At 41.4% G+C, this 115,343-nt stretch carries 83 protein-coding genes and 4 tRNA genes (1 of these 87 running past the window's edge); 43 read left to right on the top strand and 44 right to left on the bottom strand.

Going from position 1 to position 115,343, the window contains the following annotated elements; translation table 11 throughout:
* The 10 genes from OU683_RS00435 to OU683_RS00390 all read right to left on the bottom strand — a co-directional run.
* Positions 1-840, bottom strand: partial view of a tetratricopeptide repeat protein gene (locus OU683_RS00435; RefSeq protein WP_268134057.1) — the start only. 945 nt of this gene lie to the left of the window's left edge; the window shows 840 of its 1,785 coding nt (coding positions 1-840); it begins with the start codon at positions 838-840; its stop codon lies off the left edge, out of view.
* Positions 841-976: 136 nt separating this feature from the next.
* Complete coding sequence (serS, locus tag OU683_RS00430; protein ID WP_268134055.1) at positions 977-2,248, bottom strand: serine--tRNA ligase; 1,272 nt, start codon at positions 2,246-2,248, stop codon at positions 977-979.
* 75 nt (positions 2,249-2,323) lie between these two features.
* Positions 2,324-3,643, bottom strand: a complete 1,320-nt coding sequence (locus OU683_RS00425) for an HTTM domain-containing protein (RefSeq protein WP_268134053.1) — start codon at positions 3,641-3,643, stop codon at positions 2,324-2,326.
* The gene (locus tag OU683_RS00420; RefSeq protein WP_268134051.1) at positions 3,633-4,571 is read right to left on the bottom strand and encodes a bifunctional riboflavin kinase/FAD synthetase; all 939 of its coding nucleotides are present in this window, start codon (positions 4,569-4,571) and stop codon (positions 3,633-3,635) included. Before OU683_RS00420 ends, OU683_RS00425 begins: the two co-directional genes overlap by 11 nt.
* An 8-nt stretch (positions 4,572-4,579) precedes the next feature.
* A complete protein-coding gene (gene pth, locus OU683_RS00415) occupies positions 4,580-5,215 on the bottom strand; it encodes an aminoacyl-tRNA hydrolase (RefSeq protein ID WP_268134049.1) in 636 nt (211 codons plus the stop codon).
* Between the two features lie 77 nt (positions 5,216-5,292).
* On the bottom strand, positions 5,293-5,925 hold the full coding sequence (locus OU683_RS00410; RefSeq protein ID WP_268134047.1) for a 50S ribosomal protein L25/general stress protein Ctc: 633 nt from the start codon (positions 5,923-5,925) through the stop codon (positions 5,293-5,295).
* 170 nt (positions 5,926-6,095) lie between these two features.
* Positions 6,096-7,037, bottom strand: a complete 942-nt coding sequence (locus OU683_RS00405; RefSeq protein ID WP_268134045.1) for a ribose-phosphate pyrophosphokinase — start codon at positions 7,035-7,037, stop codon at positions 6,096-6,098.
* A 178-nt stretch (positions 7,038-7,215) separates the two neighbouring features.
* On the bottom strand, positions 7,216-8,454 hold the full coding sequence (locus OU683_RS00400; protein ID WP_268134043.1) for a hypothetical protein: 1,239 nt from the start codon (positions 8,452-8,454) through the stop codon (positions 7,216-7,218).
* A 2-nt stretch (positions 8,455-8,456) separates the two neighbouring features.
* The gene (locus OU683_RS00395) at positions 8,457-8,999 is read right to left on the bottom strand and encodes an RNA polymerase sigma factor (protein ID WP_268134041.1); all 543 of its coding nucleotides are present in this window, start codon (positions 8,997-8,999) and stop codon (positions 8,457-8,459) included.
* A gap of 33 nt (positions 9,000-9,032) precedes the next feature.
* Positions 9,033-9,491 (bottom strand): putative periplasmic lipoprotein, encoded by a 459-nt coding sequence (locus OU683_RS00390; protein ID WP_268134039.1) that lies wholly within the window; start codon positions 9,489-9,491, stop codon positions 9,033-9,035.
* A gap of 170 nt (positions 9,492-9,661) precedes the next feature.
* Between OU683_RS00390 and OU683_RS00385 the strand changes: the two genes are divergently transcribed.
* Positions 9,662-10,966, top strand: a complete 1,305-nt coding sequence (locus OU683_RS00385; protein WP_268134037.1) for a DUF2254 domain-containing protein — start codon at positions 9,662-9,664, stop codon at positions 10,964-10,966.
* Positions 10,967-11,026: 60 nt separating this feature from the next.
* Here the strand turns inward: OU683_RS00385 and OU683_RS00380 are convergent, their stop codons facing one another.
* Positions 11,027-12,013: an endonuclease/exonuclease/phosphatase family protein gene (locus OU683_RS00380; RefSeq protein ID WP_268134035.1), complete on the bottom strand. Its 987-nt coding sequence runs from the start codon at positions 12,011-12,013 to the stop codon at positions 11,027-11,029.
* 286 nt (positions 12,014-12,299) lie between these two features.
* Between OU683_RS00380 and OU683_RS00375 the strand changes: the two genes are divergently transcribed.
* The 4 genes from OU683_RS00375 (at position 12,300) to OU683_RS00360 (ending at position 16,210) form a co-directional block, all read left to right on the top strand.
* Positions 12,300-13,373, top strand: a complete 1,074-nt coding sequence (locus OU683_RS00375; RefSeq protein WP_268134033.1) for a tyrosine-type recombinase/integrase — start codon at positions 12,300-12,302, stop codon at positions 13,371-13,373.
* Between the two features lie 244 nt (positions 13,374-13,617).
* Positions 13,618-13,935, top strand: a complete 318-nt coding sequence (locus tag OU683_RS00370) for a hypothetical protein (RefSeq protein WP_268134031.1) — start codon at positions 13,618-13,620, stop codon at positions 13,933-13,935.
* Positions 13,936-13,947: 12 nt separating this feature from the next.
* Positions 13,948-15,129, top strand: a complete 1,182-nt coding sequence (locus tag OU683_RS00365) for a VapE domain-containing protein (RefSeq protein WP_268134029.1) — start codon at positions 13,948-13,950, stop codon at positions 15,127-15,129.
* A gap of 220 nt (positions 15,130-15,349) precedes the next feature.
* Positions 15,350-16,210 (top strand): DUF8464 domain-containing protein, encoded by an 861-nt coding sequence (locus tag OU683_RS00360; protein ID WP_268134027.1) that lies wholly within the window; start codon positions 15,350-15,352, stop codon positions 16,208-16,210.
* Positions 16,211-16,503: 293 nt separating this feature from the next.
* On the opposite strand, the gene OU683_RS00355 is transcribed toward OU683_RS00360, so the two are convergent.
* Entirely contained in the window at positions 16,504-17,340 is an 837-nt protein-coding gene (locus tag OU683_RS00355; protein WP_268134025.1) for a hypothetical protein, read from the bottom strand.
* A gap of 480 nt (positions 17,341-17,820) precedes the next feature.
* Here OU683_RS00355 and OU683_RS00350 point away from each other — a divergent pair, with 480 nt between their 5' ends.
* The gene (locus tag OU683_RS00350) at positions 17,821-18,213 is read left to right on the top strand and encodes a peptidase associated/transthyretin-like domain-containing protein (protein WP_268134023.1); all 393 of its coding nucleotides are present in this window, start codon (positions 17,821-17,823) and stop codon (positions 18,211-18,213) included.
* Between the two features lie 445 nt (positions 18,214-18,658).
* On the opposite strand, the gene OU683_RS00345 is transcribed toward OU683_RS00350, so the two are convergent.
* A tRNA-Leu gene (locus tag OU683_RS00345) sits at positions 18,659-18,740 on the bottom strand.
* A gap of 154 nt (positions 18,741-18,894) precedes the next feature.
* Here OU683_RS00345 and OU683_RS00340 point away from each other — a divergent pair.
* The 3 genes from OU683_RS00340 to OU683_RS00330 all read left to right on the top strand — a co-directional run bounded on the left by OU683_RS00340 (position 18,895) and on the right by OU683_RS00330 (position 21,623).
* The gene (locus tag OU683_RS00340; RefSeq protein ID WP_228914015.1) at positions 18,895-19,482 is read left to right on the top strand and encodes a HupE/UreJ family protein; all 588 of its coding nucleotides are present in this window, start codon (positions 18,895-18,897) and stop codon (positions 19,480-19,482) included.
* 108 nt (positions 19,483-19,590) lie between these two features.
* Complete coding sequence (locus OU683_RS00335; protein WP_228914014.1) at positions 19,591-20,022, top strand: deoxycytidylate deaminase; 432 nt, start codon at positions 19,591-19,593, stop codon at positions 20,020-20,022.
* A complete protein-coding gene (locus tag OU683_RS00330) occupies positions 20,019-21,623 on the top strand; it encodes a S41 family peptidase (protein WP_268134019.1) in 1,605 nt (534 codons plus the stop codon). The genes OU683_RS00335 and OU683_RS00330 overlap by 4 nt, the downstream gene beginning before the upstream one ends.
* Before the next feature lies 1 nt (position 21,624).
* Here the strand turns inward: OU683_RS00330 and OU683_RS00325 are convergent, their stop codons facing one another.
* The 3 genes from OU683_RS00325 to OU683_RS00315 are packed head-to-tail and all read right to left on the bottom strand — an operon-like array spanning position 21,625 to position 23,001.
* Complete coding sequence (locus tag OU683_RS00325) at positions 21,625-22,242, bottom strand: FAD-dependent oxidoreductase (protein ID WP_268134017.1); 618 nt, start codon at positions 22,240-22,242, stop codon at positions 21,625-21,627.
* The gene (locus tag OU683_RS00320) at positions 22,232-22,429 is read right to left on the bottom strand and encodes a hypothetical protein (protein ID WP_268134016.1); all 198 of its coding nucleotides are present in this window, start codon (positions 22,427-22,429) and stop codon (positions 22,232-22,234) included. Before OU683_RS00320 ends, OU683_RS00325 begins: the two co-directional genes overlap by 11 nt.
* Entirely contained in the window at positions 22,426-23,001 is a 576-nt protein-coding gene (locus OU683_RS00315) for a MarC family protein (protein WP_268134014.1), read from the bottom strand. Before OU683_RS00315 ends, OU683_RS00320 begins: the two co-directional genes overlap by 4 nt.
* Positions 23,002-23,114: 113 nt before the next feature.
* Between OU683_RS00315 and OU683_RS00310 the strand changes: the two genes are divergently transcribed.
* The 8 genes from OU683_RS00310 (at position 23,115) to OU683_RS00275 (ending at position 35,843) form a co-directional block, all read left to right on the top strand.
* Positions 23,115-23,693, top strand: coding sequence for a DUF3109 family protein (locus OU683_RS00310; RefSeq protein WP_268134012.1), 579 nt, complete (start codon positions 23,115-23,117; stop codon positions 23,691-23,693).
* Between the two features lie 165 nt (positions 23,694-23,858).
* Positions 23,859-25,112, top strand: coding sequence for an OmpA family protein (locus OU683_RS00305; protein ID WP_268134010.1), 1,254 nt, complete (start codon positions 23,859-23,861; stop codon positions 25,110-25,112).
* 351 nt (positions 25,113-25,463) lie between these two features.
* Positions 25,464-26,297 (top strand): DUF4412 domain-containing protein, encoded by an 834-nt coding sequence (locus OU683_RS00300; RefSeq protein ID WP_268134008.1) that lies wholly within the window; start codon positions 25,464-25,466, stop codon positions 26,295-26,297.
* Positions 26,298-26,399: 102 nt separating this feature from the next.
* Positions 26,400-27,488 carry a Gfo/Idh/MocA family protein gene (locus tag OU683_RS00295; RefSeq protein WP_268134006.1) on the top strand — a complete coding sequence of 363 codons (1,089 nt, stop codon included), beginning with the start codon at positions 26,400-26,402 and terminating at the stop codon, positions 27,486-27,488.
* Positions 27,489-27,741: 253 nt separating this feature from the next.
* Positions 27,742-28,719 (top strand): ribonucleotide-diphosphate reductase subunit beta, encoded by a 978-nt coding sequence (locus OU683_RS00290; RefSeq protein ID WP_268134004.1) that lies wholly within the window; start codon positions 27,742-27,744, stop codon positions 28,717-28,719.
* 135 nt (positions 28,720-28,854) lie between these two features.
* Entirely contained in the window at positions 28,855-31,272 is a 2,418-nt protein-coding gene (locus OU683_RS00285; protein ID WP_268134002.1) for a ribonucleoside-diphosphate reductase subunit alpha, read from the top strand.
* 343 nt (positions 31,273-31,615) lie between these two features.
* Positions 31,616-32,956, top strand: coding sequence for a deoxyguanosinetriphosphate triphosphohydrolase (locus tag OU683_RS00280; protein ID WP_268135036.1), 1,341 nt, complete (start codon positions 31,616-31,618; stop codon positions 32,954-32,956).
* A gap of 52 nt (positions 32,957-33,008) precedes the next feature.
* Complete coding sequence (locus OU683_RS00275) at positions 33,009-35,843, top strand: T9SS type A sorting domain-containing protein (protein ID WP_268134001.1); 2,835 nt, start codon at positions 33,009-33,011, stop codon at positions 35,841-35,843.
* On the opposite strand, the gene OU683_RS00270 is transcribed toward OU683_RS00275, so the two are convergent.
* Positions 35,840-36,871 (bottom strand): DUF3078 domain-containing protein, encoded by a 1,032-nt coding sequence (locus OU683_RS00270; RefSeq protein WP_268133999.1) that lies wholly within the window; start codon positions 36,869-36,871, stop codon positions 35,840-35,842. The genes OU683_RS00275 and OU683_RS00270 overlap by 4 nt on opposite strands.
* 10 nt (positions 36,872-36,881) lie before the next feature.
* A complete protein-coding gene (dxs, locus tag OU683_RS00265; RefSeq protein WP_268133997.1) occupies positions 36,882-38,663 on the bottom strand; it encodes a 1-deoxy-D-xylulose-5-phosphate synthase in 1,782 nt (593 codons plus the stop codon).
* A gap of 38 nt (positions 38,664-38,701) precedes the next feature.
* On the opposite strand from dxs, the gene OU683_RS00260 reads away from it, so the two are divergent.
* Entirely contained in the window at positions 38,702-39,151 is a 450-nt protein-coding gene (locus tag OU683_RS00260) for a nucleoside deaminase (RefSeq protein ID WP_268133995.1), read from the top strand.
* A 150-nt stretch (positions 39,152-39,301) separates the two neighbouring features.
* On the opposite strand, the gene OU683_RS00255 is transcribed toward OU683_RS00260, so the two are convergent.
* From OU683_RS00255 to OU683_RS00225, 7 genes are all read right to left on the bottom strand, one after another.
* The gene (locus OU683_RS00255; RefSeq protein ID WP_268133993.1) at positions 39,302-40,168 is read right to left on the bottom strand and encodes a glycoside hydrolase family 16 protein; all 867 of its coding nucleotides are present in this window, start codon (positions 40,166-40,168) and stop codon (positions 39,302-39,304) included.
* Between the two features lie 65 nt (positions 40,169-40,233).
* On the bottom strand, positions 40,234-42,507 hold the full coding sequence (bglX, locus tag OU683_RS00250) for a beta-glucosidase BglX (RefSeq protein ID WP_268133991.1): 2,274 nt from the start codon (positions 42,505-42,507) through the stop codon (positions 40,234-40,236).
* 67 nt (positions 42,508-42,574) lie between these two features.
* Positions 42,575-44,215 carry a family 16 glycosylhydrolase gene (locus OU683_RS00245; RefSeq protein ID WP_268133989.1) on the bottom strand — a complete coding sequence of 547 codons (1,641 nt, stop codon included), beginning with the start codon at positions 44,213-44,215 and terminating at the stop codon, positions 42,575-42,577.
* Positions 44,216-44,226: 11 nt separating this feature from the next.
* Complete coding sequence (locus OU683_RS00240) at positions 44,227-46,335, bottom strand: hypothetical protein (RefSeq protein ID WP_268133988.1); 2,109 nt, start codon at positions 46,333-46,335, stop codon at positions 44,227-44,229.
* Positions 46,336-46,347: 12 nt separating this feature from the next.
* On the bottom strand, positions 46,348-47,823 hold the full coding sequence (locus tag OU683_RS00235; RefSeq protein ID WP_268133987.1) for a RagB/SusD family nutrient uptake outer membrane protein: 1,476 nt from the start codon (positions 47,821-47,823) through the stop codon (positions 46,348-46,350).
* Between the two features lie 10 nt (positions 47,824-47,833).
* Entirely contained in the window at positions 47,834-50,857 is a 3,024-nt protein-coding gene (locus OU683_RS00230) for a SusC/RagA family TonB-linked outer membrane protein (protein WP_268133986.1), read from the bottom strand.
* A gap of 244 nt (positions 50,858-51,101) precedes the next feature.
* The gene (locus OU683_RS00225; protein WP_268133985.1) at positions 51,102-53,888 is read right to left on the bottom strand and encodes a helix-turn-helix and ligand-binding sensor domain-containing protein; all 2,787 of its coding nucleotides are present in this window, start codon (positions 53,886-53,888) and stop codon (positions 51,102-51,104) included.
* A 328-nt stretch (positions 53,889-54,216) separates the two neighbouring features.
* Here OU683_RS00225 and OU683_RS00220 point away from each other — a divergent pair, with 328 nt between their 5' ends.
* Together OU683_RS00220 and OU683_RS00215 are read left to right on the top strand one after the other, a co-directional pair.
* Positions 54,217-57,816 carry a bifunctional metallophosphoesterase/BamA family protein gene (locus OU683_RS00220; RefSeq protein WP_268133983.1) on the top strand — a complete coding sequence of 1,200 codons (3,600 nt, stop codon included), beginning with the start codon at positions 54,217-54,219 and terminating at the stop codon, positions 57,814-57,816.
* Between the two features lie 100 nt (positions 57,817-57,916).
* Entirely contained in the window at positions 57,917-58,693 is a 777-nt protein-coding gene (locus OU683_RS00215; RefSeq protein WP_268133981.1) for an SDR family NAD(P)-dependent oxidoreductase, read from the top strand.
* A gap of 197 nt (positions 58,694-58,890) precedes the next feature.
* Here OU683_RS00215 and OU683_RS00210 read toward each other — a convergent pair whose 3' ends face one another.
* The 6 genes from OU683_RS00210 to OU683_RS00185 form a co-directional block, all read right to left on the bottom strand.
* On the bottom strand, positions 58,891-59,367 hold the full coding sequence (locus OU683_RS00210; RefSeq protein WP_228913987.1) for a DsrE/DsrF/DrsH-like family protein: 477 nt from the start codon (positions 59,365-59,367) through the stop codon (positions 58,891-58,893).
* A 16-nt stretch (positions 59,368-59,383) separates the two neighbouring features.
* Positions 59,384-59,692: a TusE/DsrC/DsvC family sulfur relay protein gene (locus OU683_RS00205; protein WP_268133976.1), complete on the bottom strand. Its 309-nt coding sequence runs from the start codon at positions 59,690-59,692 to the stop codon at positions 59,384-59,386.
* Positions 59,693-59,717: 25 nt separating this feature from the next.
* Positions 59,718-60,947 carry a type III sulfide quinone reductase, selenoprotein subtype gene (gene sqr / locus OU683_RS00200; protein WP_268133974.1) on the bottom strand — a complete coding sequence of 410 codons (1,230 nt, stop codon included), beginning with the start codon at positions 60,945-60,947 and terminating at the stop codon, positions 59,718-59,720.
* Between the two features lie 151 nt (positions 60,948-61,098).
* Positions 61,099-61,671: a lipid-binding SYLF domain-containing protein gene (locus OU683_RS00195; RefSeq protein ID WP_268133972.1), complete on the bottom strand. Its 573-nt coding sequence runs from the start codon at positions 61,669-61,671 to the stop codon at positions 61,099-61,101.
* Positions 61,672-61,778: 107 nt separating this feature from the next.
* Positions 61,779-62,876 (bottom strand): ion channel, encoded by a 1,098-nt coding sequence (locus OU683_RS00190; protein WP_268133970.1) that lies wholly within the window; start codon positions 62,874-62,876, stop codon positions 61,779-61,781.
* 181 nt (positions 62,877-63,057) lie between these two features.
* Positions 63,058-64,356, bottom strand: coding sequence for a ferredoxin reductase family protein (locus tag OU683_RS00185; protein WP_268133968.1), 1,299 nt, complete (start codon positions 64,354-64,356; stop codon positions 63,058-63,060).
* Between the two features lie 157 nt (positions 64,357-64,513).
* Here OU683_RS00185 and OU683_RS00180 point away from each other — a divergent pair, with 157 nt between their 5' ends.
* Positions 64,514-65,035: a DUF421 domain-containing protein gene (locus OU683_RS00180; RefSeq protein ID WP_268133966.1), complete on the top strand. Its 522-nt coding sequence runs from the start codon at positions 64,514-64,516 to the stop codon at positions 65,033-65,035.
* Between the two features lie 64 nt (positions 65,036-65,099).
* Here the strand turns inward: OU683_RS00180 and OU683_RS00175 are convergent, their stop codons facing one another.
* The 3 genes from OU683_RS00175 to OU683_RS00165 form a co-directional block, all read right to left on the bottom strand.
* Complete coding sequence (locus OU683_RS00175) at positions 65,100-66,644, bottom strand: alpha-N-arabinofuranosidase (protein ID WP_326493537.1); 1,545 nt, start codon at positions 66,642-66,644, stop codon at positions 65,100-65,102.
* Positions 66,645-66,688: 44 nt separating this feature from the next.
* Complete coding sequence (locus OU683_RS00170) at positions 66,689-68,671, bottom strand: hypothetical protein (RefSeq protein WP_268133964.1); 1,983 nt, start codon at positions 68,669-68,671, stop codon at positions 66,689-66,691.
* A gap of 69 nt (positions 68,672-68,740) precedes the next feature.
* The gene (locus tag OU683_RS00165; RefSeq protein WP_268133962.1) at positions 68,741-71,227 is read right to left on the bottom strand and encodes a glycoside hydrolase family 9 protein; all 2,487 of its coding nucleotides are present in this window, start codon (positions 71,225-71,227) and stop codon (positions 68,741-68,743) included.
* Between the two features lie 138 nt (positions 71,228-71,365).
* Here OU683_RS00165 and OU683_RS00160 point away from each other — a divergent pair, with 138 nt between their 5' ends.
* Entirely contained in the window at positions 71,366-72,721 is a 1,356-nt protein-coding gene (locus tag OU683_RS00160) for an AGE family epimerase/isomerase (protein ID WP_268133960.1), read from the top strand.
* Between the two features lie 78 nt (positions 72,722-72,799).
* Here the strand turns inward: OU683_RS00160 and OU683_RS00155 are convergent, their stop codons facing one another.
* From OU683_RS00155 to OU683_RS00125, 7 genes are all read right to left on the bottom strand, one after another.
* Positions 72,800-74,005 (bottom strand): glycoside hydrolase family 27 protein, encoded by a 1,206-nt coding sequence (locus OU683_RS00155; protein WP_268133958.1) that lies wholly within the window; start codon positions 74,003-74,005, stop codon positions 72,800-72,802.
* Between the two features lie 77 nt (positions 74,006-74,082).
* Positions 74,083-76,563 carry a glycan-binding surface protein gene (locus OU683_RS00150; protein WP_268133956.1) on the bottom strand — a complete coding sequence of 827 codons (2,481 nt, stop codon included), beginning with the start codon at positions 76,561-76,563 and terminating at the stop codon, positions 74,083-74,085.
* Positions 76,564-76,671: 108 nt separating this feature from the next.
* Positions 76,672-77,742: a hypothetical protein gene (locus OU683_RS00145; protein ID WP_268133954.1), complete on the bottom strand. Its 1,071-nt coding sequence runs from the start codon at positions 77,740-77,742 to the stop codon at positions 76,672-76,674.
* A 23-nt stretch (positions 77,743-77,765) separates the two neighbouring features.
* Entirely contained in the window at positions 77,766-79,307 is a 1,542-nt protein-coding gene (locus OU683_RS00140; protein WP_268133952.1) for a RagB/SusD family nutrient uptake outer membrane protein, read from the bottom strand.
* A 7-nt stretch (positions 79,308-79,314) separates the two neighbouring features.
* Positions 79,315-82,434 (bottom strand): SusC/RagA family TonB-linked outer membrane protein, encoded by a 3,120-nt coding sequence (locus OU683_RS00135; RefSeq protein WP_268133950.1) that lies wholly within the window; start codon positions 82,432-82,434, stop codon positions 79,315-79,317.
* Between the two features lie 290 nt (positions 82,435-82,724).
* Positions 82,725-83,720, bottom strand: a complete 996-nt coding sequence (locus OU683_RS00130) for a glycoside hydrolase family 5 protein (RefSeq protein WP_268133948.1) — start codon at positions 83,718-83,720, stop codon at positions 82,725-82,727.
* Positions 83,721-83,734: 14 nt separating this feature from the next.
* Positions 83,735-84,607, bottom strand: a complete 873-nt coding sequence (locus OU683_RS00125) for an AraC family transcriptional regulator (RefSeq protein WP_268133946.1) — start codon at positions 84,605-84,607, stop codon at positions 83,735-83,737.
* A 187-nt stretch (positions 84,608-84,794) separates the two neighbouring features.
* Between OU683_RS00125 and OU683_RS00120 the strand changes: the two genes are divergently transcribed.
* From OU683_RS00120 to bglX (OU683_RS00085), 8 genes are all read left to right on the top strand, one after another.
* Positions 84,795-85,940: a glycoside hydrolase family 26 protein gene (locus OU683_RS00120; protein WP_268133944.1), complete on the top strand. Its 1,146-nt coding sequence runs from the start codon at positions 84,795-84,797 to the stop codon at positions 85,938-85,940.
* Between the two features lie 16 nt (positions 85,941-85,956).
* Positions 85,957-87,792 carry a sodium:solute symporter family protein gene (locus OU683_RS00115; RefSeq protein ID WP_268133942.1) on the top strand — a complete coding sequence of 612 codons (1,836 nt, stop codon included), beginning with the start codon at positions 85,957-85,959 and terminating at the stop codon, positions 87,790-87,792.
* A 40-nt stretch (positions 87,793-87,832) separates the two neighbouring features.
* Positions 87,833-88,999 (top strand): glycoside hydrolase family 130 protein, encoded by a 1,167-nt coding sequence (locus OU683_RS00110; protein WP_268133940.1) that lies wholly within the window; start codon positions 87,833-87,835, stop codon positions 88,997-88,999.
* Positions 88,996-90,186, top strand: coding sequence for an AGE family epimerase/isomerase (locus OU683_RS00105; protein WP_268133938.1), 1,191 nt, complete (start codon positions 88,996-88,998; stop codon positions 90,184-90,186). Before OU683_RS00110 ends, OU683_RS00105 begins: the two co-directional genes overlap by 4 nt.
* Before the next feature lie 3 nt (positions 90,187-90,189).
* A complete protein-coding gene (locus OU683_RS00100) occupies positions 90,190-91,431 on the top strand; it encodes a glycoside hydrolase family 26 protein (protein ID WP_268133936.1) in 1,242 nt (413 codons plus the stop codon).
* Between the two features lie 15 nt (positions 91,432-91,446).
* Positions 91,447-92,763, top strand: coding sequence for a glycoside hydrolase 5 family protein (locus tag OU683_RS00095; protein ID WP_268133934.1), 1,317 nt, complete (start codon positions 91,447-91,449; stop codon positions 92,761-92,763).
* Between the two features lie 81 nt (positions 92,764-92,844).
* The gene (locus OU683_RS00090) at positions 92,845-94,197 is read left to right on the top strand and encodes a glycoside hydrolase family 140 protein (RefSeq protein WP_268133932.1); all 1,353 of its coding nucleotides are present in this window, start codon (positions 92,845-92,847) and stop codon (positions 94,195-94,197) included.
* 1 nt (position 94,198) lies between these two features.
* Positions 94,199-96,511, top strand: coding sequence for a beta-glucosidase BglX (gene bglX, locus OU683_RS00085; RefSeq protein ID WP_268133930.1), 2,313 nt, complete (start codon positions 94,199-94,201; stop codon positions 96,509-96,511).
* Positions 96,512-96,619: 108 nt separating this feature from the next.
* Here bglX (OU683_RS00085) and OU683_RS00080 read toward each other — a convergent pair whose 3' ends face one another.
* Positions 96,620-98,002 carry a sialate O-acetylesterase gene (locus OU683_RS00080; protein WP_268133928.1) on the bottom strand — a complete coding sequence of 461 codons (1,383 nt, stop codon included), beginning with the start codon at positions 98,000-98,002 and terminating at the stop codon, positions 96,620-96,622.
* A gap of 1 nt (position 98,003) precedes the next feature.
* On the bottom strand, positions 98,004-99,125 hold the full coding sequence (locus OU683_RS00075) for an SGNH/GDSL hydrolase family protein (protein WP_268133926.1): 1,122 nt from the start codon (positions 99,123-99,125) through the stop codon (positions 98,004-98,006).
* A 122-nt stretch (positions 99,126-99,247) separates the two neighbouring features.
* Here OU683_RS00075 and OU683_RS00070 point away from each other — a divergent pair.
* The 4 genes from OU683_RS00070 (at position 99,248) to OU683_RS00055 (ending at position 101,675) form a co-directional block, all read left to right on the top strand.
* Positions 99,248-99,319, top strand: a tRNA-Arg gene (locus tag OU683_RS00070).
* Between the two features lie 275 nt (positions 99,320-99,594).
* Positions 99,595-100,581: a DUF1028 domain-containing protein gene (locus tag OU683_RS00065; RefSeq protein WP_268133924.1), complete on the top strand. Its 987-nt coding sequence runs from the start codon at positions 99,595-99,597 to the stop codon at positions 100,579-100,581.
* 7 nt (positions 100,582-100,588) lie between these two features.
* The gene (locus tag OU683_RS00060) at positions 100,589-100,957 is read left to right on the top strand and encodes a hypothetical protein (RefSeq protein ID WP_268133922.1); all 369 of its coding nucleotides are present in this window, start codon (positions 100,589-100,591) and stop codon (positions 100,955-100,957) included.
* A 193-nt stretch (positions 100,958-101,150) separates the two neighbouring features.
* Positions 101,151-101,675 carry an HD domain-containing protein gene (locus OU683_RS00055; protein ID WP_268133920.1) on the top strand — a complete coding sequence of 175 codons (525 nt, stop codon included), beginning with the start codon at positions 101,151-101,153 and terminating at the stop codon, positions 101,673-101,675.
* Between the two features lie 92 nt (positions 101,676-101,767).
* On the opposite strand, the gene OU683_RS00050 is transcribed toward OU683_RS00055, so the two are convergent.
* Positions 101,768-103,324 carry a M20/M25/M40 family metallo-hydrolase gene (locus OU683_RS00050; RefSeq protein ID WP_268133918.1) on the bottom strand — a complete coding sequence of 519 codons (1,557 nt, stop codon included), beginning with the start codon at positions 103,322-103,324 and terminating at the stop codon, positions 101,768-101,770.
* Between the two features lie 255 nt (positions 103,325-103,579).
* On the opposite strand from OU683_RS00050, the gene proC reads away from it, so the two are divergent.
* The 9 genes from proC to OU683_RS00005 all read left to right on the top strand — a co-directional run bounded on the left by proC (position 103,580) and on the right by OU683_RS00005 (position 115,343).
* Entirely contained in the window at positions 103,580-104,386 is an 807-nt protein-coding gene (gene proC, locus OU683_RS00045; protein ID WP_268133916.1) for a pyrroline-5-carboxylate reductase, read from the top strand.
* A gap of 187 nt (positions 104,387-104,573) precedes the next feature.
* On the top strand, positions 104,574-106,370 hold the full coding sequence (locus OU683_RS00040) for an AMP-dependent synthetase/ligase (RefSeq protein ID WP_268133914.1): 1,797 nt from the start codon (positions 104,574-104,576) through the stop codon (positions 106,368-106,370).
* 780 nt (positions 106,371-107,150) lie between these two features.
* Positions 107,151-110,150, top strand: coding sequence for a SusC/RagA family TonB-linked outer membrane protein (locus tag OU683_RS00035; protein ID WP_268133912.1), 3,000 nt, complete (start codon positions 107,151-107,153; stop codon positions 110,148-110,150).
* 9 nt (positions 110,151-110,159) lie between these two features.
* Positions 110,160-111,509 carry a RagB/SusD family nutrient uptake outer membrane protein gene (locus OU683_RS00030; protein ID WP_268133910.1) on the top strand — a complete coding sequence of 450 codons (1,350 nt, stop codon included), beginning with the start codon at positions 110,160-110,162 and terminating at the stop codon, positions 111,507-111,509.
* 137 nt (positions 111,510-111,646) lie between these two features.
* Complete coding sequence (locus OU683_RS00025; RefSeq protein ID WP_268133908.1) at positions 111,647-112,594, top strand: isoaspartyl peptidase/L-asparaginase family protein; 948 nt, start codon at positions 111,647-111,649, stop codon at positions 112,592-112,594.
* A gap of 29 nt (positions 112,595-112,623) precedes the next feature.
* Entirely contained in the window at positions 112,624-113,511 is an 888-nt protein-coding gene (locus OU683_RS00020) for a cyanophycinase (RefSeq protein WP_268133906.1), read from the top strand.
* 4 nt (positions 113,512-113,515) lie between these two features.
* A complete protein-coding gene (locus OU683_RS00015) occupies positions 113,516-114,904 on the top strand; it encodes a YfcC family protein (protein WP_268133904.1) in 1,389 nt (462 codons plus the stop codon).
* Between the two features lie 145 nt (positions 114,905-115,049).
* Positions 115,050-115,123 (top strand) — tRNA-Asn (locus OU683_RS00010).
* A gap of 146 nt (positions 115,124-115,269) precedes the next feature.
* Positions 115,270-115,343: transfer RNA gene (locus OU683_RS00005), tRNA-Asn, on the top strand.

Raw genomic sequence — 115,343 nt, 5'->3', positions numbered from 1 at the left:
TACCTCCAGAGCCGTCTCCAGCTGTCCTTCTTCCTGTGCCATTACTGTAAGCCGAAGAATTGATCCCAATCCCTGATTTGACCTGCGGTAGATCGCCTTTTCCTGCTGAAAAGCCTTTTGATACTCCTTTTGCTGCACAAAAAGCCAGCTCAACATGTTATTATAAAGGATATTCTGGTCCTCCTGAAGCTTTTTAAGCAGCAATTTTCTAAAGATGAGATTGGCCTCATTGGCAGGATCATCGCTTATAAACTGGCTGTAAATACGGCTCACTCCCGGCAGTAAATTGGGGTTGTTACCCAGCACATCAATGTAATTACTAAACATTTTTTCAATATCTCCCTGTTCGCCGTACAGCCGCGCCAGCTGGATACTATACTCGGCATCGGGATTCATCTTCATCCCTAGTTCATAGGCCGTCACTGCCCTGTCGAGTTTACTGTATTTTTCAAAAGACCGGGCAATGGAAAAAGCATAATTTGGCCTGGACTCTATAGCCCTTAATGCTTCAGTGTAAAATTGATCTGCCTGGGTATTTTTCCCCTGCAATTCATAATTATGTCCAAGTTCCACAAGAAAATGAGGCGCATTGGCTGTATTATTCACCCGGTGTTTGAGCAGTTTTTCTGCCTCGCCATATTTTTCAAGTTGTTGATAGGTCGCAATAAGTCCGTAGAAAAAAGAGGCGTTAAAGGGCTCCTGCTCCAGGAGCTTTTCATAGATATTTTCTGCCTTCCCAAATTCGCCCCTGTCGAAATAATTCTTCGCCAGCTGCTCTGACTGTGCAAAGCCTGAAAAATGGGTGCAAAGAAGAAGGAGAAAGAAGTAGAGAAAACGCATCTGCAACTGTTTTAAGTAAATATACTTTAAATTGCCTTTTTAGAAGCTGAAAGTGAGGATCTTATTCTGCTCAAAAAAGAAAAAACCTCACAGGTTTGGAAACCTGTGAGGTTTGAAAGTTTATTTAAAATTTCAATTAATCAATTAAATCGAAACCGGTATAAGGCACGAGTACATCGGGGACTTTTATTCCTGCCGGTGTCTGGTAATTTTCAAGAATTCCTGCCAGCACGCGAGGCAAAGCAAGGGCACTACCATTCAAAGTATGAGCCAGCTGCTTCGAACCATCGGCAGATTTATACCTAAGTTTTAATCTATTGGCCTGGAAGGTCTCGAAGTTGGAACAGGAACTAATCTCAAGCCACCTATCCTGTGCTGTTGAAAATACTTCAAAATCATAAGTTAGTGACGAGGTAAACCCAAGATCACCTCCACACAACCTAAGGATCCTGTATGGCAATTTTAACTCTCTAAGGATATCCTTAATCTGCTCCACCATTTTATCCAGGGCTGCATAAGAATTTTCGGGTTTTTCAATTCTTACGATCTCCACTTTATCAAACTGGTGCAGGCGGTTAAGGCCGCGAACGTGTGCCCCGTAAGATCCCGCTTCTCTCCTAAAGCATGGGGTGTAGCCTGTACAGGCAATAGGCAAATCATTTTCAGATAACATATCATCCCTAAACATATTGGTGATAGGCACCTCGGCAGTTGGAATAAGATAAAGGTTATCTTCTGTGACATGATACATCTGCCCTTCTTTATCGGGCAGCTGACCTGTGCCATATCCTGAAGCCTCATTGACCATAAGCGGCATCTGGAACTCGGTATATCCTGCGGCAACATTTTTATCTAAAAAATAAGAAATAAGTGCTCTTTGCAAACGGGCTCCTTTTCCTTTGTAAACCGGAAAGCCGGCACCGGTGATCTTGTTTCCCAGTTCAAAATCTATGATATCATATTTCTTTGCAAGCTCCCAGTGCGGCATTGCATCTTTAGCCAGTTGCGGCACTTCCCCTTCTTTAAAGACCTCAACGTTATCTTCTTCTGAAGTTCCTGCAGGAACAAGCTCGTTTGGGATATTAGGAATGTTATACAGGACACGATTAAGAGCCATGGTTGTAGCCGCAAGCTTTTCTGAAAGTTCTTTGGTAGACTCCTTAAGTTCTGAAGTTTGTTGTTTCAGTTGATTTGCCTTTAGGTGCTCTCCTGTCTTGAAGAGCATTCCAATTTCTTTTGAAAGACGATTGGATTCGGCTAATTTTTCATCCAGCTCGGCCTGGGTAGAACGACGTGTCTCATCCAAATCAAGCACTTCAGAAAAAACTTCTTCAGCATCAAAATTTCTCTTTTTTAAGGCCTTTAAGTACGCCTCTTTATTCGCCCTGATATTGGCTACCTGTAACATAATATTGGTTTTTGAAGATTTGCCGTAATGGCATTTCAAGGGTAAAGGAACAAAAATAGCAAAAGCCTTATAACATTATTCAATCGAGGACGGTAAAATCCAGTCATGATGTCCAAAATGATTCCATTTCTTTGCTGCCAGGTCAACCTTTGGATCTATAAAAGGTTGGTAAGGCCTGCCATTAACGCTCACCTTACTGTCAACATAGATCTCTACCTCCTTCCCCGTAAGTTCAAACTCTTCTTCGAGGCGCTGGGAAAACTGCCAGATCATATCGGGTTTTGTAGATACCGCCCGCTGCTGTTTAGGGGAAAGATACTGGCTTGTTTGGACAAAAATTGTATCCTGCGGCCTTGCTTTGTCCACCACCTTAAACTGGATCCTCCCGGATTTTGACCTCAACATCATGCGCCAGCTAAGACGATGTCCCTCTTCTGTCCATAAAACATCATCTTTAAAGAACCAGTGCCGCACGGGTAAAGCCAGCTGCACAACGAACCAGATACCGAAAAAGACCAAAAGCGGCGTTTTATATTCCGGCACCTCAACTTCGTTCCCTGAATAGTGAGGTTTCTTCCGAAGAAAAATGCGGTTAATTTTTTCAGTTGGAAAAAAGAAGATGGTAAAGGCGAGGGCCAGGTAGGGAAATATCCCAATGTGGAAAATAAGACTGTTGAAGAGGTGAAAAAACACAGCTGCCAAAAATGCGAAAATTCGTGTTCTTTTCCAGAGCAGTAATGGAATGATCAAGAGGTCAAATAAAAATCCGAACCAGGCAATGGTATAATGAACCCAGGTTTGCTGAAGGAAATCCCCAATAAGCCAGTAATCCCTTCTTGCAGTCATTAATATTCCGGGCAAGCTAGCATCAAACCAGTCGGGGTAGATCTTGGCTACAGCTGCATAGGTGTACACAATGGTCATTTGCCCTACAAGCAATAGCCAGACCCAGCTTGGCATGCTCAATTTTTTTAATTCCGGTTTCTTCCACACATCAATCGATGCATACCTGTGCGCAGGAAGCAGGATCATGAGGAAACACAACAGCATTAAAAGATAATAATGATTATTGTAGGAGGATTTTTGCATAAGGTAAACCGCAGCCCACATAATGGTATACATGAAGATACTTAGCCTGTATTTGAAACCCAGCATCACAAAGATCCCAAACAGGCCCATAATTGCATAATACCACAACATCCCGTTGCCCGGAAGGGGTTGCAGAAAATCGAATCCTATAAAATTAAAAGTGAACTCCGGCTCAATAAAAGCCCGTCTTATCCAGCCGGTAAAAATGGCTCCAATAGCCTCAATAGCAAGCAACAGCCCAAAGAGAATCCTGAACACAATAAGTGCAGAATTATCAATTCGGGTGAAGAGCCATTTATTTAGCATAATTATCCCGAATATATTGAAAGCTAAAAGCCTCATCCTGCTTCATCGCCAGTTTCAATGCTTCAATTGTGTCAAATTTCTTTTCATCTCTAATGCGGGTGAGAAGTTCAATGGAGAGGTATTTCCCGTAAAGATCTTTATCTAGATTGAAAAAGTAAGTTTCAACAGTTTTCTCGGTACCCCCAACAGTAGGATTTGTTCCTATGTTCATCATCCCAAAAACTACCTGCCCATCAATAACCGACCGAACTACGTAAACCCCGTTTTTAGGAATTAATTTATAGCTTTCATTAATGTGAAGATTGGCAGTGGGATAACTAAATTTCTTCCCAAGCCCTTTGCCCTTTACAACAGTACCTGCAAGTGCAAAAGGATAACTAAGATATTGATTCGCCTTTTCTACCTTACCTTCTAAAAGTGCTTTTCTTATTTTGGTAGAGCTTACTGCCACGTCTTCCACATCCTGTTTTGAAATTTCCTCTACTTCAAAATCATATTCTCTTCCAAATTCACGCAGATCATTGATGTCTGCAGTTCTATTTCGCCCAAAGCGGTGGTCGTATCCTATTATGACTTTCCTGGCTTTTAATTTATTTACCAGGATATCCCTCACAAACTCCCGTGCAGAAAGGCGTGAAAATTGTTGAGTGAAGGGATGAATGATCAAATGATCTATACCGCTTTTCTCCAGGATCTCCTTTCGCTCCTCAATAGTGTTGATCAATTTTATATCGGCATCTTTTTGTAACACCATGCGGGGATGAGGAAAAAATGTAAGGATAGCAGATTCAAGACTTCCTGCCCTGGCAGTATTTACCAGCCTTTCAATGATCTTTTGATGCCCAATGTGCACCCCGTCAAAGGTACCAATCGTGACTACTGTATGGTGATCGCTGTAAAAAGCATGTGCTCCTTTGTGTTCTTTCAAGACTACTTTTATTTCCCGTTAAAGGTATTCATTGTGTTGTTTATGCCTGCTGTACCAAAGGACCTGATAACTTCGGCCGATTTCTCCAGTCTTTCGGGCAATTTTTTTGTTTCCTCTTCATCCCATTCCCCCAGCACGTAATCTACCTGCCGTCCCTTTGTGAACTCATCGCTTATCCCAAATCGAAAACGATTATAATTTGTAGTTCCCAACTGCGCCTGTATATCTTTTAAACCGTTATGCCCGCCATCACTGCCTTTGGTTTTTATTCTTATTGTACCAAAACCAAGATTGAGATCATCTGTAATTACCAATAGATGTTCAAGTGGCACCTTTTCTTTTTGCAGCCAGTAATTTACTGCTTTTCCACTAAGGTTCATATAGGTGGATGGTTTAAGCAAAATGAAGCTACGGCCTTTAAATTTGTAGGTTGCTATATCACCAAGTTTCTGAGATTCGAAGGTTAGGCCTTCCTTTTCTGCCAGGAAGTCCAGAACTTTAAATCCAATATTATGACGAGTATTATGATATTTTGGGCCAATATTTCCCAGCCCAACAATGAGAAATTTTTTCATAGGGGGTATTTCTTCTTTAGAATCTTCTTTAGATTTTTTAGACCAAATCCTACCAAAGAACGAGAGCATAGATTTCTTTTTTGGTAAAAATAAAAAAAGCATCCCTAATTAGGGATGCTTTATCTTTTGAATAAGATTTTATAAATCTATGCGTTTTCGTTTTCGTCAACTTCTGTTGCAGGCACTTCATCTGCAGGAACTTCTTCTTCTTCGTCTTCGGTATCGGCGATAACGTTACGAGAAGTTCTAACCTGGCAAACAACAGTGTTATCTGGGTGCATGATCTTAAATTCTTCACTTTTAAGAGCAGTAACATAAAGTTTGTTACCAATCTTAAGTGGAGTGATATCTGCTTCAATAAAATCTGGAAGATTTCCTGGAAGACCTTTCACTCTCATTCGGCGAAGGTTGAATCTCAATACCCCACCATTTTTCACCCCACGGGCAACTCCAGTAGCGTGAACCGGAATTTCCATAGAAATTTCTTTGTCTTCAAAGATCTGGTAGAAATCGATATGCAAAATTGCATCTGTCACAGGGTGGAACTGGATGTCCTGTAGTACAGCGTTAAATTTCTCACCACCTTTTAATTTAATTTCCACTGTATGCACATCTGGTGTGTATACAAGGCTTTTAAAGGCAATCTCATCTGCTGCAAAATGTAATGGCTCGTCTCCCCCGTATAATACGCAAGGAACCTGTCCAGCATTACGTAAGGCTTTTGTAGCTTTCTTGCCTACGCTTTCTCTTTTAGATCCGTTGATCGTAATTGATTTCATTGTTAAAAATTTTAGGCTGCAAAAGTAATTCTTTTTTTTAAGCTATTAAAAACCTGAAGCCTAATTATTTTATGCCGGCTGAAAATGAATTTATAAGAGACCAATATTGGGAGTCATTTGCCATTCTCCAATCCCTTTCGTAATTCTAACTTCTAAAATCTAACTTCAACTTACATGATGAATTTAGAGCTTATTGACCTGTTGTTATGTACCCTGTTCATAACATCGGCAAAAAGATCGGCACAAGTAACAACGCGAATTTTCTTACTCTTCTTTTTCAGCGGAATTGAGTCGGTAACGATTAATTCTAAAAGTTTAGAATTTTCGATACGTTCATAAGCTTCTCCCGAAAGTACAGGATGAGTACAAATTGCTCTTACACTAAGCGCACCTCGTTCCATCATCACATCTGCAGCTTTGGTAAGGGTTCCTGCGGTATCAACCATATCATCAACAAGTACCACATTACGGCCTTCAACATTCCCAATCAATTCCATATGGGAAATTACATTTGCCTTTGCCCGTTGTTTGTAACAGATCACAACATCGCTTTCCATAGTTTTGGAGTAAGCATATGCTCTTTTAGATCCTCCCATATCGGGGGAAGCAACTGTAAGGTTTTCGAGTTCCAGGCTTCTTAAATACGGCAGGAAAACAGTTGAAGCAAACAGATGATCTACGGGTTTTTCGAAAAATCCCTGGATTTGATCGGCATGGAGATCCATCGTGATGATCCTGGTAGCTCCTGCAGTCTCCAGCATTTTTGCAATAAGCTTCGCCGCAATTGGCACACGGGGCTTATCTTTTCTATCCTGCCTTGCCCATCCATAGTAGGGAATTACGGCTGTGATATGTCTTGCAGACGCTCTTTTGGCTGCATCGAGCATAAGCAGCAGTTCCATGAGGTGGTCTGATCCCGGGTGAGTTGAGCCAATGATAAAGACTCTTGATCCTCTTACAGATTCCTCAAAGGAAGGTTGGAATTCCCCATCACTATAGGTGGAGGTAATAACATTTCCCAGCTTTGAACCATAGGATTCGGCAATTTTCTCGGCCAGGTCCCGGCTTTGATTACAGGAAAAAATTTTCGCTGCGGTGTTAACTTCAGGCATTGTTTGTAGTTTGTGTTGTTGCCCTGCAAATTTAGAAATTAATTTCAGGGGAAACGCCCGGCTAAAATACTTTCTTCAGAAATAAAAAAGGAAAAACTTCTATGAATCAGGCTTCAGAATTAAGTCCGATAAAAAATGCCATTTTTGAGAGGTTTGGTTTTAAATGAATACAGAAAAATTAAAATCTATAGCTAAATCCCGAATACAACCCGAAGAAATAAGGAGTTTGTCCTTCGTTAGCCTTAAAAGTGTTCATTTGAAATTTAACCACCGGCTCCAGGCTTAACTGTAGCTGTTTTGATAAATTATAACCCATACTAAGACCAAGATTTGTAGTGTAGCTAAGGTTGTTCATGTTATTTGTTTCCCCAAGATTGGCCTTATTATCCGGGAAGTCTAGTAAAAGCTCATTTTCTTCGAGAATTAATATACTGCCACCTCCAATAATGCCGAACACGAATTTTTCATTTAAAAGAACATATTCCACCTCCAGGGGAACCTCTAAAAAGCCCATTTTTTGGCTTAAAGTTCCATTTGAAGGAGAGGAAAGAGTCGTTGTTTCTGCCATTTTTGAGGCAAAAGTGTTAGTAGCGGCTACATCATTGAACGAAACCTCACGGGTATTATACTCAAGATCCACCTTATTAAGACCGGACCTGATATTGATCTTTTCGGAAATCTTATAAGCTACATTCACACCATAAGAAAAAGTAACCTCCCCCGAAGCCTCTTTTGGCGCAAAACCATTATTCAAAGCATTACCTTTCCCCATATTATTGAAATATACAGGCGCGATCCTGGTGGTTAATTTAAATTTCTCACCAGATCTTTCATTTTTAAGAGTAACAGCATCGGGATCATCTTTTGGAACTAATGCAACTGCCGGAGATAATTCCCCTGCGGAATTTGTTTCTGCCACCAAATTTTCCTCCACCGGCTCTTCCGGATCATAAGCAATTCCGGCATCTTCTTTATGCCTGATATCTGAAAAATGGAGATTTGAAGTATTTATTTTATCTGAATTTTCCTGCCTTGCTGAAGCAAATTGATGGCGGTTTTCCTGAAGTTGTCTCTCCCGGTTCTGCAATATCACAGCCTGAAGAATTATTTCCGATTCTCTCATCACCTCATTAAAAGTTCCTGAAACTTCCAAAGGAATCATATTCCAATCTTTTATAACAGGCGTCACAACCACATCATCTTTTTTTTCCAATAAGGTGGGGCTTTGCAGGTACGCAGCAAAGATGAGGGCCAAAGCAGCAGCCACTCCCGAAATTTGGAACCACAGAGGAAAGAGATTTCTTTTTTCCCTTTTTTGAGGCAATTGTGACAGGATGTTTTCCCAGGAATCTTCTGGCGGCGCAATTTTAGCTCCTTTAAAACGGTCCCGATAAATGCTGTCGATGTCCTTACCCATTTTCATATTGATTTCAGGTAAATTGTCATTTTGTGACTTTTGATACTTTCTCTTAACTTAATGCGGGCACGGGCGAGATTGGATTTAGAAGTTCCTTCGGATATCCCTAACATTCGGGCAATTTCTTTATGAGAAAATTCTTCCATAACATAGAGGTTAAAAACAAGCCTGTACGCATCCGGCAACTCCTGAATTATTTTTATCAAAAAATCAAGGGATAGAATTTCATCATCCAGCTCTTCGTCAATCTCTTCAGAAATATCTCCGGTTATACTAAGGTGGATACCATTCTTCTTGCTTTTTTTAATAGCTGTGTTGATCACTATACGAGTCATCCAGCCTTCGAAAGTGCCTTTTTCTCTATACTGTTGAATATTCTCAAAGATCTTTATAAAACTGTCCTGCAGCAGGTCCCGGGCCTGCTCATAATTCGCCGAATATTTAAGGCACAGGACAAAAAGCTGTGCGGAATAATCCCGGTAAAGCTTTTCCTGCGCCTTTCTATCCTGTTGTTTACACAGCCGAACTAGTTCTTTAAGACCCACCTAAAAACGATGTTGGTTTCTACCTTTTCAAAATTAATTGACGGCAGGTGTAGGAGTAGCCTCCCCTACCGGAACGACTATTTTAGTATAAATACTCTCCTTGTTTGCGTCAACGCCTGTCCAAAGATAAAACGTAAAAGGCTGATCTTCATCAATTCTAAGGGTAAATGAATCCATTTTTTCAAGGTCTTCACTTTCTAAGGTACAATCCTCAAGTCCTGTGGGATATGACGCTACACCGGCAACATAGATATCTCTTCTCAATGCGCCTTCAGCCCCACCTCTAATCGCTTGTAAACCCAAAGCGGTATGGCAGGCATCTGGCAAAAGATAAGTGACTTTGATTTGATAAAGTTTTCCCTTTTCAAAAAACTCTGGGAGATCTGCATCAACCACTTCAGCTAAAACCTGTACAGAACCTGGCCCGTCATCTTCGATATCACAACCGGCCAATAACAAGGTGAACATAAATAAAAGAGCAATCTTTTTCATAATGTGTGGAAATATTAGTTGTTTACTATTATGACCCCGGTTTCATAAAAGGTTGCGTGAACCAGATAAAAAAATTGGTGCTTTAAAATAGTTGAAGCAAACAGGCATCTGAACTGCTATCTTGTTTTGGGATTTGCTTAACTTCAAACATTAATATTTGAAAGAAAAAAATGCAATCTTTTCTAACCAAAATGTCTTACCTGTACGGAAACGTCAAAGGTAAAATCGCTTTTTATCCTACCTTATTTGCTCTTACGGGCCTTATTTTCGCCTTCATTATGATGTACCTGGAGAGCCTGGGGGTTTCGGGATATCTTGTTGAAAATGCGCCGCTATTGGTAGTGAACAGTGGCGATACGGCTTTAACCATTCTAAGCGCCTGCATCACAGGGTTAATATCAATGATGGTTTTTAGTTTTTCTATGGTAATGGTGCTGCTCAACCAGGCAGCCAGTAATTATTCACCGCGATTGCTTCCAGGTTTAATATCCGATCGCCGTCACCAGATTATTCTCGGGATATATATCTCAAGTATTTTGTTCTGTATTTTCACCCTCTTCTCTATTCAGCCAACAGGAGACAAATACCAGATACCCGGTTTTTCTGTTCTGCTGGGCATTCTTTTTACTGTAATGTCCATTTATGCTTTTATTTATTTTATTCATAATATTTCTGAAACTATTCAAATCACCAATATCCTTAAAAAGATATTTACAGATGCCCAAAAAACCCTTTTCCATCTCCTGGAGGAAGAGAAAGGTAATTCCTCTTCCTTTCCCGGGACAGATGATTGGTTTGAATATAAATCCCCACAAAGTGGTTACTTTCAAAGCTTTACCAGAGAGGGACTACTTTCTTTTTGCAAAAAGAATGATACCATGCTTGAAGTTCTAGTTATAAAAGGCTCTTTTGTTTTAGAGGGGGAACCGGTGTTTCGATCAAAAAAGAAATTGGATAAAGAAGTTGCTAAAGACTTGTTGGATAAATTTCATTTGTCCAGGGAGCAACTTGTTACAAGAAATTTCATTCTTGCATTCAAACAAATTACCGAGGTTATAATAAAAGCTATGTCTCCTGGCATTAATGATCCCGGGACAGCATTAAACGCAATTGATTACCTCTCGGAATTGCTAAGGATTAGAATGTTGAAGTCCGACCGCGAATTCATTTCAGATGATGGTAAGGACTATGTCAAGTTGAGAGGAGTAACTTTTAAAGAGTTGCTTTACAATATAAATACCTCCTTGAGAAGTTATTGCAGCAAGGATGTTGTGGTGGTTCAAAAAATTGCCGGGATGTTCATTTCTTTAATGAGGCAGAATTCCAGAGACCCAAAGTATCACCTAATTTTAGGCATGGAGGCTAAAGGGCTTTTGCAGGAGTCCAGGAATTCCATAAAAAATGAGGCCGATCTTGAAACCCTTGATAGGCTCTATAAGGAAGTTGAAATGCTAATGGATAGATTTCCAAAATAAAACCTCGGCATCAACCAGAAATTTTAAGCTTAAAATAAATCAAAAAAGAGACCTTCCTGTTTACTGAAGCACTAATTCTGCGATTACAGGAAAATGATCTGAGCCAAATTTTGGAAGTCTCTCGATCTTAACAGCACCAAAGTCCTCTGTTACAAAGAAATGATCAAGCGGCCACCTCATAAAGAAAGACTGGGCACTAAAGGAATTATATAATCCTCTCCCTAACCTCACGTTCTTCAAATTCCCACTCTTTTCAAAGAACCGGGTTGATTTTGACCAGGAGACATCGTTGAAATCCCCGGCCACTATCGAGGGTAAAGTATCGGCTTCGACTAAATTACCGACCTTTGATAAGGCCACTTCTTCCAGACCTACATTATCGGGATATTTCTCACTTGGGAATGGGGCTACAGGGTGAACCCCATGAAATTTTATTTTTTCCCCAGACCTAAGTTCCACCACCGTGTGAAGAGAAGGAACATCCTGATGTCGAAAAAATTTCACCTCACTTTCCGAAAGAGGAAGCCTGGAATAAAGAACCATTCCGTAAGCATTGTCTAAAGGATGACTCATAGTAAAGGGATAATCAATTTCATCCAATTGCTCTACCCACCAGCTGTTTACTTCCATGGCTAAAACCATATCTGGTTGGTGTTCATCAATAATTTCTTTGAGTTTTGCCGCATTCTTGTTGGTCATCAGAACATTGACAATAAGAATCTCCACGCTCGATTTTGAATTTGAGTCTACAAGAGAAACTTCGGGGACAACTTTTTCTCCAAAGAAATATGGGGCTATTTTAACTGAATGAATAGAAATGGCTACGATAAGCCCTGCTGCGATAATATAGGAAGTACTATTCCATTTCCTGTTCAATATTGTAAACAACCCCAAACAAATAACAGAAAGAATTAGATACTGAGTTCGGGGAAAATCCAGGATCTTGGCGTACCAGTAAGTCAGGTCATGTATTAAGGATAAAACACTCAATACAACCACAATGACACTTATTACAACTACTGTTTTTAATAATATAGATCTAATCATTTACTTCAATTAATGTTTGATAACAGGAAAGAAAAGATAGGATTTTATTTTTTAAGGTCATCCCTCAGCGTCAATTTGACATCTAAACTATAAACAAAAAAAAAAGCTGAGACATGAATCTCAGCTTTTCTTAAGTACCTTGGGCGGGAAAATTCCAGGGCATCAAGTAATATTAAATGATGTTTAAATATATTGAAAGTCAGTTAATTACCTGAATTTCATTTTCTTTAAATCTATTTATTTCTTAATTTGCTATCACTTTTGTTACTCATTTGTTACTCAAGACATGTCCGTTAATCTTAGACAGAAGCAAATTAAAAATGGAAAAAGCTTTTATCTTGATATCTATCAAGATGGAAAGAGATCCTATAAATTTTTGAACATTAGTATCAAAACTAAGGGAGCGAATAAAGATTCTCTTACGCAAAGGAAGGAAAAGAAAAAACTGGCTGAAGAGAAAGCAGCGCAGGAACAAATAAACCTAATTAGCAAAGGAAGTTCATACATACCAGCCCACTTAAGAAAAGTGAAGTTCAATGATTTTGCAGAAACTTTCTTAAAAAAATACTCAAAGGCAGATATTAAAGTCATCTTAGGATCTGTCACAAAATTTAAAGATTTTATAAAAGATCCTAATTATAAAGTATCAGACATTAGTCCTGATACAATGGAGAACTATAAAAATTATCTCCTTTCTTGTAAATCTTTGTCTGGCGAAACTCCCCACAATTACTTTTCCAGATTTAAGAAAATTCTCCGCGACGCAAAAAATAAAGGAATAATTTCAGAGATGCCGACGGAAGGAATTATTTTTAAAAATCCGAACAAAGGAGAGAATCTTAAAAAGGAAGTGCTGGACATTGATGAACTTAGGCTATTGGCTCGAACTCATTGCGGAAATGAGGAAGTTAAAAAAGCTTTTCTTTTTTGTTGCTATACCGGTTTAGGACTTGCCGAAGTTGCAGATCTTAAATGGAAAAATATAAAGAAAGACAGATTATTCACTTTTCGTAAAAAAACGGGATCTGCTATTAACAACCAGTTAAATTCTGCAGCATCAAAAATCATAGGTGCCCCAGGGCAGAAAGATTCTTACATCTTCAAAATCCAGGGAATTAGTCAAACTGCGGTTAATAAAAATCTTAAATACTGGAGCAACAGAGCTGATATAGATAAAAAAATTACGTTTTACTGTGCTAGACACAGTTTTGCTTGCTTATTATTAATTAATGGAGCAAACCTAAAAAGTGTTGCAGATGCCATGGGACATGCTTCGACCAAGACTACTCTAAAGTATCTGAACCACGTAGAAAGATTAAAAGATGAGGCCATAAAAAACCTTCCAGATCTTAATCTATAGGATATTTCTACTATTAATTCACTATTTCGTCGGTACAAGAAATTTAATGTTCCACATTAAATTTTGAATTATCAGCAAACAGAAGCTTTTCTTATTAAAAATGTAATTATATAGCATCAAAATAGTTAAACTTTCTCCGGAAGTTGAAAGGTTGTTCTGCCCTAATTCATCTTTGAAGATAAGAACGAAATCCCCGGTTGCGGTTCGTAAATGAACAGAACCCAAACCTTTAATTTTCTAAGCTATGAATTATGTACACCACATGAATGCTTTGATGGAAAACATCAAGAAGGATCCGAGGTTAAATCCTACCCACATCAGCCTTTATTTTTCACTATTCCGACTTTGGAATATTTTGCGCTTTCCCGAATCCTTTTACATAAATAGAGAGGACGTAATGCAGGTGGCAAAAATAGGTGCCAAGGGAACCTATCATCGATGCATAAAAGATCTAGATAATTGGCAATACATTTCTTATATGCCTTCCCATAATCCATACAAAGGAAGTAGGATTAGGTTGTTCGAGCTAAAGCAGACCACAATTCAAGAAGGAGACATCTAAAAAGATTGAGTTGTGAAAAAAGAACGCGAAATATACCATGTCTCAAGATCGAAGAAGAAGACTATCTATGATATAATGCTTAATTATATCAACAAGAAATACGCTATACGTTTTAATGAAATCACTCAAGACCTTCAGATCTCTTTTAAGGATGAACACAATTGGGAGAAATTCGCAGTTAATTCTTTTCTCATAGAATTAGCCCAGGCTAACATCGAGGTCACCTTATCAAAACTTGAAATTTTCTTAGACTCCCACTTAATTCCAAAGTTCAATCCTATCAGAGAATACTTTGGCAATTTACCTCAGTGGGATGGGGAAGATCACATTGCCAAACTCGCCAGCTATTTACCATTGAAGGAACAAGCTTTATTCGAGTATCATTTTAAGAAGTGGTTAGTCCGGAGCGCGAAATGTGCCCTGGAGGAGCATTATTTTAATAAGCAGTGTCTTGTCCTGGTGCAGGCACAACAGAACTCCGGAAAGTCGACTTGGTGCCGTTTCTTATGTCCTCCTGAATTGAAGAATTACTTTGCTGAAGATATGACCACAGATAAAGATGCAAGGATCCAGCTGGCAAGAAATTTCCTGATCAACCTGGACGAGTTGTCTATCCTGGCCAAAAAGGAAATTAATGCTCTTAAAGCTTATTTTTCTAAAACCATGATCAATGAAAGATTGCCGTATGACCGGAAAAATACTTCCCTCCAAAGAATCTGCAGCTTTATAGGATCAACGAACAGGACAACCTTTCTTAATGATGAAACAGGATCTGTCCGATGGCTGTGTTTTGACCTTCAGGGGAAGATCAACTTTAATTATCTGGAGGAAATAAACATTGATGGTGTTTGGGCACAGGCATATCATTTAGCCTATAAGGCAGAAGATTTTGATCCGGAATTGACTTTACAGGACATTCTTCAGAATGAAGAACGTAATAAGCCATACAAGGAACCTTCCATGGAGGAAGAACTTCTATCAAAATACTATGAAATAAGCAGTGATGTAACGGAATTTATGACAACCTCAGATATTATTGCCAGGCTCAACTGTATTAATTCCCGGCTGAATGTGATAAGCATGGGAAAGGCACTCAGGAGCCGGGGATTTGAAAGGATCAAGGAGCCAAAGCGGCAGGTTTACGGTTACCTGGTCCGACCCCTTTTTAAAGCTTCTCCTCTGGAGCTTTCATAAAACATAGGTAATATAAAATAAAGTAAAAATTAATTACCTACTTACCTATATAAGGGAAAGCCGCTTGAATAAAGAGTTCTAAGCGGGTAAAATAAAAAATAAATGACTTACCTGTTTTTACCTGTAAAAGGTAAGTAAGGTAGAGATAAAAATAGAGGCATAGGTAAGTTTCAGACCAGTAAAGACGCATTAGGTAAGGTAGGTATGTGAAAAATCAGTTATGGAGAGGAGTTTTTTAGATTGGAAGGAGGCAAGGCAAAAGAGCATTATCAAAGTTCTTGGAGATTTTGGAGTTGTACCTAAAAGGCAGACCAGCAAAGCTGCCTGGTATCTGAGTCCGCTGCGAACAGAGAGAGAACCATCTTTCTGTGTTACATTGAGCAAGAACCTTTGGTACGACTTCGGAATTGCAAAAGGAGGAAATGTGATAGACCTGGTTATGGAATTAAAATTTTGCTCTCCAATCGAGGCACTGCGATATCTAAGCAGCCAAACTTCTTTTTTCTTTAACCCGCCGGTAATGGAAATAAATAAAAGTGAGGAAACACTTCAAGTAACCGACGTGAAAGAATTACAGCACCCGGCACTCATTCAATATCTCAAATCGAGATCAATATCCGTCTCAACTGCCCACACCTTTTGTAAAGAGGTGTGGTACAAGCATAATAGAAAAATTCATTTTTCAATTGGTCTCCCAAACTCTGCAGGAGGCTGGGAGCTGAGAAATAAATTTTTCAAGAATTCGACGGCTCCGAAATCCTACAGTCTGATCACTCAACAAAAAGAAAAGCTTCTACTATTTGAGGGGATGTTTGATTTCCTATCCCTGGCTACCACGGATAAAGATTTAATAGCTTCATCAGATAGCCTAGTGCTCAATTCTCTCGGCTTTATAAATAGAAGCTTACCCCTACTGAATAAGTACCAGGAGACCTATTTATATCTCGACAATGATCTTGCAGGAAAGAAAGCTGCAAAAAATATTAAAGAATTGCCTATGATCATTAAGGATTGTTCGTCGACTTATAGCGGCTTTAAAGATTTAAATGAAAAACTAAGGCTGCTACCACAGCGATTTTAAAAAGCTTTAAAAGAAAACCTTCCTCAGCACATTTCCTTTCGCTCTGCTGCAGGAAAAGGTCTTGAACACATGGTAGCAGGGTTATTTGCCTCTCCCGTAATACCAGTAAATTCAGTACTTCTTACTTTTTTCTTTCCTCCAGGTAACCGATTAGGTGACCTATGGAATGATATGTTATAAGTAAAAATAAATATTATTTAAATTATATACAATACTGGCTTCAGATGAAATCTTAGCATTAACTAATGGTTTGGATGGATTAAGGGATTAACGGATAACCTTTTTTTTAAACACTAATTGTAAATTATATTTAAATCGAGACTAGGAGAAGTTTGTTCGCTCATGTACGTACCAGAAATGATTTCTAAAAAATAGTGCGACGGGTAGTCTCCATCATATTCAAAGGATGCTTTATAATCAAGTTCACCATTTATATATTTTTCTAAAATATTATAAGGTTGATAAGGAATATTATTATCATTCCAGTTATGAATATAAAATCTTGGTAATACAAGGCTAAAATCTCTCCATAAGATATAAAGAGGATTTGCTTTTTCATCTACAACAATTTCACCCTCTTTAATTTCTTCTCCTCTTTCAGTTTTATAATAATTCATAAATCCTGTAGAACCATAACTATATTCCGATTTTACCCAGGTATTGGAAGCGGGAATATATGAACCTGATCTATTTTCTTCTACTACTCTTCCGTGAGAATCATATTTAACAGTATGAATAGTAGTGCCTGACACATTCGTTATTCGTTCTAATCTCTCATTTTCATAGTGGTAATTAAAAACCATGATTTTCCAGAATTCTGGATTAAGTTGAAAGTCAAAACCATCTTCTAAAGAATAATTCCCTTGCGTATCCATTAGAATTCTGGAGACCCTGAAATTCTCATTATATTCAATTTCCATGGCTACAGGAAAAAAGTCCTGTTCCCCAATTCCATGTAGAAGGATCTTTACCGGAAGATCATTTTGGTACTGCAATATCATTCCATTTCGCCCCTCAGTACTTTTGATTAATCGGGTTTCAAATTCAGGATCACGAATTACGTCATCATCAGTAGAGCATCCGGTAATTATTAGTATAAAAAAAATTACAAAAAGAGATCTAAAATTCATGAAAAAGATTTTTTTTGGACAATTAATTTATTCTACAAGCTTAAATGAGGCCAAAAGTATAGGGCCACGGGTACGAAAAAAGGGCCAGGGGTCAAATTAAGCAAAAATTAAGTATTCTGGTTACGGGAAACCATAATGAAGGTTATAGGTGAAGGGGGAAGAAAAGCAAGAGGATAACCCGCTGCGCGATGTTATGTGGCTCAGCTCAAGGTTTTCCAGAGGATCGATCTTTCAATTTTTACTAAAATTGCGGCAAAAGCCTTTGGAACCGGTGAATTTATTAGTAATGATTGCGGCAAACTATGACATAATTCTTAGACTAACATAACTTCTGATATGTGCTGATTCAATCACTCTTTTGTATTAGTTTTGTATAAGATTAGTAATCAATTTATAGTTTAGTTGTATTTTTGCATTATATTAGAATGATATAAACATTGGTCATTCATTGTTCTATCGTTTAAACATCAACATCTTAAAATGGCTATAACTTCATTTACGAGAACTTCAATAGAAAAACCTATTAAGGACACTATTCGTATTAAGGGGGGGAATCTTAATCTCCAATTCAACATCCTTAGCGGGAAACAAGGAGATTACTGGGTTCTTTATGCACCGGCTATTAATATTTCTGGCTATGGTAAAACTGAAGAAGAGGCGAAAGAGCTTCTTGATGTTGAAATAGAAGTTTTCTGTGAAGATGTGATGGGTATGAGGAGTAAAGAACGCGAAGCCTACATCGCTTCATTGGGTTTTTCTAAAGAGCCTTTTAAAACAAAGAACTTCTCTAAAGCTTATGTTGATCAGGACGGGAAATTGCAGGATTTTGAGCAGGGGACGTTAGAACATAGAGTTCTTACAACCGCTGCATAGATGGGGGATTTCCGACCTATAAAAACAAAGCTCTTTATTAAATTCCTAAAGCTTTATAGCTGCTATTCAGTTAAACAAAAATCTGGAGGATCCCACTCTTACTGGAAAAGACCAGGATTAACCCGAAGGATTGTTATTCGAGAGGCTGATAAAGAAATTCCCCCTTTACACATAAAAACTAATCTTGAAACTCTAGGATTGAAATTCGAGGATTTGCAAGAGTTCTTGGAAAAGAAATCAAAGAAATAAAACAGCCAATTTCCTTTCCTATAATTTTTCATGTTCCCTACTGCCAAACAAAGCAGTATTAGTCCATGGTAGTATTTGTGGCCTTAAGTATTTAATGACTTCTCGGTCAAAGTGCAAAATAGCTCTTCTTGTTACCATTTTGTTACCCGTAAAAACAGAAACCCTCATAAACCTTGGGTTTATAAGGGTTTTGAAGTACCTTGGGCGGGAATCGAACCCGCACGACCGAAGTCACTGGATTTTGAATCCAGCGCGTCTACCAATTCCGCCACCAAGGCAATTGGACGGCAAAAGTATGAATTTTTTCCTTTTGCTAATAAAAATTCCCAAAAATTAATTGACCCCGGCCTAAATAATGCAAATCTCACCAAGACTGGCTTCCTTTGCGCATCTTGCGCAGAAATCGTATTTTCGGCGCTTATATTTTATCCTATGTCTCAATTTTGGTTGTATTTCCAGTTAGGTCTGGAACATGTACTGGACTGGAATGCTTATGATCATATTCTTTTTCTTATTGTCCTTGTTGCCTCCTACTCCTTCCTCACCTGGAAAAGAGTTTTTTGGCTGGTAACAATCTTCACTCTGGGACACACGATTTCACTGTTCCTGTCGGTATACAAAATTGTGCTGGTTGACACTACCTGGGTGGAATTTCTGATTCCGGTGACTATTCTGGCCACTGCCGTGTTTAATATTATCAACGCCAAAAAGAGAGAAAGCCAGAACAACATAAGTTTACTTTATTTTAGTACCGCTTTCTTTGGAATAATCCACGGCCTTGGTTTTTCTTCATATTTTAAAATGATCGCATCGGGTACCGACAGTGTTTTTCTCCCCTTGCTGGAATTTGCTTTAGGAATAGAAACTGCTCAAATCATCGTGGTATTGTGTGTGCTGGTGCTAAGCTTCCTGCTACAAAATGTATTGCGGGTGGCAAGGCGCGACTGGATTATTGTAGTGTCGGCGATTGTTATAGGTATAATTCTGCCTATTCTGAAAGAAAATTACCTGGCTCTTTAAAATTTAACTTTCCTTTATTGGATTAATTTAAGTCTTGCAATATTTTAGTAAAGCCCAAATTTTCAGCAACTTAAAAAGCTTTCTATATTGCAGACGAATTTTTTGACTATGCAAAGAACAAAGCAGCTTAAGTTTGACCGGGCGTATTTAAGGATCGCCAGAGAATGGGGGAAACTTTCTCACTGTAATCGTAGACAGGTTGGCGCGCTTATTGTGAAAGACAGAATGATTATTTCTGACGGATATAACGGTACCCCTACCGGTTTTGAAAATCCGTGTGAAGATGAAGACGGGTATACCAAATGGTATGTATTGCACGCCGAAGCGAACGCAATTTTAAAAGTTGCCGGGAGCACTCAATCCTGCAAAGGTGCTACACTGTACATTACTATGTCTCCCTGCAAGGATTGTAGCAAGCTCATTCACCAGTCGGGCATTACACGTCTTGTCTACAGTATTGATTATAAAGACAATTCCGGGTTAAATTTTTTAGAAAAAGCCGGAGTTGAAATAGAACAAATAACTGAACTCGACGGTTGAAAAACTATAACAAAAAATATTTACCCTTACTCCTGGGATTCGCCTGTGCACTTGGTGTACTACTGGGCGCAGCCCTGGATTTTTCCAGCTACAGCTCCGGGCCTTTCCTCAAAACCAATAAGAAAAAAGAAAAGCTGGCCCGTCTAATTGATTACATTGAATACGAGTACGTAGACGACGTAGATATGGACAGCATTGTCGACGTTACCGTAAACGGCATTCTTACAGATCTTGATCCTCATTCAGTTTACATCCCAAAGGAGGAATATGCGAATTTAAGTGCAAGCATGAAAGGGGATTTCGTAGGAATCGGAGTAAGTTTTAGAAGCATTAATGACACCATTGCGGTCATCCAGACTTTGAAGGGCGGCCCGAGTGAAAAAGTGGGCATAAAAGGAGGCGACAGGATCCTTTATGCAAACGGGGAACCTCTTTTTGATTCCAATATTCATGTAGACTCTATTACCAGTAAACTTAAGGGAGAAGAAAATACGAGGGTTCTTTTAAAGGTGCATAGAAAAGGGGTTCCAAATCTTCTTGAGTTTGATGTGAAACGGGGTAAAGTTGCTCTTAAAAGTGTGGATGCAGCTTATATGCTTACAAAGGAGCTGGGCTATATTAAGATCAATCGTTTTGCAGAATCTACCTATGAAGAATTCAAAGCCGGCCTTCTTGAACTAAAGAAACTGGGGGCAAGTCAAATAGTTCTTGACCTGCGTGACAATCCCGGGGGTTACCTTGCCGAGGCGACAAAAATTGTAGATGAATTCCTTCCCGAAGATAAGCTGGTGCTTATTACTAAAAACAAAAAGGGGGCAATTGAAAAAACCTTCGCCACAAAGGAAGGGAATTTTGAAAAAGGAGAGCTTTACGTGCTTATCAACGAGAATTCGGCTTCTGCGAGCGAGATCATAGCCGGAGCTCTTCAGGACAATGACAAGGGTGTAATTGTTGGACGAAGATCCTATGGGAAAGGCCTGGTCCAAAGAGAAATGGCACTGGGAGATGGCAGCGCAGTGAGACTTACAATCGCCCGGTATTATACCCCTACCGGAAGGTCTATACAGCGGCCTTATGATCATGGCAGCGAAGAATATTTTGCCGATTATCTTAATCGCTACCGGAATGGGGAGCTGGTTAGCGCAGATAGTATTCATGTAGCCGATTCATTACGGTACGTTACTCCCGGGGGAAAGATCGTTTATGGCGGTGGTGGTATAATTCCTGATATTTTTATTCCCAAAGACACCAATTTTGAAAAGCAAAGTTTGAACCTTATGCTTCGCAATGGGTACATGGACAGTTTTATTTTTGAAGTGCTTGAACAGGACCGTAAATATTACAATTCCCTTAGTTTTGAAGATTTTATGCAAAGAGAAGTGATCACACATGCCATTGTAAAGGAATTTAGAGACTTTATGAGGCGTGAAAATTTTGATATGCGCTTCAAAAACTATCAGCCTACTCTTAAGCTTTATTTAAAAGCGGCTATGGCTCAACAACTGTTTGGAAGCACTGCCTTTGAGCAAATCCTTAATGAAGAGGACCCTGCAATTGAGAAAATAATTAAACTTTCGGCAGACCGGGAATTCAAAAATTAGCTTACTTAAGCTTGTCGTGAACCTTTGTTTGCTCCCCGTCATTCCAAAGCGTAAGAATATCTGTTGCTACTGCCGCACCACTTCCGCAGGCAATTGAATACTGGCTCCTGTGACCTGCAAGGGCGCCGGCAACATAGAGACCCGGCTTCACAAGGTGATCAATATTTGTAAGCTGTACTCTGTCTTTCGAAGTTTTTGATTTTTTATGAGGCACGAGATAGTCTTCAAGGCCATCAATAGTGAAGGGTTTGGCGTATCCTGTCGCTAAAACTACTATTGAGGAAGTGTAAGAATTTTTATTCGTGTAAACTTCAAATTTACCTTCTGAAAATGTCATTTTCAGCACCTTTTCTTTCTGAATGATCTCCACTTCCGGATAAAGAGTTTCCAGCTGTTCCACACCCAAAGAAAGGATATCTTTCCCGGCAGTACCTGCCGGGACCCCCAGCACGTTATTAAGTAAAGCACTGGAAAGATGTGAAGCACGTTGATGTGCAATAATACCTACTTTTTTATCTGCACAAAATGGCTTGGAAAGAGCAGATCCTAATAAAAGGGCGCAGGAAAGACCTGCCGCGCCACCACCTACGATAAGAGCGTCAAAATTCCTATTCTCCACTCTTCTTGGATATAGCCCGGGACATGAGAAGAATCACCATGAGAACCACAACAATACTCGAAGCCAGGATACCTATTAAAGCTGTTTTACTATCTCCCGAAAAAGTGTTTTGGAAGTCTAAAAATGTTGCGTTATATGCTATTAGGCCAAGGGCCAGTACAATTAAAAAATAAATGAGGATTTTCATATAAACAGGCTCTTAATATTGGTAGCGAAAAGTTTTACGGCTATTGCCAAAAGAATGACCCCAAAGATTTTCCGGATCACGTTTATCCCCTGCTTCCCGAGAAAATTTTCAATTTTTCCCGATGATTTGAGGACTATGTAAACAAAAATAATATTTATAATAATGGCGACAATAATATTCATAGTGGCATACTCGGCGCGTAATGCTAAAATGGAGGTCATGGTACCGGCACCGGCAATAAGTGGAAATGCAAGGGGAACAACAGCTGCTGTTTCGGGCGCATCATCTTTATAAAGCTGAATACCCAGGATCATCTCCAGTGCCAGGAAGAACAGGATAAGTGCACCCGCCACTGCAAAGGAATTCACATCAATCCCAATCAAATTCAGGATTTCCTTTCCAACAAAAAGAAAGGCGATCATCAGGATCCCTGCAACTACGGTAGCTTTCTCACTTTGTATATGACCGGCCTTCTTCCGCAGATCAATAATAATTGGAATACTACCAATAATATCAATAACTGCAAAGAGGATCATACTTGCGGTCGCTATTTCCCTGAAATTTAATTCCATATTGAAAAACTAGCTTGCAAAAGTACTTTGAAATGATCCAATTTGGATTATACTTTGAAATTTTAACAAAATTAAACCTGAATTTAACTGCCTGAAAAAATTATCTTTGCCAAATGTTTCAGCTTGGAAAAACTATAGTTTCAGAAGAGATCCTTAAAAAGGATTTTGTGTGCAACCTTTCTGCCTGTAAGGGAGCCTGTTGTATTGCGGGTGACGCCGGGGCGCCACTGGAAGAAGCCGAGACCCATATTCTTGAAGATATTTACCCCCTCGTAAAGCCTCACCTTCGAAAAGAAGGGATTGAAGCAATTGAAAAACAGGGAACTTCCATTATTGGAAAGGACGGGGAATACGAAACCCCGCTTATAGATAATGCAGACTGTGCTTATGTCACTTTTGACCAGAAAGGCACCGCCTTATGCGGAATAGAAGAAGCCTTTAACCAGGGTGACATCAAGTGGAAAAAACCTGTTTCCTGTCACCTCTATCCTGTTCGAACCCAAGACTATTCAGAATTTTCGGCTGTTAACTACCACCACTGGCACATTTGTGATGATGCCTGCACCCTTGGAAAAGAACTCCAGGTACCGGTTTACAAATTCGTAAAAGAAGCCCTTATAAGAAAATATGGGGAAGACTGGTATGCCGAACTTGAGAAAGTAGCCGAAAAGCTAAAGGAGCAGGAAGCCTAACCACTCCGGAAAATTTTTCATAACTACCTAAAAACCAATTAATCTTTTAATTAAATTTGGCTGTTGCTGCTGCAGAAAAACCAAATTCCGGGACTGCCCTGTAACATTTTCCCCTTCCCCTCGTCTGTTGTAATTATCCCCCGCTAACCATTAAATTGAGTAATTATGAAGAAATTAATTTTTCTCGTGATGGCCGGTTTCCTGTTGAATTCATTTCCGGCTGAGGCCCAGTTCCTCCAAAAGTTAAGCAAAAAAGCAGAACAGGCAGCAGAAAATGCTGTCGTTAGAAAAACAGAGCAGAAGGTTACAAAAAAGACCGACGAAGCCATGGATGTAATCCTCGACAACAAAGAGGCTCCTGAGCCTACCTCTCAACCAAAACAGGAATCCCCGGCCTCCACCTCCAACCAATCCGAAAAAACTGCTTCCCTCCCGGATAAGACCTGGAGCAAATACAACTTTGTTCCAGGGGACGACGTCATCTTTGAGGATGATCTAAGCAGGGAAGAAAATGGGGAATTCCCCTCCCGATGGGACCTCGTGAGTGGAAATGCCGAAAACGCATCTCTTGGTGATGTAAAGATCATTAGGTTGGACAATAGTTCGATTATCACTCCTCTTATCGATAAAAAGGATTACCTGCCCGAAATCTTTACGGTAGAGTTCGACGCCTTTTTCAATGACGCCTACTCCTATTGGCAAACTTATATTGTAAGGTTCTATCCGGGTAATGACACGCAAAGAAAAGTAGATGAAAACCTTGTAGTTTTTCCATTGAGAATTAATAAGAATGGAGCTTCAATAATTACCAGAGCAAATAAGGAGGATAAGAAATTTGAGAAACAGGGACCGCAGAATCCAGATGGAACTGCGGGTTGGAAGCATATTGCTATTTCTTATAATCAGCGGGCTCTAAAAGTTTTCATTGATGAAGAGCGTATTCTTAACATTCCCAATATTGAACTGGACCCTCAAACTATTAGTATTCAAATAGAAGATGGCCAGAAGGATCATATTCTTGCAATCAAGAATATAAAAATCGCTGAAGGCGGAAAAAAACTATACGACCGCATCGTGGCCGATGGCAAATTCATTACCCGCGGAATTCTCTTTGATGTAAATAAAGCCAGCCTAAAACCTGAATCAATGGGCGTAATTAATGAGATCGCTGCTTTAATGAAAGAACATGCAGACCTAAAGTTTAGCATAGAAGGTCACACAGACTCAGACGGGGATGACAGTCACAACTTGAAGTTAAGTGAACAGCGGGCAATTGCTGTTAAAGAAGCCCTTACCGGGTTGGGAATTGACAGTTCCAGGATGCAGACCAAAGGAATGGGAGAAACCGTTCCAGTCTCAGACAATGCTTCCCCCGAAGGAAAATCCAACAACCGAAGAGTAGAATTCGTAAAAATTTAATTTTAATAGTCGCAACTTTATAACATGTTCTTCCCCCCTTCTAATCTTCGTTAAAGTTGCAGCTGAAGGAAGAGAACAAAATTTCAAATGAATCCGGAATGGTATGGCCTGCACAAGCCATACCTTCCGGATTTTTTGTTTGCCCTAATGCTACAATACGAGCGGCCCTCTTTTCTTTATAATATTCATGCACCTGTTAACCAAACTGTTACAAGCTGTATTCCATTAATTTTTCTTAACTTTATGCTGCATTTCTGCTACTATCTTCCCCTAAAGCAGGATTCCCCCATTTCTGAAAATATTTTTAGCCTCTTTGTTTCACAAAGGCTCAAATCTTAAAATTCTACAGTTATGAAAAATCTTATTTATTTAGTTCTTGCCATTTTCCTATTAGCCGGAACTACGCCAGCAGAAGCACAATTTCTCAAAAAGCTTAAAAAGAAGGTTGAAAAGAAAGTTGAAGATGCAGCAACAGAAAATATTTCAGATAAAGCTGCCGAGGAAACCGATAAGTCCCTCAACAATATGTGGGAAAACCAGCTTGGAAATTCCAGTTTCCCAATGGGAATGGATATGGTGGATCAGTCTCAGATTCCTGAAGGTTATGACTTTGACTGGGAATACACCCTAAAAATGAATACCACCGAAGGGGAAATGGACATGGTATATCACATTAAAGAAAATGCACCTTATGTGGGTATAAAAATCCCGCAGGCCGAAAATATGTTCACCGTCCTGGACAATAAAAATAATCTAACGGTCATGTACATGAATTCAGATGGAAATAAGATGGTAATGGCCACCCGCAACAATGTTTCTGAAGAGGATATGGACCTGGAAAATCCTTATGAGGATATGGAATTCAAAGAAATTGGAACGAAAACTATCCTGGGCTATGAATGCCAGGGCTATCGCACAGAAAATGCCGATAATATATTTGAATTCTATGTTACAGAGGAAGCAGGAGTAAGTTTTAGGGACCTATATCAGAAAAATCAAAAGAATGTTCCGAAGGGACTTAATGCCGACTGGATAAAGGATGGCAGAGGATTAATGATGGCAATGGAGATGAAGGATAAAAATAATCCTGAAAAAAATGTGAGCATGACCTGCACGGGAATTGAAAAAAAACCATTTTCCGTAAAAACCTCTAATTATCAAAGTATGAACATGGGAGGCAGGTAAAATTTCCTTAGCCATTGTAAACAAGAAATTTCAGAAGATTCTTGGGTATGAATCATAAAATTCTCCTGAATTTCTTAGATTTAAGTTGTGCAACCCGTAATTATGGACAACCGTCGGACATTCCTTAAAAAATCAGGTTTATTATTAACCGCCCTAAGCCTGCCTATTCCCAACATACTTTTTGCTGAAGGAAAAAAGAAATTAGGCGTGGCCCTGGTTGGCCTAGGAGGCTACAGCACATACCAACTTGCTCCTGCCTTGCAGCAAACGGAGTATTGTGAACTCCGCGGTATCGTAACGGGCAGTCCCGAAAAAATTCCGCGTTGGCAGGAGAAATATGGCATTCCCGATGCTAATGTCTACAACTATGAGAACATGCACGAGATTTCCAAAAATGACAATATTGATGTCATTTACATCGTGCTGCCAAATTCAATGCATGCAAAATACTCTATCATAGCGGCCAATGCAGGGAAACATGTATGGTGCGAAAAACCTATGGCAATGAATTCCAAGGAATGCCGGGAAATGATTACTGCCTGCGAAAAGAATAAAGTCAAACTGGCTATTGGATATCGCCTTCAGCATGAAAAGAATAACCGTATAATGATGAAGTGGGCAGAGACAAATCCTTATGGTCCCATTCAGAATTTAACGGCCAAAGCGGGTTTCTTCAGCAGTAATCCCGGCTGGCGTGCAGTAGAAGAGATGGGAGGCGGCGCCATGTACGATATGGGAGTGTATCCTTTAAATACCTCCCGCTACTCCACGGGCAGAGAACCCATTGCAGTTTCGGCGAGGTCGTCCACCAGCCGGCCTGAGCTTTTTAGGCAAGTTGATGAAACTATGGAATTTACCCTCGAGTTTCCCGATAGAATTACTGCTCACTGCCGCACAAGCTTCGGGGAAAACATGAACAACCTGGAAATCTCCTGCCGCGATGGCTATTATTATCTACAACCCTTCCAGACTTACAGCGGGGTAAAAGGAGGAACCAGCGATGGTAAAATCCTTTCACCTATGGGCAAAAACCAACAGGCAGTACAGATGGATGATGATGCCCTGGCCATAATAAACGATAAGCCTTTGATCGCTCCAGGAGAAGATGGATTAAAAGATATAATTGTGCTCGAAAAGATATACGAATCGGCTGCTGCAGGAGGGAAAAGACTTGAAATCCAGTCCCTCTAAAAATGGCGTTTCCGGCCTTTCTTTTATAGTTAAAACCCCTGTTACCATCAACTGTTCTTAAATTCTTTAACAGGCATTAACTTCCTCATTTTTATTTATCTGCATCCCGGGTTTAACATAAATTCAATAACAAAAATTATTTGTCATGTTGAAAACTTTGTTGAAAAGCTTTCTGCTGCTGTAGGAGAAACTCTTACATAATTCGCAATATTTGTTATAACCGTAATAACCAACCAACTAAATAATATATATCATGGCTCAGTTAGAACCCATTTTACAGGAGAACAAGGACCGGTTCGTGATCTTCCCAATCAAGCATCACGACATTTGGGACTGGTACAAAAAAATGGAGGCAAGTTTCTGGACTGCAGAAGAAATCGACCTGCACCAGGACCTTACTGACTGGAACCAAAAATTAACATCGGATGAAAGATATTTCATCAAGCACATTCTTGCCTTTTTTGCCGCTTCAGACGGGATCGTAAACGAAAATTTAGCAGAGAACTTCGTCAATGAAGTACAATATTCTGAAGCTAAATTCTTCTATGGATTCCAAATCATGATGGAGAACATCCATTCTGAAACCTACTCCCTGCTCATCGATACCTACGTCAAGGATGAGAAGGAAAAAAATCAGCTTTTTAAAGCTATTGAAGTATTCCCCGCTATCCAAAAGAAAGCGCAGTGGGCCCTTAAATGGATAGAATCTGATTCTTTTGCTGAAAGGCTTATCGCTTTCGCGGCTGTAGAAGGGATCTTCTTTTCGGGCGCATTCTGTTCTATCTTCTGGCTGAAAAAACGCGGATTGATGCCAGGACTCACCTTCTCAAATGAACTCATTTCAAGGGATGAAGGTGTTCACTGCGACTTTGCCGTGCACCTGCACAACAACCACCTGGTGAATAAGGTGCCAAAAGAACGGATTAGAGAGATCATTGTTGATGCTCTAAATATTGAACGGGAATTTATCACTGAGTCTCTCCCGGCGAGTCTTATTGGAATGAACTCCAAATTGATGACTCAATATTTGGAATTTGTCGCCGACAGGCTTCTTGTAGAACTGGAATGTGAGAAGGAATACGGTACTGCAAATCCATTTGATTTTATGGATATGATCAACCTGCAGGGGAAGACCAACTTCTTTGAAAAGAGAGTTGGTGAGTACCAAAAAGCAGGAGTGATGAATAAAGACAAAGACGCCGATAAGATTAGTTTCGACGCCGATTTCTAAATCCTTACCCCAACAGGGGGAACTAAATATCTACTGCTTCACAAAAGTGAAGCCCACTAATTATAACCCACAGCCACTACCATCTCCTCCCCTCTGGGGAGGCAGGGAGGGGCTTCTAATTTAAATCCTCAAATTATGTTCGTAGAAAAAAGAGACGGCCGCAGAGAACCCATTATGTTCGATAAGATCACCGCAAGGATCAAAAAACTTTGCTATGGATTAAACGAGCTTGTCGATCCTGTGAAGGTGGCAATGAGAGTGATTGAAGGACTTTACGATGGGGTAACCACAAGTGAGTTGGATAACCTTGCTGCCGAGATCGCAGCCACCATGACCACTTCCCACCCAGATTATGCTAAACTTGCCGCCAGGATTTCGGTTTCTAACCTGCATAAGAACACCAAAAAAACATTTTCGGAGGTGATGACAGATCTTTATGAATATGTCAACCCACGCACCGGTCAGAAAGCCCCTCTTTTGGCCGATGATGTTTATGAGGTGATTCAGCAGAATAAGGAGCTCCTGGATTCCACGATTATCTATAACCGGGATTTCCAGTACGACTATTTCGGGTTTAAAACACTGGAGCGTTCGTACCTACTCAAGATCAACGGAAAAATTGCGGAAAGACCGCAGCACATGCTCATGAGGGTTTCCATAGGGATACATCCCGATGATATTGAGGCTGCAATTGAGACTTACGAGCTCATGTCCAAGAAATATTTCACCCACGCCACGCCTACTCTCTTTAACGCGGGCACGCCAAAGCCGCAAATGTCTTCCTGCTTCCTGCTCACCATGAAAGACGACAGCATTGATGGCATTTACGATACGCTGAAACAAACTGCAAAGATCTCGCAATCTGCCGGCGGAATTGGTTTATCTATCCACAACGTAAGGGCTACAGGTTCTTATATTTCGGGCACCAATGGAACTTCCAACGGGATTGTACCTATGCTTCGGGTTTTTAATGACACCGCCCGTTATGTTGATCAGGGTGGCGGAAAACGCAAAGGATCTTTCGCAATTTACGTAGAGCCATGGCATGCCGACATTTTCGATTTTCTTGATCTCAAAAAGAACCACGGAAAAGAAGAAATGCGCGCCCGGGACCTTTTCTATGCGATGTGGGTGCCCGATCTTTTCATGAAACGGGTGGAAGCGAATGAAAGCTGGACGCTTATGTGTCCGCACGAATGCCCCGGCTTATATGATATTCACGGAGACGAATTTGAAGCACTATATTTAAAATATGAAGCTGAAGGCAAAGGTCGTAAAACAATAAAAGCGCGCGACCTGTGGGAGAAGATCCTGGAGTCGCAGATCGAAACCGGCACGCCCTACATGCTGTACAAAGACTCCGCAAACCGGAAGTCAAATCAGCAGAACCTTGGAACCATCCGTTCCTCCAATCTCTGCACAGAGATCCTGGAATACACCAACGAAGATGAAGTTGCAGTATGCAACCTGGCTTCCATTGCACTACCCATGTTCATCAAAGGAAATGAATTCGATCACAAGGAACTTTTTAAAATCACCAAAAGAGTGACCAGGAATCTCAATAAGGTGATCGACCGGAATTATTATCCTGTGAAGGAAGCTGAAAATTCAAATTTCAGGCACCGCCCTGTGGGGCTTGGAGTCCAGGGACTGGCAGATACTTTTATTAAACTAAGACTTCCATTTACCAGTGATGCTGCCAAAAAGCTGAATCAGGAGATCTTTGAAACGCTATACTTTGCTGCAGTTACTGCATCTATGGAAATGGCTAAAGAAGAAGGAGCTTATTCAACCTATGAAGGTTCACCAATGAGCAAAGGTCAGTTTCAATTCAACCTGTGGGGGATCAACGACGAAGACCTCAGCGGAAGATGGGACTGGGCAAAACTGAGAAAACAAGTGCTCAAAAATGGGGTTCGCAATTCCCTTTTAGTTGCGCCTATGCCAACTGCTTCCACTTCGCAAATCCTTGGAAACAATGAAGCCTTTGAACCTTATACTTCAAATATTTACACCCGTCGTGTACTTTCAGGCGAATTTATTGTTGTGAACAAGCATTTACTGGAAGACCTGGTAGAAAGAAACCTTTGGACCGAGGATGTCAAAAATGCCATTTTACGATCCAATGGTTCTGTGCAGAATATAGACGTAATTCCTGAAGATCTTAAAGAGCTTTACAAAACAGTTTGGGAGCTCAGCATGAAGGACATAATTGATATGTCCCGTCACCGCGGCTATTTTATTGATCAATCACAATCGCTAAACCTCTTCATGGAAAACGCGAATTACGGAAAGCTTACCTCCATGCACTTCTACGCCTGGAAAAGCGGACTAAAAACCGGAATGTATTACCTGCGTACCAAAAGTGCGGTTGACGCCATTAAATTCACCCTGGCAAAAGAGGAAAAGAAAGAAGAAATTCCTGCTGAAGCACCAAAACCATCGGCTGTACCTATTCCAGAAGGAACTTCTCTGAGCCCGGAAGAACTGCGTGCCCTAATCGCCAGCTCCAAGGAAGCAGAAGGAGATGATTGTTTGATGTGCGGCTCGTAAATATGAGATATTAGATGTGAGATATTAGATGTGAGATTCTGTAGTTGCGGGTTTCGAGTTACGGGTTTTTTAGTTCAAGATTGAAAGTAGATTTACCAAAGTTTATAAAATTACTTCTCCGAAAAACCTCAAGACTGTTCTCCAATGACAGATTTCTCGTCGCATCCGCTTTTTCGCAAAAGCAGACGCTCTGTAGAAATGACAATTGTTTTCACTTCCCTTTTAATCGCATTTGGAATTGTTGCCTGGAATTTGATGCTTTCTTTTTTATTACCTCTTAATTGATTATTGTTTATTGCTCATTGTTTATTTTTGAAGCTTTACTGAAAAAATATACCAAATGATGAACTGGGAGCAGCTGCTTTCGCTGAGAAAAGCAGGAGACACAAATAAAAGGTTAAGAAAAGAACAGAATGCGACCAGGTTAGGTTTTGAAGTGGATTATGATCGTATCATTTTTTCTTCAGCTTTTAGAAGCCTGCAGGATAAAACGCAGGTGATCCCATTGTCTAAAACCGATTTTGTTCACACCCGCCTCACTCACAGTCTGGAAGTTTCAGTAGTAGGTCGTTCTTTGGGGCGACTTGCAGGACAAAAGATCCTGGAGAAGCATCCGCAACTGGAGAAGACCCATGGTTACCAAATGAATGATTTTGGTGCAATTGTAGCTGCGGCTGCTTTGGCACATGATATTGGGAATCCGCCGTTTGGACATTCGGGTGAAAAGGCTATTGGCGAATACTTCAGCAATGGCAATGGAAAAAGGTTTCAGGAAATGCTTACACCTGAAGAATTTCAGGATCTAACGAAATTTGAAGGAAATGCCAATGGTTTTAAAATCCTCACAGAAGATCGCCCCGGCATTCCCGGCGGCATAAGGCTTTCATATGCTACTTTAGGAGCTTTTATAAAATACCCAAAGGAATCCCTTCCGCATAAACCCACTTCGCGAATAGCCGATAAGAAGTTTGGAATATTTCAGTCAGAAAAAGCCTTTTTTGAAGAGGTAGCACAGGAACTGGGACTTATTTCCACGAGTAAGGGAAAGAATATTAGTTACTGCAGGCATCCCCTCGCCTTTCTTGTGGAAGCAGCCGATGATATTTGCTATACCATCATAGATTTTGAAGACGGGATCAATTTGGGCCTTATTCAGGAGGAATATGCGCTGGAATATTTGATCAATCTTGTAAAAGATTCAATAATTACCGAGAAATACCACAATCTGCAAACCCGGGCAGACAGGCTTAGTTATCTAAGGGCTTTAGCAATTAATACTCTTCTTACAGAAGCCGTGGAGATCTTTATGCAATATGAAGAAGCCATCTTAAAAGGGGAATTCCATGAGGCATTATTTGACAGGAGCAAATATGAAGCGCAAATCACCGATATCATCAAAATAAGTATTGATAAGATCTACCAGAGTGAAGAGGTGATAAGTAAGGAAATTGCCGGTTACCAAATGCTGTCTCACCTTCTCGACACTTATACAGATGCCTTACTTCCAGTGAATGGGGAACAAACCAATTACAACAAACTGGTGCTTAAACTAATTCCCGAAGCGGGTCACTTTGAAGATTTACCAGTATATGACAAGCTAATTAAGACATGTAGCTATATTTCCTCTTTAACCGACAGCAATATTGTTGCCTCATTTAAAAAGTTTAAAGGCTTGAAAATTTAATTTTTGTATTTTGCAGAATCGATTTCCTCGGAAGTTAGCTAGTTATCCCTATATGAATAAACGTATAAATTTTATACTTCCGGTTCTTTTGTTTGCCGTAGTTTTTGGCCTGTACCTTATCCCGGAAGATATCTCCACAAATAATATTTCTGAAATCAGGGAGAAACATTCTGGATTTCTGAAGCAAAATAAGCCCGACAAGGACAAGGGATTTTCCCGCCTTGAAAGAATTAAAAGAGCTCTTCCTCCAAAAAAATATTATGAGGAAATGGCTTATCTTACCATGAATCCTGCCCTGGGATACCCTGAACCCTATAAGGTCAGGGAACTTCACGAACAACTTCTAAGGCAAAGACAAAGCAAGAATTTTAGCAAATCTCCCGGGGACAGTAATGAACATCCATGGGTTTCCAGAGGACCTAATAATGTGGGAGGCCGCACCAGGGTATTGCTATTTGACCCTAATGATCCCTCGGGCAACAAAGTATTTGCCGGTGCTATAAGTGGAGGCCTATGGGTAAATAATAATATCACCAGTGAATCCTCGGCCTGGAGACAAGTAGAAGGGTTACCGGCAAATCTCAATGTTTCCTGCCTTACGGTTGACCCAAGAGATTCAAATATTTGGTATGCCGGTACCGGGGAGCAATACACAGGGGGAGATGTGGTAGGTACCGGAGTCTATAAAACTACAGATGGCGGCAAAACCTGGAATAAAGTACTGGACGTTGAGGAATTCTCAAATTCGGGAGGAGGAACAAATATTAGGGCAATTGGAGGAGTTTATTACATCAATGACATTGAAGCCTGGGATAATGGCAGCAGCACCGAGATCTTTATAGGGGTTTCCACACACCTCTATGCCAACGCCCAAAATCCGCAGAATTTATTGGGATTTTTTGAACGAGGTCTCTACGGAAGTAAAGACGGAGGATCTTCCTGGAACAAAGTTGTTGAAGAGGAATCTTTTAATGATTTTGAAACAGATGCTAACGGAAATATCTGGGCATCTACAACTTATTCCCCGGGAGAGGAAAATTCTTTCGGCGGAAAAATTTTTAAGCGTGAACAGGGAACAAGTACAACCTGGTCTGAAATAACCACCATACCCGAAGTTTACCGCACAGAGATAGAAGCTTCTGCCACAGATCCTGGAAAATTCTATATTCTTGCTGAAGATCGAATGGAAGAAGCATCCCTTTGGATCACTACAGATGCGTTTCAAACTATCTCCCGGCTTAATGAACCAAATGACGCCGATCTTGACATTCCTCCCTATGATTTTGCAAGAGGACAGGCCTTTTACAATCTCATGATAGAGTCTGACCCCACAAACGACGAAATCGTCTATGTAGGAGGAATAGACCTTTTTAGATCCTCCAACAGCGGCGATTCCTGGGAGCAAATTTCAAAATGGGCAGACAATGATAACCTGGACGAACTTCCGGTTTCTGAAGTCCATGCAGATCATCACGTGATGAAGTTTAGACCGAACAATACCAACCAGGCAATTTTTGGACATGACGGCGGCGTTTCCTTCGCACGTGACCTTGCATCGGCAAGTACTTCAAAGGTATTCATTACGCCCGAGGTGAATTATATTACCACGCAGTTCTATTCTGTTGCTGTAGCTCCGGCTTCATTTGCGAACGGGGATTATTTCCTTGGAGGCACCCAGGATAACGGAAGTTTATTGCTCGAAAATGGAAATCCTGCTTCCCTGGGCATTCTTGGAGGAGATGGAGCACATTCCTTCTATGATCAGGTAAATACAGAATATTTTATTGCAAATTTGATCTACAATGATCTTATTGTCCTTTACAATTATGAAAAAGAAGGATATTCTCTAATAGCAAATAATGAAGATAGAGATGGATTTTTTATAAATCCGCAGGCTTTGGATTCCAACCTGGATATTCTTTATTCGAATGGACCTGAAGGAGTTCTTTACAGGTACGAAGATCTCACTAAAATTGAAACTTTAGGAGATGATGGAATTGAACGGGATTCTCCCATTGCACCCAGAAGCTCTCTTAAAAATCCACTTTTAGACACCTCCATTAGCACCATCACAGTTTCACCTTTTTCAACCCAGAGCAGCACGGTCCTTCTGGGACTTATTAACTCAAAACTGCTTAAAGTTGAAAACGCCCATGGCAATCCTTCAAATGCGACCTGGAAGGAGATCACAGGACCACAATTTGTTGGAAGTATTTCTGATGTTGAATATGGAGAAACTGAAGATCAATTATATGTTACATTTTACAACTACGGAGTAAAGAGCATCTGGTACACTGCCAATGCCAATGCCGCCAGTCCTACCTGGGAAAATAAGGAAGGGAATCTTCCCGACTTACCGGTGCTCTCCATCCTGCCCAACCCGCTAAATGAAGATGAAGTGATCATTGGAACAGAGCTGGGTATTTGGGCTACTGAGAATTTTAATAGCAGTCAACCGGTTTGGACACAGTCATATAATGGAATGAGTGACGTGAAGGTTACAGATCTGGATCTCAAAAAAGGCAAAAATGAGGCCTATGCTGCCTCATATGGCCGCGGAATTTTCTCAGGGCAGTTCAAAACTGCCATAGAGGAAGCAGAAGAACGTGGTGAAGTCGTGGTAAGAGAAAACAAGATTCAGGTCTATCCCACGATTTCAGCAGGAACTTATAAGATCATTTCAGGAGAGGATGTTCAAAACGCCGAAGTATTTGTTTACAACCTCCAGGGGAGGCTTGTACAGGTTGTCACGACTCCCTTGGAGGCAAATCAACCCGTGGAATTAGATCTCACTTCAGCAGCCCGGGGACTTTACATTTTTAAGATGACAGGAGCAGGAACTACCAACATTCAAAAAGTTATAAAAGCAATAGATCTTGAGGATTAAAAGGAGTAAACCACTCCTACTCCAAGAAGTTGTTTAAACTGTACCTTAGGTCCTCCGGTTTCCAGTTCCCCATCTCCGTCCAAATCCTGTTTAAACTTGACATCGTCGTCGTATTTTAAATGTGAACCAACATTTGCTTTTACATAATCATTTACCTGCAGGTCGAGATTAAGTTCCCAGTCGATATCAATGTTCCCGAATTTATTGAGATAATCAGAATACAACCTTAAATTATTGTTGAGCGCAATATTTTCAAAGATATTTTTGGAAAATTCACTACTCACCAGGAAACCAAGTTGGGTCCTCACCCTTTCCCCGTCTTTTAAAATATTCCCCTCCTCGTCTCTAATGGCAGGGGTTACCCCAAACATTCCTTCATTGGCAAGCCGTTGGTCCAGCACAAAAGTAGATTTTTGGGTCACCGGGGAAATGTAAACAGTGAGATCTTCTTTGGGAGAAGAATATTCGGTTCCAACCCCCAAAAAGGCATAACCGGGAGCCATGAATTTCGAAATGGGTGCTTCGGTATTTGGATATCGATATCCATATGTGAGCTGGGTGGTGAAATTAAATTTAGCCGAATAATACCAGTTGGAAATTGAATCCCGGCGATACCCAAAGTTTGAATTGATCTCAAGATTATCCTCGGTCTTCCGGAGCTCCCTTCCTTCCTGCGCATTGAATCCATATTTAATTACGAGAGTTGAATTCCAGTTCAAAAGTTCTTTCTTGTATTTCCTGCCCACAAGTCCATGCATTAATGCAGAAAAGGAATTATTTCCACCCGAATTCCAGTTGATAAAAGCCACTTCACTAAGGTTGATCCCTACCTTGTTGGTTTCCTCCCAGTAATTGATCTTTTCGTTTACAACCTTGGTAGTATCAACCACTGTGGTATCAACTACTGTGGTGTCAATTTTTGTAGTATCAATTTTTGTAGTATCAACTGCTGTGGTAACAATTATCCCTCTTCCGAAGCTAAAAGTGGTTGTAAAAAGGAAAAGGAGGCAAAGGAGGAACTTATGCATTAGGCAATTTCTATTTTTTAAGCAGGCTGTAAAGACATTCTCTAATACTCTCAACGTCAATTTTTGCTATTTCTTGCAATTCATCCAATTTTCCATGGTCGATAAACTTATCTGGCAATCCTAAGGCTGTGATTGGAAGGTAATACTGATTTGCCTGGGCAAATTCCATAACAGCCGAACCTGCACCGCCTTTTATTACCCCATCTTCAACAGTAACAATGTATCTATAACTGGAAAAGATCTCGTGTAAAAGCTCTTCGTCCAGGGGTTTTATAAAGCGCATATCGTAATGTCCAATTTCTACCGGGTTTTCCAGACTTTGAATGGCTTTCACTACATTCTTCCCCAAAGTACCAAAGCTAAGAACGGCAATAGAACTACCTTCTTTTAACTTCCTGCCTCTTCCAAAAGGAATTTCTTCGAAAGGCATCTTCCAGTCTTTTACAAAACCTCTTCCTCTCGGGTAACGAATTGCCATTGGATGAGCCAGTTTATGGTTTTGCGTTGTGTAAAGCATATTTCGAAGTTCCACCTCATCAAAAGGTGCGAAGATCATCATATTGGGGATAGCTCTTAAGTAAGCAATGTCAAAAGCACCGTGATGTGTTGCACCATCTTCCCCTACCAAACCTGCCCTGTCAAGACAAAAGATCACCGGCAAATCCTGAAGTGCCACATCGTGTATCACCTGGTCATAGGCTCTTTGCAAAAATGTGGAATAAATGGCGCAAAAAACGGTAAATCCTTGCGTGGCCATTCCCGCTGCAAGCGTTACTGCATGCTGCTCGGCTATACCCACATCAAAAGCCCTGTCGGGAAAAGCCTGCATCATGTATTTGAGAGAACTTCCCGTTGGCATTGCAGGGGTGATCCCTATAATTTTCTCATTCTTTTCTGCCAACTCAACCAGGGTAAATCCAAAAACATCCTGAAATTTGAGTGGCAATCCATTTGTTTCATATGGAAGCAATTCCCCTGTATCGGGAAGGAATTTTCCCGGCGCATGATACTTCACCTGGTCTTCTTCCGCTTTTTTAAGCCCTTTCCCTTTCCTGGTGATCACGTGAAGGAACTTTGGACCTTCAATCTCTTTAAGCATCTCCAGGGTACTCGTGAGACTCTGCAGATCGTGACCATCCACAGGACCAAAATATTTGAAATTGAGGGCTTCAATAATGTTACTCTGCTTCGGCTTATATCCAACCCTGGCTTTGGTAAGATAATTTTTTAAGGCTCCCACACTTGGATCAATTCCTATTGCATTATCGTTTAAGATAATCAGCAGATTTGCATTGGTCACCCCGGCATGATTAAGGCCTTCAAAAGCCATCCCGCTCGCGATGGATGCGTCTCCTATAACAGCTATATGTTGTTTCTTAAAATCTCCTTTTAAACTGGAAGCCAGGGCCATTCCAAGAGCAGCCGAAATAGAAGTTGAAGAATGTCCCACTCCAAAAGTGTCATATTCGCTTTCGCTTCTCTTAGGAAATCCGCTAATACCGTCCAGCTGCCTGTTAGTGTGAAAAGAATCTCTTCTTCCGGTAAGGATCTTGTGCCCGTAGGCTTGATGTCCTACATCCCACACAAGGAGATCTTTCGGCGTATTAAAAACGTAATGGAGTACTATTGTTAGTTCTACAACCCCAAGGCTGGCACCCAGGTGACCTTCTTTGGTGGCCACGATGTCAATAATGAATTTCCGTAATTCTGCCGCCAGTTGCGGAAGCTTTTCGGGGGCAATTTTCCGCAGATCTGCAGGAGAATTAATAGTATCGAGAAGAGTTTTTGACATGTTGTGCAAAGGTACATTTTGAAATTGTATTTTTGAATATGCAATTAATTTTTGACGACAGCTATTTTATGCGGAAGGCTTTAGAGGAGGCGAAGCAAGCTTATGAGAAAGGGGAAATCCCTGTAGGTGTAGTGATCGTGGCGAGACAACAAATCATCGCCCGTGGCCATAACCTTACAGAACTTCTTAATGATGTTACCGCCCACGCCGAAATGCAGGCCATTACCTCTGCCGCAAATTTCCTTGGCGGAAAATACCTCATCGACTGTACCATGTATGTCACCCTGGAGCCATGCCAAATGTGCGCCGGGGCATTGTATTGGAGCCAGATCTCTAACCTGGTTTTTGCAGCCTCAGATCCAGAAAGAGGCTACAGAAGAATGGGAGGAAAACTGCACCCAAAGACGAAGGTTAAAAATGGCATTTTAGAGGAAGAAGCCTCAGAACTTTTGAAGCGTTTCTTTATTGAAAGGAGGAATCTGAATTAAAAAGACCTAAGACCGCTTCGCTGCAAGAATCAAGAGCCAAGACTTTGTTGAATAAACCCTTTCAGAGTTTGGAACCCTGAAATGGTTGAAATAAAAGATCCCCTTCAAAAATGACATTTTTGAAGGGGATCTTTGGCTAATTCTTTACTTCTATTGGGTTATCAACACCCAGTCTACCAGCACTTCTGCTTTTCCTTCTTTGATAAGTTCTACCGTTGAAGCGGGAAGTCCATTATAAGGTTCTTCCACACCATTGGTCTTGTAAGGATAAGCACCTCCAAGAGCGAGGTTTAGAATAAGGAATTTAGGATTATCGAACGCCCACTTTCCATAGTTCTCTACCATAGGTTTTGTGACGCGATAAATCAACCTGCCGTCAACTTTGAAGTCAAAACCTTCAGGAGTCCAGTCTACCGAGTATACATGCCAATCGGTCACATCTTCCCCTTCCGGAAAGAAATACTTGTTGACTAGCGGAGTTTCTCCGGAATAGCCGGGACCGTGCAGGGCCACCCCTATCCAATCTGTCTCTCCCACATATTCCATGATATCTATTTCACCTGTTGCAGGCCAATCACCGCCTCCAAGTGCCCAGAAGGCTGGCCAATAGCCGGCACCTTCAGGTAATTTCATCCTGGCAGCGGCAGTCCCATAGGTAAACATCACTTTATCCCTGGTATTGATCCTTCCAGAGATAAAATCGAAATCGTTCCCCTTATAGTTTATATAATTTGGACTGTAATGCGCTTTAAGAACAAGTGCATTTTCAACTCCCTTAGCGTCGGCACCACTTACGGTGTAAACTGTTGCAGAAGTATCCACATAGATCTGCTGCTCGTTGTTCACCCAAAAGTCGGTCCCCATAACGTTCCATTTCTCACGATCAAGAGAACGTCCGGAGAAATCTTCAAAAAAGATGGTATCTGTTTCTGTCTTTACAGGAAGATCCTGTGCAAAAACACCACCGGCCGCAGGAAACAAAAGCCCCAGAAATATATTTCTACTTAATTTTTTCATGTTCATCATTTTTTTGATATCAAAAAGAAGGGTCAAAAAATATCTTTTTTGGAACCCTTCTTTATTTAATTCAGTTGAAAGCTATCAGTTTTAAGATCCATTGAATTTCCTCCAATCATTACCTGAAATTCTCCCGGCTCTGAAGTCCATTTCTTTTCGGCATTATAGAATTCCAAAAGATCATTAGTGATTGTAAAGGTGATCTCTTTTGTCTCTCCCGGCTGAAGCTCAACCAACTCAAATCCTTTTAATTCCTTAACCGGTCTTGTAGTGCTGGCAACCAAATCTCGCAGATACAGCTGTACCACTTCTTTTCCGGCTTTACTTCCGGCGTTAGTCAACGGCACAGTGACCTGAATAGATCCGTCCTGAGTCATTTCATTAGAGGACAATTTAATATCACCATACTTAAAGGTGGTATAGCTAAGACCATACCCAAATGGGTAGAGGGCTGTTTTTTCCTCATCTGTATAAGCGGAATAAGTCACATCTGTTGGGTTGGTTGGCCGCCCGGTCATCTTCTGATTGTAATACAACGGCTCCTGACCAACAGCTCTCGGGAACGAAACCGGAAGTTTTCCTGAAGGATTGTATTTTCCGAAGAGCACATCGGCAATAGCGTTTCCGCTCTCGGTACCAAGCTGCCATGCAACTACGATAGCCGGAATATTTTCTGCAGCCCAGGAAATTTCCAAAGGCCTTCCGTTTTGAAGCACAAGAACCACGTTTTTGTTGACTGCATAGATCTCCTTCATGAGTTCCATTTGAACTCCTGCCAGTCCAATATTCACCTGACTTCTACCTTCCCCACTCTGGAAGGCATCTTCTCCAAGGGCAAGAATAACAAGATCGGCTTTGCGAGCTGCATCAACGGCTGCTTTAAAACCAGACTTATTGGTAGTATTGATCTCAAGGGGCTTCAGGAAGCTACGCTCTCCTACTCCAAGATCTGCTCCTTTAGCGTAAGTCACCTTAACATTTTTTCCAACAGCATTTTTCACACCTTCAAGGATAGAGACAGCAGAATTAGCTTCTCCCTGGGCACGCCAGTTACCAATTGGGGTGTTCTTATCATCTGCCAATGGTCCAATCACGGCAATATTCTTTACTGAAGAAGAAAGTGGTAAAAGGTTCTTTTCATTCTTAAGAAGAACGATAGATTTTTTAGCCACATCTCTTGCAACCTGTCTGTGTTCTTCCATGTTTAGCTGTGCAGCCAACTCAGGATTTGAGTAACGATATGGATCTTCGAAAAGTCCCATTTTAAATTTCACCCGAAGTACTCTTTTTACAGCATCATTTATCAACGCTTCGTCTACTTTCCCTTCATTCACCAATTCTACCAGGCTCGACTCATAAGCGCCGCCTTCCATATCCATATCACTACCTGCTTTTAAGGCGATCTCGGCAGCGTGTTTTCTATCACGGGCAAACCCATGATTCACCATTTCGGTGATGGAGCCCCAATCTGACACTACAAAACCGTCCCAGTTCCAATCCTGTTTAAGGATATCCCTTTGCAGCATTTTACTACCGGTAGCGGGCGTACCATCTAAATCATTGAAAGAATTCATGAAAGTTGCCACTCCTGCATCTGCAGCCGCTTTGAATGGTGGCAAAATGGTATTATGAAGTTCATTTTCCCCCACGTGAACAGTATTGTAATCCCTACCTGCTTCAGAAAAACCATACCCGGCAAAATGTTTGGCAGTTGCCGCTATGGTTTTTGGATCTGCAAGATCGTCTCCCTGGTATCCTTTAATTTTGGCAATAGCAACCAGCGAAGTTAGATAAGGATCCTCTCCTGAGCCTTCCATGATCCTGCCCCAACGAGCATCTTTTGAGATATCGATCATTGGTGAGAACGTCCAGTTCACCCCATGAGCGACAGATTCTAAAGCGGCTATTCTTGCCGTTTCTTCCATGGCTTCAAGATCCCAGCTTGCCGTTTCTCCAAGCGGCACAGGGAAAATAGTTTTATATCCATGGATGACATCGTACCCGAACATAAGAGGAATCTTAAGACGGGAATTTTCCATGACCAGTTTTTGGGCTTCGGTCGTAGCATCTACAGAAAGAACGTTAAGCATAGAGCCTACCATTCCTCTTTTCAGGTTATCTTCCTTCTGTTTACTCCCAAGTTCGGAAGCGGGGCCGGTAAGATCCCAACTACCATTGTACTGCACCAGCTGACCTACCTTTTCTTCAAGTGTCATCAACGACAGAACAGAATCTACTTTTGATTCAACATTCTCTATTGAACTTTTAATTTCAGATTTTTGTGCTGTTGCTGAAAAACAAGTAATTAGAGCCGCTAAAATTATATTTGATTTTTTCATTTAAGGCAATTAAAGTCCAGGGGGAACAATTAGTACCCCCTGGAGATTATTAAATTTTGGCTATGAACTACTCCTGGGCCTGGAAGACCTTTATATAATCTATCACCATGGAAGATTCTGTAAAAGATGCATCTATCTCCCCTCCAAGGTTTCCTCCCATTGCTACATTTAGAATAAGGAAGAAGTCTTGATTAAACGGTAAATCGGCAGTATTGTCTACCGTATGAAAAACCTCGTTATCAACTAAGAAATACAATTTCTCTGGCGTCCATTCAAGAGAATAGAGATGAAATTCTGTTTCAGGATTGTCAACATTTGTGCTTCCTGAAATTCCATTACCACCGGAGTTTCCAGGGTAATGTACAGTTGAAAGTACTACACCTGGATCATTTCCTACATATTCCATGATATCAATCTCTCCTGCGGCCGGCCAGCTCACTTCATCAAAGTTGGCACCTAACATCCAGATCGCAGGCCATACTCCGCCACCACCCGGAAGTTTTGCTCTTACCTCAACTCTTCCGTACTTAAATTCGAAATTGTCTTTTGTGGTTATTCGGGCAGATGTATAGTCAAAGCCACTTTCAGATTCGGCTTTGGCTGTAATGATAAGATTCCCGTCTTCTACAGTTACATTGTCTCCTGTATAATATTGATCTTCATTGTTACCCCAGCCATTGTTGTTACCGGTCTCAATGTTCCAAATATCTGTATCAAGGGAACCAGATTCGAAATCCTGTTCCCAAACAAGGTTATTGTATTGGCTCTCGAATTCATCCGGCTCCTGAGTTCCCTCAGGTGCAGAAGTAAGTACAAACCACCAGTCAAATTCCCCATTACCATCTGTAGACCTTAGGACCAATTCATTGCTTCCTGAGCGATCAAAAATTTGATACCTGTGATCTCCACCAATGTAATAGCCAATGAAGCCAATTCCTGTAATATTGATCGTTTCTACACCGCCCGGAGCAGAAATAGACCAACTTTCGGTATAATCTGTAAATGGAACATTTAGAACATCTGCTCCATCAACTGTACCTCCGTTAGCACCTAATTGATCAACTAAATTAATCCTTCCAGTAATTGTTCCAGACGGATCCTGAGTTGGATCGTCATTAGTAGCATCAACAATATGAACGAAGGTACCATCTTCCCTAAAGATATAACGGTCATCGTACATTCCTGTCCCTTCCTTCTCATTTGGTCCTGCACCATACCATTCAACCGGAATTGAACCTCCTACAGGTCCTAATCCAAAATGCCCCGGAGCTGAAGCTTTTATACGCCATTCCTTGCCAACTAATTTTTCAATTAGTTCTGCCGGTGGCTCATAAGTCACAAGTACTTCTACTTCGGCCATCGTTGAACTGGCTGTACCTCCCGGCCCATAGGCAATAATAGTTACTGTATAAACATTTGTTCCCGTTTGTGAAAACTGATGTGTATAAGATCCACCGGAAATAGTTTTTGAACTTCCATCTTCAAAAATATATTTATAGGTCATAGCTCCCTCTGCCGATGCATCAAAAACTACCTGACCTGAACCATCCCCGTAAGGCATTTCATCACTCTGCCCAACAACCTGCGTCTCAACGCTAAGGTTAGTCGGACTGGCAAGTTCACCGAAATCAAAGTCATCATCCACGCAACTGGTATAAAATACTAGCATGAAGACCGAAAGTGTTATATTAATTATATTATTTTTCATTTCAATCTTTTTTAATTTATGAGTTGAATATCATCGTAATAGTAAATAGTACCATCTCCACGTAGACCTTCATTTGTAGGATATTCAAAGAATATGATAACTTTTCCATACTCCTTAGAAGTATCTATTGATCCCTTAGTAGTATCATTTAACTTTGAGAAATCGAAAACTAACTCTTCCCACTGGTTTTCTTTAGTCGTAAATGCAGTAACCTCCCCATTGATATTGTTATCATCATTATTTTCAAGTTTTAACAAAACAGGAATTCCGGCTTTTGGAGAATAGACTTTAACACTGAATTTGGTAGTAGATGAGAAGTCTACAGGCGCCTCAAGTTGAAGCGTGGTTCCTGCCCATGGTTGTGAATCAACAGTCTTGGTAAATTTAACTACCGTACTGCTAGGATTTATACCTCCTGGGTAGGGATTCGTCGCAATTACAGCTTCTGCCCCTTCAAATGGAATGAGAGAATACGTCAAAGAGGAATTTTCAAAAGATACCGGTAAAGTAACCGCAGTTGCATCACTCTCAGAGAAGAAGAAAAGGTTATCAATATAAAATGCACCACCGGGAGCAGCTCCTACATCAAACTTGAACTGAAAAACATCGCTTATATCAAGTCCCTGGCTAGTAAATTCAGACAATGGAATTTCAAAACTGTTCCATTGATTTGGAGTCACATTTAAGGTTACACTTTTTTCTCCTGATCTAGAAATAAGGAAGAATGGAATTGAGGAATAATCTCCAGACCAAACATCAATGTGAACAGATTCGAATACGTTTGCATCTATATCTTCACCAATATCAATTCCCTGATAATTTGCATTGCTATATTTAATCGCCGCATTCCCATCAATAGAAACCATTTCAAATGCTGTCGACTGCCCCCAATCTGGATAATAGTTAACTCCTGCCGGATCTGAATATTTATCACTAAAAATAGACTTTACATTCTCCTCAACCTGAATTGGAGTTGGAGCGGCAATAACCGGCGAAGTTGGAATTTGAACACTATCATCATAAAAGAATACATTATCAATAAGTACAGTTGTTTCACCTGCAGGTGCTGCAGAATAAATTAATTGTGAGATATGTGCTCTGGTAGTTAATCCTGTAAAGTCTTCCAAGGGAATATCAAGAGTTACCCATTCTCCCTGAGGAATATTTTCAAATACCACTTCATGCTCAACATCATCACCACCTTGCCAAGCTCCGTCAGGTCCAAAATCTACAAGTTTTACCTTAAAATTTTCTGCATCAAGAGAATAAAAATCGGTGCGGAAATGAGTCATACCTGTTGCATCAATCTTATTAGCTTCAGTGATAACTCCGACAAAATTCAAACTAGAATAAACCTTGATATCATTTCCTTCAATATCTGTTTCTTCAAGTTCAGCTTGTGACCAATCCGTGATCCACATATCTACTGGCACATTAGTATAAGCATTACTGAATAATGAGATAACACTTTCAGCTAATTTATTTGGAGTAGGAGCAGGAACCGGTCCCGTCATTTCTACAGTTTCTGTGTATTCAACAGTTTCTGCACCACCACTTAACGCTATTACCTTTATATCATAGGTTCCGGTTTCAGCGTAGGTATGAGAAACAGTTTCACCCGGCATAAGTGGAGTGGGTTCCTCGTCTTCAGTTTCGCCAAAATACACATCGAAAGCGGCCGCATAATCTGCTGTAGCCGAAACGGTAACAGAATAACCATCAGTTCCTTTTGTAATTACCACTTCAAGGTTTTCAGGAGTCCTAAACGATACGGTAAGCGGCTGAATACCCTGTGCGGTTTCTCCTGCCAGGTTTTTTCCGTTTACTACTACATCATAATTTCCTTCGGCATATACATGCTGAATGGACTCTCCCACTCTAAATTCCTCAGAGACCGGGGATCCGTCCCCGAAGTCTACTGTAAATAAATTGGCTCCAATTCCGGTTGGGGTTATTGAAACCAACCCGGTGTTATCCTGAGTAATATCAAAGGTGGCTGATAAATTTGATGGAGCATCCAATCCTTCAAGGTCTACCCCTAAGTCGTCATCATCTTTATCACAACCAGCTATAGCTAAGGTGATGAAGAGTGATAAAAATATTTTAATGAATTTTTTCATATCGTTCTAGTATTAGTATCCGGGATTTTGTTCCCAATTGCCTTGTGAAAATTCTATTTCTTCGAGTGGTACCGGGAATATTTCATTTTTGTTTTCAGTAAAACCTTCAATTTCCTGAGCGGCTCTACCTGTACGAACAAGGTCGAAGAAACGATGGCCTTCTCCTACCAATTCTAGTCTTCTTTCTGCGTAGATAATATCCAGCAGCGCACTTTGAGAAGTTATGGAATCCAAACCTGCCCTTTCTCTTACCATGTTAATGTAAGTCACTGCTCTATCTTCATCAATATTCCCTCTTACCAAGGCTTCCGCAGCCATTAACAATACATCTGCATATCTAATAGCTCTATAATTGTTTGGTTGGGTAAGGTTTGCATCACCTACGTTGTCATTTTTGCGCGGAAGGTACTTCCGGTTAAAATATCCTGTGTGTTTATAACCTTCCAGATAAGAAGCACCGGTTTCTTCGGCCCAGGCTTCGATGTCCAGGATAGAATAATCCCTCCTGATGTCATCTTCGGTAAAGGCATCATAAACCTCCTGAACGGGTACATTAAAACTAAACCCAGGTTCAAACAATGGTCCTGAATAGTTTCTTATTCCCTGGAATCCAACAGCTACGTTTCCTTCACTACACTGCAAACATCCAAATCCTGCCCCTTCTGCGCCGGTATACTGTACTTCAAAAACAGACTCTGCACTATTTTCACCAACAAATTCAAAAAGGTTAGTGTAATCCTCGCCTTCCTGAGTTCCATAAAGGTGATATGGTCCATTGTTAATTAGATCTGTAAGTACAGCAGCTGACTCCTGAAACTGGTCCTGATAGAGATATGCCTTACCAAGCAATGCCTGGGCAGAACCTTTAGTTGCACGACCAACTTGCGGTGCAGTATAATCAAGGTGTTCAATAGCATATTGAAGATCTGACTCAATTTGATCATACACTTCATTTACCGGAGAACGGGGAATGGACTTTTCATCTCCAAGTTTAAAACGCTTATCACCACTAAGAGGGATAGGCCCAAACCATTTTACCAATTCGAAAGTGAAATATGCTCTTAAAAAACGTGTTTCAGCAATGATTTGTTCTTTGCCCTCAAAATCTGTTTTATCCTGAAATTCCAGGATGTAATTAGCACGTTGCACCCCTGCGAAATTCCAGTCCCATACATCGTCGAGGTTATCATTAATAGGTGTGTGAGACATCTCATCTACCTGCTGGAAACCAATAACGTCTGTAGCACTCTCCCCTCCACTCAAAGTATTATCTGAAGCAATCTCTCCCAGTAATACATTGACATAAGTGGATTGCAGAATATCATAGACACCTATAAGAGCATTATAGTAGTCTTCTTCAGAGTTAAAGTAATTCTCCGAGTCTATGGTATATTCTTTTGTGTCATCTAAGAAATCTTCGGTGCAACCAAAGAAAGTGGTAAGCCCAAGGATTATTAGAAGTGGTTTAACAAAAATATATTTCTTCATGTTGCAATTTTTAAAAGTTAAGATTAAGACCTACCTGATATATGCGTGGCAAAGGATAGAATCCATAGTCAATACCGCCTCCAATGGCTGCACCTCCCGTGGCACTTGGATCGAAACCTCGATATTCTGTAAAGGTATACAGGTTGTTAACTGCAGCGTAAACTCTCAACCTGTTCATACCTATCCTCTCAAGTACATCCCCGGGGAGATTGTATCCTAACTGCACAGTTTGAATCCTCGCATAGGAAGCATCTTCTACATAATAATCAGAGAAGGCCAGATTGGAGCTTGCTCCTGTAGTAACCCTTGGCACTTCATTTCCTGTTCCGGCACCTGTCCAGCGGTCTAGAATATAGGCTGCACGGTTTACGTTCGGCTGATTTCTCTCATAGTTCCTTACCATATCGTTACCAATAGAAGCAAAAGTATATGCCACAAAGTCTACCGGTCCATAATTCAAAGTAAGGTTAAGACCCATAGTTGCTGTTGGGATTGGATCACCAATATTTGTCCTGTCATCTGTATTGATAACTCCATCGCCATTGAGATCCAAATATTTTAGGTCTCCAGGTGCCGCAGGTGCTCCAAGAGCTGCCTGTGAAGGATGGGCTGCAACTTCTGCAGGAGTTTGAAAAATTCCGTCAGTTTTATATCCATAGAAGTAACCAACTGGGAAACCAGCTTCAAATCTGGCCGGTTGAGGTTGTCCAACTCCAAATTGACCACCCGAGATAAAATCTGTTCCTTCTACCTCCAGCACCTCATTATTGAGGAACATGGCATTATAGGAAATATTGAAATCGAAATCATCATTAACAACCTTAGAATATTTAATGGCAAATTCAATTCCTTCATTCCTGGTAGTTCCGGCATTAATCGTTGGTGAACCTGAACCTGGAGCTCCTCCTCCAAAAATTCCCGAAACAGGAATACCAGAGATAAGAAGACTATTTCTATCTTCCCGGAATATATCTGCAGAAATATCTAGTGCATTATTCCAAAGACGAAGGTCCAGACCAAGGTTAATTTTTTCGGCTTCTTCCCATCCTGCATCAGGATTGGCAAGACCACCTATCGCAGTACCATTGATCAATTGACCGTCAAGGACGTATGTAGCCTCTCCATTTAGTAAACTTCTATAGTAACGGCTTGCACCGGTCTCATCATTACCAAGCATACCATAACTACCTCTTATTTTAAGGAAGGTTAACACATCGTTGTCCTGCAGAAAATCTTCTTCGGTGAGGATCCAACCCGCTGTAACCGACGGAAAGTATCCTACCCTATTTGAAGGACTAAAGTTATTGGAAGCATCCCTGCGCAGCATACCGGAAATTAAATATTTCCCTTCGTAGTCATATTGAAGTCTTCCAAAGAAAGATAGCTTGCGAACATCGTAAAGGTAAGAACTGTTACTTTTCGCATCACTGGTTCCCGTAGTTAGGCTGATGTCTGCAAACTCCCATGAATTATTGGGAACATCATAACCGGAGGCAAATAGACCATCCCCATAATTTCTTATCACTGTCATACCTCCCGTTAGGGTCACATGATGTGTTTCATTATATATATCTTCATAAGTACCGAATAAATCATAGGTATAACTGTTATCATTTATCCTGTTTTGATTCACCTGGCTTCGGGAGTTATTAAAAACCTTTCCGGAACCATAATCAATAATTGGGGAGAAATCTTTACCCTTACTATTTGCGATACTGTAACCAAACCTGGAAGTGAAAGTTAGTTCTTCAATAGGTTCATACTCCAGTACAAAAGTTCCGTTTATTTTCTGAAGGTTATAATCATTAAAGGTATTCTCAATTTGGGAAAGAGGGTTTATAATTTCATTTCCTAAAATACCCTGACGGTCTTCCTGATCTACTGCAAAAGTAGGGGCAATGTTTAGTGCGTTGAACAGGACCGAACCCAATCCGTTCTCATTAATTGATCTTCGATCAATATTTGTATAGACACTGTTGGCACTAAAATTAAAATCCTCAAATAGATCTATACCTATGCTGAATCTCCCTGTGCTACGGGTAAAGTCAGATTTATCTGCGCCCACAATACCTTCCTGGTAAAGGTGAGATCCTCCTACAGAATAAACGATGTTTTCTGTACCTCCTGAAAGATTGAGGAAGTGACTATAAACCGGCGCAGTATCAAAAACTTCATCCTGGAAATCTGTTCCTGTTCCTAAACCACTAACATCCGGGTAAGGAAGTTCCTCGCCATTATTTGCATAGGCTTCATTTAGAATGAGAGCATATTCTGTAGCATTTAAAAGTGGGATTTTACGGGTAGTTTCCTGGACCCCAACATAAGTATCATACTTAACTGTAGGAGCCGTATTCTTTTTCCCGGATTTTGTGGTGATCAATACTACCCCATTCGCACCAGCAATACCATAAATGGCAGCCTGGGCATCCTTAAGTATAGATATGGAAGCAATATCGTTAGGATTTATAGTTCCCAGATCTCCCTGATACCCATCTATTAGAACCAGAGGAGCGTTAACGGTGTTGGATGCGATACCACGTATGTTAATGCTAATACCTGCTCCGGGAGAACCCGATGAAGGCAAAACATTTACACCTGCTGCCGTGCCCTGTAGGGCCTGCTCTACCTTTATAGGATTAAGCTCTTCAATAACATCTTCGCTAACTACAGAAACAGATCCGGTAATATCCTTGCGTTGCTGAGTTCCATATCCAATCACCACCACTTCGGCCAGCGATTCGGTATCGGTTACCAGGACTACATCTAAAAATGCATCATCTACTATCACTATTTCCCGGGATTCGAACCCGACATAGGTAAATTGAAGTATGTCTCCCACAGAGACATTATCCAGCGTGAAGTTCCCGTCAAAATCTGTAACGGTTCCACGGGTCGCGTCTTTGACCAATACATTAACTCCTAAAAGTGGCATTCCGTTTTCATCCGCAACATTTCCTTTAACAGAAAACGTTTGCGCATGTACAGATAAAACACCTCCTAAAAGAAGCATTAAAATACATGTGAGTTTGTTCATTTGATTAATTGTTAAATTTCCTTAACTAAATTAGAGCAATATCACATTGTAAATTTCAAAACAACCTGTACAAAAAACATACAGGAGTAAAATATCTTTTTTTAAGAACGTATTTTAGGAGGAGAAGTAAGCAATAACAGGCAACAGCCGGTTTGAAACACATATAAACAGGCGATTTGTATAAGTCTGATTTAGAGCACTTGTAGAGGTGATGTAGAGGTAAAAAGGAAACTTGTATAGGTTTTTAAACTTCCAGTATATAATCTGTCAGGTTCTTTTCGTGCGGAAGATCCATTTTTTTACGCAAACGATATCGTTTTATTTCCACACTTTTGACCGAAATATTTAAGAGCGGGGCAATCTCTTTTGAAGTGAGGTTAAGTCTTAAATACGCACATAACTTTAAATCGGTGGAAGTAAGGTCGGGATGCTTCGATTTTATTTTTTTGAAAAAATCTTTATCCGCATTGTTAAATGCTTTTTTAAAGAACTTCCAGTTATCTTCTTCACTTATATCTTTATCTATAGTTTTAATAACGGTCTTGACCTGGGGAGCATTCCCATTCTCCTTGAGCTGTTCTTTTATTTTACTAAGGAATTCATTCTTTTTAATAAGGCTCATGGTAGAAACAGCAAGTTCCTTGTTTTTGCTTTCCATTTCTCTTTCCAGTCTTTCATTCTTCAATTTTATGATTTCCTGTTCAGCTTCGAGGTTTTGAACTCGCAATGCCTTTTCATTTTCCCGTATTCTTTTCTCATGTTCTCTTTTGTAAACCTGGTGAATTATGTACAGCAGAAACAAGAACAGAAGAATATATACTGCAATGGCTAAGTTACTCCAATACCAGGGCCTCGCAATTTCAAAGGAAAAACTGTCGGCAGGAATCAATGTATTACCTATTTTCCCCTTTACCTCAAAAGAATAATTTCCAAAAGGCAGGTTCTTAAAGGTAGCTGTAGTTGAAGAGTTCCAACTGCTCCACCTGTCACTGAGTCCAATTAGCCTGTAACTAAAAACAGGCACTGTGAACTGCGAGTATTCAGGAATGCTATAATTAAATTTTAAATTGTTACTCCTGTAATGTAAAGGTTCAGAACCCGAAAGAGGCACGTAGAGGGAATCTTCTTCTAATGTTGATTTTAGTACATTTTCGATTCTAATACTCCCTTCAGAATAGAAGTCTTTAAAATCCTCCTCAAAAATTAAATACCCATCTACAAGCCCAAGTAGATACTTATTCGATCTTAAATGAGAAATATTTTCATACCCCTGAGGTATAGTTCTTAATTCCTTTGGAATAAAAATCTCCTCAATAAAAAAATCTTCGTTTAACTGAGATTGGACTATGCTTAGAACAGAATGTTCAGAAAAAGCCCATAATTTTTCATTTTGAAGAAAAATGCGCCCCGAGATCCTGTTTATTCCTTTCAGAGATCTGGCCAGCTTATTATTCTCTGTAAAAACATCTTTTTCCCTGTCGTATAAGAAAATATTCTCCCTACTGGAATAATATAAGGAATCCTGAAATTCAAATATACTCGATGTAATTCCTATGCTATTTTCAAATGGAAAGTTTTGGAAATATTTAATTCTTTGTAATGAATCTTCAAGTTTAAGTCTAAAAACGCCCTTATGCTCATTTCCAATCCAAATCTCTCCATTAGCTTTTGATACTATATGTTTCGAAGAATGGGGAAAATCTTTAACCAGCGGTAAGTCCTTAAAACCTTCTGAAGTTTTGTTTAAAAAACTAAAGCCATTGTAATGACCCTGAATATAAACGTTCTCCTTTGGAAGGAAGTCTTTGACAATCCAAGTTCCCTGCCTATTGGAAATCTTTTCGGCCTTTTCTCCCTTAATAATGAAAGTGCCGTTATTATGTCCACAAAACACGTCACCATCAATCTCCTGAATGCTCCATACCTGGCCGTTTGTACCTTCCAAAAAGGTGAATTTTTCCTCTAAATTTTTCCTGAAGTATAAGCCCTGATTTGTTCCCAGATAAAGGTAATCCTCATCTTGATAAGATGTATAGACGGTACCAATTTTACCAACATTATCGTGAAAAAGCTGGAATGGTGAATTGATATTAATAACACTCAATCCATTATCTAGTCCTACCCAGATATTCTCTTCAGCATCCGAAAAAAGAGAAAGCACAGTATTATTTTGAAATCCCCTTTCCTGATTATAATGTTGTAAGATTTTTCCTTCCCTATCGATTTGATACAGTCCATTTTCTACACTCCCCAATAAAAAAGTATCATCCTCCAAAACAAGTGCTGAAAAAAGACTCACATTTTTAAGTTTCTCACTTATTTCAAGGTGTGTTCTCTCTACTACCCCTTCTTCCCATTTATAGAAATTACCAGCCCGGGTAATGAGCTCTATCCCATTATTTCTTCTATTAATCATAACGATCTCTGAACCATCCAGAGAATTTGAAGGAATTAGCAATTCCCCTGAAGCATTGGAGACGCGGTACAAGCCGCTCTCGGGAATGAGATAATAAATTTCATTATTGACCTTATAAAGGTTGAGTATTGTTTGGTCATTAGGAGTTTCCAGCACCTTCACCGCCTTGGAAGAAATATCATAAAGATAAATAGCATCAAAACTTTGAATAATCACAGTTTCGCCAATATTTTCAATATGCCAAAATTGCTCCCCGTCACTCACTTCTCCCGGAAAATATGGTAAGAGACTTGTGTACTGAAGCTTGTTGAAGACATCTTTTTCCCAAAACCCTACATCCATATAAGCTCCAGTAAAAACTTTATCTCCCACTACTTCCACAGACCGTACAATTGTATTGTTAGGCATAGGATACAAATTCCAGTGTGCACCTGTGAATTCCAGTAGCCCCAGGCTGTTGGCTATATAAATATTCTTATCCTCTCCTTGAGAGATCATCCAGTTTTGATTTCCGGCATTATAATCATTCGGATTAAAATTAATAACCGGAGCTAATTCCTGGGACCAAAGAGGGAAGAAAGAAAAAAGAAATAAAAAAGATATGATATACCGCAAACTTCAGGAATTAAAGGCTTAAGGCCTGCAACAAATATAATTCCAATTTCTCTTTAGGAAAATTTTTTGAGGTGCTTTTAATTCTATCCTGTTGGGCAGCTCCAATAAAACTTATATCCACCTGAAGGAAAAACAGTTTTCCTCAGTTCAAGTTTAACCATATAACAGTTTTCTCTTCTCCTTCAGCTTTAGGAGTATTTTTAGGAAATCCTGCTTTTATTGTTATAAACGGGTTAAATACCAATAGAATGGGCGCTTTTTTTTAGAAATTGGAACATTTGCCAGGTATTAGATTTTATAAAAGAAAAACATAAACTGAAAGTTCCTTATGATCCCAAACATGGTATCCCCCATTCTATTTTTCAGAACTATCTTAATTCAACTATTTTTCTCCATTTTGTTTTCGGTTTCTTCCTTTGCACAGGAACCAAAAGACGATTCTTTAGCTATTTCCCGTTCCTTTTATATTCTTTCAAATACAGGACCGGGTGCAGATATGGCCACTCCTGCTCTACTTGAAAAAATTTCGCAAGCGTCCAGGAATGATTCCTCTGCTTCCCTTCTACTTTTGGGAAATATCACAAAAGAAATGGGATACCCCGAGGGAGATCAAGAAAGGCAACAGACACAGGAATTCCTTAAAAAGGAACTTTTACAACCTCTCAAAAACTTTAATGGAAACATCATTTTTGTACCTGGAGTAAACGAATGGAACGAATCTGCCCCTCAAAGTCTGGACGACCTGGAAAGTTTTTTACAGGAAAACAGCGACCGGGAGTTTATACCAGATGATGGTTGTCCCGTCGAAGACATTGTAATAAATGAAGAGATTGCCCTGATTACCTTGGATTCACAATGGTACCTCGAAGACTGGGACAGCACTAGTGATTTTAATGTGGATTGCGACATTAGAACCAAAGAGAGATTTTTTATAGAGGTAAAAGATGCGTTAAAAGATAATTTTGGGAAGGTTAAAATTGTGGCTTTGCATCACCCGGTGCTGAGTTCCTCGACTTCGGGCTTTTTGAGTAACGTCTTTCCTTTTTCCCGACAAAACTTTAATAATCCTTTGTATCGCGAACTACGCAATAAGCTTGAAACCCTTGCAAGCCAGTTTGACGACGTGATCTTTATCTCTGGCAATGATCGAAACCTGCAATATCTCACCAACGACAGAAATCCCCAAATTATAAGTGCTACAGCAGCAAAAACAGAATCTGCCAAAGCTAAAGGAGAAGGTCATTTCGCCTCTGAAGAACCCGGCTACGCAAAATTAACAATCTTCAAAAATGGCAATTCTGAATTGCAATTCTTTAAAGTTGAGGAATCAGCTGAAGAGCTTTTATTCAGCACCACAATTCCGCGGGAAAGAAATACCAAAATTGACCTGGAGGGAGAGAAATGGAAAGAACTAGAGGATACCTTTTCGGCTTCCATTTATACTTCCGAAGAGACCAGCAAAAGCGGAGTCTATCGTTTTCTATGGGGGGACCACTACCGGGAGGTCTACAACACTAAGATCGAGGTTCCCGTATTGCTCCTTGATACCATTCATGGGGGACTCACCCCTGTAAAAGAAGGAGGGGGGCAACAATCCCGTTCCATCAGGTTTATAAATGAAGATGAAAATGAATATACCCTTAGGGCTCTAAGGAAAAGTCCTTCCCAATACATACAAGCCGATCTACTTCCAACTTCCTATATAGGAGACAGGATCAACAACACCCTGCCCGAAAGGTTGGTGAAAGACTACTTCACTACCTCCCATCCTTATGCAAAATTTGCACTTGATAATTTTGCTGAAGCTCTTGACCTGCCCCACATAAAACCCGATATCTATTATGTGCCGCGCCAGCCTGCACTGGATATTCATAATGATGAATATGGCGATGAACTTTATGAATTGCAGGCCCATGCGGGGAGTGAGAACAAATCATTTGCGCAGTTCGAGAAACCACAGGAGATCTTGAGTTCTTTTGACCTTTTAGAAGAGCTTAGGGAAAATCCTAAGGCCAGTGTTGATGAAAGTGAATATATAAAAGCCAGGTTGTTTGATATGTTGATTGGCGACTGGGATCGTCACCAGGACAACTGGCGTTGGGCCGAGTATGAAGAAAATGGAGAAAAGTTTTATGTGCCCATTCCCAGAGACCGCGATCAATCCTTCTCAAAATATGATGGCCCGCTCATTCGGCTGATTAAGCTTGCGGTGCCAAACCTTCGAAAGATGCAGACTTTTGACGAAGATATTGACAGTGTGGAATGGTTCAACTGGTCTGGTTACCCTTTAGACCTTCAGATCCTTTTTAAAAGTAACTGGGAACAATGGGAGAAGCAGGTGGAACTCATTCAAAATACTATTTCAGATGAACAAATTGAGGCTGCCTTTGCCGAATTACCGGCAGCAGCACAGGACCAGAGCATCGAGGAAATCAAACAAAAGCTAAAGGGTCGTCGTGGGAATTTAATGGATATCGCCCGCGAATACTACGAGCACATGCAGGAATTTACTGTGATCACAGGTACAGATGAAGATGAGAACTTCAAGATCACACGAATGGAAAATGGAAATACCGAAATCGTCCAGATATCTGAAGGCGAAGAGATCTTCAGAAAAACATATAATTCAGAAGAGACAGAGGAGATTTGGATCTACGGCATGGCAGGAGAGGATACTTTTAGTGTCACCGGTTCTGGCGATGATCTGGTAAGGTTAAGAACTTTGGGAGGTCCGGGAAAGGATGTGTACGACTTTCAGAATAAAAGAAAGGTAAAGCTCTACGACTTTAAAAGTTCAGAAAGTGAGATTTTACAGCCGGGATCGCGCAAGTTGTTGGTGGATTCCTACGAGATCAACAACTTCCATTATAAAAAATTCAAGTACAGCACATTCAAGGCGATGCCCTATGTCAACTTTGAAACCGATGCCGGTTTTACCCTCGGTGCAGAAACGGTCTGGACGAAGTATGGACTGGTGAACAACCCTTTCCAGGCACAACATGAACTTTTGGCCAATTACTACTTTGCTACCAATGGATTTTCTCTTCGGTATGAGGGAGAGTTCGCCCACCTCTTCAATAACTGGAACCTGGGCATTACCGCCCGCTATACCAGCCCTAATTACACCCTCAATTACTTCGGAAGTGGATCGGAAAGCCAATACGACAGCAATGAAGTAAGTAAAGACTACAACCGCATAAGGATCGAAAAATGGCATTTTTCACCTTCATTAATTTGGCGAAATGACGCCGGAAGTGTATTTGATTTCAGAACCATGATCGAATCCTTCAAAGTAAAATATGAGCGGGATATTTATCTGGGTGAAATTTTATCTCCCGAAAATGACATTTTTGACAGACAATTATATGCAGGAGCGGAAGCTAATTACAAGTTCTACAGCAAAAACAGCGCAGCCTATCCCAGTCTTGGATCGAATGTTCTAATTACCACAGGTTACAAAAGGAGCATAGACGGTATTGGGAATGAATTTGCTTACCTGGAACCTTCCGTTTCTTTTAACTATCCGCTTATTCCCAGCGGCTATGCAGTCATTGCATCAAAACTTGGAGGAGAAGTGATCTTTGGAGATGATTATGAAATCTATCACGCTGCCACGATAGGGGGAAACCGCAGCCTTAGGGGATATCGCAATCATCGTTTCAATGGAAAACAGGCATTTTACCACAGCACAGATTTGAGAACAGCGCTAGGGATTTGGGAAAATAGTTTTATTCCCCTTGTTTATGGTGTCACTGCCGGGTTCGATTACGGCCGGGTTTGGACGCCTGGGGAAGATTCAGAACAATGGCACAACAATTATGGTGGTTCTGTCTGGGTAAGTGCCGGTTTGGCCGTAACGGGTAACATCGGACTCTATCACGGTGGTGACGGAAACCGTTTAAGCGTAATGCTCAACTTTAAATATTAGATTTCTATATCGGGTTATTGATATTACAGTTTCCTTAACGCTGGTTTTCGAAATTCCTGCTTAGTTTAATAAGATATTGAAAATCAGAAAAAAAGCAGTTATGGGAAAACTTGATGGAAAGGTAGCACTAATCACCGGGTCTGACTCGGGAATTGGGCAGGCTTCAGCAATAGCCTTGGCAAAAGAAGGAGCAAATGTAGTGGTAACTTATCACACAGATGAGGAAGGTGCCAAAGAAACCCTTCAAAAAATCGAACTGGAAGGAAGAAAGGGAATTGTTATAAAGGTGGATATTTCTGAAGAAAAAGAAGTTGAAAGCATGTTCGATAAAGCCCTGGAAGAATTTGGAAAGATCAATATCCTTATGAATAATGCCGCCATTGACGGGCAGGGCTTTAAAGTTGCCGAAATGCCAACCAGGAATTTTGATAAGGCTATAAAAATCAACCTTTACGGTACATTCTTTTGCACCCGAAGGTTTATCAAGGAGCTGAAAAAGCAAAAAAGCAAAGGAAAAATTATTAACGTGAGTTCGGTCCATGAGGAAATTCCTGCTCCCGGCACTGCAGAATATTGTGCTTCCAAAGGTGCGGTGCGAAATTTCACCCGGGTGCTTGCACTGGAACTGGCCGAAGAAGGTATCAATGTTAATAATATCGCTCCCGGAATGATCCTTACTCCCATGAACCAGGAAGCTATTGAGGATAAGAAGACAAGAGAGGACCAGGTACAACACATCCCAATGAAAAGAGCAGGAAAGCCCGAAGAGATAGGGAAGCTTGCAGTTTTCCTTGCTTCCTCAGATTCAGATTATGTCACCGGCTCCACTTACGTCATGGACGGCGGATTAATGCAAAATGTTGGCCAGGGAGCATGATTCCAGTTGGCAGTGATCAGTGATCAGCAAGCCCAGAACAATATTTTATAACTGGAAAGGATCAAAATAAAATACGAACAGAAGCAGTCAAAAATGGCATTTTTGAGCAGGATTTAAAAAAGCCGGCTGAAAAACTCAACCGGCTCCACTATCAACCTGATCATGAAAAACAGGAATCAAAAATTATAATTCTTTCTTTAAATGAATAACATTTGTACTCCATCCTGATCTGCACGATTATAAAAATCGCCTATGGTCAAAATTCCGTCAAGCTCATCGATTAGGTCATCTTCTTTAAGATGGAACATATCATAAGCCAGTTTACAGGCCCAGAGTTTTACCCCAGAAGCCGAAAGGATCTCAAGAAATTCATCTACCGGAGGCATATCCAGCTTATCCATTTCTTTTTTCATCATTTTAGTGGCAATTGCTTCCATCCCGGGAAGTCCTCCCACCATTGTAGGCATATGCATGGCAGGATTACCCACAGTTGCCACGCGTAGTTTGTTCAACTTTTTCTTCTGTACGGCTTCCAGACCAAAGAAGGTAAAGAAAATTTCAGATTCTATTCCTTCCATCCTGGCGCCATTCGCCATTATAAAAGCTGCATATACATTTTCAATGGTTGCCTTTGATAAGATGAAGAGCATCTTTTTCACTTTTGTCTTGCTCATTGTAGTAGGTTTTAAATTAGATACAGCTTTTGGGTTTAGGCACCCCTGCAATCTTGGTTGAGATCTTTAAAGGTCCTCCGGGGAAAAGAGCGTAGAATTCTTTGATATCGAGAACACCACTTTTTTTAATACCCCTTATAGACAGGGCCTTATCTGCCTTTACCTGTTCCTGGATCCATTCTATCACTTCCCAGTGTCGGGGAGTCATAGTAATACCTTCTTTTTGAGCTATTTCTTCTCCAACCTGCCGGTTCCATTGAGAAAAATCAAGTAAATAACCTTCTTCGTTTACTTTTACGTTTGATCCTGTAATTAAAGTTTCCATGATATTTAATTTTAAATTGTAAATCTTATAGTTTTTTGCCTTTGGTACTCATATTTCGACTTACTAAAGGAATTGGAGTTCCTTTAAGAAGCATATTCCAGTAGATCCATCTAAAAGCTAATTTTCCCCAGTGGTTAAAAACACTTTCCTTAAGAAGTTTTAAAGGACCTAAACCCGGGACCGGAAAAGTTCCTTCCACCGGCTCCTGTTTGTAATTAAAGTCTATCAACAATGCTTTATTCTTGCCGGTTTCAATGAAACAGTTTGCATGCCCGTCAAATTCCGGTTTTAGAGGTTTGTCATTGATGTAAAGCAGAATATTATCTGTAAGGGTTTCTGCTTCAAAATGCGCTACAGAACCGGCTTTTGAAGCAGGAACATCTGTCGCATCTCCAATGACGAAAACATCTTTATATTCCTTTGATTGAAGCGTGTTGTGATCTGTTGGTACAAAGTTTAGATCATCCCCCATTCCGGATCTTTCTATGACCTCATCTCCCATATTGGTGGGGACAGTTACCAGTAGGTCGTAGGGAATCTCTCTCCCGGCGTAATCAATGATCTTGTTGTTATCATTATCTACCCGTTCTATCGCAAAGTCAATTTCTAAATTGATATTTTTTTCTTTTAGAAGATGACCGAGGGATTTTGAACATTTTTCTTTTGTAAAGGCTCCGGAAAGTGGTGTAACATAAGTGATCTTAACTTTATCCCGTATGCCTTTCTTTTCAAAATGGGAATCGGCAAGAAAAGCAAATTCCAGGGGTGCAACAGGGCACTTGATAGGCATTTCGGTGATATGTACCACCAGGTGGCCACCATTCCACTCTCTAATTTTATTTCTAAGGGCAAGTGCTCCCTCATAGGTATAGAAGTCGAAAACATTCTTATGCCAGTTTTTCCCCTTCATTCCTTCCACTTCTTCAGGGGCAATTTTTGAGCCGGTGGCAATGATAAGAATGTCATAGTCCAGAGTTTCATCTTCCAGCTTTACCTTTTTATCTTCAGGGAAGATTTGCTCGATCTTTTTCTGAACGTAATTGACCCCTTTCGGAATAAACTTTTTCCCGACTTTCTTCACCTGATCTTCGGTATATATATCAAAAGGAAGGAATAAAAATCCCGGCTGATAATAGTGAGTTTTATACTGATCTATAATGGTGATATTCCAGTCTGAGCTCTTTAATTTTGGACGTAGATGATTAGCCATCATGGTACCTGCAGTACCGGCTCCAAGGATTACTAAATTCTTCATGACTAAGGTTTTAAATAACAATGTAAATTTAAGACCTGAAGATCTTTTTTTATGCAACTTTTGTTACATAAGCTTCCTTATTTTACCCAGTGTTAGGCATAAAAAAAACCGGATCTAAAAGATCCGGTTTCAAAAATGCTATTTTAAAATATTATTTATTTACTGCACGGTAATCAAACTCCTGACCACCTACAGAAATACCTGCCATAAGTCCGGCTTTTGGCATAATCGCAACTCCGGCTCCATTTTCAAAAGTAAGGGCTTCACCTGCTCCTTCATCCCAAATCACTGCAGAAGCACTACCGCCAAATTCAAAATTTCCTTCTTTGAATTTGTCAAGGGCTTCCTGGGTTTCAAATACGATTAGTTCTCTAAAGGCTTTACCTCCAAACTGGAATCCAACATCTATTTGTCTTAATTCAGCATATCCGACTACTTGTCCGTTTTCATAAACTACACCGTTTCCGGCAGCTCCTCCCAGGATCCAGGCACCTTTACCTACATTAGGGAAAATAGCATATCCTGCTGCATTTGAAAGCATACCTTCTAATTCAGGATTTGCTCTCATAAAGGCCATTTTCGCGTCCATTGCGTCAGTCTTGATTACTTCTCTCTTTTCCATGTCCATGATCATCTCCTGATCCTGAGCATTAACATTTCCCGAAGCAAGGAGTAACATCAGAACTACAAGTCCGCTATATAAATTGTAAGAAATACGTTTCATAACTATATAATTTTTAAGGTTATGTTCTCAAATTACTCATTTATACCTGCGTAGACTGTTAACCGCAAGTTATTTCACGAAATCTTAAGGTTTCTTTAGGTTTAAATTTACTTCTTTTCGGGAATGAAACGATCTAATTCCTGCCGCCATAAGGCAGTGTTGAGGATAGTAAGGAGCCCCAGATTAATTTCCTCCCGTAAAGGGCTTTTTGGAGCTACAGCAAAAGCATAATAGTGAGGGTCGAGCTTTAGTGGCTGTACCCGCAAAGAAAGATCAGGGTCATTGTTGATATGGTACCTCAATGCCGGTACCGTGTGAAACACCCCTTTAAGATCATTTTTATTTACCGCCTCTAGAGCTTCTGAAAGATTGGAAAAAGCTTTGTAAGCAATTCTTTCTGAATCCAGATACTGTGAAACAGCAGAACCTTCTATCGCAGCTATTTTCATATTCCGAAGATCACCGGGAGCTTCAATTTTTTTGCCCCCAGAACTACCCATAACCACCGATACAAGGGAAGCCGTAAGAACGGCAGTAACAGCCATGGCGATCAACATCCAGATCAATGCGAGTGCACGACCCAGGAAAGTCACGGGAGCTTTGTCTCCGTACCCAATAGTGGTCATCGTCACTCCTGCCCACCAAAATCCCGATCCAATTCCCTTAGCCAAAGAGCGATCCCCTCCAAAATGATCTTCATTAGAACCCCGCTCCACTAAATAAATAATAGAACCTACAATGAGCAATAGGATTGATAAAGCAAGAGCGATTTTCCAGAAACGCTCATTAAAAAAAGCCTTGGAAAGACGGGAGAGAGAGATTGAACCGGAAGTAGCCAGACCAAGTTCTGAGGTGTAATAAATATGGCTGAAGTCAACATCGGCTTCAGATTTTGAGGTTACATCCCCAAGCAGCAGGACATCAACATCTCCATTAAGAATTTCTACAGCCGATCCTCTCTTATTTACTTCAGCAAATTGATAAGTCATATTCAGACTATCGGCTACCGCCCGCCACAGCCTTATACTGATACCATCCCAGGTGCCATTTTCACCCTGAATAACAAAAGGAGGTTCGGGATTTAGTCCCACTATGAGTTCCTTTCCTTCTTCAAAAAAAAGAGAATCCTCCTGTGCCCGGACGGAACTACTGAAAAGGATTGCTGAAATAAAAAAGAAAAAGATTATGATCTTGCCGAAGCTCATATAAATGCGTTTTTAAGATATTGGAAAACTAAAACCTCAGTAATTTACTACTATTTAAGGATAACAGACAAATTCCGGAGAAGCTATCTTAATAAGGCTGAGGTTTTTAAAAATGATGCTAAAGAGAACATTTCTCTCCAAATTCAGCCTAACTTCAGTCTTTAAGGCTCCATATACGTTATTATGAGAAATCGAAATCCTCGAAATGGATATTCTTTCCGGGAGTTCTAAGGGTCCGGAAATCCTTCACTAAAGTTTGACGCAGATTTTTAGGACCACAGATAAAAATGGACTTTTTTTCGGGTTGATGGAGGTCTGATGCTTTTAAATGACCTGCCTCTTCTGAACATATTCTGTGTATCCGGAAATTCTTATGCTTTTTTTCCAGCTTTTGGAGTTCTACATGAAAGAGACCGTCATTTTTATTCTTAAAGCAATAGTAAAGGTCAATTTCCAGCTCTGTATTTTCCGCTGAATTCAATTCTGCAGCCCAACTTATAAAAGGGGCTATTCCCACCCCACCGGCAATCCAAATTTGTTTTTCACTTCCCTGCCTAAAATTAAAACACCCGTAAGGTCCATCCAAGATGGCAGGTGTACCTGTCTTAAGAAGGTTATGGAGTTTAGTGGTATAGTCACCGAGATCCTTCACAAGTATTTCTATAGAAGAATTTGATGATGTGCTACAAATGGTATAGGGATGGCTTTCCCTGCTAATACCTTTTTGTTTAAACCGGAAGAAGCAGAATTGTCCCGGAATAAAATCCAGTTTCGTATTCTGAGGAACAAGAGATATTTCCATAATCCGGGAGCTGTGACGGGTAATTTCTTTTACTTCAAAATGATGTTTTTTAGAGAATATTCCGTAGAAAATCGACATATAGAGGAAAGCAAGTACTCCTAACACAGAGAACAACAACAGGTAAACAGCCAGAAGCGTGTTTTGTTCAAAAAAAGAATCGATGTAAAATACATGCATAATTCCCAGCACATAAAAAAGACCCATGAATTTATGGGTAACCTTCCATCTATCGTATGGCAATTTGATCACAATAGTTAACAGGATTAAAAGGGTTAGTCCTAACAAAGACCAACTGCCCAGGTCTATTTCCGGTTTCCGGTGCAAAGGAAGAAAGTATGTCAATGCTTTTTCATTGTTTTCGGGAATCCATCTTAGCGCAAGAAGTAAAGGATGAATCAACAAAACGAAAAATGCAAGTTTTCCTGTACTGTGGTGTAAGTGATATAGTTTATCCAGTCCTCCAAAAAGCCTGTCCAATACTTTATGTCTTACTGAAAACACAAATGAGAGGGAAAAAAGGGTATAGCCCGCTACAGAAAATACCTGGCTGCCATAGACCAGCAGGGGCTGGAAATTATGTTTGATTCCAGTCGTTGGGAAGGAAAAATACCAGAGAACAATCCCGAAGAACACTGCACTAAAAGTAGCAAGTAATGCTCTTTTCTTTCTTAAAACCATTTTATGAGAATAGAGAACCTAAAATTAAGGAGCAGTGACATTTTAATCCATGACATATATCAATCTGTCTGTTCAACATATTAAGTTAGCCATAGACCTCTCCAAGACTTGTCCCATTGAACATTAGAATTACTATCTTGGAATAAAACTTTTGGATATGGATAAATACTTCGGCGTATCAGCAGGATCTTTACTGGCTGTATTTTTATCGGCAGTTGGCATTTATTTTACGGTGATCCTTTTCACCAGGATCGCTGGGAAACGTAGTTTTTCCAAGATGTCGAGTTTTGATTTTGCTATGACTATCGCAATTGGATCTATTGTAGGCAGTACGCTTCTTTTAGCTTCTGTAAGCCTCACAACGGGAATTATTGGTTTGGCATCAATCTACCTTCTGCAACAGTTGGTCGCTTACTTTAGAAGGTTTCCTTCTTTTGGACTTATTGTAGAGAATAAACCTTTTCTATTAATGAACGGGTCAGAGGTTCTGGAAGAAAATTTGAAAAAGGCCAGGGTTACAAAAGGGGACCTGCGTGCAAAACTGCGGGAAGCAAATGTAATAAGCCTGTCACAGGTAAAGGCAGTAGTTTTTGAAACTACAGGCGATATTTCGGTATTACATCATCAGGAGGAAGATAAGCAAGTTGAAGAGTGGCTATTGGAGGATGTAAAGCAGTAGCTGTGATTCTCTCTTCCAAAATTCTGGAAGTATTTGTACTGCAGTAAAACTGTGAGAATATAATTTATTCTTCACTAAGCACTACCACAGAAAATGGTGGTAAAGCTACTTCAAGTTCGTCTCCCCGGATGCTAAAACCTGAAAAAGAAGCCGGCGCAATCTCGTCTGGCTTTTCAAAAGTGTTATGATCCTGAAGTTCTTCGGATGTAAGGATCCGAGCTTTCAAAGTTTCAATCTCCAGGTTACTGACATCTATGGTAACATTATGACCCTTCCTGGAATCGATATTTACGAGCGAAATATTTACATTCCCGTCATCTCCACGGGAGGCTGAAACCGACAAAGCGGGTAAGGACTCACCATTGTAAATAAACTCAGGAGAAATGATTTCTACGGGAATCAATTGAGAATCATGATGAACCGTATACATCTCCAGCACATGATAGGTGGGAGTGAGCAGCATTTTTTCACCTTCAGTTAATGCTACTGCCTGGAGTACGTTGACTGTCTGAGCAAGGTTTGCCATTTTTACACGATCGCTGTGGTTGTTAAAGATGTTCAGGGTGGCACCTGCGATCATCGCATCCCGCATGGTACTTTGCTGAAAAAGAACCCCCAATTGGGGTTTCCCTTCCACATCATACCAGCCTCCCCATTCATCTACAACAAGATCTATTTGTTTTTCAGGATCATATTTGTTCATTACGGCAACGTGCTTTTCTATTAGCTCCTCCATTTTAAGAGCTCTCTGCATCGTCTGGAAATACTGCTCCTCACTAAAACCAATGTCTGTACCTTTATTATTCCAGTCGATTACCGCATAATAGTGCAAAGCCACTCCCTCAATTAAATGTTTTGGCACCTCCCGCATTAAAACTTCTGTCCAGTGATAGTCGTCATCGCTGGCTCCGGAGGCTATTCTATAAAGGTCTGAAGAATCACTCCAGTCTGCCATGAACGTTGCATACTGCTTATAAAGATTGGCGTAATATTCCGCAGTCATATTACCACCACATCCCCACATTTCGTTCCCAACTCCCCAATATTTGACGTTCCAGGGTTTTTCCCGTCCATATTCCTTTCTTAGATCGGCCATGGGACTAATCCCGCCATGGTTGACATATTGGACCCAGTCCGCAAGCTCTTTTACTGTTCCACTCCCCACATTGGCCGCTAAATAAGGTTCAGCCCCAAGCTGCTCACAAAGATTCAGGAAATCGTGGGTGCCAAAACTATTATCTTCGGTAGTTCCACCCCACCATTGATTTACTACAGTTGGTCGGTCTTCTTTGGGACCTATTCCGTCTTTCCAGTGGTATGTATCAGCAAAACAGCCTCCGGGCCATCTCAGATTGGGAATTTTTATCCTCTTCAATGCCTCGATCAGATCATTTCTAACCCCCGCTGTATTGGGGATCTCACTGTCTTCTCCCACGTACAACCCGTCATAGATTCCGCGGCCGAGATGTTCTGCGAAATGGCCGTAAATATGTCGGCTTATTTTGGGAGCATCTTCAGAAGGAAGTAGTTTGACGGTGTTCTGTGCTTCGGCCATCAATGGGTGAAGGAACAGAAACAGTCCGATCAGGGGCAGATAAAAGTCTTTCATTGTGAATTTTATTGAACCACAGATGTATAAAATGAGGTTAAATTTCAATTTGTGTTGCTAAAAAGAGAAATAAAACTTGCGCCTTCCAGTTCAAACTCTGCATTTCCATTCTGAACCTTTACATTTTTTGATTTCATAAAAGAAGCGTCCTTGTTAGTGATGTACAGGTTCATTGATTTAATATCTTTTGGAAGTCCGGCGAGTCTGACTTTTCTCGTGGCACCTTTGTTAACCATATGAATCGCGTAGCTCCCTATTGTTTTGTCTCCCAAAGCGGCTGCTCTCACTCCTTCTTTATCAACGGTGATCGGGATGTAAAATAAACCCTCGGGCGTGTTACTGAGTTGTTTGAGGTTAAAGAAGCGCTGCGTTGGGTATAATTTATCTTCATTATTTCCAAATATTCCTCCCCCTGACATGACCGAGTAATCTGCCGTGAGCTGCCATTGAAGGATAGAAAGCGGCTGAGCGATGTCCATCATTTTAACGTATACATCTATTTCTTCCAGAGCATAGGTCGGTTCCTCAAAGATCTGCGGATATCTCCACGCTCCGGCATCGATACTTCCTTCTCCAATGAAAAGCGGCTCCCCGACTCTGTTCGATATATCCCGCCATTTTAAAAGGTTCTCTTCTGTATAACCCCTCCAGGAGTGGAAGGAAACTCCGCCAATGTATGGCAGACTTTCAGGATCTGTGGAGGCAAGGGTGGTAAAGTCCCAGCCGTTCGCATCGGCCGTGTCTCCCAGAAGAAATTCTGTTTGCAGCCCTTCCGTCCTTAATAAAGCACCCATTTCTTTTATTAATTCATTATGCTCTACATCGGTTTGCTGAACATCAATACCTAAATCAGATTCATTAAAGGAGAACATGACGGTTTCGACGCCGTACTCCTCTTGCAGAAATTTAATATAGAACACCAGTGACTTATAGATCTTGTCGCTTTTGGTAAGATCCAGCTTATTGCCCATACTGCCGTCAGGTCGTTTTCCTTTAAAACGTTCACCAATAATAGCCCAATCGGGCGGAAACCAGGCCGCGAGCATCACCGGCATATCCATTTGGTGGAGTCGTTGCGCCATTTCCATTGCGGCTTTAACCTTTGGATGAAGATTTCCATTTCTAGCCTCCTCCAACGGATCTTCATTTTCATTCTGGTGCCAGAATTGCCACGGCATTTCTACTCTTCCCCAGGTAACGTTCAGGTTCTCCAAAATGTAGTCAATTACCTGCGGATCTGTCGCTGCATTTTGAAGTCTGAAGTTTCCCCCAATTCCATCAAAGGCTTTTCCTTCCTGCTCCGGATAAATTTTTATAGCCACCGGACTTTTATCTATTTCTCCGGAAACGGTTATTACAAAACTATTTCTGTAAATCTCATTAGCCTCGATCTCTCCTGAAGCCAGGGCAATATTGACCCTGATATTCCCAGTAGGCGTCCCCTCCCGGTTAATAGTCACTTCCGCAGGCCTTACAAAGGTTATTTCAAGTTTGCGGCTTGGAGATTGAATGGTCATACCCTGTGCCGGAGCTTTATAATCTGCTTTTGTGGCGCCGGATTTCAGATCCTTTAGGCCGACATTTCCCTGGTTAATGAAGCTAAAAGTTGTTTCAGGTCCAAATTCCTCCGGGAGATCAATAGTAAAAAAAGCTCCGTTGATTAAAGTATCTTTTGGAGAACTGAACACTACCTCCACTTCGGCCTTTGCGTCTTCCAGAGTTTCAATAGATTTTGTCCATTGTAAATCTCCCATTCCATAGGAGAAGATCTTTTTTGATCCTTCTCTTTTAAACTCTATATCCTGCCCTTCTTTCCGGGTACGCCAGGTGTCACCCCATTGATTTTCCACGGCCAGACTGCTGTTGAACTTCATCAACTGATTGTCTACCCGGATTCCTGTCATATTCCCCCAGGTTGTAAATTCCGCCTGAGCATTCGAATTAAAGGGAATCAAGGCTACTGCTAAAACAGCGGAGGTCTTCAAGAGGGTTTTAATGTAGTTGTGCTGTAGGTTAAGTTTCATCATTTGTTTTTTATTTCTTCAGGATTAATTAACCTGTAACTAATGTTTCAAAAATGGTATTTTCAGCATGCTCTATTTTTCGTTCAGCAACTTATCTGCCGCGAGGACCAGAAACAGATAATCCGTAGTTCCACCACCTAAAACATATTCAGTTTGTTGCCACAGGAACGGCCATTCGAGCAGTTCAGGAAAATCAGGACGAATTAAGGCCGTTCCCGATCCAATTCCTCCCGGAATATGAGAAAAATCCCCTCTGTTTACTCCGTATGCCTGAGTCAAGGATCTTGAACCTACACCGGAGGCAAAGGAAGAGGTATTAACCCCAGGATGAACTCCCAGGACAAAGTTCATGGCGCTCAACATGAATTTGGCAGGGAAAATATCAGGATAGCTGGTGTGGAAATAGTATTGTTTTACACCAAAATTCTGAATTCCCCAGCCTGCACCCCAAATGCCCGGCTCATAAGGCATGCCGTAGGGCGTCTTTTTTTCCTCTTCCTGAACGGTCTGTAAATGCAATTTTACAGCGCCTCTGATTTTCTGCTTAAAGTTTTTGTTGTTGATCAAAGGAAGAGCGGGACCCACGATCCAACCTGTGTTAGCAATGTTTTCGGCAATAAGATTAGTATTGGCTACAAGAAAATCTGAATATTTTTTCTCCTTTGTAGTTCTTAAAAGTTCCACTGCCAGCATCACTTTTTGAAGCTGATTATCAGTATCGGTAATGCTCCAGATCTCTTCCGAAATCCTCAAACTCCGCCGGGCAAGGTCCGGGTTGAAATCCTTCATCACTCTGGCTGCAGCTGCCAAACCTGCAGCAGCATCCAGTTCTCTTGCAGGATTATTTTCTGTGAACACCCATCGGTCATCCGGTGCACCTTTAAGACCTATGGGAATATCCTCATCTTCGGGATCATTGGAAAACGGCACATTGTCGCTGTGGGTGACGGGATCTCCAAGTAAAATATACTGTCTGTTAGTGGGTACAATAATTCCGCGGTAAAACCTTCCGAGGGATTCATAGCCTCCAACGATGGAAAGCAACCCGTGTTCTATCTGCTGAAGAATATCCGGCTTCCCGTCGGGTCGCAGGATCTCCACAATTCTTGTTTCCTGATCAATGCTGGTGTTGTCATACTTTTCCTGAAATATCTCATAGATGTGAGATAAGCCCTGCACTGTTGCGGCCTGGGACTCTATTCGTAAATCATAATCTCCCGCGTCATGCCAGGCACCCTGGTTCAGCCGCGGTACATGCTCTCCCGGTTCATATTTGGTCAGGGTTTCACTACCCTGGAGGTATCCGTCAAAATGGTTAAGATCTGTCGGCGCCATTCGCGCGTCATCCATGTGACACAGCCCATGCCATACCTTGTAGCGGTCGTTCACCCGCATATGACACATTTGCACCGGAAGGAAATACTCCAGCGTTGGCTGCCAGACATCTTTCTTATAGACCTCCCGGCTGATCTGAAAAGGCTCAGTTGTGTAATCTCCATATTCCAGAACATACATTCCCGGATCTGTAATGTTGGTAAAATCCAGCTGATAATACCTGTACCTCACAAAATCCCCCCATAATTCAGGTTTTTGAGAGATAACTTCAGCAAAACCTCCATCGGATTTTACTTTCAGAAGCTTAATTTCTTTGAGGTCTGTATCCTTCTTATCAGTCTCAACAACGGCTATTTTTTCCTGGGCAGGATGATATCCCACCTGGGAAACCTGCACCACAGGCTCATAGGTAAAATTCTCAATAACGTTTGGAGTGATCAACCATTCTATCGCATTCTCTGTAGCATTGGCAGGGACCAGAGAACGAACAATGAACCAGCCGTTGCTGTGAATGGCACGGCCGTCAAGAAGTTCCAGATTGTTATCCTTAAGATTGCGTATAGTTATGGTTTGTCTCGGGTCTTCGGGTGCTACGGTAAGTTCTTTCCCGGTCGCCATTGGCTCAAGACGGTATTCTCCGTCTTCAGTGTAAAACCCCGGACCATTTGCCTGCAGGTTAAATATTCCAAATTCATCTCCCATATAATATGATTTTCCGAAAAGGATCGCCGGAAAAAGCTCAATGTTCATTCCCACTTTACCAACCCATTCCTCCGGAAGTGGCTTTTCCAGATCGACCACAATCCTGAAGGACTTTCCTTCCGGAAGAACTTTGAGCGTATAAGCCATGTCCAGATCAGGATAAATGATCGGGTTAAATCCCACCCGGTCTTTGGAAGGATCGGGATAGCTCATGTCGACACTTATTTCACCTGTTTGCCGATCTACCTGTCTTTCCCCTACTTTTGGTACCGGCTGCCACTGGCCGGGTGCAGGCTCCAGCCGAAGATCTCCGTTTGTAGCTACTCTGATCCCGTTCTGGATAATTCCTACGCCTCCCTGATGACTTTCGGGGTAGAAATCATGAGCCAGCATCACATTTGCGCCACGTCTTTCAAGATATTCCTGTTCGTTTATTCTAAAGACATCGGTAGTATCAGAACTTTCCTGAGCAAATGCACTCAGAAAAAAAAGACAGAAAAAGAATTGAAGGTAGATCTTCATAGTTTGCAGTTTGAACCTTAAAAATATGCCTTTAAAGGAATTTTGATTTAATACTTTTTTGTCGATTTCAGGTAGTATTCTTTCAGCCGGAGCAGGGTCTCACCGAATATTTTATCTTTAGTCCTAATAATGGAAATTATGATGAGAGCTTTACTTTATTTCTTTTTTTCAGCTTTAATTTTTACAGGATGTGGCACCAGTCAAAAATCTGAAAGCCCCGACAATCAAATTCTGGTACAGGAACTAGGATATGCTGCAAAGGAGCAGCTAATGGATAAGTGGTATCCTCTGGCACTAGATCATGATGATGGCGGCTATTACAGTCAAATAACCCAAGATTTTAAAATTGGGGAAAAGCATGACAAAATGATCGTGACCCAGGCACGGCACATTTGGACCAATGCAAAAGCTGCAGGATTTTATCCTGAAAACCAGACATACCTGGACTACTCAGAACATGGATTTCAATTTTTGCGTGATAAGATGTGGGATTCTGTTCACGGCGGTTTTCATAATCTGGTAACAAAAGAAGGAGAACCTGTTTTACAAAAGGGACAGGAAAAAACTGCCTACGGAAATGCTTTTGCCATTTACGGTCTGGCCGAATACTATCGCGCCTCCGGGAACGAAGAGGCTTTAGAACTGGCAAAAGATGCCTTTTATTGGTTAGAGAAAATGGCGCATGATCCCGAACACAAAGGGTATTTTAATACCCTTGAAATAGACGGAACTACAATCAAGCGCACAAGCGAATGGCCTTCCACATCTGATGTTGGATATAAGGACCAGAACAGTTCCATTCACCTTCTTGAAGCCTTCACCACCTTATACGAAGTATGGCCGGATGAATTACTGCGGGAGCGTCTGGAGGAATTACTGATATTGATCCGCGACACCATTACTACCGACAAAGGACATATGAACCTGTTTTTTGAGCAGGACTGGACACCTGTAAGTTTTAAGGATAAAACAAAAGAGGAAATTAAAAGGCATTATTACCTGGACCACGTCTCTTTCGGGCATGACGTGGAAACAGCTTACCTGATGCTGGAAGCTTCCCATGCCCTGGGACTGGAAAATGATTCAGTTACTCTTCAAAAAGGGAAAAAAATGGTAGATCATTCCCTTAGCACCGGGTGGGACCAGGAAGTGGGCGGGTTCTACGACGGCGGATATTATTTTCCGGATGAAAAAGAAATAAGCATTGTAAACAGTAAGAAGAACTGGTGGGCTCAGGCCGAAGGATTGAATACCTTGTTTATAATGAGCCAACTTTTTCCTGAAGATGAAAGGAATTACAGGCGCTACTTTGAAGAGCAGTGGGATTATATTCAAACCTATATTATGGATGATGAATACGGGGGCTGGTATGAATGGGGGCTGGATCAAACTCCCCAAGCAAAAGACGACCTGAAAGGACACATCTGGAAAGCTGCTTACCATAATTTCCGGGCACTGCAGAACGTGCTTAAGATGCTGAAAGAGGAAAACTGATATTTTCTGTCTTTACTTATAAAATCAAATGACCCCGGTGAAGTTCCGGGGTCATTTTTACTACTACTTATGATAATATTATTCTCTAAGGCGTACCATTAGAACATCATGAGAGCCTATAGTCGCTTTGAGATTATTACCTGTGTCGCCTATCTCTTTATGATTATACAGATCGCGAATTTTATACTTTTTATTCTTCACATCCAGGCGTCTGTTGTTCAGATCATCTCCAATTTGATGCCTGTTCCAGTCGAAATCCAGGTTCCTTGGTTCTTCTGCCATGTTTACGAAAGCCATAGCCCACTCTCCGTCAGCAAGCGGCTTCACCCAAATTTCAAAATCTTCTTCATTACTAAATCGCAAACCGGGTAGCCCCAGTTTGTCCTGATTTACGGCAACAACCTCTTTATTGGCAAGAGTCTTTATTGTTTCTTTTGAGGCTGTTCTAAGGTCATTGCCCATGATCAACGGCGAGGCCAGTATACTCCACATTGCAAAGTGAGATCTGTTTTCGGCGTCAGTAAGACCATTTCCTACTTCCATCATATCATAATCGTTCCAATGACCGGGACCTGCTGCTTTTCGAATATTACCGCGCATATTAATTATAGGCCATATACCCCAGGAGGACCATGAACCATGACCTACTTCACAATCCCAGCAGTTGATAATATCACCGGTAACGCGCCACATGTGTCCCACATCTTCTGCCCAGGTCCACGGCTCATTGTCGCCCCATTCACAAATGCTTAAGACTACAGGTCTGCCGGCATCATATAGAGCATCACGCATAGTTATATAAGATGCTTCAGCATTCTGTTTCCCTGTGCTGCACCAGTCGTACTTTAGAAAGTCTATACCCCATTCTGCATATTTTTTGGCATCCTGATATTCATACCCCCTATTTCCGGGATATCCTGCACAGGTCTTTGTTCCGGCATCACCATATAAACCGAATTTAAGCCCTTTGGAGTGTACGTAGTCTGCAACGGCTTTCATTCCGTTGGGAAATTTTTCCGGATGGGGTACCAGATCTCCATTCTCATCCCGCTCCATGGCCATCCAGCCATCATCGAGGACAATGTACTCATATCCGGCATCTTTAAGTCCTAGTTCAACAAATTTATCTGCTACGTCTTTAACCAATTGTTCATTTATGTCTGTGGCAAAAGTATTCCAGCTGTTCCAACCCATAGGAGGAGTCTCTGCAAGACCTTCAAATTTTTGGGGAAAAGCGCTAAGACTAATAAACGTAAAGAGTAGTAGGAGACCTTTATTTTTCATATTTGTTTTGTTTAAAAAAATATTCCCTGCCGAAGATGAACATTGACAGGGAACACTTAAAGGCTAATCAATTTAATTTACTTTTTTTCAAATCTCACATTGTCGATGGCGAAATTGAGAAGAACATCCGCCCCTTCGAAAGCCATTCCAAATTCTGCATCTACAAGACTGTAATTGGGTTGACCAATCAAAGACAATGGAATTGTTACCGTTGTCCATTCTCCATCTGTCGAGAATGGTTCTCCCGTATCCTCCCATGGAGCCCAGTCATAAAACGCATCAACACCTGTAGTGGCATTGAACCTAATCCTGAACATTCCATCATTGATAGGTTCAAAAGTGGCAATATCAAACTTTAAGACATAGTCATTAATGTTTGAACCCACCATGTCTGCACCATGGAAAGTAGAGGCATCATTTCTCCAGAAAAGGTCTACCCATCCTGTTCCGCCGGTCTGGAAGTTTGCTCTTCCATAGCTGCTTCCGTCAAGGCTTATTGCAGCATCATTTTCTGCCGCAACATTCCCCCACCATGGGCCATTAGTATCCCAGTCAAAGAAAACGGCATCTGTATCCTGCACAGGATCTGGACCACCACACCCGGGAGTATCAAATCGAACGTTGTCTATTGCGAAGTTGAGCAGAGTGTCCGCACCTTCAAAGGCCATCCCGAATTCGGCATCCACCAGACTAAAGTCCGGTACGCCCAGAACAGAAAGTGGAATTTCTATAGTTTCCCAACCATCTGTTGTAAATGGTTCACCAGTATCATTCCAGGGTTGCCAGTTGTAGAAAGCGTCTACACCATCAGCATCGCGGAATCTTATTCTGAACATACCTTCAGAAATTGGTTCTATGACATTGATATCAAACTTAAGGGCATATCCCTGCAGGTCATCGCCCACAATTTGAGCACCGTTAAGGCTGCCACCATTTCTCCAGAAGAGATCTACCCATCCGGTACCCCCGGTCTGGAAGTTAGCTCTGCCGTAACTGCTGCCATCAAGGCTTAGAGCAGGATTGTTTTCGGCTGCTACATTTCCCCACCAGGGACCTTTAGTATCCCAATCAAAGAAAACAAGCTCCGGATCACCTACAGGGCATACTCCACCTTCATCTGAAGGGAAACCAAGAGCAGATACCAAATCATCTGGTACCAACACCCGGTTGATCTCGTGGATAACACCGTTTGTTGCTCCCAAATTCGCCATTACAATTCCCGATGGGATGGCATCTTCGTATGTGGGTCTCAGTCTTGGATTGTCACCGGTAAGGTCTACTGTAAATGCATCTTCATGCAGTGTGGAAATGCTTTGACCATTACTTAGCTGACTTGACATTAGAACTCCGGAATGCAGATGGTACTGTAAAAGGTTTTTTAGAAGCTCTAATTCTTCAGGGGTATTAAAATCATCAAGACTTTCAAAATTTTCTACAACAGCAAAGAGAGCAGTGAAGGCTTCATTGTTTGGGACAAAGGCCGTAAGCTCATCCTCACTAAGAATAGTTGTTAAGCCGGCTTTCTCGGCGGCTGCAAGAAATGAAGTAAAACCTCTGTCTTCACTTCGTTCAGCAATATTTAGAGTAGCTCCAAGTATGGACTGGAAAACTTCTTCAGGAAGGAGTACTTTATCAATGCTGTGAACGATTCCATTTACTCCCTGGATATCCAGGGTCACAAAATTTGCAGTTGAATAGGATCCGTCAGAAATGACGACATTTTCATCAATGACAAAAGCATCTCCCTGCAAGGTTGTTTGTTCTGTTCCGGCGATGGTAGCCGAAAGGATATTCTCTCCGGTCACCACGTGGTACATGAGAATTTCCTGAAGCGTTTCAACCGGTACATCTTCTAAAGTGGCCCAGCCAAATGCTCCGTTGAGCTGACTCATCAAATTCTCAAAGGCTGCATTGGTGGGAGCGAAAAAGGTTATAGGAAAAGATTCATTTTCAGAATCTCTTATTGAAAGGGTTTCGGTCAATCCTGCTCTTTCTACAGCAGCTGCCAACATGGAGAAATTAGGATTGGCTTCTGTATGATCGGCTACTGTAGGAGGTACTAAAACACCATCAATTACATGCAGTACACCGTTGGTAGCGCCAACATCCGATGTGCCGGCTTGCACTGCAGCCATACCGTTAAGCGTAATCCCGCCTTCCGTATTTATAAAAAGATCCAGGAACTCACCATCGGGACCTGTTGCCATTGTAGGGATATAACCGGTAGCCAAATTGTGACTAAAATCGGCAGTTATCGTACGGATAATATGATTAAGCACAAGGTTTTCTGTAACCTCTGCATCCATATTGGCAAAAGCGGCATCCTGTGGTGCAAATACCGTGTAGGTAGTTGTTTGCCTCAGAATTGAATCAAGATTCAACTCAATATCGGTCATAGCTCCATAGAAAGAGGAGAGATCTGGAGTGGAGGATATGATCTCACTGAGGTTGCGGGGATCATCCCCCAACTGTGGGTAGAGGTCGTCTTCCTTGTCACAGGAAACAAAACTCACTACTGCCAGCAGCATTAAAAGAGAGAGTAACTTTAATTTTTTCATCTGGTTGTATTTTGTTTGAATGAATCCGGAAGTCTGGTTTTTGAAGATAGGAAAGTAGCTTATTCAACCTCCTCCCGGATCCATTGTGTATTCCTTTTTTACTTAATCTTAGAGGAAACCAAAGTCATCTACATAGAAGATGTATTGTGGTAACCCGGTATTACTTGCCTCCTGAAAATCGATCCTTGTGATTAGGACAGGAGCGCCTCCTGTAGGATACCAGTCTCTAAGAGGAATAACAAATTTTGTCCATTGCCCCTTGACTAATTCTACCTGTACAAAGGAGTCAAAATCGTTTAAAGCAATGTTTACCAATTGTCCTTCTACTGTTCCATATAATGATACCGTCAGAGCCTGATAACCCGTATAAGAAACATTGGTCGTAGGTAAGAAAGTCAAACCAGACCAACCTTCACGGTAACTGGCTATGGAATACTGTCCCAATGCCGGATCTGTATTTTCTACATCAAAAGTTCCGCCCCACTGGCTCATTTCCCAATCGGGGTTGAGGGCATCAATGAATATGGAATAACTAAATCCGTAAGAGTCCGATTGGGCCACTGCTCCCCTGGCTGTTTCCAAAAAGATATATGCCTGTTCTATTCCGTCCGGTACTTTTACTGTAACCTGAGTCTCGGAAACAGAGAGTATTTCTGCCTCACGCTCTACAAGGTTTCCTTCTTCCGCAGTACCCGAAACAAAAGTTACCTTGCTGGTTTCAGAAAAATCACCTCCAATTAATGTTACTGTTTTTACACCTTCATCGGTAGTAGCCTCGGTGAAATCATCGATTGTTAAAAGAGAGAAGTCATAGGTAGTTTCCCCATGGAGATTGACCAGCCTTAATGTGTTCTCCTGTCCTACATATGGCGCTTCTCTGGGTACAGATGTGAAAGTAAGGTTATCTGTAGTTAGAGCAGGGTTAAAACTTGCTCGTACACCATTAAACCAGATTTCGGTAAGGGAGGCAAAATTTTCCCCTCTTATGATATAGGTGTTTTCGAGTACCCCCTGGGTAACAGGAATATCTTCCCGGGCTTCACTCACGCTTGTGATCACCGGAGGCTCACTCCCTCCCTCTATCTCTTCGACATCAAAATCGCTTTCACAGGAAGTAAAAGAAAAAACTGTGAGGAGAAGAAAAAGAATGGGAAATTTTGTGTTTCTACTAAATTTCATGGTTTTCATTTTAAGCTTTAGAATTAATTTTCATCACCAAAGTCAAAAGGAACCGGCGGCTCCAATAATGCCGGGTTATTCTGAATTTCGTTACTTGGGTAAGGGAATAACAGATCAGCCAGGATTGGCGTAAATTTTTCTGATGCCACAGTTGCAGGAGTTGTAGAATTATCAAAAGTTCCTTTTTCCTGTGCTGCAAGGAATGGGATTGAAAATTCAGGCCCACGGCGGATTACGTCGTACCAAAACTCTCCCTCAAGAGCAAGTTCAATTCTCCTCTCATGAAATACATCTTCAAGATCATAACTTTCAAGATCCTCCAATCCGGCTCTGTCGCGAACTTTGTTCAGGGCTTTAAGTCCTTCTTCAACAGGGCCTCCTCCCATAATCGCTGCTTCAGCTTTAATTAAAAGTACTTCGGCATATCGCATAATGTAGGTGTTGTTAGGATAGCTCATCATTCCTCCTCCCACTTTGCCAACTACATACTTTTTGATCCCGACATTAGTTCCCTGGAAATTGACATTTTCGGGTACGGTATAGCCTCCGTTAAGGTTTGGATAAACTGCTCCGGGAGCCATAATAGTACCGTAGAAGCGCTCATCATCATCTTCATATGCATCCTGCAGACTTATCGAGGGACCTAAAGCAGACCAACCATCAGCAAAGCCGGATATACCTGAAGAACCAAAGAAAGACTGGATGGAGTTTCCTTCTGAATATACACCGGAATCTGTCCATTGTAAGGCAAATACAGATTCTACATTATTATCATTTTCAACAAGGAAAAGATCATTATATTCTTCCATAAGGCTGAAAGCTCCGGAATTAATTACCTCGTTTGCCAGTTGATAAGCCATGGACCAGTTTTCCTGATAAAGATGGATTTTGGCCAGCATTGCTTTAGCTGAATTACTGTCAACTCTACCTACCTCATACTGCGAGGTCTCAGTCCTGTCGTGAAGGTTCTCTACTGCAAACTGTAGATCACGCTTTATGAATTCGTAGATGTCTTCTACACGATTTCGGGGAACAACTGGTTCAAGCACATATTTGGTGTTGTCTTCGAGGATTGGCACCGATCCAAATATTCGCACAAGGTAGAAGTACGCCGTAGCACGAATCATCCTTGCTTCGGCTATCGAGTTATTGACGACTTCCTCAGATACGTTCGGGCTTACTTTTTCGGGTAAGGTGTTGATCACCGAGTTTGCCTGTGCGATTACAGCATAAAGGCTTTCCCATGCCTGAGTCAAAGTTCCGTGCTCACCGGTGATGGCAAAAGTCTGGAACTCAGAGTTACGGGCATCCCAGGTACGGGCATTTCCCGAAGCTAATTCTCCAATACCCCATGAAACGTTGCTAACAAAAGAGTACCATGGTCTCGAATAGAGGTGGTTTGCGGCAGCTTCCACTTCAGCTTCGGTTTGATAAAAGTCATCAACGTTATAAGCGTCTTCGGGAGTTCTGTCCAGAAAATCGTCAGAACAGGAGGCCAGAATAAGTGCCGCAGAGAGTCCTGCCAGCACAAATACTTTCTTAGTTTTAAATAATTTCTTCATCATATCAATATTATAATTCCACATTTAATCCAAGAGTAAATGTCCTTGGGGATGGATAACGACCGTTATCTACACCCATCAAAAGAGTGTTCTGGTTATAGGTTCCAACTTCGGGATCATATCCATAATAATTATCAAAAGTGTAAAGGTTCTGTATGCTTCCATAGACCTTAAGATTCCCTATTCCAAACGACTCAGCTGTCTCACGTCCAAGGGTATAGCCTAAAGTAACATTTTGAATTCTTAAATAGGAGCCATCTTCAATATATCTGTCAGACATAATGATGTTTGGGTTTGCTTCACTACCTCTAACAAGACGTGGCTGTTGCCCATCGGGATTTGTGACAGACCAGAAGTCAAGAACTACTGGATCCTGGTTTACATAGTAACTGCTTCCTGCAGTAAGGGTACGTTTTACCCCGCTAAAAATGTCATTTCCGTAGGATCCCTGTAGGAACACTCCGAGATCGAAGTTCTTATAGCTGAAGTTGTTTTGAAATCCGAAGGTGAAATCCGGGTGTGGGTTACCTATAACCGTTCTGTCGTCGCTGTTTACAACGCCATCGCCATTGATGTCTTCATATTTGATATCACCCAACCAGGTAGTTCCAAAAAGTTCATCTCTAACAGGTCTTCCAAATTGAATCGGTGCGTTTTCAAGATCTTCAAGAGTTCTGAACATTCCTGCTACTTTGTAGCCGTAGAACATTCCTACAGGCTCTCCAACCTGGGTAAGGGTGACGTTCATATTCGAATCACTGATGTAGAGTGCCTGATTGATCGTAAGATCTCCAAGAAGCTCGGTAACCTCATTCTTATAGTGCGAAAATGTTAAGGTCCCGCCGTAGTTGAAGTCTGAATCTCCCAACGTTTTGTAGCTTACAGCAAGGTCGATCCCTTTGTTGACCATCTCTCCAAGGTTGATCCATGGAGCCGCGATAGCACCGGGAGATTGCCCACCCGTTACAAAATCTGTTACGGCATACTGGAATAAGAAATCTTTTGAGGTTTTGTGCCAAAGTTCCAGGGTTGTGTTGAGTCTGTTACCGAAAGCTGCAAAATCAATCCCGAAGTTGGACATTACTGAAGATTCCCAGGTGAGGTCTTCATTCTTAAAGTTGGCATATTCGAATCCGGTACCCAATCCTGTATTCATAGGGTTAAGAACCACACCATAAGCAAAGTTCGGGATGTTCTGATTTCCTACCTCTCCATATCCGCCATAGATCTTGATATCTGCCAGACTCGTAAAGTTTTCCATAAATGGTTCTCTCGAGAGTAACCATGAAGCAGATGCCGATGGGAAGTAACCCCATTTGTTTCCATCTGCAAATTTTGAAGAACCATCTGCTCTTAAAGAAAGAGTCACGTTATACTTGTCGTCAAAAGTGTATATAGCACGTCCAAAGTAGGATTCCAGGGCTGAGCTTCCGATGTACTGATCTACCAGGTCATCGGCATTTCCCTGTCCAAGTACGGGGAGTTTGTTACTTACAAATTGTCCGTCGACAGAAGTAACTCCTTCCCAGCTGGACTCCTGCACTTCCTGTCCTACAAGCACAGTTACATCATGTCTGTCTGCAAAGCTGTTGTTGTAGGTTAACAGGTTCTTTAAGATCCAGAAGGTGCTGTTTTCGCGGGTTACCTGAAGCCTGTTCTGGCCACTTACAATATTTCCGTAGGAATAAGTAGGTTGAAAAAAGTCTCTCAGGTTGTTTCCCATATCACCACCAACTTCTGTTCTAAGAGAAAAGTTGGCAGGCAGGTCAAGTTCTACAAAGATATTTCCGAAAACCCTGTTCCTTTCAACAGTATTTTGGATGCTCAAAGCCTCGGCAATCGGGTTCCGGGTTCCGTAGGCGATCTCATCGGGAGTTACAGGGCCGGCAAAGGATCCGTCAGGGTTGTAGACTGCAGTCGCAGGGTTGTTGAGCAGGGAAAGTGATATGATCCCGTTGCTTGCGTTGTTCAGCGTGATCTTGTCGTTAGTTCTACTGGCAGAGATATTAATTCCTGTAGAGATCCAGTCTTTAATATCGGCGTTCACGTTTGCCCTCACAGTCATTCGATCAAAACCGGATCCTATAACGGTACCTTCCTGGTCTGTATAGGAGGTGGAAAGGAAATAATTCACTCCTTCTTTTGCTCCTGAAAAGGCCAATTGATGGTTTTGCAGGATAGCATCATCAAATACCTCAGCTTGCCAGTCTGTTCCGGGTCCCAGAAGACTTGGATTCAGGAATTCGATCTGTGGATCAAGATTATAAATTTCCCCAATGTTATTTTGGTGAGTAGCATATTCTTGCAGATTCATCACCTCCATCTTATTAGTAGGACGCTGTAAGGCAACATAACTGTTATAGACCAGTTTGCTTTGGCCTAATTTTCCCTTTTTAGTAGTAATTAGGACGACCCCGTTAGAACCTCTGGAACCGTAGATAGCAGTAGCTGAAGCATCTTTAAGAATATTAATTGATTCGATATCATTTGGGTTTAGTGCGGCGAGGGGGCTAAGCCCTTCAGCACCTGCTTCTCCCGATGTAGGTACTCCATCAATAATATAAAGAGGTTCACTGGACCCAGTAATCGAGTTTACTCCGCGTATCCTTACTGATACGGCGGCTCCCGGTTGACCGGAGTTTTTGGAAATAGCCACCCCTGCAGCACGACCCTGCATAAGCTGGTCGACACTTACCTGTGGTACGTTCTCCAGTTCTTCAGAACTTATCCTGGCAACAGACCCTGTTATGTTCTCTTCCAGTTGCGCCCCATATCCAATTACCACTACTTCTTCAAGTGCTTCGGCATCGTCATTTAGAGTTATACTTAAATTCTGTCCAGGAGTTACCCGTACTTCCTGAGTGACGAAACCTACATAACTGAAGACAAGGTTTGTTGGTCCTTCAACAGTAAGTTCAAAATTTCCGTCAAAGTCTGTTGTGGTACCGTTTGTTGTTCCCTTCTCAATAACATTCACCCCCAAAAGAGGTATGCCATTACTGTCGGTTACAGTACCGTTCACACTGTCTTGGGCCTGTGCCATAGTTGGGGCCGCGCAGAAGATCAGCATGAGCAAAATCTTGCCATAGCGATAGAAAACGTTTTCGCTCTTGATTGGATTTCTGTACATAAGAATTGAGTTGTTAATATATTTTGTTAACTGGTTAATTTTACAGGAAAATCTTCTAACAGAATATGAGCGAAATCATTAGAGTTAGAAGTAATTTCCTAACTCAAATTTAAAGCACATGTTAAGCTGTTGTTAATATTATTTTATCAATTAATGATAAAATATTTTCCTTATTTCTCAATAGGAATTCTCTTTAATAAGAATATTGTAGGAAGGGAAGCAAATTAGTATTCAGCAACGGAACCTTTGTTCGGTTAAAAGACTCTAAAATCCCTTTTTTGAAAGGATCTTTATTTAGAATATTTCAAATAGGATCTTACTAATTTCCCTGAAGTGGAAATTTTTTCTTCATTATTTATTTCTGAAGGAGTAGTACATGGAAGAACAGCTGCTGACGATTCATCTTTATCGGCTACAGACCAGTTTGCCCATGAAAGGTTGTGGCGGTCCATAAATTCCATCCAGTCCCGCGTTTCTTTTGCGTAAACGAGACCATCTCCATTGGCGTCTGTAGTACCGAATTCAGTAACAAAGATCGGCAAACCTTTATCCATGGCGTTTTTAGTTATTCCCCTCAACTCCTGCCCATGAGTACCGGCATAAAAATGAAGAGTATAAGCCAAATTTTCACCTCGCACAGGATCCTCTGCAGCAAGATCCACCCTTTGCGACCAGTTAGGAGTTCCTAATACTATAATATTATCGGGATCATATTGCCGGATCGAAGCTATGACTTCTTCATGATAAGGTTTTAAAACTCCCGTCCAGGAAACATCAAGAGGTTCGTTGTATGGTTCGTAGATGAGGTGGGGATAATCTCCATATTCCTTTGCAATTTTTGAAAAGAAATCTTTAGCTTCTATTAAGTGATCCTCTGCGTGGTGATCATGCCAATCTACAATTACATAGATCCCCTGATCTATTGCGGCCTCTATAACTTTCTTCACCTTATCCATTTCTCTCTCGGGATTTTCCAGATAACCATCGTGCTCTACGGCCATAGCAGCACGAATAAGCTGAATATCCCAGCCCCCCACAAGATTTTCCACAGTTTGGTGATTAAAGAACTGAGGTTGCCACTGGCTCCAGAATAATGACATGCCCTTTAATTGAACCATTTCCCCAGAAACATCCACGAGCATACCATCTTTAATACTTAACTGTCCATGTTTATCTACTGGCGACTGGTCCAACAATTTTTCATCAGGAGCCTCTTTTTGAGAGGAGCAGCTGTAACTTAGAAATAATAAGAACAAAAAGGAGAAAGTAAATCTAAGGATTTTCATCGTGGAATTTTTAATTAAAGTACTCTTTTGATTCCGCTAAACTCTTCACGATACTGAGATGGAGTGCAGTTTTTATTCTTTTTAAATACCCTGTTGAAGTTGGCGATATTGTTGAATCCACACTTAAAGGCAATTTCGGCAATACTCAAATCCCTTTCAATTAACCAGCGCGAAGCATAGCCTATACGAGTGTCATTAATATATTCAATTAACGTTTTCCCTGTCCTTTTCTTGATGAAGCGATTAAAGGAGACTGGACTCATATTTACCAATTCCGAAATCTTATTTAAAGAAATCTTATGTTGATAATTATCCTGAACGAATTCGTAGATAGTTTTGATTTTGTCGCTGTTCTCGAAATCTTTATTGTTAGAAATGTAGGAGGAAAGCAAGCGCTGGTTCCTTGAGGTAGCAAGGTCCTGAAGAATGGAGATAAGTTCCAGGAAATAATCAATACTGTCTATTTTTGAGAGCTTAAGAATTTTTGGCTTAACCTCCCTGGTGATTTTTTCGGAAAACAAGATTCCATGAGCAGAACGTTCAAACATATCTTTAATAGGTTTCATGATTCTACGACCCAGAAGTTTTTCATCAAAAAGATCATTATGGAATTGTATAGTGATCTCGTGAATGTCTTTATTCGTGCAGTTGTGAAGTTCCCAGCCATGCTGGAGGTTAGGTCCTACAAGCACCAACTCAATCTCTTCAATATCTTCCATGCTGTCACCTATTACCCTTCTCACCCCTTTTCCATTAAGGATAAAATTCAGCTCATACTCAGGATGAAAATGTATCGGAAAATCAAAATCATCTTTAATTCGGTCAAAAACTAAAAAACTGTCTTCTGGGGATAATGGAGTTATTTCCCGATGCACTTCAGCGGTCATTTTTTATAATATTTAGGTTCTGGAAAAAATTTCATTATTAAATGACAAAATCCTATTAATTAAATCGCAATGGACAGGTTAATTTTGAATATCATAATTTATCCTTTCAGAAAATAGAATATCCAAATTTCGAAAGTTAAATATAAGCTAAGATTTTTTAATATAAAATATATTGTCAAATAGAAGCATGAAATTTACATACGACCTAAAATATATTGTACAAAGGCTTGTAATATTAGTAATTCTGACTCAAATGTCCGGATGCAAATCCTCTTCAGGCATTGATTTCAAATCAATTAAGGTTTCAGATGCAGGAGCAACCAGGGCTACAAAACTTCTTTACCACGATATACAAAAAATATCAAAAAGAGGCATTGCATTCGGACATCAGGATGCCACAGCCTACGGGATTGGCTGGAAACATGAGGAGGAGCCAAATTTGCTTAGGAGTGATATAAAAGAAGTGGCAGGAGATTTTCCTGCAGTTCACGGTTATGATATTGGCCACATCGAATTGGGGAAGACTCACAATCTCGATACCGTTTCTTTTGCTTTGATGAGAGAACATATTCAAAAGCTGAACGAAAAAGGGGCAATTATTACCATGAGTTGGCACCTGGACAACCCTGTGACAGATGGTAGCTCCTGGGATAAGACTCCCGCTGTTCCCGCAATACTTGCAGGAGGCGAACAACGGGAGAAATATGAACTCTGGATAAGAAGACTGGCAGATTTTTTTAAGTCTTTAAAAGACGAGGATGGAAATTTGATCCCTGTAGTTTTTCGACCATATCATGAAATGAACGGCTCCTGGTTTTGGTGGGGAGGAGAAAATGTTTCGCCAGAAGATTATAAACAACTTTGGAAAGAAACGCAGCAGCTTTTAAAGCAGAATGGTGTTCACAGTCTATTATATGCCTACTCTCCCAATACCATTAGTAGCGAAGAAGAATTTAATAAATATTATCCCGGAGACGAGTTCGTGGATATTCTTGGGGTGGACATCTATAACCACAGCGAAAATGAAGCTTTTACTAAAGATGTAACCCGGAATCTGGAAATAGTTCGTAAAAAGGCAATTTTAGCCGATAAACCTTTTGCTCTGACGGAAACAGGAAATAACAACTTTGGGGAAGATCCATCTTGGTGGACGCAAACTCTATATCCCGGTATAAAGGGGTCGGGGACAGCATGGGTTTTGTTATGGAGAAATGCGAGACCGTCTCATTATTTCGCAACTTATCCCGGCGAAATTTCCCAGAAGGATTTCAAAGAATTTGCAGAGCTGGAAGAAATCCTGTTCCTGGAGGAAGTGGAAAATATTACCAACTAAAAGAAGATAGGCCCCTATGTTACAAGGTTTAGATATTGCAATAATTTTAGCTTATCTGGTTGGCACCATTTTAATTGGACTGGCTTTAAGAAAGAAAGCCCAAAAGAGTAAGGATGATTATCTTTTAGGAGGAAAGGACCTGCCCTGGTATATGCTGGGACTCTCTAATGCATCGGGAATGTTTGACATTTCTGGAACCATGTGGCTGGTAACTCTTACCTTTGTTTACGGACTTAAAAGTATCTGGATCCCATGGCTTTGGCCTGTTTTCAACCAGGTGTTCTTAATGGTATTTCTTGCCACCTGGCTTCGTCGCTCACAAGTGACAACAGGTGCAGAATGGATACACTTCCGGTTTGGTAAAGGACAGGGCGGAAACAGGTCTCACAGCATCATCGTCATCTTTGCCATTTTAAGCTGCCTTGGCTTCCTTGCGTACGGTTTTATAGGCCTTGGTAAATTCGTGGAGATCTTTATTCCCTGGGAGATCGTTTCGGCCTACATTCCCTTTAATGTTCCTGCAGAATATATCCCACACTTCTACGGAGTTGTCTTCACCATGTTCGCTGTTTTTTATTCAGTTCTTGGAGGGATGTCGGGAATCGTATGGACAGATCTTCTACAGTATTCCATTATGACAATATCTTCTATAGCCATTGCTGTCATTGCCTGGCAGGCTATGGGAGAGCACGAAATGAACGTCCCTGATGGTTGGATGAACCCGCTCTTTGGCTGGGAACTCGATATCGACTGGAGTGGTATCATTGATGAGGTAAACGACAAAATAGCATCAGATCAATATTCTCTGTTTGGAATATTTTTTATGCTCATGGTTTTTAAAGGAATTCTTTCCAGTGTTGCCGGTCCCGCACCTAACTATGATATGCAAAAAATTCTTTCTACAAAAAATCCGTTGGAAGCTGCCAAAATGAGTGCTTTTTCCATTGCAGCCCTGATCCCTACAAGATATTTAATGGTGGGTGGCTTTTCAATTCTTGCCATTCTTTTCTACGAAGATCTGAGGCTGGAAACTGCCGGAATTCTGGACTTTGAGAAGATCCTACCTGCAGCTATTGAACAATTTGTTCCTGTTGGTTTACTGGGGCTACTTCTCGCCGGTCTTTTGGCGGCTTTCATGTCCACTTTTGCTGGAACTTTAAATGCTGCACAAGCGTATCTGGTTAATGATATATATTTAAAATACAGGCCCGATGCTTCTAACCAAGAGGTGAAGAAAATGAACTACGGGAGTGGGATTGTTGTGGTACTTATAAGTATTGTCCTCGGCTTTTTTGTACTTGATGTGAATTCAATTTTACAGTGGATCGTTTCAGCCCTTTATGGAAGCTACGTGATTTCTAATACTCTGAAATGGTATTGGTGGCGGTTCAACGGGGAAGGCTACTTTTGGGGAATGGTATCGGGAATTATTCCTGCAATGATTTTCCCCCTATTCACCGACACCCTGGATCTTTACTATTTCCCTGTAATTTTGCTTATTTCCCTGGCAGGAAGTATTATTGGAACCTACACTGCTCCTCCAACCAATGAAGAAATTCTTAAGGATTTTTATCTAAAAACCCGTCCGTGGGGATTCTGGAAACCTATTCTGGAAAGATTGAAAGACGAACTTCCTGAAGTGACCAGGAACAAGAATTTTTCAAGAGATATGTTTAATGTATTGATTGGAGTAATAGCTCAAACGGTATTGGTGCTCATTCCCCTTTATTTCATTCTACATGATAATATTCCTATGATCCTTTCAATTGTTATTCTTGTAATATGTGTTTTTATTCTGAAGAAAAACTGGTGGGATCACATTAAAAAGGAAGCAGGAGTAAATATAAAATAACATTTAAAGAAAAATGCCTTTAACCAAACAAAGAGAAGTAATGAGAAAAATTCCTCAATACGAAGAACTCATAAAAGAGCATAAAGATTTTATTCAGATCCTGAATAAGCCTTTGGGCAATTCAAATGGAATTGTACAACGTTATAAAAATCCTGTCATTACTGCAGCACATGCACCATTACATTGGAGGTATGATTTTAATGCTGCAACAAATCCCCTGGGACTGGAAAGAATTGGGGTGAATGCCACTTTCAATCCGGGAGCTATTAAATGGAATGGTAAATATGTGTTGGCAGTAAGAGTTGAAGGAAATGATCGCAAATCCTTCTTCGCAATGGCCGAAAGTCCTAATGGAGTCGACAATTTCGAGTTCTGGGACAAACCTGTAGAACTGCCACAAACTGAAGAACCCGATACCAATGTTTATGACATGAGACTTACGCAGCATGAAGATGGCTGGATCTACGGAGTTTTCTGTACAGAACGCAAGGATAAAACCAATCCCGATACCAGCGCAGCAGTTGCCAATGCTGGAATTGCAAGAACCAAAGACCTTTTAAATTGGGAAAGACTTCCAGATTTGATTTCAACTTCGGGTCAACAGCGAAATGTGGTAATGCATCCAGAATTTGTCAATGGGAAGTATGCCCTATACACCCGACCACAAGATGGTTTTATTGAAGTAGGAAAAGGGGGAGGTATCGGCCTCGGTTATATAACCAACATTACTAATCCCATTTTGGAAGACGAAAAGATCATCAACCATAAAATTTACCACACGGTCTATGAATTGAAAAATGGTCTGGGTCCTGCTCCAATAAAAACTGAAGAAGGTTGGCTTCATCTTGCCCACGGGGTAAGAAATACAGCAGGAGGCCTACGATATACCCTTTACCTATTTATGACCGACCTGCATGACATCTCGAAAGTGATTCATCAGCCGGCAGGTTATTTTATGGCGCCAAACTATGAAGAGACAGTTGGAGACGTACCAAATGTCTTGTTTGGGAATGGTTGGATCAAAAATGATGACGGTAAAATGTTTATTTATTACGCATCATCAGACACACGTTGCCATGTTGCAATTTCCTCGGTGGACAAACTTCTGGATTATGTTAAGAATAGCCCTCAGGATGGCTTAACCTCAAGTGCATCAGTAAACGCAATAGTTGATCTTGTAAATCGAAATAAAGAAATTTTGAAATGAAAGATTCCGAAGCACAATTAAAAGTCGAATTATCTGAAGAATTGGAGAACATTCTTAAATACTGGAAAGAATTCAGTGTGGATAAAAAAAATGGCGGTTTTATTGGGCAAAGGGATCATTATAATAAAGAAATACCAAACGCTTCCAAAGGAATTATTCTCAATACCCGCATCCTTTGGTCTTTTTCGGCAATTGCAAATCATAAAAAGGAAAAGGAAGGCGAGCTGAGGTTTTTAGCCGATCGTGCCTACGGGTATATAAAGAAGGCCTTTCGGGATGACATTTTTGGAGGAGTATTCTGGGAGGTTGATGCTAAAGGAAATCCGGCAAACAGGAGAAAGCAGATTTATGCCCAAGCTTTTGCAATTTATGCCCTTTCTGAATATTACATACTTTCAGGAGAGGAAGAGGTCAAAGAATGGGCCTTTAAGCTTTTCAAGCTAGTAGAAAAATATGCCCGGGAGAGAGAAAATAACGGTTACCTGGAAGCATTCCAGGAGGACTGGTCTCCTATTGATGACATGCGACTTAGTGAGAAGGACAAAAACTCAGCCAAGACCATGAACACTCATTTGCATGTTATGGAAGCCTACACCACTCTTTATAAGATCACAAAAGCTGAAGCTGTCAAAGAAGCCCTTGACAACCTCGTCGAAATCTTCCTTGAAAAATTTTATGATGCTAGAAATCAGCATTTTAATCTGTTTTTTGATAAGCAATGGAACCGGGAGGGAAATATTGTCTCTTTTGGACATGACATCGAGGCTATATGGCTCATGATAGAGGCTGCAAAAGGATCTGGTAATAAAGAACTAATTTATAGAACCCAGGGAATTGCTGTGCCTGTGGCAGATACTTTTTTAACGGAAGCATATATTTCCGGAAAAGGAGTGATGAACGAAAAAGATCTGGATTCCGGAGCAACAGATACAGACAGACATTGGTGGCCACAGGCTGAAGCCATGGTCGGGCTTGAATATGCTTATCAGATTTCCGGAGATAAGAAGTTCAGAGAGGCGATCACTGATATCTGGAAATTCACTCAAAAGAATATTATTGATCACGAAAATGGCGATTGGTTCTTAAGAATAGACGAAAACAACCGACCTTATGTGCAGGAGGATAAACTGGGGATGTGGAAATGTCCTTATCACAATGCCCGTGCATGTATTGTCTTAACAAAATAAGTCATGAAAAAATTCTTTCTTTTTATGTGCATGTCCCTGGTCCTTGCGGGTTGTAGCGAGGACAACGACCCAATTGTTCCGGAACCGGATCCTGTTGATCCTGTAGACCCAGTGGACCCTCCCGAAGAGGAGGATTTTATTCTTCAGCCCGGGGATACCCGGACTTATATGGTTGATGCTTCGGCTACGGAAGAGACAGTTGCACTTTTTTACCAGCTAAAAACCCTTTCCCGAACCAATTTTATAGTTGGCCAACAGGATGCTTTTAGTGCCTTCTACGGAAACAACGGTGGAGAATCGGACATCAAAAAAGTAGCAGGTAGCGACCCCGGATTGTTGGGCTCAGACTTTATGTTCATTACAGATGACAATAATAATGAACAACCAAATAACTGGTTTTACCAACAGGAACAGCAAATCATAGCCGATGTTGTAGAGGCGTACGACAAAGGGATGGTAAATCATTTTACCTGGCATTTGAGAGAACCCTATGAGGGTGATCATTTTTATGCAGATGAGATGACGGAATTCCAAAAGGCAAATGCTTTTAAGAGCATACTTCCCGGCGGGGCCAATCATGAATATTATAAAGAAAAACTTCAGAAAGTTGCTGAAGTGACCAAAAGCCTGAGAGGAAGTGACGGAAATTTAATTCCTATAATTTTCAGACCCTTCCACGAGTTTGATGGTGGGTGGTTCTGGTGGGGAGCGCCATATGTCAGTCCACAGGATTTTAAAACCCTCTGGAGATTTACAGTTGAATATTTAGGAGATGACCTGGAAGTGCATAACATTCTTTATGCTTACGCGCCGGATAATTCTTACTCCACTGCTACTACCTACCTGCAGCGATATCCCGGTGACGAATATGTTGATATTTTGGGAATGGACAATTACGGAGACTTTTTGCCCGGGGATGCTTCAAAACTTACAGCTGCAAATGCTAAGCTTAAAATGGTTTCAGAGCTGGCAAAAGATAAAGTTAAGATCGCTGCCATGACCGAAACCGGACTCTTTGTACCAAACAATCCGTTGCCGGCAAACTTCTATTCAGAAAATTTATACGAGGTGCTTACTGATAATGAAATTCAGATTGGTTTTGTGATGTTCTGGTCCAATTCAGAAAATGTTTATACCGTTCCTGTACCGGGAGTTGAAGGAGAGGAAGACTTTTTGGAATTCATTCAAAAGGAGGAACCGCTTTTACTGCACGAAATGCCAGATATGTATAACCTCCCAAATTGAGCTCAATCAATAATTATGAAAAAACTATCTTTTTTAGCACTGGCTTCAGCAATGTTTCTTGTTTCCTGTGGCAGTGTGCAAACTATGGATGAAGGACCTGAACCCATCACTGTTAAGGATGGAATTTTTTACAAAGGCAGTGAACCTTATTATTTTGTAGGTGCGAATTACTGGTATGGACCTTTAATAGGCGCAAGTAATATCGGGGATAGAGAAAGGCTTATAAAGGAGCTGGATCTAATGAAGAGCAAAGGAATAGATAACCTGAGAATCCTGGTGGGCGCAGAGGGCGGAACTCAGGATTTCCAGGTTAAGCCTGCATTACAGCCCGCACAAGGGGAGTATAATGAAGACCTGCTGGATGGCCTGGATTTTCTTCTGGCCGAAATGGCTAAAAGAGATATGTATGCCGTGCTCTACCTTAACAACAACTGGATATGGTCTGGCGGAATGTCGGCATATCTTGAGTGGAACGGCTATGGCGAGGTGGCAAACCCTTTTTTGGAGAAATATTCGTGGGGTGATTATTTCCAATACACTCAGCAATTCCACACATGTACGCCTTGTCGGGAAGCTTTTATGGCTCACGTAAAATTTATTATTGGCAGGACCAATCAGTACACGGGCCGACCATATACAGATGACACTACCATTATGTCCTGGCAGGTGGCGAACGAACCCCGCATCTTTACTGAGGAGGACAGGGAGCCTTTTAGAGACTGGCTTAAAGAAGTTGTTGATCTACTGGAAAGCTTAGATCCCAACACCCTCATCTCAACAGGTGCCGAAGGTAAAGCCAGTTATTTGGAGGATCTTGTCGAGTATGAAACCCTGCACTCCAATCCAAAGATTGATTATTTAACTGCTCATATGTGGCCAAAGAACTGGGGATGGTATAATATCGAAGATGAAAAAGGAAGTCTTCAGGTTTCTATTGATAATGCTTATAAGTACATCAATGAACATGTGGAAGTAGCTCGAAAATTGAATAAACCTATAGTTCTTTCGGAATTTGGATTTCCAAGAGAAAAGGAAAGTTTAGCTTTGAGTGCGTCCGTAGAGAACAGGGATAAATTCTATGAAGCTCTTTTTTTGAAATTAAAGGAGAGCCATGAAGAAAAAGGACATTTGGCAGGAGCGAATTTCTGGGGCTTTGGCGGCTTTGCTAAAACCGATCAGGTACGCGGAAAATGGGAAATTGGAGACGACTTTACAGGGGATCCCCCACAAGAACCACAAGGATTAAACACTGTTTTTGCACAGGATGATTCCACGCTTCAATTGATCAAGAAGTACAATGAAATAATAAATCCTGAAGCTGTTCAGAAATAGAAGAACACAAGCTCATAAATTTAAATGATGAAAACGTACTGCTCACCTCTTTTGCTTTTATCTCCAATAAAGTTCAGGTTGGTGGCTTTTTTCATTCTTCTATATTCTGTAAGCCAGTTGACAGCCCAGCAAATACCTTTCCTAAAATTAAGTGAAGACAGGGGTTACCTGGAAACTGAGAACGGGGAACCCTTCCTCTGGCTTGGAGATACCGCCTGGGAGTTGGTACATCGCCTCAATCGTGAGGAAGTGATATTGTATCTTGAGAACCGACAGGCTAAAGAATTTACTGTTATACAGACGGTGATCTTAGCAGAGATGGATGGCCTTAATACACCTAATGTCTATGGCCATAAACCTCTTATTGAAAAGGATCCAACCCGGTTAAATGAAGAATATTTTAAGCACCTGGATTTTGTGCTTTCCGAGGCAGAAAAAAATGATTTATATGTAGGTTTGCTGCCCGCCTGGGGTGACAAATTCAATAAAAGATGGGGTGTTGGCCCGGAAATCTTTACTCCCGAAAATGCTGAAGAATACGGGGAGCTTTTAGGAAAAAGGTACAAAGATTATCCCAATATTATCTGGATCCTGGGAGGAGATAGAGTCCCAGAAAATAAACAGCATTACAATGTTATACGCGCTCTTGCGAAAGGAATTCAAAGTGAGGATCAAAATCACCTTATAAGTTACCATCCATCGGGTGCAAAGCTGGCTTCAGACTTTTTTGATGAAAGCTGGCTGGATATCGATATGTATCAAAGCGGACATTCCAGCCTTGCCAAAGAATATCAGTATCCTCAAAAAAGCATGGAGAAAACATTTAAAAGACCGGTTATAAATGGGGAAGCAAGGTACGAGGATATTCCCGACCGGTTTTGGGAGGAGGAAAGTTATGGACGTCTGGACGAGACAGATGTAAGAGTGTCTGCATACAATAGTTTTCTGGGAGGGGCTGCAGGCTATACTTATGGCAGTAATGATATTTGGCAAATGTTTGATCAAGGCAGAATCCCCACTCTGAATGCCAGACTTGGCTGGAAAAAAGCCCTCGACCTGCCGGGAGCCCAGCAAATGAAATACCTTCGGGAATTCTTCAATTCTCTGGAATGGCAGCAAATGAAACCGGCACAAGAGCTCATAAAAGGCTCAAATCCTGAGAATTCAGGCCATATTCTTGCCGCAAATGCACCTCAGTTTGCCCTTTTTTACACACCGGAAGGACAATCATTTCAGGTGGATCTTACTCACTTGAACTTTGAAGATCCAAAGGCCTACTGGTTTAATCCGCGTACAGGTACTTCAAAAGAAGCGGTAAAAAACGAGCTGCTCAAAAATGACATTTTTAAACCAGTATCTTCGGGAAAAGGCCAGGATTGGCTACTGGTTCTTCTTCCGAAGCATAAAAACTTTAAGCTAAAAAAACTTCAATAAAATGAGAACAAGAATGTCCCTTGCTCTGCTCATAGTATCTGGTTTGATGCTGAGCGGATTTACCGTAAAACAAGATCGTAATATGAATCCAACCCAATCTTCCAACGACAGCATAGAGGCAAAAATTGATTCCTTGCTGAGTATAATGACCCTTGAAGAAAAAGCCGGGCAAATGAACCAGTACAATGGTTTTTGGGAGGTTACTGGTCCTGCACCTAAGGACGGGGATGCCGCACTTAAGTATGAGCATCTAAGAAATGGCCGCGTGGGTGCTATGTTGACCGTGCGTGGCGTCGACCAGGTGAGAGCGGTGCAGGAAATCGTAGTTAATGAATCAAGACTGGGAATTCCACTTATTATAGGTTTCGACGTGATCCACGGTTACAAAACACTTAGCCCTATCCCTTTAGCCGAAGCTGCCAGTTGGGATCTTGAGGCGATAAAAAAATCTGCTGCAGTAGGTGCCGCAGAAGCTGCTGCTTCGGGAATTAACTGGACTTTTGCACCAATGGTTGATGTATCACGCGATGCCCGGTGGGGACGGGTGATGGAAGGCGGAGGAGAAGATCCTTACCTGGGGAGCAAAATCGCAGCCGCAAGAGTGAAAGGATTCCAGGGAAATGATCTTTCAGATCCACTTACGGTTGCTGCCACTGCAAAACATTTCGCGGGTTATGGTTTTGCTGAAGCCGGTCGTGAATACAACAAAGCAGACATAGGGACTTCGACCTTATTCAATATGGTCCTGCCACCATTCAAGGCAGCCGAAGAAGCCGGGGTAAGAACTTTCATGACCGGTTTTAATACCTTAAATGAGATTCCGGTAACAGGAAATGAATTTATTCTAAGAGAAATTTTAAAGGGAAAATGGGGATTTGACGGATTCGTAATTTCCGATTATGCTTCTATTGAAGAAATGGTGGTTCATGGCTTTGTGAAAGATGAGAAAATGGCTGCTAAAAAAGCAGTGGAAGCAGGAGTAGACATGGATATGGAAGCATATTCTTACGTGAACGAGATCGTTGGACTAGTAAACGAAGGTAAGCTTGATGAAGCTCTTGTGGATGATGCAGTGAGAAGAATTCTTCGGGTGAAATATGAACTGGGTCTAATGGATGATCCATATAGATATCTTGACGCGCAAAGAGAAAAAGAGGTGGTTGGTAACCCTGCCCACCACGAAGCTGTACTGGATATGGCTAAAAAGTCCATCGTCCTTCTTAAAAATGAAAGAAATCTGCTTCCGCTAAAGAAAAACGGACAAAACATAGCATTGATCGGAGATCTTGCAGATGATAAGAACAGCCCACTTGGAAGCTGGAGAATAGCTTCAGATGACAACACAGCAGTTTCGGTTCTTGAAGGAATGCAAAAGTATAAAGGCAATAAACTCACTTTTGTGCAGGGTGCCCAGCTTGTGGTCGGAGAAGAATCCTTTTTAACTGAAGTTAATTTCAACACCACCGACAAAAGCGGATTCCCTGCAGCCGTTAAAGCTGCAAAAAATGCAGATGTGGTAGTTATGGTTCTTGGAGAGCATGGCTTCCAGAGCGGGGAAGGAAGAAGCCGCACAAATCTGGACCTTCCAGGGGTACAACAGGAACTTCTTGAGGAAGTTTATACAGCTAACAAAAATGTCGTTTTGGTTCTAAATAACGGAAGACCTCTGGCTATTGACTGGGCCGCAGAAAATATTCCGACAATTGTCGAGGCATGGCAGCTGGGTACACAGACAGGTAACGCTGTTGCGCAGGTACTTTATGGAGATTATAACCCCAGCGGAAAACTACCAATGACCTTCCCCAGGAACATTGGTCAAACACCAATTTATTACAACCATCAGAATACCGGCCGTCCCGAAGATCCCCAACCGGGAGCAGACATGGTTTGGTGGTCACATTATATGGATGTGGAAAACACCCCGCTCTATCCTTTTGGCTACGGGTTGAGCTATACTACCTTCAAGTACGACAATCTAAAGCTGAACAAAAACCAGTTTGAAATGGGAGAGGATGTGCAGGTTTCTGTAGACATTACCAACACCGGAAACTACGACGGAAAGGAAGTTGTGCAGCTTTACATTCGTGATCTCTACGGAAGCACTGTAAGACCTGTAAGAGAACTCAAAGGTTTCGAATTGGTAGAGCTGAAAAAAGGTGAAAGAAGAACAGTGAATTTTACACTGACTGAAGAAGAACTTGGTTTCTATAATAATAAGGGCGAGTACCTGGTGGAACCGGGAGAATTTGAAGTCTTCGTCGGTGGGAATTCGGTAGAAACTCTAAAGACTTCCTTTACCTTGGGAGAAGAATAATTAAGGTGAATTCTTAACTTCCGGGAAAAATCAGAAAAATTAAATACTCTTCGAAAAAGGCATTTTTGAAGAGTATTTTTTTATTCCACTCAAATTGAAAAAGCAGAACTATTTCTGAATTCCTTCAAGAAAACTTGAGGCCGGTAAACCTGCTTTGTTAAAAATGTTTGAAGTGCCGGTGTTTCTCCAGGAATAGCGGACTTGCGTAGGATTTTCGATCTTTTCAATGTTCAGCTCTACGAAATCCTTGTTTACTTTCATTGCCACTGTTTGAAATTCTCCATCCTCTCCGGCCACTTCAAATTGTGACCCTGAGTTTTGTCTGTCAACTCTTAATTCTTCAGCATTTGCAAAATAGATCTGCAACTTATCTTTCTTTTTCTCTACCCTCTCAAAAAGTGGAAAATAGGCAGCTGTTTCTTTTTCGTAGATTTCGTTCAAGGCGAGATTGGCGAAGCGTAAGCCAACATCTTTCTTATTCCGGGGATGAATTTCTTCTATGTCGCCTATGTCGCTGGTCATAACCATACCTGTTTTTGGCATTTTTAGAACCCTGCGCTGGGCGTCTCTTACTTTCACGCCGGCGAAGTTGTCGCCGTAATCATAGGGAGCTATTTGTGCGTAGTAAAAAGGCAATTTGGAATTCCATTTTTGGCGCCATGAATTAATGAGCGCAGAGAAAATTTGTTCATAATGATCGGCATTATCTGTATTCGACTCTCCCTGGTACCACAATACCCCTGCAATGTTGAAGGAAGTAAGAGGTGCGATCATAGCGTTGTAAAGGGCGCCGGGTTTTCTGGGTCCCCATTCCACATCGGGTAACATTGCGGCAGCTTTGCTGAGCTCCTCATTTTCCACAATAACTTCTGCCGGCATCCACACTTCTGCAGGCGTTCCGCCCCAGCTCGAATTTATAAGTCCCACCGGCACATTAAGTTCTTCATTCAGTTTTCTTCCGAAGAAGTAGGCAACGGCGCTAAAGTGCTTCATTGTTTCGGGGGTACTCGCCACCCATTCGCCATCGAGATCCTGCTGTGGATAAGGCGCCGATCTGTTTAAAACAGTAAAAAACCTGATCTGATCATTTTCTGCGCCGGCAATAGCTTCAGCAGCATTGTCAATGCCAGCAGCGGCACTCCATTCCATATTGGATTGGCCGCTTACCAGCCAAACCTCGCCCAACAACACATTTTGGAGAATTACAGTGTTGTAGCCTGTGAGGGTAATCTCTTGTGGTTCCCGAACATCGGGAGTTGGCAAAAACAGTTCCCAGGTTCCGTTTTTTCCCACTTTAGTCTGGAGGGTATCAGAACTCCAGGAGGTAGTTAATTTAACTACTTCCCCGGGTTTTGCCCAACCCCAGATCTTAACATCAGCATTTCGTTGTAATACCATATTATCGGAAAAAATTGCGGGCAGGCTTACGTTTGAAAATGCTTCTACAGTAGACATTACGAGTAACAAAGTTAGGTAAGTAAATTGTTTCATATTATAAAGTTTTTTCTTCTAACCCGGGGGAGCTTTTGGAATAATCCTTTGAAAGAAGCTCCCGATAGAATGGGAGCAATTTTTCGGCCATTGCTGCATGGTCTTCTACACTAGGGTGGCCTGTACATCCTTCTGCATTCATTTTTTGGAATTCGAAAACCTCAATAGGGTGATCTGCCAGTTCTCGTTTAATTTCCTTAAGAATAGAAATCAACTCCTCCCCCTCATTTTCGCCGGTCATGGGACTGGAAATAAGGGCAACCTTTGTATTGGGGTACCTGTCAAAAATTGTTTTTAGAAATCCAATATAGTTCTCCCTGAACTTTTCGGCGTTGAAAGGTGAGCGTTCCTTTAGTTGGTCCCCTAAAGAAAAATCATTTGTACCTAAAGCAATACTTACAATTTGCGGCGCGTTTTCCTCTTTTACCTCAGCCTTTTGGCCCTTGTTAGGGATGAGGTGAAGATAAGGGTAGACGTCGGGCATTACGGGTTGGTCTTCGTCGTTCCAGTTCCTATACATTCCCATACCCGAAACACAATTTACTTCAAAATCCACTTCCAGCGCCCGCGCCACACGTGGCCCATATGCCATATACGCACTATGCTGATCATACCATTCTCCTTCTTCACAATTAATTACATTTGTATCGGCACCCATTCCACAAGTTATGGAATCTCCGATGAATTCGATCTTTGCACGTTTTTCTTCGGCTGGCTTTTCTGTATTTTGAACCCGAAGTCCACTAAAAATGATGCTGCCGTTAGAAGCTTCTGTTTCTTTGTACACCGTGAGAAGACTGGTAGAATCTGAAGCCGGAAGTGCAAACTTCAGAGTATCTTTTTTAATTCTGAACCGCCCTAAATGTTCCTTATTGAGTTCTACGGCTACATATTGATGGTTTTCATTGTTGCTCTTGAGAAAAACAGTAACGGTATCTCCCGTAACCCTGGTGCTAACCGATGCTGCCGAAGCAATTAGCTCCCTTCCTTCTGCTGAACTTATACTGCGTCCAGAATAGGTGAAATTTTCATGCTCGGCCTTGAAATATTTCATTTCGGGAGGTTGTGCAGACTGGCAACTACAAAATAAAGTGGCAATGAGGAGGAGAGGAATGATTCGCATTTTAAAGATTTTTAGAGTCACTAATTTACAGGATTCCTGAAGATGAAGTTTTGCCTATTTTTTCATTTTCTGATATTATTTTACGATTACTTAATGGAAGTTTTTAAATTTGCACGCCACCCGGCCTCGTAGTTCAATGGATAGAATAGTAGTTTCCTAAACTGTAGATCCAAGTTCGATTCTTGGCGAGGCTACTTCAATTTTTAAAAAAGATTAAAAACCTGTTAATCAATGATTATCAGGTTTTTAAATTTTTGTTGGGTTTATCTGGCATTGTTAGGAATGCCTGTAAAAGTTCCCAGATCGTCACCCTTAATTCAACAAATTAATTTATCCCAATATCTCGCGAACTCATATCTCTGTTAATTTGATCTTCATATAATTTAATTAGAATCATCAGAATTTACGGGAACAACCACCATATTTCCGATAAAGGAATATTTATTACATTTAAAAAAAATATTTGATCATGAAGATCCTTTCTCTACTTACCATCTTTTGTTGCACTTCCGTATTTTCCCAGACTAAAAATCCTGAGATCATGAAAGATGCTTTTGCACACACTTATTCAATAGTGGCAAGAGATGCGAAAACCGGAGAAATGGCTGTGGGAGTACAAAGCCACTGGTTTTCTGTTGGCTCTATCGTCTCCTGGGGAAAATCGGGGGTGGGAGTGGTTGCGACCCAATCCTTTGTCAACCCGGCTTATGGGCCTCAAGGGCTGGAGCTAATGGAACAGGGGAAACAACCTTCAGAAGCATTAGGTATTTTGCTGGCACAAGATGAAGGAAAAGAGTACCGCCAGGTGGCATTTTTGGATACTTCAGGAAACACTGCTGCACATACGGGCGAAAACTGCGTGGAAGCTGCAGATCATATCACCGGACAAAATTATTCCGTTCAGGCTAATATGATGCTCAATGCCACTGTAGTTCCTGCTATGCAAAAGGCATTCCTAGACAATGCCAAACTACCACTGGCCGAAAGGGTTTTAAAAGTGCTTCAGGCTGCCGAGGCTGCCGGGGGAGATATCCGCGGAAGTCAGTCGGCTGCCATCCTGGTTGTTGGTCCCAAGAAAGTGGAGAATGCATGGGAAGAAAAAAAGATCGACCTTCGCGTGGACGATCATGAACAACCCCTGGTAGAACTTGAACGTTTGCTAAAGGTTGCCCGAGCCTATGAATTTATGAACCGTGGTGACCTGGCAATGGAAGCAAACAAAGTAGACAAAGCGCTGGAGGAGTACGGGAATGCCATGGAATTGTTTCCCGATAACCTGGAAATGCAGTACTGGACTGCAGTAGCACTCGCAAACAGCGGAAGAATGGACGAAGCAAAACCCATTTTTGAAGCTGTTTTCAAAGAAGATGAAAACTGGAAGGAAATGACCCGTAGATTACCCTCTGCAGGACTTCTTAACATCCCGTCACAAGAATTACTGAACCTCATAAAATAAATTGAAAATGAAAAATTTAAACATTAATTACATCATAGTTGTCCTGGGATTGATCCTTATGGTTTCCTGTAAAGACGAAGAGAAGACTGCCGAAGCCACGCCACAGGAAACTTCCGAAACCACTTCTAAAGCCGAAGGTACCGAAGAAGTAAAGGTGAACCCGGCCCATGGGTTGCCAGGCCACAGGTGTGATCTTCCGGTAGGTGCACCATTGAATGCCAGTGCGGGAAGTACACCCAACCCTACTCCTACCAGCCAATTGCCTTCAACTTCGGTTTCGCCTATTAGGGTAGATCAAACCCCAAGCGTGAATCCTGCACATGGAGAACCGGGGCATGACTGTTCAATTCCTGTGGGAGCGCCTCTAAACAAATAGTTCCCAAAATGACATTTTAGGAGGTCCTTAAAAAGTAAATCAAATTATGTATGAGCCTGAACTAATTTCAGGTTCTCGTGCAGGAAATTCTGAAATAAATTCAGGATGACGATTTTCATAGCTTTTTAAGGGCCTCTTTTTTATTCGCTCTTTTCCAACTTCAAAAAAATTCCCTATTTTAAAAAGAAAAGACATGGAGGAAAAAGCTTTAGAGTTTGCACGGAAGGCACATGGGGAACAACTGCGAAAATATTCTGAAGAACTCTATATTGAACACCCTAAAAGAGTTGCAGAGACTGTTCGCACCGTTTCTCATACTACCGAAATGATCTGCGCGGCATACCTGCATGATGTGGTGGAAGATACCCCGGTGGAAATTGAAGAAATAAAAAAGAAGTTTGGAAATAAAGTAGCTCAGCTGGTTGAGGAGCTTACAGATGAATTTGTAAAGGAGAAATACCCCCATTTAAACCGACGCAGGAGAAAAGATAAGGAGGTGGAGCGACAGGCCACCATAAGCAATGAGGCAAAGACCATTAAACTGGCAGATGTCATTGACAATACTCCCGATATTGTTAAGAACAATCCCGGCTTCGGCCCTAAATATCTTTCAGAAATGGATAAGCTCACCAGAGTTCTTGTGGGTGGCGATCCAATCCTTTTTGAAAAAGCCTGTAAAGAAGTTAACGAAGGCAAAAAAGCTCTCAACTTAAAATAAAATAGCTGCAGAAAATCCCCTTTTTGACACCTTAGTGACAGGTTCTTCCTGCAGCTTTTTGTTGTATTTTATAAGCGCCACTTGCGCTTTTTTTACTCCACTCCGCCTCTTCGGGTTGGGGAACTTGGCTCTGGCCAGGTTTCAGGCTCTCCGGTTCGTTCATTATTAGGCAGCTTTATCTGCTCCCGGGAAGTCACCTCCTCATCTTCACTTGCCATATAAGCAAGTACTGCTGTAAGGATAACATTATTTCTCACATCATCAAATACGATCTTGTCATAGGTATCACGGTTGGTGTGCCAGGTGTAGTTCCAATAGGACCAGTTAAGAGAACTTAAATTAAATGCAGGCACTCCGGCGGCGAGGAAAGATGCATAATCAGATCCGCCGCGACCCGGTTTTCCGGGGAAGTTAGTCTCCACATGATCTGCAACAGTATCGGGCACTCTAGAAAGCCAGTCTCCCAGGTAATCATAGGCGTGTAAAAAGCCATTGCCCGAAATACGCACCACTCTTCCGGTGCCGTTGTCCTGGTTGAAAACCGCCTGGGTATTCTTCACAATTTCGGGATGATCTTCTACAAAGGCACGGGAACCATTGAGCCCCTGCTCTTCGCTACCCCACAAGCCAACAATAATAGTACGCTTTGGGTTAGGATAGTGCTCTTTCAGAATTCTTGCAGCTTCCATCATTACAATAACTCCGGTACCATTATCGGTCGCACCGGTTCCACCGTCCCAGGAATCAAAATGAGCCGATAGTATTACGTATTCTTCAGGTAATTCGCTTCCCTCGATAGTCGCAATAGTGTTGAAAGTGGGAACCATCCCAAGGTCTTTAGATTCCGCAGTTACCCTTATTTTTGGCTTGCTGCCATTTTCGGCCAGCCTGTAAAGCATTGCGTAGTCTTCAAGGGCAAGATCCAGGGTTGGTACTTTTTTAGTGTAGGCTCCAAAGATCTTGTTCACTCCAAATCCGTCCGACCAGTTGGAAGTAATAACCCCAACCGCTCCTGCTTTTTCCAGTGCCGCGGGCAAGGTACGTGAGGTATAACCAATTGTGCGGAACTTATCTCTCCAGGCCTCAGTTTGTTCCTGGCGTTTACGTTTCATTTTTTGAAAAGATGCTTCGGTTGCAAACTCTTCCCAGTTATAATCTGGCCGGCCGGTTGGCTCTTTCATGGAAATAAGCACAAATTTCCCTTTCACGTTTGGAAGCCAGCGTTGAAAAGCCATAGAGTCTAAAACAGTTTCGGGCAGCGTGATCACCCCGGCGGTCACAGGTTTTTTCCCGGTTGATGGACTCCACGCCAGCTGTCTTCCTTCGAGACTTTGTACACGCGGTTCGATCATGTCAATGTGCGTAATTCCGCGTTCCCAGCCGCGCCATTCGCCCCACTTCTGCTTTTCGGCCGGGATATCCCAGCTTTCAAATTTCTTTACTGCCCAATTGTGTGCATTGTTCATTTGAGGAGTTCCTACTAACCTGGGGCCAATACTGTCAAGCAACTGGTGCGCCAGTTCTTCAAGTTTGGAATTCTCTTCGGCTTCCTGAATGATGTTTTGAATGACTTCATCGCTGGTTTGTGCAAAAGAGAACTGCCCCCAGAGGAGCGCCCATAGCACCAATATTCCTGAAAATTTTCTCATAAGTACTAATATTTTTATATCTGTTTTGACCAAATATATCAATTAAACCCCTAAGTTTTCCTGCTGAAGTGCTTCAGATACTGACGCCTTTTCAGGTTATTGACGAAATGTCGGGGTTAAAACAGAAGCACAAAATATTGTATAAGCCTGATTATTAAAGGGATTAGTGAAATTCAGAAAAGAAACTTCAGAATTTATTACTTTAAGGAGCGATCCTGTACAGTCTTTGCACAAACCTTACAAAATATTAAAGTAATGAAAGTTTTAGTTATTGGAGGAGGAAATATGGGTCTTACCTACGCAGAAGGGATGGCATCATCAACATTTTTAAACAGGCGAAAGCTGATGATTTATGATGTGTCGCCAGACAAGACCGTTCTGCTGAAGGATATGGGAATTTTTGATGTTCATGAAAAACTGGAAGATGCCTTACCCGAAGCCGATGTGGTTTTTATTGCGGTAAAACCTTTTCACAGCGAAGAACTATTTGAGAGAATGAAGCCATTGATGCATAAAGAACAGATTGCTGTTTCTTTAATGGCCGGAGTAACCATTGGCAGGATCCAGGAAGGACTGGGAATTAAGAAAGTAGTAAGGTCGATGCCCAATTTACCTGCCCAGGTAGGAAAAGGAGTTACCTCCTACACCGAAAGTAAGGAAGTTTCAAGAGTGGAGCTGCTTATGATAAGAAATCTTCTCGATACAACCGGAGAGTCCATTCATGTTAAGAATGAGAATTTTATAGATGCCTCAACAGGAATATCGGGTAGTGGTCCCGCATATGTTTTTTACTTTATGAATTCTATGCTGGAAGCAGCTCTTAAAATGGGCTTTTCTGAACACGATTCCCGGGTATTGGTAAGCCAAACCTTTGAAGGAGCAGTGGAATTATTCAACCAAAATGATCTTTCCCCTACGCTATGGATGGACAGGGTGGCCTCAAAAGGAGGAACTACCCGTGCAGCGCTGGATTCTATGGATGACAATAATGTAAAAGAATTGATCAAAGAGGCTGCCTACGCTGCTTTTGACCGGGCTGTAGAACTTGGAGAAGAGAGTTAGAAAAATTTTGAGACAATATTGAGCCGGCAGTGTTTTACAAAAACATTGCCGGCTTTTTTTTCTCCAATATTTAAAGCCGCAGCCCTCCCTTATTAATTTGAATATGTGATATTTTTACACTCCGGGAATTGTCCCTACCAACTTCCAGGAAAAAGAGATTTTTATAACTTAATGATAAAAGAACCAAATGGCATCTAAACAAAATCCAAAGCGGCTTTTTGACTGCCTTAATTATCAACTTGAGAATTTCCCCCTTCCCGATATGCTTGCTGCTAAAGAAAATGGTGAGTGGAGAAAATACAGCACCAGCGAAGTAAGTGAAAAAGCAGATCAAATAAGTGCCTCACTTTTGAAAATGGGATTTTCCGCAGGTGACAACAGTATAGAAGGAAAAGATAAAATTGGAATAATTAGCCAGAACTGCCCCGAATGGATGATGGCGGATTTGGCAATTCAGCAGATTGGGGCTGTGTCTGTTCCTGTTTATCCAAATATCACCACTAAAGAATTACAATTCATTCTGGAAGATGCAGGTGTGAAAATGATCTTCGTTGGAGATGAACCTCTTTATAAAAAGATAAAAGAGATCAAAGAGAATTTACCGGCTTTACAGGAGGTTTATTCTTTCAAGGAAGTGCCCGGGTTACCTCAACTAACCCAATTAATGAAGGAGCTTACAACAGAGGAGAAGTCGCAGGTTCAACAGCTAAAAGTAGCTGTAAAGGAAACAGATCTTGCCAGTATTCTTTATACTTCAGGAACAACCGGAACTCCAAAAGGTGTTATGTTGTCACACCGCAACATCGTTAGCAATTCCCTTGGTGCTGCCGATGTTATTCAGGAGGTGGGAGTACAGGGAAAAAGAGTGATAAGTTTCCTGCCTCTTAACCATGCTTTTGAACGCATGGCAACCTACTGCTTTTTTTATAGCGGGGCAGCGGTCTATTATGCGGAAAGTATGGATACAATAGCCGCAAATCTTAAAGAGGTTAAACCAACTCTTTTTACTACTGTTCCACGCCTTCTTGAGAAAATTTACGAAGGCATTCTAGCCAAGGGAAATCAACTGACAGGAATTAAAAAGAAACTATTCTTTTGGGCGCTGGGCCTGGCAGAGCGATTTGAGATCAATCAGCCAAAAAGCCTTAGTTATAAGTTGCAGCTCGCCTTGGCCAACAAGCTTATCTTCAGCAAATGGAGAGATGCCCTTGGTGGCGAGATCAAATCTATCATTACAGGAGCTGCTGCATGCCAGGTACGTTTGCTGAAGATCTTTACTGCAGCCGACATCGTGATACAGGAAGGTTACGGCCTCACCGAAGCCTCACCAATAATTAGTGGGAATCGTTACGACGAAAAGAACAGGATGTTTGGCACTGTGGGACCACTGCTGAAGGATGTTGAGGTGAAAATAGCCGAAGATGGAGAAATTCTGTGCAAAGGACCAAACGTAATGATTGGCTATTACAAAAGACCCGATCTTACTGAAGAGGTAATGGAAGGAGAATGGCTGCGTACCGGCGACATTGGAAAAATGAAAGACGGGAAATTCCTGAAGATCACCGATAGAAAGAAAGAACTTATCAAAACCAGCGGCGGGAAATTTGTGGCACCCCAACCCATTGAAAATAAGATGGTGGAGAGCCCCTGGATCGAGCAGATCATGGTGGTTGGGGAACTACAAAAATTTGTAGGAGCTCTGGTAGTCCCTGCTTTTGAAGCCTTGAAAAAATGGTATATGGAACAGGAAAAACCTTATCCCGGGAACGACAAGGTGATGCATGATAGGGAAGCGAGGGAATTAATAAGCGCATCTGTCACGCAATTCAACCAGGATTTTAATCCTGTAGAACAAATCAAGAAATTCCGGTTAATTCCAAATGAATGGACCATTGAAGGCGGGGAATTAACTCCTACCCTAAAGCTTAAAAGAAAAACGATCATAGAGAAGTACCAGGATTTTATTCAGTCGATTTACAGTTAAAAATTCCATCTAATCCCAAACCTAAAATGTTTTCACCTTTAGAACAAAAATTGACTTTATGAAGTAATACTGAAATCGTCATTTCGCTAAGGATTCAAAAGGTGGACAACCCCTGCAGTACCTGACTCCATGGACGATAATAATGTTAAGGAATTAATACAAGGTGCCGCTTAAGCTACTTTTGACAGAACGATTGAGCTGGCACAGTAAAAATAAATTAAGAAAAATTGTTGTGTGAAAAAGCCCGGTCAGGAACCGGGCTTTTTCTTTTTCTAGTTTTTTCTTTCCCTCTGGTACCGGTGGATTGAGGAGGGATCGAAAAATTGAAATCCGACCTCTTTTTACCTTCAATTTTAGTCAACTCCCAAAGCTTCATTTTATCACAATAGCAATTTTATATTTGTTTCTTTAAGAATTATTTATACTTTTATCAAACCAATTAGAAATAAACCTGGTGATTACTAAAAAAACAACATTGGCATTTTGTTGCAAGTCCCTAACTCTACAGGGGCTCCAGCCAATCTTTGACTGCTAGATTCCAATCGGAACAGCTGTAACTGCATCTATCTTCCAGATGCAACATCTTCTTTTTTTGACCATTTTATTTTTTTACACGATGAAAAGCATAGTATCATTTTCTTTTCCCTCTGGCTGCAAATCTCTTACGTTAAGAGGACTTCAGCCAATCTTTGACTGCTAGAATATTTTAGTTCAGCTGTATTTTCTCTTTTCCCTTTCCCGGAAGAGTGAGATGTGTATTATTAACTAAAATGTTCTAAAATGAATGCAAAAAACTCATTACTCATTTCTTTTCTTGTACTTCTGATAAGTTTCTCTGCCAATGCCCAACGTATCATTACAGGAAAAGTAACCGCCCAGGACACGGGGCAGCCTCTTATTGGGGCGAATATTCTTGTTCCCAACACCAACAAAGGGGTGGTGGCAGATTTCGACGGTAACTTCTCAATTGAAGTGGGCGAAGATGTACAGGCCCTGGAGGTTTCTTATATTGGCTATAAACCTCAAACCATACCATTAACGGAAGAATCAAACTATGAGATCCAACTGGAATCTGACAAAACCCTTGAGGAGGTAGTCATCGTTGGATACGGTACTCAGGAACGTAAAGATGTAAGTAGCAGTATCCAGACGATTCAAAGCGAAGAGATTTCAAAAAGTCCGGCTTCGAGTTTTGAAACTGCGCTTCAGGGGCAGACTCCGGGAGTAAATATCTCCTCTGCCTCAGCTACCCCTGGTTCGGCAATTAACATTAACATCCGGGGAGTTTCTTCTATTTCAGCGAGTAGCCAGCCGCTGTTCATTGTGGACGGAGTGCCTCTGGTTTCCCGCAACAACTCCGCTCTTAACACCAATATTCAGCCTACCAATCCCCTGGCAGACATCAATCCGAATGATATCAAATCCATTACTATTCTAAAAGATGCTGCTGCTGCTTCGATCTATGGTTCCAGAGGGGCCAACGGGGTAGTGCTCATCAATACTAAACGTGGAAAAGCAGGTGAAACCCTGGTTAATGTAGGCTACTACGCCGGATTTTCAGAAATTACTAACACTCCCGATCTCGTAGGACCGGAGCAATTCAAGGCCTTTTTCAATACTGCTGCGGAATTTGACGGATTGGGACCAGATTATTTTGACTGGATTGATACATCGAACGGAGTACATACAAATATCTATGATGAAATTTTTAGAACCGGCCTTACTCAGAACCTGGATGTAAGCGTTCGTGGCGGTTCAGAAAAAACGAGATTCTACCTCAGCGGAAGTTTATATGAACAGGAAGGAATCCAGATTGGCCAAAACTTTGACCGTCTGAGCACGAGATTAAATCTTGATCACGATATAAACTCTTCAGTAAAAATAGGAACAACAATATTCCTTAACCGAAGTGAACACGACCGTACCATCAATGAGAATGATGAATACGGGGTGATCATTAATGCCCAGGGATGGGATCCTACAGCACCCATAAGGGATGAAAATGGGGAATTCACGAATCCTTTCAACTACAATACCTGGTGGCCACTGGAAAATCCGGTATTGATTGCAGAAGATTATATTAATGACTCGAGAAGTACAAGAGTACAGGCCTCTACCTTTGTGGAATGGGACATTATTCCAGATCTTACCTTTAGATCTGCCTTTTCAACTGAGTACTCAAACTTCGTTGAAGAATCCTTTGTTCCCCCGGGAACGAATAAGTCCGATCAGGGGGAAGCTATTTTTGCCACTTTTGAAGAGAATACCTGGCAACTTGAAAACACGCTAAACTACAACCGTCGCTTCGCTCAGCTCCACGATCTGGATTTAATTGCAGGGTGGACGCTACAGGAGACAAAAGCTCAGTTCTCAGATCAGGCCGGGGTTGGATTTGCCACTAATAGCACCACCAGTATTTCAGCAGCCAGCACGATCATTAACAGCACATCTGCCAAAAACGAATACGGACTTCAATCTTTCTTTGGTCGCGCCAACTATAGCTTTGACAACAGGTACATTTTCTCCTTTACACTAAGGGCAGATGGATCTTCTCGTTTTGGAACAGAAAACCAGTATGGCTATTTCCCTTCTGCATCTGTTGCCTGGAGAATCAATGAAGAGAGCTTCTTTGATTTTGAATCTGTTTCAAACCTGAAGCTTCGGGCAAGTTATGGTCTTACCGGAAACCAGGAAATATCCTCCAACTGGGTGGGAACCTACTCGCTTAATGCAGGTTACAACAACATTCCAGGGATAGCACCCAACCGGCTTGAAAATGCAGATCTTGGCTGGGAAAAAACCAAGCAGCTTAACCTGGGACTCGATTTCGGATTATTCAATGAGCGCTTCAGCATAACTGCCGACTACTTTAAGAAACAGACCGAAGATCTTTTGCTAAGTGCAGATGTGCCGGGACTTACAGGATTCAGTTCGGTTTACCAGAACATAGGTGAAATCCAGAATACCGGGTTCGAATTCAGCTTAACAGCAGATATTATTGAAGGAAAGAATTTCAACTGGAGATCGGGGATCAACTTCTCGCTTCTGGACAACGAAATCATCAAACTCCTCAACGACGGGGAGATAGTGGGAAGAAACCACATCCTGAAAGAAGGGGAATCTGTAAGTACTCTTTATCTTATAAAATACGAAGGAGTTGATCCCGAAACAGGAGATGCCCTTTTTGAAGATGTTAATGGCGACGGGCTCATCAACTTCGATGACCGCCAGATCGTAGGCAGCGCCCTTCCAGATTATTTTGGAGGCTGGCAAAACACCTTTTCCTATAAAAATTTCTCTCTTACAGCAAATGTCACTTTTTCGGGAGGAAACAAAATCTATAACCAAAGTAGGCACGCTTACGAAAACTTTGGGTGGACCCGAAGCGGAATTCCTTACGCGAACATAAGCCAGAGGGTTTTTGATAACTATTGGAGAGAGCCGGGACAGGTGACCGATGTGCCACGACCTTCTACAGAAAGCGGGCAGCTTCAAAGATTTAGCACCCAGTTTCTGGAGGATGGAGATTACATCAGGCTAAAAACCCTGCGCCTTAATTATAATCTTCCGTCTTCTGTGATCGACAGGATTGGAATGAACAACTTCGGTATATATATCCAGGGTCAGAATCTGCTCACCTTTACAGATTATCTTGGTTTTGATCCCGAAGTCTCAACCAACACTTCAAATCAAACTGATCTTAATGTTTTACAGGGGGAAGATTTTGGAACCCTGGGACAGGCACGTACCATCACAATTGGGTTTAACGCAACATTTTAATCTACAGACATGAAAAAATTTAAATATACAATACTGAGCGTCCTATTGCTGACCTTCATTTTTACAGGCTGTGATGATGTACTGGACGTTGAACTGGATGACGAAATTCGATCTACAGAAGCTATAACCGATGATATCTCCCTTCGCTCGGCCGTGATTGGCCTTTACGACATCATGCAGAGTGGCACCTACTACGGTGGCGAATTTATTATGGCGCAGGCTTTGACGGGCGGGATTGCAGATGCCACAGGATTCAGGGAGCGTTTTGCCCAGCTCGACGAGGCTGTTATTCCCGCGTCAAGTGCTTATATTGAGAGCAACTGGGTAGATATTTACGCCCTTGTGAATTCAAGCAACCTGGTTTTTGATAAAATGGAAGAGCTGGGACTCGAAAATGATAATGCAGCCGGTAGTGCTCATTTCTTTAGAGCATTAGGATTATTTGATGCGCTGAGACAATTCGGTAAATTCACCGAGAATGACTCTCCGTATGGGATTCCCGTTTTTACTGATTACGTGAATGTCAATGCTGCATTAGAGATCCCACGTAGCAGCGTGGCAGCATCTTATGCTCAGATAATTTCAGATCTTGAGACTGCCATAGAGTTGCTGGTGTATGATGAAGACAAATTCATGGTGTCCAAAGCTACTGCGGAAGCTTTGCTGGCAAGGGTCTATTTGTATCAGGGGAATTATGTAATGGCAGAAGAACTCGCCACAAGTGTGATTGAAAATCCGGATTATGCTCTAAATTCCGATTATAATGAGATCTATGAAACGGAAGGTTCTGCGGAAGCTATTTTTGAACTGCAGTTCACAGAAATAGATGGAAACTCCTTAACTGAGTATTTCTCAATTTCTCCACCTGAAGTTTCCGCAAATTATGACGATTTCTTCCAGCCTATGGATGCAGATGATGACCCCCGAAGTTACCTTTACTATGACAATGGAAGAGTTGTCTTCGTGGATAAGTATGGAACCAATGACGGTGTGCTGGGAGGAAACGCAATTCTTTTCAGGCTCTCTGAAATGTACCTGATAAGAGCGGAAGCAAGAGCCCGCCAAAATCCCGATGATCTCGAAATGGCCATAGAAGATCTTAATGAAGTTCGAACCCGCTCCCTGCCAGATATGCCGGTAATAGCTGAAGAAGTAGCCGGTTTTAGTGACTTCGTGGATATTCTCCTCGAAGAACGCGCAAGAGAACTGGCTTTTGAAGGACACAGATGGTTTGACATTGTACGCCTGGACCGGGCTGAAGCTATCCTGGGAATAGAATCCTTCCGTACAGTTTATCCAATTCCGCAGAGAGAAATCGCAATTTCAGGAGGTGTTATCGAGCAGAATCCCGGATACTAGATTTTCTAAAATTACCTAATTTAGAGACAGGAGGTGCGTTGGAAACAGCAGCATCTCCCCTCCCTCTCATTTACCTACTTAAGCACCATTCTTCCGGAAGTTTCTACCTTCAGAATAACCGGAACAACCACAAAAAAATGACAAAAAAAACAAAATATTCACTCTGTATACATGGCGGAGCCGGGGTGATCGATGAATCAACTATATCTGCCGGGGAAAAAGAGTTGATCCTGCAGGATCTCGAGAAAAGTCTGAAAGCCGGTGAAAAAATCCTTCAGGAAGGAGGAAGCGCCGTGGATGCCGTTTGTGCGGCAGTTGAGCATTTAGAAAACAGCGAACACTTCAACGCAGGCAGGGGAGCCGTGTACTCCAGGAATGGAAAACATTTGCTGGAAGCCTCCTTAATGGAAGGCCGGGAATTAAAAGCAGGCGCACTGGCCAACAGCAGTAAAATCAAGAATCCTGTGAAATTTGCAAAAAGTCTTATGAACAGAGACGACATCGTGATGATATCTGGGAAAGAGAGCGATTTGCTCGCAGAAGAAATGGGACATGAGATTGTTGAAAATGACTATTTTCACACCTCTTTCCGCAAAGAGCAATGGCAGCAGGCCCAAAAATATGCTGCAGACGAGACCTTTCTGGATCATTCCAACTTTAAAAAGGGCACTGTGGGTGCCGTTGCAATGGACAGTGACGGAAATCTAGCTGCCGCCACCTCTACGGGTGGAATGACAAATAAAATGGAAGGAAGAATAGGAGATTCGGCTATTATTGGCTGTGGCACCTACGCCAACAACAATAGTTGCGCTGTTTCCTGTACGGGAATCGGCGAATTTTTTATTCGGGCTACTGTTGCCTCTTATGTCTCCAATCTAATGGAATTTGCAGGCCTATCCCTCGAAGAAGCTTCCAAAAAAGCCATTTTTGACCACCATGGAAAAATGGGCGGAGACGGCGGACTCGTTGCTGTAGACGGGGAAGGAAATATTTCCATGACGTATAACTCAGCCGGAATGTACCGAGGATTTTCAACTGATACCACACGTAAACTTTTCATCTGGGACAAGGAAGAAAAAATCTAAATGAGTTTGAATTTAAGTCGCATAAAAAAATGAAGAAACCGATAATATTATTAGCCCTGCTATGCTCCTGCCTGGTCTTCTCCTGTAAGATAAACACTGGAAAGGAGCTAAAAGGCACTACGGGAGAAATTTTTCAAAAACCTAAGGGCACATTGTTCATCATTGGAGGCGGAAAACGACCTCCTGAAATGATAAAGGAACTCATTGAAGTAAGCAATATGGAGAACGGGGCTTATGCAGTAATTCTTCCCATGTCAAGTTCAGAACAGGATTCCGCTGTGTTTTATGCAGCAAAACAATTTACTGAACTTGGTGTGCCTGCAGAAAAAATCAAAGGTTTCAATTTCACGAAAGAGCAGCAGGACCCTGCCAGATTAGACAGTTTGAAAAAGGCAAACCTGATCTATATTTCCGGAGGCGACCAGAGCACATTCATGGATATTGTTTTAAATTCTCCCGCACACAAGGCTATTAAAGAAGCCTATTATAATGGAGCCACCATTGCGGGTACAAGTGCAGGTGCAGCAGTTATGAGTAAAAAAATGATCACCGGCAATGAATACAAGCATCCGGTATATACCGGCGACTTTGCTACCATTGAGGCAGATAATATTGAACTCAAAGAAGGACTTGGTCTTTTGGAAAATGCAATTATCGATCAACATTTTATACAACGGATGAGGATGAACCGGTTGCTAAGCACGGCGATAGAAAATCCGGGAGAAATATCTATAGGGATAGATGAATCTACTGCTCTGCTAGTTCAAAATGATTCGGCCAAAGTAGTGGGAAATGCGCAGGTAATCTTAATTGAAAATCGAAACGGAAGTAAAAGGTCCAAGAACGGGCTCCTGGGTGCTGACGATCTCAAGGTAAGTGTTAAATTGCCGGGTGAAATTTTTCTTCTGAAACAATAGTTCAATGCGTACAATAAAGAAATTCCCGGACACCATTGCTATAATATTGGTGATAATGGTTATTTTCATTGGCCTTACCTGGATCGTTCCGGCGGGAGAATATCAGCGGGAAGTAATTGATGGCAGGGAAATGATCATTCCCGACTCATTTTCAAGTGTCGATCCTAATCCGCAGGGAATCGGAGCCTTTCTTACGGCTCCCATTAAGGGATTTATTTCTGCTGCATTTGTTATAGGCTTTGTCTTTCTTGTGGGGGGTGCTTTTTCAGTTCTAAATGAAACCGGAGCAATAAACTCAGGGCTTTTCAGTATTATAAAATTTGCCCGTAAAAATCCGCAGTACAAGAATTACATTGTTCCAGGGGTTACTGCCTTGTTTTCTCTTGCAGGAGCCACCTTCGGAATGAGTGAGGAGATCCTTGTCTTTATCCTCATCACCATTCCTCTATCAACGGCTCTGGGCTATGATGCACTTGTAGGGGCGGCAATTCCCATTATTGGTACGGGGGTAGGATTCGCGGGAGCCTTTACCAATCCTTTTACGGTTGGGATCGCTCAGAGCATTGCTCAGGTGCCAATTTTTGGAGGAATGGAATATCGCCTTTTTGTATGGGTGGTGATGACGGGAATTGCATGCATCGTTCTTGCAAGATATGCGCGAAAAATTGAAAAAAATCCGAAAAAGAGTCTGATGTACGGCATCTCTGAAGAATTCTCCTCAGAGCTTTCCGGGGATGAAATGCCACAACTTACTTTACGGAGAAAAATTATCCTTTTTGCATTGTTGGCTGCCATTCTTTTCCTGGTATACGGGGTAAATGAACTGGACTGGTATATCAATGAAATAGCAGCCCTGTTCCTGGGACTCTCAATTGTAGCAGCTGTAATTTATCAAATGTCCCTGCAAAGGTCTATAGATGCCTTTGTAAACGGGGCAAAAGAAATGATGAAAGCAGCCCTTGTGATAGGGCTGGCCAAAGGTTTACTTGTAATTGCCCAGGACGGCAAGATCATCGACAGCATGCTAAACGGAGTAGCCTTAATGGCGGCAGATTACCCTCGCTACATCTCTGCAGAGCTGATGTTCCTGTTCCAATGTGCGCTTAATTTCTTTATTCCGTCAGGATCCGGTCAGGCGGCATTAACTATGCCTATAATGGCACCGCTGAGTGATGTACTGGGAATAAGTCGGGAAATTGCTGTTCTTGCATTCCAGATGGGAGACGGCTTGACAAACATAATTGTCCCCACCAGCGGAGTAACGATGGGTGCGCTTGCAATTGCCAATGTTCCCTATGACAGATGGTTTAAATGGGCTTTTCCACTTGTATTGATCCTTATGCTGGCTGGGATGCTGCTTATCCTGCCACCACTCTATCTGTTTACCTGGTAGCGAAAACAATGAACGCTAGAGGGTTTTTGGTTAAAATAAAATCGGCCTTGTTTAAATAGCTTTTTTCTTTTTCTTTTTTTGCTTCATTATTTAGTGAAATAGAAATTTTCGATTATATTTGCAACCGCAAAAATGGTTGCGAAATTCCTCCTTAGCTCAGTTGGTTAGAGCATCTGACTGTTAATCAGAGGGTCCTTGGTTCGAGCCCAAGAGGAGGAGCAAAGTTTTAAACGCAGATTTTTCTTAGGGCGAGAAGCCTGTCCCGAGTCCCGATAACTATCAGGATCGAGGGAAGCCCAAGAGGAAGAGCAAAATTTTTAGAGGGTTTTAGTACCTCGTTAAATACACTAAAGATATATTGGAATTCCTCCTTAGCTCAGTTGGTTAGAGCATCTGACTGTTAATCAGAGGGTCCTTGGTTCGAGCCCAAGAGGAGGAG

The organism is Salinimicrobium sp. TH3, from assembly GCF_026676115.1.
Lineage (GTDB): Bacteria > Bacteroidota > Bacteroidia > Flavobacteriales > Flavobacteriaceae > Salinimicrobium.
The sequence above is the reverse complement of the archived record's forward strand: the minus strand, read 5'-3'. Positions and strand labels throughout refer to the sequence as shown.

Excerpts from the sequence above, each read along its gene's own strand:
- OU683_RS00300 (WP_268134008.1), top strand. The coding sequence starts at position 25,464 with ATGAAAAATCTTATTTATTTAGTTCTTGCCATTTTCCTATTAGCCGGA.
- dxs (WP_268133997.1), bottom strand. The coding sequence starts at position 38,663 with ATGTCAAAAACTCTTCTCGATACTATTAATTCTCCTGCAGATCTGCGG.
- OU683_RS00145 (WP_268133954.1), bottom strand. The coding sequence starts at position 77,742 with ATGAAATTTAGTAGAAACACAAAATTTCCCATTCTTTTTCTTCTCCTC.
- OU683_RS00160 (WP_268133960.1), top strand. The coding sequence starts at position 71,366 with ATGATGAGAGCTTTACTTTATTTCTTTTTTTCAGCTTTAATTTTTACA.
- OU683_RS00205 (WP_268133976.1), bottom strand. The coding sequence starts at position 59,692 with ATGGAAACTTTAATTACAGGATCAAACGTAAAAGTAAACGAAGAAGGT.
- OU683_RS00100 (WP_268133936.1), top strand. The coding sequence starts at position 90,190 with ATGAAAAAATTCTTTCTTTTTATGTGCATGTCCCTGGTCCTTGCGGGT.
- OU683_RS00095 (WP_268133934.1), top strand. The coding sequence starts at position 91,447 with ATGAAAAAACTATCTTTTTTAGCACTGGCTTCAGCAATGTTTCTTGTT.
- OU683_RS00315 (WP_268134014.1), bottom strand. The coding sequence starts at position 23,001 with ATGGAATTAAATTTCAGGGAAATAGCGACCGCAAGTATGATCCTCTTT.
- OU683_RS00230 (WP_268133986.1), bottom strand. The coding sequence starts at position 50,857 with ATGAACAAACTCACATGTATTTTAATGCTTCTTTTAGGAGGTGTTTTA.
- OU683_RS00190 (WP_268133970.1), bottom strand. The coding sequence starts at position 62,876 with ATGAGCTTCGGCAAGATCATAATCTTTTTCTTTTTTATTTCAGCAATC.
- OU683_RS00310 (WP_268134012.1), top strand. The coding sequence starts at position 23,115 with ATGTTTCAGCTTGGAAAAACTATAGTTTCAGAAGAGATCCTTAAAAAG.
- OU683_RS00355 (WP_268134025.1), bottom strand. The coding sequence starts at position 17,340 with ATGAATTTTAGATCTCTTTTTGTAATTTTTTTTATACTAATAATTACC.
- OU683_RS00130 (WP_268133948.1), bottom strand. The coding sequence starts at position 83,720 with ATGAAAATCCTTAGATTTACTTTCTCCTTTTTGTTCTTATTATTTCTA.
- OU683_RS00185 (WP_268133968.1), bottom strand. The coding sequence starts at position 64,356 with ATGGTTTTAAGAAAGAAAAGAGCATTACTTGCTACTTTTAGTGCAGTG.
- OU683_RS00280 (WP_268135036.1), top strand. The coding sequence starts at position 31,616 with ATGAACTGGGAGCAGCTGCTTTCGCTGAGAAAAGCAGGAGACACAAAT.
- OU683_RS00400 (WP_268134043.1), bottom strand. The coding sequence starts at position 8,454 with ATGGGTAAGGACATCGACAGCATTTATCGGGACCGTTTTAAAGGAGCT.
- OU683_RS00425 (WP_268134053.1), bottom strand. The coding sequence starts at position 3,643 with ATGCTAAATAAATGGCTCTTCACCCGAATTGATAATTCTGCACTTATT.
- OU683_RS00165 (WP_268133962.1), bottom strand. The coding sequence starts at position 71,227 with ATGAAGATCTACCTTCAATTCTTTTTCTGTCTTTTTTTTCTGAGTGCA.
- OU683_RS00050 (WP_268133918.1), bottom strand. The coding sequence starts at position 103,324 with ATGAGAAAATTTTCAGGAATATTGGTGCTATGGGCGCTCCTCTGGGGG.
- OU683_RS00175 (WP_326493537.1), bottom strand. The coding sequence starts at position 66,644 with ATGAAAGACTTTTATCTGCCCCTGATCGGACTGTTTCTGTTCCTTCAC.
- OU683_RS00405 (WP_268134045.1), bottom strand. The coding sequence starts at position 7,037 with ATGCCTGAAGTTAACACCGCAGCGAAAATTTTTTCCTGTAATCAAAGC.
- OU683_RS00110 (WP_268133940.1), top strand. The coding sequence starts at position 87,833 with ATGAGAAAAATTCCTCAATACGAAGAACTCATAAAAGAGCATAAAGAT.
- OU683_RS00075 (WP_268133926.1), bottom strand. The coding sequence starts at position 99,125 with ATGCGAATCATTCCTCTCCTCCTCATTGCCACTTTATTTTGTAGTTGC.
- proC (WP_268133916.1), top strand. The coding sequence starts at position 103,580 with ATGAAAGTTTTAGTTATTGGAGGAGGAAATATGGGTCTTACCTACGCA.
- OU683_RS00245 (WP_268133989.1), bottom strand. The coding sequence starts at position 44,215 with ATGAAAAATAATATAATTAATATAACACTTTCGGTCTTCATGCTAGTA.
- OU683_RS00375 (WP_268134033.1), top strand. The coding sequence starts at position 12,300 with ATGTCCGTTAATCTTAGACAGAAGCAAATTAAAAATGGAAAAAGCTTT.
- OU683_RS00170 (WP_268133964.1), bottom strand. The coding sequence starts at position 68,671 with ATGATGAAACTTAACCTACAGCACAACTACATTAAAACCCTCTTGAAG.
- OU683_RS00210 (WP_228913987.1), bottom strand. The coding sequence starts at position 59,367 with ATGAGCAAGACAAAAGTGAAAAAGATGCTCTTCATCTTATCAAAGGCA.
- sqr (WP_268133974.1), bottom strand. The coding sequence starts at position 60,947 with ATGAAGAATTTAGTAATCCTTGGAGCCGGTACTGCAGGTACCATGATG.
- OU683_RS00285 (WP_268134002.1), top strand. The coding sequence starts at position 28,855 with ATGTTCGTAGAAAAAAGAGACGGCCGCAGAGAACCCATTATGTTCGAT.
- OU683_RS00150 (WP_268133956.1), bottom strand. The coding sequence starts at position 76,563 with ATGAAAAAATTAAAGTTACTCTCTCTTTTAATGCTGCTGGCAGTAGTG.
- OU683_RS00360 (WP_268134027.1), top strand. The coding sequence starts at position 15,350 with ATGGAGAGGAGTTTTTTAGATTGGAAGGAGGCAAGGCAAAAGAGCATT.
- OU683_RS00295 (WP_268134006.1), top strand. The coding sequence starts at position 26,400 with ATGGACAACCGTCGGACATTCCTTAAAAAATCAGGTTTATTATTAACC.
- OU683_RS00240 (WP_268133988.1), bottom strand. The coding sequence starts at position 46,335 with ATGAAAAAATTCATTAAAATATTTTTATCACTCTTCATCACCTTAGCT.
- OU683_RS00215 (WP_268133981.1), top strand. The coding sequence starts at position 57,917 with ATGGGAAAACTTGATGGAAAGGTAGCACTAATCACCGGGTCTGACTCG.
- OU683_RS00025 (WP_268133908.1), top strand. The coding sequence starts at position 111,647 with ATGACAAAAAAAACAAAATATTCACTCTGTATACATGGCGGAGCCGGG.
- OU683_RS00275 (WP_268134001.1), top strand. The coding sequence starts at position 33,009 with ATGAATAAACGTATAAATTTTATACTTCCGGTTCTTTTGTTTGCCGTA.
- OU683_RS00105 (WP_268133938.1), top strand. The coding sequence starts at position 88,996 with ATGAAAGATTCCGAAGCACAATTAAAAGTCGAATTATCTGAAGAATTG.
- bglX (WP_268133930.1), top strand. The coding sequence starts at position 94,199 with ATGAGAACAAGAATGTCCCTTGCTCTGCTCATAGTATCTGGTTTGATG.
- pth (WP_268134049.1), bottom strand. The coding sequence starts at position 5,215 with ATGCTCTCGTTCTTTGGTAGGATTTGGTCTAAAAAATCTAAAGAAGAT.
- OU683_RS00125 (WP_268133946.1), bottom strand. The coding sequence starts at position 84,607 with ATGACCGCTGAAGTGCATCGGGAAATAACTCCATTATCCCCAGAAGAC.
- OU683_RS00055 (WP_268133920.1), top strand. The coding sequence starts at position 101,151 with ATGGAGGAAAAAGCTTTAGAGTTTGCACGGAAGGCACATGGGGAACAA.
- OU683_RS00080 (WP_268133928.1), bottom strand. The coding sequence starts at position 98,002 with ATGAAACAATTTACTTACCTAACTTTGTTACTCGTAATGTCTACTGTA.
- OU683_RS00390 (WP_268134039.1), bottom strand. The coding sequence starts at position 9,491 with ATGAAAAAGATTGCTCTTTTATTTATGTTCACCTTGTTATTGGCCGGT.
- OU683_RS00040 (WP_268133914.1), top strand. The coding sequence starts at position 104,574 with ATGGCATCTAAACAAAATCCAAAGCGGCTTTTTGACTGCCTTAATTAT.
- OU683_RS00370 (WP_268134031.1), top strand. The coding sequence starts at position 13,618 with ATGAATTATGTACACCACATGAATGCTTTGATGGAAAACATCAAGAAG.
- OU683_RS00030 (WP_268133910.1), top strand. The coding sequence starts at position 110,160 with ATGAAAAAATTTAAATATACAATACTGAGCGTCCTATTGCTGACCTTC.
- OU683_RS00340 (WP_228914015.1), top strand. The coding sequence starts at position 18,895 with ATGTCTCAATTTTGGTTGTATTTCCAGTTAGGTCTGGAACATGTACTG.
- OU683_RS00235 (WP_268133987.1), bottom strand. The coding sequence starts at position 47,823 with ATGAAGAAATATATTTTTGTTAAACCACTTCTAATAATCCTTGGGCTT.
- OU683_RS00120 (WP_268133944.1), top strand. The coding sequence starts at position 84,795 with ATGAAATTTACATACGACCTAAAATATATTGTACAAAGGCTTGTAATA.
- OU683_RS00260 (WP_268133995.1), top strand. The coding sequence starts at position 38,702 with ATGCAATTAATTTTTGACGACAGCTATTTTATGCGGAAGGCTTTAGAG.
- bglX (WP_268133991.1), bottom strand. The coding sequence starts at position 42,507 with ATGAAAAAATCAAATATAATTTTAGCGGCTCTAATTACTTGTTTTTCA.
- OU683_RS00020 (WP_268133906.1), top strand. The coding sequence starts at position 112,624 with ATGAAGAAACCGATAATATTATTAGCCCTGCTATGCTCCTGCCTGGTC.
- OU683_RS00270 (WP_268133999.1), bottom strand. The coding sequence starts at position 36,871 with ATGCATAAGTTCCTCCTTTGCCTCCTTTTCCTTTTTACAACCACTTTT.
- OU683_RS00335 (WP_228914014.1), top strand. The coding sequence starts at position 19,591 with ATGCAAAGAACAAAGCAGCTTAAGTTTGACCGGGCGTATTTAAGGATC.
- OU683_RS00305 (WP_268134010.1), top strand. The coding sequence starts at position 23,859 with ATGAAGAAATTAATTTTTCTCGTGATGGCCGGTTTCCTGTTGAATTCA.
- OU683_RS00290 (WP_268134004.1), top strand. The coding sequence starts at position 27,742 with ATGGCTCAGTTAGAACCCATTTTACAGGAGAACAAGGACCGGTTCGTG.
- OU683_RS00035 (WP_268133912.1), top strand. The coding sequence starts at position 107,151 with ATGAATGCAAAAAACTCATTACTCATTTCTTTTCTTGTACTTCTGATA.
- OU683_RS00195 (WP_268133972.1), bottom strand. The coding sequence starts at position 61,671 with ATGAAACGTATTTCTTACAATTTATATAGCGGACTTGTAGTTCTGATG.
- OU683_RS00135 (WP_268133950.1), bottom strand. The coding sequence starts at position 82,434 with ATGTACAGAAATCCAATCAAGAGCGAAAACGTTTTCTATCGCTATGGC.
- OU683_RS00410 (WP_268134047.1), bottom strand. The coding sequence starts at position 5,925 with ATGAAATCAATTACGATCAACGGATCTAAAAGAGAAAGCGTAGGCAAG.
- OU683_RS00060 (WP_268133922.1), top strand. The coding sequence starts at position 100,589 with ATGAAAAATTTAAACATTAATTACATCATAGTTGTCCTGGGATTGATC.
- OU683_RS00380 (WP_268134035.1), bottom strand. The coding sequence starts at position 12,013 with ATGATTAGATCTATATTATTAAAAACAGTAGTTGTAATAAGTGTCATT.
- OU683_RS00220 (WP_268133983.1), top strand. The coding sequence starts at position 54,217 with ATGATCCCAAACATGGTATCCCCCATTCTATTTTTCAGAACTATCTTA.
- OU683_RS00015 (WP_268133904.1), top strand. The coding sequence starts at position 113,516 with ATGCGTACAATAAAGAAATTCCCGGACACCATTGCTATAATATTGGTG.
- OU683_RS00320 (WP_268134016.1), bottom strand. The coding sequence starts at position 22,429 with ATGAAAATCCTCATTTATTTTTTAATTGTACTGGCCCTTGGCCTAATA.
- OU683_RS00255 (WP_268133993.1), bottom strand. The coding sequence starts at position 40,168 with ATGAAAAAATTAAGTAGAAATATATTTCTGGGGCTTTTGTTTCCTGCG.
- OU683_RS00065 (WP_268133924.1), top strand. The coding sequence starts at position 99,595 with ATGAAGATCCTTTCTCTACTTACCATCTTTTGTTGCACTTCCGTATTT.
- OU683_RS00155 (WP_268133958.1), bottom strand. The coding sequence starts at position 74,005 with ATGAAAAATAAAGGTCTCCTACTACTCTTTACGTTTATTAGTCTTAGC.
- OU683_RS00115 (WP_268133942.1), top strand. The coding sequence starts at position 85,957 with ATGTTACAAGGTTTAGATATTGCAATAATTTTAGCTTATCTGGTTGGC.
- OU683_RS00385 (WP_268134037.1), top strand. The coding sequence starts at position 9,662 with ATGCAATCTTTTCTAACCAAAATGTCTTACCTGTACGGAAACGTCAAA.
- OU683_RS00140 (WP_268133952.1), bottom strand. The coding sequence starts at position 79,307 with ATGATGAAGAAATTATTTAAAACTAAGAAAGTATTTGTGCTGGCAGGA.
- OU683_RS00180 (WP_268133966.1), top strand. The coding sequence starts at position 64,514 with ATGGATAAATACTTCGGCGTATCAGCAGGATCTTTACTGGCTGTATTT.
- OU683_RS00350 (WP_268134023.1), top strand. The coding sequence starts at position 17,821 with ATGGCTATAACTTCATTTACGAGAACTTCAATAGAAAAACCTATTAAG.
- serS (WP_268134055.1), bottom strand. The coding sequence starts at position 2,248 with ATGTTACAGGTAGCCAATATCAGGGCGAATAAAGAGGCGTACTTAAAG.